Origin of the sequence: Nocardia sp. NPDC057272 (assembly GCF_042668615.1) — a bacterium.
GTDB lineage: Bacteria > Actinomycetota > Actinomycetes > Mycobacteriales > Mycobacteriaceae > Nocardia.
Genome location: NZ_JBHUYK010000029.1, coordinates 1 through 82,603, shown reverse-complemented (window position 1 = coordinate 82,603; position 82,603 = coordinate 1). Strand labels below are relative to the sequence as shown.

Annotated in this window: 90 protein-coding genes and 1 pseudogene; 47 read left to right on the top strand and 44 right to left on the bottom strand. The window is 66.7% G+C overall.

The window, feature by feature from the left end; all coding sequences use genetic code 11:
- Positions 1 to 47: 47 nt before the first annotated feature.
- From ACFULV_RS29230 to ACFULV_RS29200, 7 genes are all read right to left on the bottom strand, one after another.
- Entirely contained in the window at positions 48 to 440 is a 393-nt protein-coding gene (locus ACFULV_RS29230; protein ID WP_378631050.1) for a hypothetical protein, read from the bottom strand.
- Positions 441 to 569: 129 nt separating this feature from the next.
- Positions 570 to 1,406: a carbohydrate-binding protein gene (locus ACFULV_RS29225; RefSeq protein ID WP_378662238.1), complete on the bottom strand. Its 837-nt coding sequence runs from the start codon at positions 1,404 to 1,406 to the stop codon at positions 570 to 572.
- Between the two features lie 420 nt (positions 1,407 to 1,826).
- The gene (locus tag ACFULV_RS29220) at positions 1,827 to 2,624 is read right to left on the bottom strand and encodes an N-acetylmuramoyl-L-alanine amidase (RefSeq protein ID WP_378662235.1); all 798 of its coding nucleotides are present in this window, start codon (positions 2,622 to 2,624) and stop codon (positions 1,827 to 1,829) included.
- A 126-nt stretch (positions 2,625 to 2,750) separates the two neighbouring features.
- Complete coding sequence (locus ACFULV_RS29215) at positions 2,751 to 3,128, bottom strand: DUF5313 family protein (protein ID WP_378631042.1); 378 nt, start codon at positions 3,126 to 3,128, stop codon at positions 2,751 to 2,753.
- Complete coding sequence (locus tag ACFULV_RS29210) at positions 3,128 to 3,586, bottom strand: MarR family winged helix-turn-helix transcriptional regulator (RefSeq protein ID WP_378631040.1); 459 nt, start codon at positions 3,584 to 3,586, stop codon at positions 3,128 to 3,130. Before ACFULV_RS29210 ends, ACFULV_RS29215 begins: the two co-directional genes overlap by 1 nt.
- A gap of 97 nt (positions 3,587 to 3,683) precedes the next feature.
- Entirely contained in the window at positions 3,684 to 4,562 is an 879-nt protein-coding gene (locus ACFULV_RS29205) for a siderophore-interacting protein (protein WP_378662233.1), read from the bottom strand.
- Between the two features lie 30 nt (positions 4,563 to 4,592).
- Positions 4,593 to 5,204 (bottom strand): TetR/AcrR family transcriptional regulator, encoded by a 612-nt coding sequence (locus tag ACFULV_RS29200; RefSeq protein WP_378662230.1) that lies wholly within the window; start codon positions 5,202 to 5,204, stop codon positions 4,593 to 4,595.
- A gap of 127 nt (positions 5,205 to 5,331) precedes the next feature.
- On the opposite strand from ACFULV_RS29200, the gene ACFULV_RS29195 reads away from it, so the two are divergent.
- Positions 5,332 to 5,727 (top strand): nuclear transport factor 2 family protein, encoded by a 396-nt coding sequence (locus ACFULV_RS29195; protein WP_378662246.1) that lies wholly within the window; start codon positions 5,332 to 5,334, stop codon positions 5,725 to 5,727.
- A gap of 45 nt (positions 5,728 to 5,772) precedes the next feature.
- Here the strand turns inward: ACFULV_RS29195 and ACFULV_RS29190 are convergent, their stop codons facing one another.
- The 5 genes from ACFULV_RS29190 to ACFULV_RS29170 are packed head-to-tail and all read right to left on the bottom strand — an operon-like array spanning position 5,773 to position 9,669.
- Positions 5,773 to 6,978 (bottom strand): cytochrome P450, encoded by a 1,206-nt coding sequence (locus tag ACFULV_RS29190; RefSeq protein WP_378662227.1) that lies wholly within the window; start codon positions 6,976 to 6,978, stop codon positions 5,773 to 5,775.
- On the bottom strand, positions 6,975 to 7,577 hold the full coding sequence (locus ACFULV_RS29185) for an ATP/GTP-binding protein (protein WP_378631032.1): 603 nt from the start codon (positions 7,575 to 7,577) through the stop codon (positions 6,975 to 6,977). The genes ACFULV_RS29190 and ACFULV_RS29185 overlap by 4 nt, the downstream gene beginning before the upstream one ends.
- Entirely contained in the window at positions 7,552 to 7,902 is a 351-nt protein-coding gene (locus ACFULV_RS29180; protein ID WP_056817094.1) for a DUF742 domain-containing protein, read from the bottom strand. Before ACFULV_RS29180 ends, ACFULV_RS29185 begins: the two co-directional genes overlap by 26 nt.
- The gene (locus tag ACFULV_RS29175; protein WP_378631030.1) at positions 7,899 to 8,312 is read right to left on the bottom strand and encodes a roadblock/LC7 domain-containing protein; all 414 of its coding nucleotides are present in this window, start codon (positions 8,310 to 8,312) and stop codon (positions 7,899 to 7,901) included. Before ACFULV_RS29175 ends, ACFULV_RS29180 begins: the two co-directional genes overlap by 4 nt.
- On the bottom strand, positions 8,290 to 9,669 hold the full coding sequence (locus ACFULV_RS29170; RefSeq protein ID WP_378662224.1) for a sensor histidine kinase: 1,380 nt from the start codon (positions 9,667 to 9,669) through the stop codon (positions 8,290 to 8,292). Before ACFULV_RS29170 ends, ACFULV_RS29175 begins: the two co-directional genes overlap by 23 nt.
- 295 nt (positions 9,670 to 9,964) lie before the next feature.
- Between ACFULV_RS29170 and ACFULV_RS29165 the strand changes: the two genes are divergently transcribed.
- The gene (locus ACFULV_RS29165) at positions 9,965 to 10,396 is read left to right on the top strand and encodes an SRPBCC family protein (protein WP_378662221.1); all 432 of its coding nucleotides are present in this window, start codon (positions 9,965 to 9,967) and stop codon (positions 10,394 to 10,396) included.
- A gap of 61 nt (positions 10,397 to 10,457) precedes the next feature.
- Here the strand turns inward: ACFULV_RS29165 and ACFULV_RS29160 are convergent, their stop codons facing one another.
- Together ACFULV_RS29160 and dapA are read right to left on the bottom strand one after the other, a co-directional pair.
- Entirely contained in the window at positions 10,458 to 11,990 is a 1,533-nt protein-coding gene (locus tag ACFULV_RS29160) for a DHA2 family efflux MFS transporter permease subunit (RefSeq protein ID WP_378662218.1), read from the bottom strand.
- A 66-nt stretch (positions 11,991 to 12,056) separates the two neighbouring features.
- A complete protein-coding gene (dapA, locus tag ACFULV_RS29155; RefSeq protein ID WP_378662216.1) occupies positions 12,057 to 12,947 on the bottom strand; it encodes a 4-hydroxy-tetrahydrodipicolinate synthase in 891 nt (296 codons plus the stop codon).
- A 71-nt stretch (positions 12,948 to 13,018) separates the two neighbouring features.
- On the opposite strand from dapA, the gene ACFULV_RS29150 reads away from it, so the two are divergent.
- Together ACFULV_RS29150 and ACFULV_RS29145 are read left to right on the top strand one after the other, a co-directional pair.
- The gene (locus tag ACFULV_RS29150; RefSeq protein ID WP_378662213.1) at positions 13,019 to 13,891 is read left to right on the top strand and encodes a LysR family transcriptional regulator; all 873 of its coding nucleotides are present in this window, start codon (positions 13,019 to 13,021) and stop codon (positions 13,889 to 13,891) included.
- 88 nt (positions 13,892 to 13,979) lie between these two features.
- Entirely contained in the window at positions 13,980 to 15,125 is a 1,146-nt protein-coding gene (locus tag ACFULV_RS29145; RefSeq protein ID WP_378662210.1) for an LLM class flavin-dependent oxidoreductase, read from the top strand.
- A gap of 30 nt (positions 15,126 to 15,155) precedes the next feature.
- Here the strand turns inward: ACFULV_RS29145 and ACFULV_RS29140 are convergent, their stop codons facing one another.
- The gene (locus ACFULV_RS29140; RefSeq protein ID WP_378662207.1) at positions 15,156 to 16,400 is read right to left on the bottom strand and encodes an MFS transporter; all 1,245 of its coding nucleotides are present in this window, start codon (positions 16,398 to 16,400) and stop codon (positions 15,156 to 15,158) included.
- 74 nt (positions 16,401 to 16,474) lie between these two features.
- Between ACFULV_RS29140 and ACFULV_RS29135 the strand changes: the two genes are divergently transcribed.
- The gene (locus tag ACFULV_RS29135) at positions 16,475 to 17,305 is read left to right on the top strand and encodes a TetR/AcrR family transcriptional regulator (RefSeq protein WP_378662204.1); all 831 of its coding nucleotides are present in this window, start codon (positions 16,475 to 16,477) and stop codon (positions 17,303 to 17,305) included.
- A 17-nt stretch (positions 17,306 to 17,322) separates the two neighbouring features.
- Here the strand turns inward: ACFULV_RS29135 and ACFULV_RS29130 are convergent, their stop codons facing one another.
- A complete protein-coding gene (locus tag ACFULV_RS29130) occupies positions 17,323 to 18,096 on the bottom strand; it encodes a GntR family transcriptional regulator (RefSeq protein WP_378662202.1) in 774 nt (257 codons plus the stop codon).
- A gap of 107 nt (positions 18,097 to 18,203) precedes the next feature.
- Between ACFULV_RS29130 and ACFULV_RS29125 the strand changes: the two genes are divergently transcribed.
- The 6 genes from ACFULV_RS29125 (at position 18,204) to ACFULV_RS29100 (ending at position 24,441) form a co-directional block, all read left to right on the top strand.
- Positions 18,204 to 19,187: a BMP family protein gene (locus ACFULV_RS29125; RefSeq protein ID WP_378662200.1), complete on the top strand. Its 984-nt coding sequence runs from the start codon at positions 18,204 to 18,206 to the stop codon at positions 19,185 to 19,187.
- A gap of 6 nt (positions 19,188 to 19,193) precedes the next feature.
- Positions 19,194 to 20,819, top strand: coding sequence for an ABC transporter ATP-binding protein (locus ACFULV_RS29120; protein ID WP_378662197.1), 1,626 nt, complete (start codon positions 19,194 to 19,196; stop codon positions 20,817 to 20,819).
- Positions 20,820 to 20,974: 155 nt separating this feature from the next.
- Entirely contained in the window at positions 20,975 to 22,036 is a 1,062-nt protein-coding gene (locus ACFULV_RS29115; RefSeq protein ID WP_378662244.1) for an ABC transporter permease, read from the top strand.
- A complete protein-coding gene (locus ACFULV_RS29110) occupies positions 22,033 to 22,959 on the top strand; it encodes an ABC transporter permease (RefSeq protein WP_378662194.1) in 927 nt (308 codons plus the stop codon). Before ACFULV_RS29115 ends, ACFULV_RS29110 begins: the two co-directional genes overlap by 4 nt.
- 28 nt (positions 22,960 to 22,987) lie before the next feature.
- A complete protein-coding gene (locus ACFULV_RS29105) occupies positions 22,988 to 23,968 on the top strand; it encodes an ornithine cyclodeaminase family protein (protein ID WP_378662191.1) in 981 nt (326 codons plus the stop codon).
- Positions 23,965 to 24,441 (top strand): nucleoside deaminase, encoded by a 477-nt coding sequence (locus tag ACFULV_RS29100; protein ID WP_378631012.1) that lies wholly within the window; start codon positions 23,965 to 23,967, stop codon positions 24,439 to 24,441. The genes ACFULV_RS29105 and ACFULV_RS29100 overlap by 4 nt, the downstream gene beginning before the upstream one ends.
- Positions 24,442 to 24,496: 55 nt before the next feature.
- On the opposite strand, the gene ACFULV_RS29095 is transcribed toward ACFULV_RS29100, so the two are convergent.
- Entirely contained in the window at positions 24,497 to 25,855 is a 1,359-nt protein-coding gene (locus tag ACFULV_RS29095) for an MFS transporter (protein WP_378631010.1), read from the bottom strand.
- Between the two features lie 104 nt (positions 25,856 to 25,959).
- Here ACFULV_RS29095 and ACFULV_RS29090 point away from each other — a divergent pair, with 104 nt between their 5' ends.
- On the top strand, positions 25,960 to 26,757 hold the full coding sequence (locus ACFULV_RS29090) for an LLM class flavin-dependent oxidoreductase (RefSeq protein ID WP_378662189.1): 798 nt from the start codon (positions 25,960 to 25,962) through the stop codon (positions 26,755 to 26,757).
- Positions 26,758 to 26,840: 83 nt separating this feature from the next.
- Here ACFULV_RS29090 and ACFULV_RS29085 read toward each other — a convergent pair whose 3' ends face one another.
- Positions 26,841 to 28,118: an RNA polymerase sigma factor gene (locus ACFULV_RS29085; protein ID WP_378662186.1), complete on the bottom strand. Its 1,278-nt coding sequence runs from the start codon at positions 28,116 to 28,118 to the stop codon at positions 26,841 to 26,843.
- 6 nt (positions 28,119 to 28,124) lie between these two features.
- Positions 28,125 to 28,544: a YciI family protein gene (locus tag ACFULV_RS29080; protein ID WP_358059691.1), complete on the bottom strand. Its 420-nt coding sequence runs from the start codon at positions 28,542 to 28,544 to the stop codon at positions 28,125 to 28,127.
- A gap of 253 nt (positions 28,545 to 28,797) precedes the next feature.
- Between ACFULV_RS29080 and ACFULV_RS29075 the strand changes: the two genes are divergently transcribed.
- The 5 genes from ACFULV_RS29075 (at position 28,798) to ACFULV_RS29055 (ending at position 32,710) form a co-directional block, all read left to right on the top strand.
- Positions 28,798 to 29,577, top strand: a complete 780-nt coding sequence (locus tag ACFULV_RS29075; protein WP_378662183.1) for a crotonase/enoyl-CoA hydratase family protein — start codon at positions 28,798 to 28,800, stop codon at positions 29,575 to 29,577.
- Between the two features lie 4 nt (positions 29,578 to 29,581).
- The gene (locus ACFULV_RS29070; RefSeq protein WP_378662181.1) at positions 29,582 to 30,388 is read left to right on the top strand and encodes an SDR family oxidoreductase; all 807 of its coding nucleotides are present in this window, start codon (positions 29,582 to 29,584) and stop codon (positions 30,386 to 30,388) included.
- A 52-nt stretch (positions 30,389 to 30,440) separates the two neighbouring features.
- Positions 30,441 to 31,010 (top strand): TetR/AcrR family transcriptional regulator, encoded by a 570-nt coding sequence (locus ACFULV_RS29065; RefSeq protein WP_378631002.1) that lies wholly within the window; start codon positions 30,441 to 30,443, stop codon positions 31,008 to 31,010.
- A gap of 85 nt (positions 31,011 to 31,095) precedes the next feature.
- A complete protein-coding gene (locus ACFULV_RS29060; protein ID WP_378662178.1) occupies positions 31,096 to 32,115 on the top strand; it encodes a medium chain dehydrogenase/reductase family protein in 1,020 nt (339 codons plus the stop codon).
- A gap of 25 nt (positions 32,116 to 32,140) precedes the next feature.
- Positions 32,141 to 32,710 carry an ABC transporter permease gene (locus ACFULV_RS29055; protein ID WP_378662175.1) on the top strand — a complete coding sequence of 190 codons (570 nt, stop codon included), beginning with the start codon at positions 32,141 to 32,143 and terminating at the stop codon, positions 32,708 to 32,710.
- Positions 32,711 to 32,758: 48 nt separating this feature from the next.
- On the opposite strand, the gene ACFULV_RS29050 is transcribed toward ACFULV_RS29055, so the two are convergent.
- Positions 32,759 to 33,367, bottom strand: coding sequence for a TetR/AcrR family transcriptional regulator (locus tag ACFULV_RS29050; RefSeq protein ID WP_378662172.1), 609 nt, complete (start codon positions 33,365 to 33,367; stop codon positions 32,759 to 32,761).
- A 118-nt stretch (positions 33,368 to 33,485) separates the two neighbouring features.
- On the opposite strand from ACFULV_RS29050, the gene ACFULV_RS29045 reads away from it, so the two are divergent.
- Positions 33,486 to 34,412, top strand: coding sequence for a metal-dependent hydrolase (locus ACFULV_RS29045; protein WP_378630996.1), 927 nt, complete (start codon positions 33,486 to 33,488; stop codon positions 34,410 to 34,412).
- A gap of 11 nt (positions 34,413 to 34,423) precedes the next feature.
- Positions 34,424 to 35,575, top strand: a complete 1,152-nt coding sequence (locus tag ACFULV_RS29040) for a hypothetical protein (RefSeq protein WP_378662169.1) — start codon at positions 34,424 to 34,426, stop codon at positions 35,573 to 35,575.
- 65 nt (positions 35,576 to 35,640) lie between these two features.
- On the opposite strand, the gene ACFULV_RS29035 is transcribed toward ACFULV_RS29040, so the two are convergent.
- From ACFULV_RS29035 to ACFULV_RS29020, 4 genes are all read right to left on the bottom strand, one after another.
- Entirely contained in the window at positions 35,641 to 36,366 is a 726-nt protein-coding gene (locus tag ACFULV_RS29035; RefSeq protein ID WP_378662167.1) for an MBL fold metallo-hydrolase, read from the bottom strand.
- A 23-nt stretch (positions 36,367 to 36,389) separates the two neighbouring features.
- Positions 36,390 to 37,157 (bottom strand): maleylpyruvate isomerase family mycothiol-dependent enzyme, encoded by a 768-nt coding sequence (locus tag ACFULV_RS29030; protein WP_378662165.1) that lies wholly within the window; start codon positions 37,155 to 37,157, stop codon positions 36,390 to 36,392.
- The gene (locus ACFULV_RS29025) at positions 37,154 to 37,759 is read right to left on the bottom strand and encodes a TetR/AcrR family transcriptional regulator (RefSeq protein ID WP_378662162.1); all 606 of its coding nucleotides are present in this window, start codon (positions 37,757 to 37,759) and stop codon (positions 37,154 to 37,156) included. Before ACFULV_RS29025 ends, ACFULV_RS29030 begins: the two co-directional genes overlap by 4 nt.
- 194 nt (positions 37,760 to 37,953) lie before the next feature.
- A complete protein-coding gene (locus ACFULV_RS29020) occupies positions 37,954 to 38,340 on the bottom strand; it encodes a VOC family protein (RefSeq protein ID WP_378662159.1) in 387 nt (128 codons plus the stop codon).
- Positions 38,341 to 38,443: 103 nt separating this feature from the next.
- Here ACFULV_RS29020 and ACFULV_RS29015 point away from each other — a divergent pair, with 103 nt between their 5' ends.
- Positions 38,444 to 39,442: a helix-turn-helix transcriptional regulator gene (locus ACFULV_RS29015; protein ID WP_378662157.1), complete on the top strand. Its 999-nt coding sequence runs from the start codon at positions 38,444 to 38,446 to the stop codon at positions 39,440 to 39,442.
- Between the two features lie 81 nt (positions 39,443 to 39,523).
- On the opposite strand, the gene ACFULV_RS29010 is transcribed toward ACFULV_RS29015, so the two are convergent.
- Positions 39,524 to 40,141: an alpha/beta hydrolase gene (locus ACFULV_RS29010; protein ID WP_378662154.1), complete on the bottom strand. Its 618-nt coding sequence runs from the start codon at positions 40,139 to 40,141 to the stop codon at positions 39,524 to 39,526.
- Between the two features lie 336 nt (positions 40,142 to 40,477).
- Here ACFULV_RS29010 and ACFULV_RS29005 point away from each other — a divergent pair, with 336 nt between their 5' ends.
- The 3 genes from ACFULV_RS29005 to ACFULV_RS28995 all read left to right on the top strand — a co-directional run bounded on the left by ACFULV_RS29005 (position 40,478) and on the right by ACFULV_RS28995 (position 42,460).
- On the top strand, positions 40,478 to 40,735 hold the full coding sequence (locus ACFULV_RS29005) for a hypothetical protein (RefSeq protein WP_378662152.1): 258 nt from the start codon (positions 40,478 to 40,480) through the stop codon (positions 40,733 to 40,735).
- Positions 40,736 to 41,341: 606 nt separating this feature from the next.
- A complete protein-coding gene (locus ACFULV_RS29000; protein WP_378662149.1) occupies positions 41,342 to 41,908 on the top strand; it encodes a nicotinamidase in 567 nt (188 codons plus the stop codon).
- A gap of 138 nt (positions 41,909 to 42,046) precedes the next feature.
- Entirely contained in the window at positions 42,047 to 42,460 is a 414-nt protein-coding gene (locus tag ACFULV_RS28995) for an actin-binding ADF family protein (protein ID WP_378662147.1), read from the top strand.
- 973 nt (positions 42,461 to 43,433) lie between these two features.
- Here the strand turns inward: ACFULV_RS28995 and ACFULV_RS28990 are convergent.
- Positions 43,434 to 43,838 carry a hypothetical protein gene (locus tag ACFULV_RS28990; protein ID WP_378662144.1) on the bottom strand — a complete coding sequence of 135 codons (405 nt, stop codon included), beginning with the start codon at positions 43,836 to 43,838 and terminating at the stop codon, positions 43,434 to 43,436.
- Between the two features lie 364 nt (positions 43,839 to 44,202).
- Between ACFULV_RS28990 and ACFULV_RS28985 the strand changes: the two are divergent.
- Positions 44,203 to 44,940: pseudogene (locus ACFULV_RS28985) on the top strand (ATP-grasp domain-containing protein).
- Positions 44,941 to 45,953: 1,013 nt separating this feature from the next.
- A complete protein-coding gene (locus ACFULV_RS28980) occupies positions 45,954 to 46,235 on the top strand; it encodes a hypothetical protein (protein WP_378662141.1) in 282 nt (93 codons plus the stop codon).
- Between the two features lie 241 nt (positions 46,236 to 46,476).
- Here ACFULV_RS28980 and ACFULV_RS28975 read toward each other — a convergent pair whose 3' ends face one another.
- Together ACFULV_RS28975 and ACFULV_RS28970 are read right to left on the bottom strand one after the other, a co-directional pair.
- Positions 46,477 to 46,938, bottom strand: coding sequence for a hypothetical protein (locus ACFULV_RS28975; RefSeq protein ID WP_378662138.1), 462 nt, complete (start codon positions 46,936 to 46,938; stop codon positions 46,477 to 46,479).
- Between the two features lie 171 nt (positions 46,939 to 47,109).
- The gene (locus ACFULV_RS28970) at positions 47,110 to 47,478 is read right to left on the bottom strand and encodes a hypothetical protein (RefSeq protein ID WP_378662135.1); all 369 of its coding nucleotides are present in this window, start codon (positions 47,476 to 47,478) and stop codon (positions 47,110 to 47,112) included.
- Positions 47,479 to 47,702: 224 nt separating this feature from the next.
- On the opposite strand from ACFULV_RS28970, the gene ACFULV_RS28965 reads away from it, so the two are divergent.
- Positions 47,703 to 48,164: a contact-dependent growth inhibition system immunity protein gene (locus tag ACFULV_RS28965; RefSeq protein WP_378662132.1), complete on the top strand. Its 462-nt coding sequence runs from the start codon at positions 47,703 to 47,705 to the stop codon at positions 48,162 to 48,164.
- Positions 48,165 to 48,557: 393 nt separating this feature from the next.
- The gene (locus tag ACFULV_RS28960; protein WP_378662129.1) at positions 48,558 to 49,604 is read left to right on the top strand and encodes a hypothetical protein; all 1,047 of its coding nucleotides are present in this window, start codon (positions 48,558 to 48,560) and stop codon (positions 49,602 to 49,604) included.
- On the opposite strand, the gene ACFULV_RS28955 is transcribed toward ACFULV_RS28960, so the two are convergent.
- The 3 genes from ACFULV_RS28955 to ACFULV_RS28945 all read right to left on the bottom strand — a co-directional run bounded on the left by ACFULV_RS28955 (position 49,578) and on the right by ACFULV_RS28945 (position 52,496).
- Positions 49,578 to 50,693 carry a protein kinase family protein gene (locus tag ACFULV_RS28955; RefSeq protein WP_378662127.1) on the bottom strand — a complete coding sequence of 372 codons (1,116 nt, stop codon included), beginning with the start codon at positions 50,691 to 50,693 and terminating at the stop codon, positions 49,578 to 49,580. The genes ACFULV_RS28960 and ACFULV_RS28955 overlap by 27 nt on opposite strands.
- 376 nt (positions 50,694 to 51,069) lie before the next feature.
- Complete coding sequence (locus tag ACFULV_RS28950; RefSeq protein ID WP_378662125.1) at positions 51,070 to 51,993, bottom strand: zinc-binding alcohol dehydrogenase family protein; 924 nt, start codon at positions 51,991 to 51,993, stop codon at positions 51,070 to 51,072.
- Between the two features lie 107 nt (positions 51,994 to 52,100).
- Positions 52,101 to 52,496: a MerR family transcriptional regulator gene (locus tag ACFULV_RS28945; protein WP_378662122.1), complete on the bottom strand. Its 396-nt coding sequence runs from the start codon at positions 52,494 to 52,496 to the stop codon at positions 52,101 to 52,103.
- 304 nt (positions 52,497 to 52,800) lie between these two features.
- On the opposite strand from ACFULV_RS28945, the gene ACFULV_RS28940 reads away from it, so the two are divergent.
- Positions 52,801 to 53,430, top strand: coding sequence for a maleylpyruvate isomerase family mycothiol-dependent enzyme (locus ACFULV_RS28940; RefSeq protein ID WP_378662241.1), 630 nt, complete (start codon positions 52,801 to 52,803; stop codon positions 53,428 to 53,430).
- 30 nt (positions 53,431 to 53,460) lie between these two features.
- On the opposite strand, the gene ACFULV_RS28935 is transcribed toward ACFULV_RS28940, so the two are convergent.
- Complete coding sequence (locus ACFULV_RS28935; RefSeq protein WP_378662119.1) at positions 53,461 to 54,186, bottom strand: SDR family NAD(P)-dependent oxidoreductase; 726 nt, start codon at positions 54,184 to 54,186, stop codon at positions 53,461 to 53,463.
- 105 nt (positions 54,187 to 54,291) lie between these two features.
- On the opposite strand from ACFULV_RS28935, the gene ACFULV_RS28930 reads away from it, so the two are divergent.
- A complete protein-coding gene (locus ACFULV_RS28930) occupies positions 54,292 to 55,131 on the top strand; it encodes a LysR family transcriptional regulator (RefSeq protein ID WP_378662117.1) in 840 nt (279 codons plus the stop codon).
- A 31-nt stretch (positions 55,132 to 55,162) separates the two neighbouring features.
- A complete protein-coding gene (locus ACFULV_RS28925) occupies positions 55,163 to 55,528 on the top strand; it encodes a hypothetical protein (RefSeq protein WP_378662114.1) in 366 nt (121 codons plus the stop codon).
- Between the two features lie 18 nt (positions 55,529 to 55,546).
- On the opposite strand, the gene ACFULV_RS28920 is transcribed toward ACFULV_RS28925, so the two are convergent.
- Positions 55,547 to 56,152, bottom strand: coding sequence for an HAD family hydrolase (locus tag ACFULV_RS28920; protein ID WP_378662111.1), 606 nt, complete (start codon positions 56,150 to 56,152; stop codon positions 55,547 to 55,549).
- Between the two features lie 92 nt (positions 56,153 to 56,244).
- Positions 56,245 to 56,673 carry an alternative ribosome rescue aminoacyl-tRNA hydrolase ArfB gene (arfB, locus tag ACFULV_RS28915; RefSeq protein WP_378662109.1) on the bottom strand — a complete coding sequence of 143 codons (429 nt, stop codon included), beginning with the start codon at positions 56,671 to 56,673 and terminating at the stop codon, positions 56,245 to 56,247.
- Positions 56,674 to 56,931: 258 nt separating this feature from the next.
- On the opposite strand from arfB, the gene ACFULV_RS28910 reads away from it, so the two are divergent.
- The gene (locus ACFULV_RS28910; RefSeq protein ID WP_378662107.1) at positions 56,932 to 57,984 is read left to right on the top strand and encodes a hypothetical protein; all 1,053 of its coding nucleotides are present in this window, start codon (positions 56,932 to 56,934) and stop codon (positions 57,982 to 57,984) included.
- Positions 57,985 to 58,114: 130 nt separating this feature from the next.
- Here ACFULV_RS28910 and ACFULV_RS28905 read toward each other — a convergent pair whose 3' ends face one another.
- Complete coding sequence (locus tag ACFULV_RS28905) at positions 58,115 to 58,768, bottom strand: TetR/AcrR family transcriptional regulator (protein WP_378662104.1); 654 nt, start codon at positions 58,766 to 58,768, stop codon at positions 58,115 to 58,117.
- Positions 58,769 to 58,851: 83 nt separating this feature from the next.
- On the opposite strand from ACFULV_RS28905, the gene ACFULV_RS28900 reads away from it, so the two are divergent.
- Positions 58,852 to 59,832, top strand: coding sequence for a zinc-binding dehydrogenase (locus ACFULV_RS28900; protein ID WP_378662101.1), 981 nt, complete (start codon positions 58,852 to 58,854; stop codon positions 59,830 to 59,832).
- 49 nt (positions 59,833 to 59,881) lie between these two features.
- On the opposite strand, the gene ACFULV_RS28895 is transcribed toward ACFULV_RS28900, so the two are convergent.
- The 3 genes from ACFULV_RS28895 to ACFULV_RS28885 form a co-directional block, all read right to left on the bottom strand.
- Positions 59,882 to 60,232 (bottom strand): HNH endonuclease, encoded by a 351-nt coding sequence (locus tag ACFULV_RS28895; protein ID WP_378662098.1) that lies wholly within the window; start codon positions 60,230 to 60,232, stop codon positions 59,882 to 59,884.
- Positions 60,233 to 60,325: 93 nt separating this feature from the next.
- Positions 60,326 to 61,552: a lipase family protein gene (locus ACFULV_RS28890; RefSeq protein WP_378662095.1), complete on the bottom strand. Its 1,227-nt coding sequence runs from the start codon at positions 61,550 to 61,552 to the stop codon at positions 60,326 to 60,328.
- A gap of 178 nt (positions 61,553 to 61,730) precedes the next feature.
- Positions 61,731 to 62,603 carry an alpha/beta fold hydrolase gene (locus tag ACFULV_RS28885; protein ID WP_378662092.1) on the bottom strand — a complete coding sequence of 291 codons (873 nt, stop codon included), beginning with the start codon at positions 62,601 to 62,603 and terminating at the stop codon, positions 61,731 to 61,733.
- A gap of 97 nt (positions 62,604 to 62,700) precedes the next feature.
- Between ACFULV_RS28885 and ACFULV_RS28880 the strand changes: the two genes are divergently transcribed.
- On the top strand, positions 62,701 to 63,102 hold the full coding sequence (locus ACFULV_RS28880) for a winged helix-turn-helix transcriptional regulator (protein ID WP_378662089.1): 402 nt from the start codon (positions 62,701 to 62,703) through the stop codon (positions 63,100 to 63,102).
- 206 nt (positions 63,103 to 63,308) lie between these two features.
- Positions 63,309 to 64,748, top strand: a complete 1,440-nt coding sequence (gene rox, locus ACFULV_RS28875) for a rifampin monooxygenase (RefSeq protein ID WP_378662087.1) — start codon at positions 63,309 to 63,311, stop codon at positions 64,746 to 64,748.
- A 30-nt stretch (positions 64,749 to 64,778) separates the two neighbouring features.
- On the opposite strand, the gene ACFULV_RS28870 is transcribed toward rox, so the two are convergent.
- The 4 genes from ACFULV_RS28870 to ACFULV_RS28855 form a co-directional block, all read right to left on the bottom strand.
- Positions 64,779 to 65,267, bottom strand: a complete 489-nt coding sequence (locus tag ACFULV_RS28870; RefSeq protein WP_378662084.1) for a hypothetical protein — start codon at positions 65,265 to 65,267, stop codon at positions 64,779 to 64,781.
- A 55-nt stretch (positions 65,268 to 65,322) separates the two neighbouring features.
- Positions 65,323 to 65,829 carry a hypothetical protein gene (locus tag ACFULV_RS28865; RefSeq protein ID WP_378662082.1) on the bottom strand — a complete coding sequence of 169 codons (507 nt, stop codon included), beginning with the start codon at positions 65,827 to 65,829 and terminating at the stop codon, positions 65,323 to 65,325.
- Between the two features lie 233 nt (positions 65,830 to 66,062).
- On the bottom strand, positions 66,063 to 66,329 hold the full coding sequence (locus ACFULV_RS28860) for a hypothetical protein (protein ID WP_378630934.1): 267 nt from the start codon (positions 66,327 to 66,329) through the stop codon (positions 66,063 to 66,065).
- 128 nt (positions 66,330 to 66,457) lie between these two features.
- Positions 66,458 to 66,820, bottom strand: a complete 363-nt coding sequence (locus ACFULV_RS28855) for a winged helix-turn-helix transcriptional regulator (RefSeq protein WP_378662079.1) — start codon at positions 66,818 to 66,820, stop codon at positions 66,458 to 66,460.
- A gap of 112 nt (positions 66,821 to 66,932) precedes the next feature.
- Between ACFULV_RS28855 and ACFULV_RS28850 the strand changes: the two genes are divergently transcribed.
- Positions 66,933 to 68,216 carry an MFS transporter gene (locus ACFULV_RS28850; RefSeq protein WP_378662076.1) on the top strand — a complete coding sequence of 428 codons (1,284 nt, stop codon included), beginning with the start codon at positions 66,933 to 66,935 and terminating at the stop codon, positions 68,214 to 68,216.
- Here ACFULV_RS28850 and ACFULV_RS28845 read toward each other — a convergent pair.
- A complete protein-coding gene (locus ACFULV_RS28845) occupies positions 68,209 to 69,207 on the bottom strand; it encodes an oxygenase MpaB family protein (protein WP_378662074.1) in 999 nt (332 codons plus the stop codon). The two genes, ACFULV_RS28850 and ACFULV_RS28845, sit on opposite strands and share 8 nt — an antisense overlap.
- Positions 69,208 to 69,723: 516 nt before the next feature.
- Entirely contained in the window at positions 69,724 to 70,890 is a 1,167-nt protein-coding gene (locus tag ACFULV_RS28840; protein ID WP_378630928.1) for a thiolase family protein, read from the bottom strand.
- 580 nt (positions 70,891 to 71,470) lie between these two features.
- Between ACFULV_RS28840 and ACFULV_RS28835 the strand changes: the two genes are divergently transcribed.
- The 12 genes from ACFULV_RS28835 to ACFULV_RS28780 are packed head-to-tail and all read left to right on the top strand — an operon-like array spanning position 71,471 to position 82,462.
- Positions 71,471 to 71,695: a hypothetical protein gene (locus tag ACFULV_RS28835; protein WP_378630926.1), complete on the top strand. Its 225-nt coding sequence runs from the start codon at positions 71,471 to 71,473 to the stop codon at positions 71,693 to 71,695.
- Positions 71,695 to 71,880 carry a hypothetical protein gene (locus ACFULV_RS28830; protein ID WP_378630924.1) on the top strand — a complete coding sequence of 62 codons (186 nt, stop codon included), beginning with the start codon at positions 71,695 to 71,697 and terminating at the stop codon, positions 71,878 to 71,880. The genes ACFULV_RS28835 and ACFULV_RS28830 overlap by 1 nt, the downstream gene beginning before the upstream one ends.
- A gap of 46 nt (positions 71,881 to 71,926) precedes the next feature.
- Complete coding sequence (locus ACFULV_RS28825; RefSeq protein WP_378630922.1) at positions 71,927 to 72,778, top strand: MlaE family ABC transporter permease; 852 nt, start codon at positions 71,927 to 71,929, stop codon at positions 72,776 to 72,778.
- 1 nt (position 72,779) lies between these two features.
- Positions 72,780 to 73,643 carry an ABC transporter permease gene (locus ACFULV_RS28820; RefSeq protein ID WP_378630920.1) on the top strand — a complete coding sequence of 288 codons (864 nt, stop codon included), beginning with the start codon at positions 72,780 to 72,782 and terminating at the stop codon, positions 73,641 to 73,643.
- A 9-nt stretch (positions 73,644 to 73,652) separates the two neighbouring features.
- On the top strand, positions 73,653 to 75,095 hold the full coding sequence (locus tag ACFULV_RS28815; protein WP_378662071.1) for an MCE family protein: 1,443 nt from the start codon (positions 73,653 to 73,655) through the stop codon (positions 75,093 to 75,095).
- A complete protein-coding gene (locus ACFULV_RS28810; protein WP_378630916.1) occupies positions 75,092 to 76,114 on the top strand; it encodes an MCE family protein in 1,023 nt (340 codons plus the stop codon). Before ACFULV_RS28815 ends, ACFULV_RS28810 begins: the two co-directional genes overlap by 4 nt.
- Positions 76,111 to 77,124 (top strand): MlaD family protein, encoded by a 1,014-nt coding sequence (locus ACFULV_RS28805; RefSeq protein WP_378630914.1) that lies wholly within the window; start codon positions 76,111 to 76,113, stop codon positions 77,122 to 77,124. The genes ACFULV_RS28810 and ACFULV_RS28805 overlap by 4 nt, the downstream gene beginning before the upstream one ends.
- Positions 77,124 to 78,224 carry an MCE family protein gene (locus ACFULV_RS28800; RefSeq protein WP_378662069.1) on the top strand — a complete coding sequence of 367 codons (1,101 nt, stop codon included), beginning with the start codon at positions 77,124 to 77,126 and terminating at the stop codon, positions 78,222 to 78,224. The genes ACFULV_RS28805 and ACFULV_RS28800 overlap by 1 nt, the downstream gene beginning before the upstream one ends.
- Positions 78,221 to 79,333 (top strand): MCE family protein, encoded by a 1,113-nt coding sequence (locus tag ACFULV_RS28795; protein WP_378662066.1) that lies wholly within the window; start codon positions 78,221 to 78,223, stop codon positions 79,331 to 79,333. Before ACFULV_RS28800 ends, ACFULV_RS28795 begins: the two co-directional genes overlap by 4 nt.
- Positions 79,330 to 80,514, top strand: coding sequence for an MCE family protein (locus tag ACFULV_RS28790; RefSeq protein WP_378662063.1), 1,185 nt, complete (start codon positions 79,330 to 79,332; stop codon positions 80,512 to 80,514). The genes ACFULV_RS28795 and ACFULV_RS28790 overlap by 4 nt, the downstream gene beginning before the upstream one ends.
- A gap of 15 nt (positions 80,515 to 80,529) precedes the next feature.
- Entirely contained in the window at positions 80,530 to 81,132 is a 603-nt protein-coding gene (locus ACFULV_RS28785) for a hypothetical protein (RefSeq protein WP_378662060.1), read from the top strand.
- 40 nt (positions 81,133 to 81,172) lie between these two features.
- Complete coding sequence (locus tag ACFULV_RS28780) at positions 81,173 to 82,462, top strand: TetR/AcrR family transcriptional regulator (RefSeq protein ID WP_378662058.1); 1,290 nt, start codon at positions 81,173 to 81,175, stop codon at positions 82,460 to 82,462.
- Positions 82,463 to 82,603 lie beyond the last annotated feature (141 nt).

Here is an 82,603-nt window from a genome sequence, read left to right as displayed (position 1 = left end):
GACTGTGGCCCGGTTCGTACGAACCGGGCCACAGTGTTGTCGTGGGGTCAGCCGCCGGTGACCACGCAGGATTCCCCGAAGCGGAAGCCCCGGCCGACCGTCACATTCGCGCTGCTGGCGATGCCGTCCTGGACGGCGGTCATCGTGTGGGCGCCGGTGTAGGACGGCACCCAGTTGAACATGGCGACGCCGTCGGTCGGAGCGACCACGGCCAGCAGCGCGCCGTTGTCGTAGAAGGCGACAGGAATGATGCCGACACTGAGCCTGGCCAGCAATTGATGGGTGCATCCGGTGCCATAGTCGGTTGCCGAGCCGACGCTGAGGTTGGGTTTCACCGTCAATTGCGAAACTCCGGCCGAGGCGGTGGGTGCGCCGAGGGTCGCGGCCAGCATCGCCGTCCCGAGGGCAGCAACGGTGATGGCGAATTTCCTGTCACTCATATTTCTCACGTCCTTGTGCTGCGGGGCCGACCGAACGCGAGGCCGGCGAGTCGGTCCCCATCCTCACCCCATCGCGGGACCGATGGTGGGAGAACACACGAACCGTTTCGCCGACCTCGTCGCGCCCGACTACAACCGCGACCAGAGCGCGGGAGTGTTCGGTGGCGTCCAATTCGGGTCGTGCACGGTGTGCGCCTGCCTGCAGCTATAGGTAGTGCCCTGATAGGTGACCTTGTCGCCGATGGCGTAGGTGGCGCCCTGACGCCAGGACGATCCGCCTGGGGCGGCCGTGGTTGTGGGGTGCTCGTGCCCGGGGGTGGTCGTCACCGGCGGTTTCGTGGTCGTGGCCGGGGGTTTCGTGGTCGTCGCGGGCGGTGTGGTCGTCGGGGCCGGGGTGCTGGTGGCCGGCTGGGAAGTGGTGGGTTTCGGGGTGGTCGTAGTCGGCGGTGTGCCGCCCCCGCCGCTCACCTCGAGATCGACGCAACTGTAGAAGGCCGCTGCGGTATCACCGATATTCCAGACCGCGCGCAATTTCTGACGGCCGGAATAATTCGACACATCGACGGTATGGGTCACCTCCATGGCCGGCTGTTCGTTCCGACCGTCGAACACAGCAATTCTGGTGTCGCCGATGAAGTATTCCCAATTCAGCGTGCGGTGATTCGCGGTATTCTTCCATGTGAACCTCGCACTGCCGGAGACTTTCTGCGGTACCCAGCCGAGGCTGTCGTCATCGAGCTCAGGATATTTGTTCGCACTACAGGTGGTGAGCCCCTTCGGTCCTTCCACACTCTGCGGTTCGTATTTCACCGCGCCGCAGGGCACGAGGCCACGGGCGCATTGCTCCTGTCTGCTCGCGGGTCCGGTGATCCAACCGTGCGCGGTGGCACTCCCGGCGGGCACCAACGCGGTGACGATGGGCGCCAATGCCATTGCTCCGGCGAAGAACACGATTCGACTTCTCACTATCAATACTCCTTGGAAACGCACGCGGAGGACGGCAGGGGCCGGCTTGCCGTCCGGGAAACATTTCGAGCGATGACACTGAACACTTCGATATCGAACTGTGATTCCGAAGATTAGGGTGACGAAGATCATCCGTCAACCGTCCCGGTAGCGAAAAATACTGCTACCGACCGGTATTCGCCGATCATTTCCCAGCTGTGCGAATACAGCGAACATCCACGTTTGGAACCAACCGGTATCCACCCGAAGCAAACGGATGGTTAATCTCGCAGCTGTGCGGGGTGTACAGATTTGCCATCGGTTGTAGATAGGTAGCCATGTCGGCAACAAGCCGTCTTACTGTTCGAGGGCGGGCACCCACAGCAGGGAGCCTGGCGAACTTTGCGCGACTCCTCCGAAATAGGCGGGCGGGCGCTCGAATCAGCCGAGGAACGCGAGGATTCCGGCGGTGACGAGTTCGGCGTAGCGGGCCCGGCCCTCCGGGGTCTCGATGAGCGCGGCGTCGGTCGCCGAGCGCATGTTCCCGCATTCGACCAGCGCGCTCGGTCGCTCGGCCAGGTTGAGCCCGGCCAGATCCGCCCGTGGATCCAGTCCCGCCGACCCCACATAGGTCGAGGGCACCGCGCCACCGGCGATCATCGCATCACGCAGCGCCCTCGCCAGTCGCGTCCCCGCCTCGGCCTGCACCGGATTCAGCGCGGGTTCGGCGTAGGCGATGTGAAATCCGTGCGCGTCCGCGCCGGTGTTGCCGTCGGCATGGATCGAGACCACCGCGTCGGCGCCCGACTCGTTCGCGATCGAGGCGCGCTCGTCGACACACGGTCCGACGCCGGTGTCGTCGGCGCGCGTGAGGATCACCCGAACCCCGTGGGCGGCGAGCAGGTCGCGCACTCGCAGGGTGACGTCCCAGGTGAACTCGTGCTCGGTATACCCACTGGCGGCCGAGGTCCCGGTGGTGTTGCAGGCCTTCGTTCCACCGCGCCCATCGGGCACCGGCGCGTTGATCTGCGCGAGATGGGTGGCATTGCCACCGTTGTGACCGGGGTCGAGGACGACCGTGTGATTCACGGCGGGTGAAGTCGGCGGCACGGCACTCTCCGAGGAAACGGCCGTCGCGGTCGGCGTCGCCGGGTGCGCATCCGTGGTGGTGGACGCGCAGCCGGCGAACAGCGCTGTCGCCGCGAGCAGGCAGACGGGCGGGAACAGACGGGAACGCACCCCGACACCGTGCCACACCGTGCCGAGGACCCGGCCTCGCCCGCGCCGAACGCCGCATTGGCACGTCCACGCCGCCGGTCCCGATCGACGACATCCGAATCCGGGTAGACGGCGGTGCGGCGCAGCTCAGCCGCGGTGGTGGCGACTCTCGTAGGCAACGCGCTCGGCTTCGGTCCGGCGGCGTTCGGCCTCGTTCGCCAACTCGGGATCGAAGCCATGGCTGACCAGGCGGTGCCGTCGGTACACGTAGACCAACGCCACGGTGAAGTAGACCAGCGGCAGGTACAGCAGCGCCATCATCGACAGCCCTATCCACAGCGGGCCCGGCACCAGCAAGAACAGGCACAGCACCGGCAGCACCGGCAGCAGGAAGCGCATCAAGTATCGGCGGGTCGCGCCGGGGCCGGTGAGGTCGGCGAGCACCCAGTCCGACATCGAGGGCGGCAGGGTGCCGCCGGTGATGTAGCGAACGCGCTGCCAGAGATTCGGGGTCGAGTTGCTCATTACTGCTCCCTCACATCGGATGCGCGTCGCGCGGCCGCGTTCACCCGGCCGAGGACGTCGCGCAGTTCTTCCAGGTCCGCCAGGCTCACGCCGAGGCGTGCCACGACGGCGGGCGGGATCTGCTCGGCCTGTTCACGCAGGTCACGGCCCGCCTCGGTGAGGTCGATGTGCAGCGTGCGCTCGTCGTGCGGATCGCGGCGGCGGGTGATGAGACCGGCGGATTCGAGCCGCTTGAGCAGCGGTGACAATGTCGCGGAGTCGAGCTGGATCGCCTCGGCCACGGCCTTCACCGACATCGGCGCCTCACCCCAGAGGGCCAGCATCACCAGATACTGCGGATGTGTCAGGCCGAGCGGTTCGAGCAGCGGCCGGTAGACCGCCAGCACCGATCGATTGGCCACCGCCAGGGCGAAGCACACCTGCCGGTCGAGCCGCAACGGGTCGTCGAGCTCCTGCATCGTCCACCACCTTTCTTAGCCCACACACTATTACGCCACTAATAGTTAGTGCAATAACTATTAGTGGCGTCACAGATGGGCGGTGGGACGACGTATGTCAGTCCTCGTCGACGACCAGCGGCTCACCGGCGGCGGCGCGGCGCACCTTCTCGCGGCCGTTGTCCTCCTCGGTACGGCCCTGACGCCAGTAGCCGGTGAAGGTGATCGCGCGCCTGTCGACACCACGGTCACGGACCAGATTGCGCCGGGTGAGTCTCACCAACTCGGCCTCACCGGAGATCCACGCGTAGGGCACGCCCGTGGGGAGCTCGGCGGCGCGGACCGCGTCGACCACCGCGTTCCCGTGCGGGCGATCGCCGCGATGCACCCACTCGATCCGCACATCGCCGCGGCTCTCGAAGCCCTGTTCGTCGGCCGGGCCGTCGACCTCGATGAACGCCCGCACCGGCGCACCCACGTCGAGGCGTTCGATGATCGCGCCGATCGCCGGAACCGCGGTCTCGTCACCGACGAGCAGCTGCCACTCGGGGTCGGCGGGCGGGGTGTAGAGCGCGTGCGGCGGACAGAGCAGGCCGATCTCGTCGCCCGGCGCCGCGATCGAGGCCCAGTCCGAGGCGGGACCCGCGTGCTCGGCGTGCAGGGCGAAGTCGATGTCGAGCTCGCCGAGTTCGGGCCGCTGCGCGCGGACCGTGTAGGTCCGCATCGGCGGGCGGATCTCGTCGGGCATCGCGAGATAGCGCTGGTACCAGCTCATCACGCTGCCCGAGTCGTCCAGTGGCGGTGGCACGACGGGACGCGGCCTGCCCGGGAGCGGGAAGAAGAGTTTCGTGTACTGGTCGGGCCCGGCGTCGAGGAGGGCGGCCGGGTCCTGGCAGCCGAGGGTGACCCGCACCATCCGCGGCGTCAGCCGTACCGCGCGCCGAACCGTCAGCGGCGCGTAGACCATGGCCGGTCGATTCACAGTCCCAGTCGTCATTAGGCAAGCCTAACCTACTGTGTCTGCGAACTACCTGCCCTGGTCGACGGCGAGGCCGGCAATGAGCTGCTCGATCACCGCGCGGACAGCGACGATATCCCCCGCGTCCGCCGAATGCGCCAGGTACTGCGCCGCCTCGTCCAGCGCACCGACCACCACCAGCGCCAGCGGCCGCACCGGCTGCTTCCTGATCCGGCCGGCGGCCATGGCACCGGCCATCGCGTTCTCCACCAGACCGATGGTGTGGCGCAGCTCGATCTCGCGCCACCGGGCCCACCCGAGCACCGCGGGCGCGTCGAGCAGCGCGATCCGGCGCACCTCGGTCGCGGTCGAGGCCTGCAACCACGCCAGGCAGCCCACGATCAGGCTCGCGATCGGATCCTCGGCGCGTGCCTCGGCCACGGCGGTGGCGATCACCTCGACCAGGCTGCGCTCGAGATCCTCGAACACCGCCTCGAACAGATCCCGCTTCTCACCGAACTGGTGATAGAGCGCGCCGCGACTGACCCCAGCCGCCTCGGCCACCGCGATCGTGCTCACCGCGCCATACCCGAACTGCCCGAACAGCTCTCGTCCGGCACGGATCACCGCGGCACGTGTCGAGGCCGAGCGTTCGGCTTGGGTCCGGCGATCAGGATTCATGGCGACGTCGAAGTCTAGGGCAGGACGGCGGTCGCGGCAGATCCGAGGCCCTTTGCCTCTTGACCGGCCACACCAGGTTCGGGAACATACAGTCATACTGTTTGTATATTGGAAGGGCTTGGGGACCATGTCCGATGCCACCAAGGATCTGTTCGAGCGCTATCACGCCTGCTGGGCCGAGCGCGACCCCGATCGGATCGCCGCGCTCCACACACCCGATTCGGTCTTCCACCTCCACTCCGGGGGCGCACCCGCGCACGGGCGGGCCGAGATCCGCACCGCCGCGGCGGAAACCTTCGCCCTCGTCCCCGATCTGACCTTCACCCAGGTCGACCTGCGCGTCGGCGACGACTTCTGGGTGGTGCGATGGAAGCTGTCCGGCACCTCGGTCACCGGTAGCGCCGTCGATGTGGACATCGCGGACATGGTGACCGTCGAGGACGGCGCGGTCAAGGCGAAGCACACCTACGTCGACGGCGTGGCCATGCAGGCCGCACTGACCGCGCCCGCCGAGATCGCCTGAATCTCGCGGAGCGGTGTGGCGGCCGGCGCTGCGTGCGGTCCGATCTCAGGGCATCGGCAGCGGCGGTGTCTTCGGGAAACTCACGGGCAACGCCGCGAGCGACCGATGGAACGGGCCGGGCCGCCACACCAGGTCCTCGACAGGCACCGCCAAGGTCAATTCCGGGAGCGCGTCGAGCAATTGGTCGATCGCGTCCTGCACGATCAGGTACGCCACCGGCTTGGCCGGACACCCGTGCGGCCCCGCGCTCCAGGCCAGGTGCGCCCGGTTGTCGACGACATCGCGCCCGGCGATGGCCGGATCGTTGTTGCAGGCCGACATGCTGATGACGACCGGTTCGTGTGCGGGCAGCCAGGTGTCGTCGACCAGGATCGGCTGACGCGGGTAGGTCATGCAGAAGTTGGCCAGCGGCGGGTCGGTGAACAGCACTTCGTCGAGCGCGTCGCGCGTGGACAGGCTGCCGCCGAGCACATTTCCGGCGAACCGGTCGTCGGTGAGCATCAGCCGCAAGGTGTTGACCACCAGGTTCAGCATCGGCTCGATGCCCGCGCCGTAGAGCACCAGCAGCTGGTGCACCATTTCCTCGTCGGTCAGCGCCGCCGGGTGCTGGAGCAGGCGGGTGGCGACGTCGTCACCGGGTTCGCGCTGGCGCAACCCCACCAGATCGGCCAGTGCGGAGGCGAGCAGGTTGTTGCCCGCCTCGGCGTCGTCGCCTTCGAAGATCTGCGCCATCCCGGTGGCGACCTGCTGCCCGATCTCGGGCGTGCACCCGAGCATCGAGTTCAGTGCCTGGAACACCAGCGGAAACGCGTACTGGCTCAACAAGTCCGCGGTCCCGGTCGCGCAGAAGCTGTTGATCAGCGGGATGGCGAACTGTTCGACGGTGCTGTGCATCGCGTACAGATCCACCCCGGCGATCCCGGCGACATTGGCCTGCCGGTATCGGGTGTGCTCGGCGCCGGTGGTGCGCAGCGCGGCCGGGCGGAACTGCAGCATCGGCAGCACCGGGCAGTCCAGCGGGATGTCGCGCTGCCACATCCGGGGGTCGGCCGGGAAGTGCTCCGGATCGTTGAGGATGCGCACGGCGGTGTGATAGCCGATCACCAGCGTGGCCCGGATGCCCGGCGACAACTCCACCGGCACCACCGAGCCGAACCGGCGCCGCATCCGCTGGTAGGCCGCCTGTGGGTCGGCGGCGAATTCGGGTGCCCACATCGCCACCCGTTCGTCGGCGGCGATATCGACCGTCATGACGTTGTTGATTCCTGTCTGCGAAAGAGGTATTCCGCCAACGTGATCAGTGCGCGCAGGCCCTGATCACGGCGACGTGCGTCGAGCGCGATCACCGGGGTCCCGGGCGCGAGGTCGAGCGCCTCGCGCACCTCCTCGAGCGGGTAGCGCCGGAATCCTTCGAACTCGTTCACCGCCACCGCGTACGGCACGCCGCGCTGTTCCAGCGCCGAGAGCACGTCGTCGGCCTTCTCGATACGGCGGGTGTCGACGAGAACCAGCGCGCCGAGAGCGCCCCGAGCCAGTTCCTCCCACAGCGGGGCGAACCGTTCCTGGCCCGGCGTACCGAACAGGTACAGCGCCAGTTGGGGATTCAGGGTGATGCGGCCGAAATCCAGTGCGACCGTGGTCGACACCTTGCTGCCCAGGCCCGCCATGTCGTCGACACCGATACTGGCCTCGGTGATCGTCTCTTCCGTGCGCAGTGGCCTGATCTCGGACACCCCGCACACGAAGGTGGTCTTGCCGACACCGAAATTGCCTGCGACCAGGATCTTCACCGACCGTGTCACGGTTTCCGCGACGTAGTCGACCTCATCCCGCGATGGCGCGGAGGCCATGCAGCACCTCCTTGATCAGTGCGAGTTCCGGCTTCACCTGTGCCGGGGTGGGGCAGTGCAGATGACCACTGTCGAGCAGATCGGAGACGATGATCTTCACGACGGAGGCGGGCAGGTCGAGATAGGCCGACAGCTCGGCGATCGACAACGCGCCGCGGCGGCTGGTGAGAGCCAGCAGGCGACGTTCGTCGGGGCGGTGATCGGGCCGCGCGTCCTCGACGGCACGGACCAGGGTCACCAGGTCCAGATCATGAGCGGCACGCACCCGCCCGCCGGTGCGCACATAGGACCGCACCAGGTCGGGATCGCGCCTGCCGCGGCTCAATTCCTCCCGCCTAGGCGGGGCGCGCTGCCGATCTCGTGACCCACGCGCGAGGCCAGTTCGTTCATCCGATGCGCCACCAGCGCGACATCGACATCGGCGGTGGTGGCGACGCCGAGCAGCGCGCCCGCACCGGCGGCGGTGATCATGATCATGCCCTCGTCGTACTCGGTCATGTTCTGGCGCACCGCGTTCGACGGGCCGCCGCAGAACTCACCGAGCGCCTTGCCGAGCGAGCGCAGGCCGGAGGCCGCCGCGGCGAACCGCTCGGCGTCGTCTTTGCTCACGCCACGGGAGTGGGCGATGCGCAGCCCGTCCTCGGACAGCAGGACCGCGAAGCGGACGCCGGGGATCTCGAGATCCTCGAGCAGCCACGCCAATCGGTTGGTGCTATCGGCTACCGGTGTGCTCATCGGCTGTTCCTTCCGTGGTTCGCTCGGCCGCAGCGGCACGACCGCTGCGGGATCCGCTGCGCCAGGCAGCGGCGAGGTCGGGGCGCGCGTGCCCCGACTCGGTCGTTACCCCCGCCGAATCCGGGGCAACCGGTCTGCGGCGGCGCTTGGGCAGCCCGCCGCTGGTGATCTCGTGAACGTCGGCGCCGGGCGATTCGATCTCGGCGACCGGCACGGGAATGTGTGCGGGCGCGGCGAGTTCGGGCTCGGGCAGTCGAGGGGCGTCGCCGCTCACCAGCAGCGCCGACGGTACATACACCATGGCCCGCATGCCACCGAAGATGTTGGGCCCGTCGACGTGCACGGAGAATCCGTAGCGCCGGGCCAGTGCCGCGATGCCGGGGAAGCCGACCTTCGGCGCGGGACCGAGATCGTGGATGTCGACCGCGCGTTCGCCGCTGAGCACCAGTCGCGCGTCCTCGAGCTGCTCGGGGCTCATCCGCATGCCCGCGTCGTCGATGATCACGGTGACGCCGTGATGGCCCTCCTGGAAACCGATCTCGACGAACGACGACGGCGGTGAGTAACGCAGCGCGTTGTCGAGCAGGGTCGCCATGGTGTGTACGAGCGGTTCGACCGCGCGACTGATCACGATCCGGTCCGATTGCGCCGCCCGTACCCGCAGGTATTCCCTGACCCGCCCGGTGGCCCCGCCCGCCACATCGGTGAGCGACTGCTGTGGCCACCGGCGACCGGGCAGGCCGCCGGAGACGATCACGTAGGACTGCGCCTGCCGGATCATCTGCTGCACGGTGTGGTCGATCCGGGTGAGCGTTTCGTAGATGGCGTCGTCGCGATGTTCACGCAGTGCGGCACTGACGACTTGGCCGAGGTCGGTGCCCAGGCTCACCACCGAGGTGCCGAAGGAGCGCACCGCTGCGCTGGTGGCCGCCCGCGAGGATGCCGAGAGCTCACCGCGGGTCTGTTCCTGCGCGGCCTGGATCTCACCGAGGCGACGTTGCTCGCCGTAGCGCTCGACCATCACCCTGGTTTCCTCGGCGACCACGCGCAGGTCTTCGGCATGACCCGTGGCGATCCACTGCAGCGCCTGGCCGAACTGCGAATCACCCAGTTCCACCGGCAGTTCCACCGCGACCGAAGGGATCTCGTGGCGGCGCACCGCGGCGGTGATCGCGGGCAGGGTGCCCTGCGCCAGCTGCATCAAGGCGTTCTCGCAGGCGAGGCGTTCCCGGATGGCGGCGTCGGCGCGCTGCCGCTGTCGGCGCTCGTTCCGCATGGCCATGACACTGACCGCGACCGCGAGCAGTAACAGCGGCGCACCGATGACGAGCAACAGCACCGCAATTCCTGAGTTCATCAGATCTTTCGTCGTCCTCGACCACACGGCGCTGTCGCCGGTGGCCCTCGCCGGCCGGCCCGCCGAGGCATTCGCTGTCCACCGCGGGGTGATTTCGGATACCCGATTCACACGCCCCGATTCCAGCGACCCGCACACATTAGCAGCACACGTAACAATCGCGACACGGATCTTGCTGTCCGACATCATGTTTCCCGCTCGAAACACGACACGCTACTGGACAGTTGATCTATTCTGGTTCGCTATGCCTCGAGCCGATGCTCGCGGAACCCCGGGTACCGGATATTATCCCGGCGTGGCGAAACTGAAGCTTTCCGTCGATGTCCCCGTCCCGCCGGACCAGGCCTGGGCGCACGCGTCCGACCTTCCGCACCTCGGCGATTGGCTGACCATTCACGAGGCATGGCGCGGAACACTGCCCGAGGAGCTGACGCCGGGCACTGTTCTCGTCGGCATCGCCCGGGTGAAGGGCTTCCGCAACAAGGTCACCTGGACCGTGCGCACCGCCGAACCGCCGCGCAAGCTCGCCCTCACCGGCACGGGTATCGGTGGCACCAAGTTCGGCCTCGGCATGCTCGTCGAGCCGAGCGGCAGCGGGTCGAAGGTGAGCGTCGACATCGATCTGGGCGGTGCGCCGCTGTTCGGGCCGATCGGGTCCGCCGTCGCGAAAGCCCTGCGCGGCGATATCGAGCGCTCCCTGGAGATGTTCGTCAAGCTCTACGGCTGAACCCCGACGCGAAAGCCCGGACGGAACAGGGTGTTCCGTCCGGGCTTTCTGCGTATGACGATCAGGCCAGCGCCACAACTTCGGCGTCGATCGGCGCCTTCGGCTTGGTTCGCGGCAGGAAGAACGCCGGGATCAGGGTCAGCAGCGCGAGTACCACGGTGACCCAGTACGTGTTGCTGAACGCTGTCGCCGCCAGGTCGAGGCCCTGCTCGATGACCGACGGGGGAACCTGCGCGGCGAGATCGGGCCGGGCGTTGGCGCCGATCGCGACCTTCGCCTCCGGGTGATCGTTGAGCTGGGCGGCCAGCACTACCGACATCGTCGCGGTGCCGATCGACGCCGCGGTCTGGTTGATGATGTTCATCAATGTCGAACCGCGCGCGACCTGTGCGTGCGAGAGCGTCTGGATCGCGGCGGTCATCACCGGCATCATGGTGCAGCCCATGCCGAGACCCATCACGAACAGCGCGCCACCGATCAGCAGGTAGGAGGTGTCGGCGCCCAGCTGGGTGAACCCGGCCAGGCCCAGGGTGATGAAAGTGATGCCGAACATGACGATCTTGCCGGGGCCGATCTTGTCGACCAGGAATCCCGCGATCGGCATCGTCAGCATGGCGCCGATACCCTGTGGGGCCATGAGCAGACCGGAGTCGAACGCCGTCTCCCCGCGCACCTGCTGCAGGTAGTTCGGCAGCAGGAAGCCTGCGCCGAAGAACGCCGTCGCGAACAGCGACATGGTGAGCACGGAGTAGCGCAGCGACGGGTTGGAGAACAGCCGCAGGTCGATCAGCGGATGCTCGGTGCGCAGCGCGTGGAACACGAACGCCACCAGCAGCGCCGCGCCGATGATCGCCGGAATCAGCACACGCGCGGCCATCACGGTGCCCTTCTCCGGAATGGAGGAGACACCGAAGAGGAACAGCGCAAGACCCGGCGAGGCCAGCAGCATGCCGAGGAAGTCGAACGATTCCGAGGGCTTGGGCTTGTCGGGAGCGAACACGATCCAGGCCAGGATCAGCGCGACGATGCCCAGCGGCAGGTTGATCAGGAAGATCCAGTGCCAGCTGAAGGAGTCGATGAGCCAGCCACCGAGGATGGGGCCACAGATCGGGCCGAGCAGCATGGGCACGCCGAGTACCGCCATCACGCGCCCGATCCGCTGCGGGCCCGCGGCGTGGGTCATGATCGTCATACCCAGCGGCATGAGCATGCCGCCGCCGATGCCCTGGACGACGCGGAAGGCCACCAGCGACTCGATACTCCACGCCATCGAACACAGCACCGACCCGATGATGAAGAAGGTCAGCGCCGCCATATAGAGGCGTTTGGTGCCGAAGCGATCGGCGGCCCAGCCGGTCATCGGGATGACCGAGGCCAGCGCCAGGGTGTAACCGGTCATGGTCCAGGCGACGACCTCGACGGAGGCGTTGAAGTCCTGCATGAACGTCGGGATCGCCACGGTGACCACGGTGATGTCGAGAATCGACATCACCGCGCCGAGGACGACGACGCCCGCCACCTTCAAGACGGCGGCATCCAGCTTGTCAGGAGTGCGATCGGGCGCGGCCGCGCCGATATCCGGAGGTTTCGTCACCGGTTAACCCAAGCACCTTTCGCTGCCGATGACCAGTGAAATTTTCTGTTCGTGATCTGGTCGATGTCACACCCGCGTGATCGTCGCCGCCTCGCTCGCCACGAGCGCCGCCCTCGTCGCCACGCTCGATGCGGGCAGCATCGGCAGTCGAACGGCCGCGCTGGAGATCTGGCCACGCTCGGCGAGCACCGCCTTGATGACCGTCGGGTTGGGCTCGGCGAACAGGGCCGCACCGAGCGCGTCGAGACGGTCGCCGATGGCGCGGGCCCTGATGATGTCGCCGGCGTGCCATGCCTCGATGAGATCGGCGTATTCGCGGGGCGCGATATTGGCCGCGGCCAGGATCGCACCGTGCGCTCCGAGGGCCAGCAGCGCGGAGGCAAACCGGTCGTCGCCGCTGAGCACTGTCGCCGGGGTGTGCGCGGCCATCAATTCGACACTGGCCGCGTCGATTCCGCCCACGGCGTGCTTGAAGCCGGCGATGTTCGGCGTGTTCGCGAGACGAATCAGCGTGCTGCCACTCAATGGGCGGCCCGTGCGGTGCGGCACGTCATAGACGAGCAGCGGAGCCGGACTGATGGCCGCCAACTGCGTGAAGTGCGCGATCACCCCTTCTTCGCTCGGTCGCACGTAGTACGGCACCACCGCCAGCACGGCCGCGACCGGTCGCGCGAGTTCGGCGATCGCGCGCACCGATTCCGCGGTGGCGTTGCCTCCCGCGCAGGCGATCAGCGGTGCGCCGCGGTCGCCGCAGACGCCCGCGCAGATATCCAGGACTCGCGCGCGCTCGGCGGCGGTGAGCGCGGACGGCTCGGCCGTGGTGCCGAGCGCGACGAGTCCGGTCGCACCCGCGTCGAGGACAGCGTGCGCGTGTCGTTCCAGTGCCGCGGGCTCGACGGCCCCGTCGGCGGTGAACGGTGTGATCAGAGGGACGAAGAGGCCGTGTAGCGATGTCATGACTCTATCGTCGAGCCAGGTCCACCATCAGGTCCAGTTCACATTCATGATGACGACCGTAAGCTGAACTGATGCTCGATGTCCGCAAACTTCGCCTGCTCCGCGAACTCGCCCATCGCGGCACCATCGCCGCGGTCGCCGAGGCGCTCAGCTATACGCCCTCGGCGGTCTCCCAACAGCTCACCGCCCTCGAGCGCGAAGCGGGCGTCGCGCTGCTCGAACGCTCGGGCCGCCGCGTCGCCCTCACCCCCGCCGCCCAGCTCCTCGTCGGTCACACCGAGACGATCCTGGCCGCCCTCGAGCACGCCGAGTCCGAATTGTCCTCTACCAGGGACGAACTGGCAGGAATCCTCCGCATCGGTACCTTCCCGACCGCGGCGCGCACCCTGCTGTCCCCCGCCCTCGTCACCCTGAGCACCGATCACCCTCGCCTGGAACTCACCGTCACCGAAATCGACCCCGCCGACATCCCGAACGCCCTGCGGGCGGGCACCTTGGATATCGCGCTCACCCACGACTACGACCTGGTCCCCGCCGACGCGGACCCCTCTTTGCACAGCGAACCCCTCCACACCGAAACCGTCTACCTGGCCACGCGGGCCCCCGTACCCACCGAGGACTCGCTGGCAGCTCACCGTCGATCCCCCTGGATCGCGGGTACCCCCGGCACCCTGTGCCATACCCTGACGATCCGAGCTTGCCAGGCAACAGGATTCACTCCCCATATCCGTCACCACGCCGACGACTTCGACACTGTCCTGACCCTCGTCGCCGCAGGCGCGGGCACCGCCATCGTCCCTGCCCTCGCCCTCTACGCACCTCCGGAACAAATCACCCTCACTCCCCTGCCGATCCGCCGCCACACCCAGCTCGTATACCGCAACGGCACCGGCCTGCACCCGGCGATCCGCGCCGCCCGGCTCGCCCTGCACGCCGCGGGCTAGGAACATCCGGCTTACCGCTGATCGGTGGGATAATCGAGCCGGTCGACATGGAGACCGCAGTAATGACATCGAGTAGTGGGAGCAGCCCATGGCACGAGTCAGGACCGGAATAGTCGATCCGGGTCTTCATTCCCGCTATGCGCCGGATTTCACCCACCGCGTGGCGAAGTTCGTCGCCGCGACGACCGGTGCCGACTCCCTGTGGGTCGTCGACCATCTGATCGGATTGTTTCCCTCGTCGGTGTGGAAGCCGAGCCATGCGGGCGGCGCGCGGGTCGTGCCCGCCGCGGACGCGTACTACGAACCGTGGACCCTGCTCGGGCGCGCGGCGGCGCGGAATCGGTGGAGTCGGCTTCGGCTCGGGGTGGGAGTCACCGACGCCGGTCGCAGGCATCCGGCGGTGACCGCACAGGCCGCCGCGACCTTGCATCTGCTCAGCGGCGGGCGAGCGATTCTCGGGATCGGTCCGGGAGAACGCGAGAACAACGAGCCCTACGGTGTCGATTGGCAGCGCCCGGTGGCGCGCTTCGAGGAGGCTGTCGCGACGATTCGGGCACTGTGGGAGTCCCACGGTGAGCCGATCTCCCGGGATTCCGAATTCTTCCCTTTGCGCGACGCGGTCTTCGCGCTGCCGCCGCACCGCGGTACCCGACCGGAGCTCTGGATGGGAGCGCACGGACCGCGCATGCTCAGGGTGGCCGGTCGATTCGCCGACGCGTGGCTGCCCGCCTTTCCGAGTAGCCCGGCCGAATACCGCGACAAGCTCGACACGATCAGGACCGCGGCCTCGAATGCCGGGCGCGACCCGTCTGCGGTCCAAGCCGCCGGATGGCAGTGGATCATCACCGCGAAGTCGCAGACGATTGTCGACGAGATCCTCGACTCGGCGGTGATCCGCGCCTACATGCTCGCCGCGTCCGCGCAGGCCTGGGCGCGCCATGGTGTCGAGCATCCGTTGGGTCCCACGTTCTCCGGCGCCCAGGACATCCTCCCACAGACCATCGACGAGGCCACCGCGCTGGAATACGGTCGACGCGCACCGCTGTCGTTGATCAGAGAGGTCTTCCAGGTCGGCACACCGGCGCAGGTGCTCGACCAGATCGCCGAACGGCGCGACCACGGGTTGACCTACGCCGTGATGGTCGACCTCGGCGCGTGTCATCCGAAACTGCGGACAGGACTCCGGACCGGGTCATCGTTTGCCGAGGTCGCACGCGGAATCCGCCGGTTGTGACACCGCGGCGTTCCCTGAGCCAGGCGACGTTCATTCGGTAGCGGCCGCCAGACGCGCCGAGCGCTGCAGGCGAGCGCCGAGCAGAGTCAGGCAGAGGGCAAGGACCAGGAGCAGCGCCAGGGTCCACGCCAGGGTCGAAAAGCCGTGTGGCGCAGTCGCTGCCGCGACGATCGGTCCCAGGGTCGCGCCGACGTAGAAGCTGAACATGGCGACCGAAGAGGCTGCCGCGCGGGCAGCGCCGCCGAGTTCGCCCGCGCTCTGCAAGACCGCGGGGGCGATGACGCCGAGGCCACCGACCAGGACCGCCAGCAGCACAGTGAGGACCGCCAGGTGCGAGCCTTCGAAGGTCGCGGCGACCATCGCGGTGGCCGCGATCAGCACGCCGAGCACCATCTGGGTGGGCTTCGACAGGCGCGCCAGCGGAATGGCGAGCAGTGGCAGCGCCATCATCACCGGCAGGGCGCCCGCCCGCAGGGTCAGCAGTTCGCCGGAACCGGTGACCAGGCCGGTGAGCTCGATCCCGGTGTAGATGCCGACCATGACGGCCATGCTCAGGGCGCCCGCCACGAGCATCGGGAGCAGCGGCTTGATGCGCAGCACCGCGGGAATGGCGGCGTAGCTGTGGCGCAGCGGGAGGTCACGGCCGGTGGGGGCGTCATCGAGCATGACTGCCCGCAGCGCGAAGGCCAAGGCCGCGAAAACGACTGCGGATCCGAGGAATACGGTGCGCCACGGGAACGATGCGACCACGGCCTGCGAGACGATCTGGGCGATGACGGTGGCGGCCAGGAAGGAGGTGGCCACCGACATGGTGACCACGGCCCGGTGCCCCGGCGCGATGCGTGTGCCGACGTAGGCCATGATCGCGGGCGGAATGGAGCCGACGACGAGGCCCTGCACGATCCGGAGCGCGACGGCCACGGGCGCGCTGAACGCCAGACCGGTCAACAGAGTGACCACCGCGGCTACGAGCATGCCGGTGACCAGGACCCGGCGATGGCCGTATCGATCCGACAGCGGGCCGAACAGCACGAAGCCGCCCGCGTAGCCGAAGGCGAAGGCGCTGATGACCCACGTCATCGCCCCCGAACCCACACTCCACTCTGCTTTCATCGCTTCGAACAGGGGAATTGGTGTGTACATCTGGCCGGTGGCCAGCAGGGCCGACAGCACGAAAACGGGGAGGGTGCGCCCGGTGTGCGTACGGGGCGACGTGTCGCGAACGCGGGCAGGGGCCGGACTTCCGACCGGACGCTGGACTGTCGGTGATGCCATGTCGACGACAGTAGGCTCGCGCAGAGGCGGAGTCAACCAAATAGTTGGTTTAAAGCCCTGGTAAAGTCGGCCCCATGACGGCGAGCACCATCAAACGCAGCGACGCGACCAGACAGGCCCTCTTGCGTGCGGCGCGAGCCGAATTCGCGCAGTACGGTTTGGCCGGAGCCCGCGTCGATCGCATCGCCGAGACCGCCGGTGTCAACAAGGAACGCATCTACGGCCTGTTCGGCAGCAAGGACAGGCTGTTCGACGTCATCATCGTCGACACCATGCGCGAATTCATGGAGGTCGTCCAGCCACTCGCCGAGACCGAGCCCGGCGACTACGTCGGCAAGCTCTTCGACTACCACCGCGACCATCCGCAGCTGCTGCGCCTGCTGCTCTGGGAGGGTTTGCACCGCGGCGCCGACGCGCACGATGTCGACGGTTGGCGCGCTGACCACTACGGGCAGAAATTCGACCGTGCCCAAGAACAATTCGGCGTCGACGAGAAGCAGGCGGGCCGCCTCCTGCTGGCCCTGTGCGGTCTCGCCAACTGGACCCACGCCGTCCCCCAGACCACCCGCCTGTTACTCGGCGACGCCGCCTCCGACACCGACGCCACCCGCGAGTTCGTGAAGGAATTCGCCCGGTCCGCACTGCGCAACCTCGCGGCCACGCCAGAACCCGTCGCGCCACAGCCGGACGCCACCCTCCCCGGACCGGTCAATGCATTGACCACCCCGGTGGACGACGCCGCCCGCCGCCTTCGCGAAGCCCAGGCCGCCGCCGATGTCGCCCGCGCGGAACTCGCAACCGCCCTGCGCACCGCCCACGCCGCCGGGGCCGGGGCGAATCAGCTCGCCCGCCGAGTCGCCGGAACCATGTCCCGCCCACTCGTCCTGAAGCTACTGACCGACTAGACCCGAAACGCCGCGATCTACGCGGTCTTCTCGCGGTGGGAGCCGCGCTGGCGGGTGCGGGTGGCCGAGACGGGGTCGATGTCGGGCATGGACCATTGGGCAGACAGGGCCAGGCTGGGCTCACGGCCGGAAGCGACGTGGCGGTAGGCGATTTCGGCGGCCGCGTCGCAGTCGTGCGCGGCGATGGCGGCGTAGAGGGCTTCGTGTTCGTCGCATTGGGTGCCGGGGTCGCGTTCCTTGGTCAGGTGGAACAACCAGCGGACTCGGGATTCCAAGGGGCGCAACAACGACTGCAACAGCGGGTTGCCGGACACTTCGACGATCACGGCGTGAAAGCCCGCGTTCGCGGCGGCGATCGCGGCTTGGTCGCCACGGGCGGTGGCCTGGCGGGCCGCGGTGAGCTGCGCGCGCAGGGCGGTGAGGTCGGCCGGCTCGGCGCGTTCGGCGGCCAAGCGCGCCGCGAGGACTTCGAGGCTTTCGCGAACGTCGAAGAGGTCACGCACGTCGGTCACCGTGAACGGGGCGACGATCGCGCCCTGTCGCGGCACGATGACGACCAGACCTTCTCGTTCGAGCATCTGCAGCGCCTCGCGCAGCGGGATCCGCGAGATGGCCAACTCGGTGGCGAGGTCGCGTTCCACGAGCCGCTGACCAGGGCTCAAGCGCAGATCGATGATCCGGTCACGTAACTCCTCGTAGGCCTGATCCCGCAGCGACTTCTTCGCCGGTTCGTCTGCCACCGCACCATCCTTCTGCTCCTGCACGCCACCACGGTAGTCCGCTCGCGGCATGCGACCGTTTCTTACTTTTCGGTAATCCGCCCGTCATCTCCGGGCCCCAGGCTGACACTTAACGGTATACCGCTAAGTGAGCGGTTCGTTCGATCAAGGAGTACCCCGTGCACAAGTCCACTCGGCGCGCGATCGCCTTCGGCTCGGCCGCTCTCGCCGCCGCTGCCCTCCTGTCGGCCTGCGGTTCCGCCGACACCACCGCGTCGGGCGGCAAGCTGAAGGTCGGCGTGTTCTTCCCCGGCTCGCTGTCGGACACCGGCTTCATGCAGTCGGGCTATCTCGGCTACCAGCGCATCGCCGACGCACTGGGTGACAAGGTGGAACTCAGCAAGGTCGAACAGGTCGCCGCCAGCGACTACCAGCAGGCCCTGGTCCGCTTCGCCTCGACCAACGACCTGGTGATCTCCCTCGGCGGCCAGACCGACGCCGACGTGCGCAAGGTGGCGCCGCAGTTCCCGAACGTGAAGTTCGTCGAGATCGGCGGACCGGCCGACGCCAAGCCACTCGCCAACTACGACCCGCAGCAGGCCGAGGCCGAATTCCTCAGCGGCGCGGTATCGGCGGCGGGGTCGAAGTCGGGCACGGTGGCCTTCGTCGGCGGCGTCGAACTGCCCGCGATCGTCAACGCCGCCAACGCCTTCGGCAACGGCGCCCGGTTCGCCAAGCCGGACGCGAAGGTGCTCACCCCGCAGTACGTCGGCGACTTCAACGATCCCGCCAAGGCCAAGCAGGCCGCACTGGCCGACTACGGCGCCGGCGCCGGCACGCTCGGCCAGATCGTGAACCTGGGCAAGGCGGGCATGGAGCAGGCCGCCACCCAGTCCAACGCCACGATGGTCGGCGGCCCGATCCCCGGCGACTGCACCAACCCGGCGTATCTGGGCTACGTACACACCGATATCGGCGCCGAGGTCGAGTTCGCGGTGAAGGCCGTTCTGGACAACTCGTGGAAGGCCGAGAACGTGCGCTTCGGGCTGACCTCGCCCAACGACGGCACAGATTTCGTGTTGTGCAGCAAGGACTCCGGGGTCGCCGACGCACTCGCGAAGGCGAAAACGGCCCTGTCCACCGGCGCGGTCAAGCCGTACTGATCCACGATGAACACTCCCGCATTGACCCTGCACGGGGTCGGCAAGCGCTTCGGCGACGTGCAGGCGCTGCACGATGTGGACGTCACCGTCGAATCCGGCACTGTCCATTGCATTCTCGGCGAGAACGGCGCGGGCAAGTCCACGCTGTGCAATGTCGTCTTCGGCGGCTACCACCCGGACACCGGACGTATGCAGCTGGGCGGCAAGGACTTCCGGCCCGACTCCCCCGCCGCCGCGATGGCTTCCGGTGTCGCCATGGTGCACCAGCACTTCAGTCTGGTCACCACCATGACCGTCGCGGAGAACCTGCTGCTCACCCAGCACGGACTCCGGTCGCGCCGCAAGGAACTGACCGACCGGCTCGACGAGATCGCGCAGCGTTACCGCCTGCGCGTCGACCTCAGCCAGCAGGTCGCGACCATGCCGGTCGGCGCCAGGCAGAAAGTCGAGATCGTCAAGGCGTTGCTGCGTGATCCGGCGCTGATCCTGCTCGACGAACCGACGGGAGTGCTCGATCCGGCCGAGATCGACGCGTTGATCGACACCTGTCGCGCCATCGCCGCCGACGGCAAAGCGGTGGTCCTGGTGACGCACAAACTCGGTGAGGTGGCCAGGGTCGCCGATGCCGCGACCGTGCTGCGCCGCGGCACGGTCGCCGGTGGCGGGCGGATGTCGAACACCACCATCGCCCAGCTGCTCACCGCGATGGTGGGCCGCACCGCTGCCGACCTCGACCCGACCGTCGCCGCTACCATCGGCCTGGATCCCGCCGATTCGGCGAAGACAGCAGATTCACCCGCAACGGCTCTCCCGGTCGGCCCTGCCACCGAATCGACCCCGTCCAGCGCCGGTCTCGTGTCGTCTGCCGAATCCGATTCCCCCGCACCGGTTCTCACCATCGATCGAGTGACCGTGCATCGCGCCGACGGCAGCGCGGCGCTCGACGAGGCGTGTCTGGTCGTGCGGCCCGGCGAGATCGTCGGGATCGCGGGCGTCGAGGGCAATGGGCAGAGCGAGCTCGTCGCGGTCCTCGCCGGGGCTACCCCGGTGAGCGCCGGCACGGTCACGCTCGCCGAGGCCGATATCACTACCGCCACCCCCGCCACCCGGACCGGGCTCGGACTCGGCGTCGTGCCCGAGGACCGCCACCGCGACGCGATGGTCGCCGAGATGACCCTGGCGGAGAACCTCTTCCTCGGCCGACTCGGCCGCTTCCGGCGCTTCGGACTGCTCGACAAGCAGGCCATGGGCCGCGCCGCCCAGGCAGAACTCGACCGCTTCGACGTGCGCGCTGCCGGGCCGTGGGTGCCGATGGGCTCGCTCTCGGGTGGCAATCAGCAGAAGGTGGTGCTGGCCCGCGAGCTGTCCGCCGCGAACCTGCGCTGTCTGGTCGCCGCCCAGCCGACGCGCGGATTGGACATCGGCGCAGTCGATTTCGTGCTGACCCAGCTGCGCCATGCGGCCGCCGACGGCTGTGGGGTGCTGGTGGTGTCGAGCGAGGTACCCGAGTTGCTCGCGCTGTGCGACCGAGTGTTCGTCGCGTATCGCGGCACACTCGCCGGACCGATCGAGACCTCCGATCCCGCAGCGGCACAACAGATCAGCGAATTGATGATGGGAGTCGCGGCATGAGCGCACCGAGTCGGACCACGACCGCGGCCACCGCGCCCTCACCTCGGCGAACGTCGCTGGGCGTGCTGCGCGGGCTCGGCAAGCCTTCCTCGAAGCAGCACCCGGCAGGCTTGCACCAGTGGGCACACCACCCGATCGTTGTCGCCGTCGCGGCGATGCTCGCGGCGGGGGTGATCGGGCTGATCCTGGCCGCGGTCGCCGGCGCCGCACCCGGCGCCACGATGACAGCACTGTGGGAGGGCATGTTCGGCAGCGACTACGCGATCGGCGCCTCGCTCAATGTCGCGGCCACACTGATGCTGGTGGCTGTCGGATTCACCATCGCCCACCGCGCCGGGCTGATCAATGTCGGTGGCGAGGGCCAGATCTGCGCCGGTGGCATCGCCGCCACCGCGATCGGCACCACGCTCACCGGTGCGCCCGCCGCGATCACCCTGCCCGCGGTGCTGATCGGGGCGGCAGCCGCGGGCTGGTCGTGGGCCGCCATCGCGGCGTACCTGCGGGTCGCGCGCGGCACCAGCGAGATCATCACCACGCTGCTGCTCAACTTCGTCGGCTTGGCGCTGGTGCTGCTCGTCGTGCACGAGCCCGCGCTGCTGCGCCAGCCGGTGACGTCCTCGGAGACGCTGCCGCAGTCCGAACAGCTCACCGCGGCCGCGCATCTGCCGCTGCTGGGCATCGAACGCTCCCCCGCGACCATTGCCCTGTGGATCGCCGTGGTGGCCGCGTTCGGCACCGCGATCCTGGTGCGCCGCACCGCACTCGGTACCCGATTGCGGGCGGTCGGGCTCAATCCCGACGCGGCGGCGCGGCTCGGGCTGCCGGTGCGGCGGCTGCGTTTCCTGAGCCTCTCGGCGGCGGGCGCGTTCTCCGGCGTCGCGGGCGGGCTGCTGGTGGCGACGGCGCCGTTCGTCCTCGCCGAAGGGTTCTCCTCCGGATACGGATTCTCCGGTCTGGTCGTCGGCCTGCTGGCACGTGGCTCACTGGCCGCGGTGGTCGCGGTGTCGCTGCTGCTCGGGTTCCTCGTCTCCGGCGGGATCAACCTGCAGCTGGCCGCGAATGTGCCCGCGTCGACCATCTCGGTCGTGGAGTCGCTGATGATCGTGTTCATCGCCGGCGCCGCCATCTGGACCTATCGCAGACGCAAGTCCGAACCCGCCGCACCACAACCGGTTCCCTCGGTGGGCATCGCCGATCTGGCAGGAGCGCCGCGATGAGCCTCGACACCGTCACCGATATCGCCACCAGCGGAATCGGTTTCACCCTGCCCATCCTCGTCGCCGCGAGCGGTGAGCTGGTCAGCGAGCGCGCGGGTGTGCTCAATCTGAGCCTCGAGGCGATGATGCTGACCGGCGCGTTCGCCGGTGTGCTCGGCGCCGTCACCACCGGTTCGCCGGTACTCGGCGCGGCCACCGCGGTGCTCGCTGCCCTGCTCTTCGGTGTGTTGCAGGCGATCTGGAGTATCGGCTTGCGCGCCGACCAGATCGTCGTCGGCATCGCGAGCAACGCCCTGGCGCTCGGTGCCACCACCTACGGTGCGCGTCTGCTGCTCGACGACGGCAAGGGCCACAGCGTTCCCGGCTTCGACGCGCTACCAGTACCTGTGCTGCACCATATCCCGGTGCTGGGTCCCGCTCTGTTCGGGCAGACCGCCCTCGGCTATCTGTGCATCGCGATCGTCGCCGTCCTGGCGTTGGTGTTCTCCCGCCGCACCAAGCTGGGTCTGGTGATCGACGCGATCGGCGAGGACGCCGTCGCGGCCGACCGCACCGGTCTGCCCGTGAAGGCCGTCCGCTACGGCTGTGTGCTGCTCGCCGCGTTCGCCGCCGGCCTCGGCGGCGCGCAACTGGCGCTGTCGGAGGTGCATTCGTTCAGCGACAACATGACCGGCGGCATCGGCTATCTCGCCGTGGTCGCGGTGATCGCAGGCCGCTGGCGTGCGCTCGGGGTGATCTGGGCATCGGTGTTCTTCGGCCTCGCCCAGGCCCTGCAGTTCGCACTGCCCGCCCTCGGTGTCGATGTGCCGTTCGCGCTGCTGGTGATGCTGCCCTATCTGATCGCGATCGTCGCCGTCAGCGGCTTGGTCGGCAACAGCCGCTCGCCGCGCGACCTCACCGTCGCCTTCGCCCGAACTTCCTGACCCGCCACCACTTTCGTAGGAGCCACCGTTGACTCTGATCCTGTCGCACTCCGATGTGACCGCCGTCCTCGATCGCGGCGAGGTGCTCGCCGCCGTCGAGCGCGCGCACGCCGATCTGGCACTGGGCACCGCGTTCGCCCCCGCCCCACCGGCGATGGCACTGGGCGGCGCCGCCTTCGTGCCCATGGTCGCCGCCGCCGAATCCGCCGGTGCCGCCGCCGTCAAGCTGCTCGCCGACCTGCCCGCCAATCGCGCGCGCGGTCTGCCGGTGCAGCGGTCGGTGATCGTGGTGACCTCGGCGGCCGACGGTTCGTGCGAGGCCCTGATCGACGGACGCCTCGTCACCGCCGTCCGCACCGCCGCCGCCAGCGCGGTGGCGACGAAATACCTGTCCCGACAATCGAGTTCGGCACTCGGCGTGATCGGCGCGGGCAATCTGGCCGTCGAGCACACCCGCGCGATAGCGACCGTGCGCGAGCTCGAGACCGTGCTGGTCTGGTCGCGCACCGCCGCCACCGTCGACCGATTCCGCAGTGCGGTAGCCGATCTCGGCCTCGAGGTACGTGTCCTCGACAGCCCGGAGGCGGTCACCCGTGCCGCCGACGTGCTGTGCACCCTCACGCCCTCACGCGAGCCGATCGTCCACGGCGCCTGGTTCGGCGAGGGCCTGCACGTCAACGCTGTGGGCGCACCGCCGAGGGCGGATCACCGGGAGGTGGACGGCGAGGCCATGCGCCGGTCCAGGGTCGTCGTAGACTCGATCGGCACCACGCTCACCAAGTCCGGCGACACGCTGATGGCCATCGCCGAAGGCGCGATCACCCAGGACGCGGTGGGCACCGAGCTCGGCGAGGTGATCGCGGGCCGGGCAGCCGGCCGTCGCGGCGACCGCGACATCACCCTGTTCAATTCGGTGGGCATCGGCCTGCAGGATCTGGCCGCGGCCCGCCTGCTCATCGACAAGGCCCGCGCCAACGGCATCGGAACGGAAGTGGATCTCACCTCATGAGCGAGCTGACCGATATCGACATCACCCATCTGCGCCGCGCCATCGACCTCGCCGGGCACGCCGCTGCGCTCGGCGACCGCCCCTTCGGCGCTGTCGCCCTCGGCCACGACGGCGCGGTTCTGGCCGAGGGCGTGAACGCGGTGAACACCACCGGCGATGTCACCACCCACGCCGAACTGGTCGCGATCACCCTCGCGACCGCCGCGGGCCACGCGGCGAAACTGCGTGGCGCCACCGTCTACGCCAGCGGCGAACCGTGCCCGATGTGCGCTGCCGCGATGGTGTGGGCCGGGGTCGGTCGCATCGTCTTCGCCGCGGCCGCAGCCGAATTCGGGCCGATCATGCCCCCGAGCACCAGTTTCGGACTCACCTGCGCCGAGGTCGTCGCGAGCTCGAACGTGTCGATCGAGGTCAGCGGACCGCACCTGGGCGAGGAAGCTCTCGCCGTGTTCCGCGCGGCCGCGAAGAACTAGCCCGAACACACCGAGGGCGCGGCGCCGCATCGACGCCGCACCCTCGGTGCACGAACTATTTCACCGCGACGACCTCGGCGGGCTCGCCCAGTTCACGCTGTTCCTCGATCGCCTCGGGCGTGCCCGGCACCTGGGTGCCGCGCAGCGAGACACCCTTGGTCTCGATGAGGAAGAAGGACGCGATGAGGCCGACCGCGCACGCACCGAACATGTAATACGCCGGCACCATGTTGTTGCCGGTCGCGCTGATGATCGCCTCGTTGACCACCGGAGCGGTGCCACCGAACATCGAGGTGGCGACGTTGTAGCCGATCGCCACACCGGCGAAACGCACGATGGTGGGGAACATCGCGGGGAACGTGGCCGAGATCGTCGCCAGCTGGGGAGCGTAGAGCAGGCCCAGGATCGCGAAGCCGGCGATCGCGCCGGTGAGCGAGGAACCGATCAGGTGGTACACCGGGATCACCGCGATCATCATCGCCGCGCACGAGAACATCCACATCGGTTTACGCCCGATCCGGTCTGAGAGAGCACCGAGGAACGGCAAGGTGCACAGCATCGCGACCTGGCCGATCAGCGGCACGAGCAAGGCATCGGATTCCTCCATGCCGATCGTGGAGCCGAGGTAGGTCGGGGTGTAGCTGAGCAGCGAGTAGTTGACGACGTTCAGCGCGATCACCAGGCCGAACAGAGTCAGCACCGGGCGCAGGTACTTCGTCACCAGATCGCGATAGACGCCGGAGACTTCCTCGGTCTCGTCCTTGCTGTCGACCTCGCGGAACACCGGGGTGTCCTCCACCCGGCTGCGCAGGTACATGCCGATCAGGCCGAGCGGACCGGCGATCATGAACGGGATGCGCCAGCCCCACGAATTCATCGACGCGTCGTCGAGGACATTCACCAGCAGCAGGGCGACCAGATTGCCGAGCGTGAAGCCGGCGAGCGTGCCGACCTCGAGGAAACTGCCATAGAATCCACGCTTGCGATCGGGTGCGTATTCGGCCATGAATGTCGCGGCGCCACCGTATTCACCACCGGCGGAAAGTCCCTGGATCATGCGCAGCGCGTACAGCAGAATCGGGGCGCCGATGCCGATCATGTCGAAGCTCGGGATAAGGCCGACGGCGAGAGTGGATCCGGCCATCAGAATAATCGTGGTGGCGAGCACGCGCTTGCGCCCGATACGGTCGCCGAGCGGACCCCAGATCATGCCGCCGACCGGCCGGATCAGGAACGATACGGCGAAGCCGAGCAGTGTGTAGACCATCCCGGACTCGCCGTCACCGGGGAACAACGATCTCGCGATATACGTCGCCAGATAGGCGTAGACACCATAGTCGAACCATTCGACCGCATTACCGATCGCCGACGCACCGATTGCCCGGTGCAGCACCGTTTTCGATTCCCTTGACATCCACAACACCCTCTCGTCGTCGCCTTTCACGAATACCCGACCTCTTTGCGAGCAAACGTTACGAGCGCGCGAAGACCGGCATTTATGGCCTCTATACTGCGAATATGGTCCTGCGACACGGGGTATATCTGCCGCCGTTCGGCGAACTGGCCGACCCGCGAGTGCTGGCCGAGATCGCGGTCGAAGCCGAGACCGCGGGCTTCGACGGCGTCTTCGTCTGGGACCACGTGGCCCGTCCCCATGACGAGGGTCTCGCTGTCGGCGACGCCTGGATCGGACTGGCCGCGATCGCCGCCGCGACGAGCCGGGTGGTGTTCGGTCCACGTGTGACCCCCTTGTCACGCAGGCGCCCCCAGGACGTGGCCCGCGAAACCGTGGCTCTCGATCTGCTCAGCAACGGCAGGCTCGCCCTCGGCGTCGGCCTCGGGTCCGAGGCGACCGGCGAGTTCTCCCGGCTCGGCGAGGTGAGCGCCCCACGGGACCGCGCGCAGCGACTCGACGAGGCGCTGACGGTGATCACCGAATTGTGGTCGGGCGAGGTCGTCCACCACGACGGTCCCGCCTATCGGGTGGACGGGCTGCAATTCCTGCCACGCCCCCTCCAGCGGCCGCGCATCCCGATCTGGGTCGCCGCCCAATCCGTCCACCGGGCCCCGCTGCGGCGGGCGGCACGCTACGACGGGCTCTGCCCCGAGGCGAGTCCGGATGAACTCGTCGACATGCTGGCGATCATCGCCGAACACCGCGGCGATCTGAACGATTTCGCGGTCGCGGTGGCCGCCTCCACCGACCGCGACCGTGCGGCCTACGAAAAGGCAGGCGCGACTTGGTGGTTGGCCGAACTGCCGATGCTGTGCACGAAGGCGGCGGCGATCACCCGCGTTCGCCGAGGCCCCGACTGAGCTGGATCGAGCACCGAGCGAACAAGGCAGCTCGGCCATGGCCGAGCGGTTCACCACACCGCGCGGATCGCGGTGCTCGACGATCAGGCGAGTCCGGCGAGTTTGTTTGCGAGGACGGTCTTCTCACGTTCGTTGCCGCACCGGCGGAGGGCTTCGGCGAGCTCCGCACGAGCTTCGGTGGTGCGGCCGAGCCGGGTGAGTAGTTCACCGCGCACGCTGGGCAGCAGGTGCGAGGTGGACAGGGCGCCGGATGCGGTGATCTCGTCGACGATCGGCAGGGCCGCGGCGGGCCCGTCGGCCATCGACACCGCGACCGCCCGGTTGAGATCCACCACCGGCGACGGTGCGAGCCTGCCCAGTGCCTCGTACAGCACCACCACCCGCTCCCAGTCGGTCCGCTCGACCGACGGTGCGACGGCGTGACATTCGGCGATCGCGGCCTGCAGCCCGTAGGCGCCCAGCCCACGCCCGACCGCACCGGCTTTCACCAGCGCCGCACGACCGCGCCGGATCGCCGAGCGGTCCCAGCGGCGGCGGTCCTGCTGTTCGAGCAGGATCGGCTCACCGTCGGGACCGGTGCGGGCGGGGAATCGCGCCGCGGTCAGTTCGAGCAGCGCCAGCAGTCCGTAGACCTCGGGTTCGTCGGGCATCAGCCGCGACAGCACGCGGGCCAGCCGCTGCGCTTCCCCCGCGAGATCGAAGCGGATGAGGTCGTCGCCGGTGCTGGCCGACGACCCCTCGGTGAAGATCAGATAGATGACCCCGAGCACCGAACCCAGCCGGGCTCGGCGCTCGGCGACGGGCGGCACCTCGAACGGGACTTCGGCGGCGCCGAGGGTCTTCTTCGCCCTGGTGATCCTTGCCTGCACCGTCGCGGTCGGGACCAGGCACGCCTTGGCGATCTCGTCGCTGGTCAGACCGCCGACGACGCGCAGCGTCAAGGCCAGCCGCGCCTCCCGCGAGAGCACCGGGTGACACGAGATGAACATCAGCGCGAGCACATCGTCGTCGATCTGATCGGGATCCCACAGCACGTCGTGCCCAGCACGCACAGGGTCCCCGCCGGTGAGCGCGTCGCCTTCGCCGAGGTCGGCGGCGAGGGCGGTGTAGCGGTCGTCGAGGGCGGCCCGGCGACGGAACGCGTCGATGGCCCGGCGTCTGCCGACGGTGAGCAACCACCCGGCCGGCTGACGTGGCACGCCTTCGCGCGGCCAGGTCACCAGTGCTTCCGCGAACGCCTCCTGGGCGAGATCCTCGGCCATCGCGAAGTCGCGGGTGTAGCGCGCGAGGGCGCCGACGATCCGGGCCGATTCGATCCGCCAGACGGCGGCGACGGCCTCGCGGCCGGTGTGGTCGCTCATCGTGTCTCAGAGCTGGCCGGTGGCCTCACGCCACGCGCGCTCCCTCGCGACCCAGACATTGTCCTGCGGGAATTCATCGATACTCGGCACCCGTCGGATCTCGGTCTTGGTGCCCGGCACGACGACCGGCATGCGCTTGGCCCACTCGATCGCCTCCTCTTTGGAGGCCACGTTGAGAATGTAGAACCCGCCGAACAGTTCCTTCGTCTCCCCGTAGGGCCCGTCGGTGACCACCGGGGTCTCCGACGAGTAGTCGACGACCACGCCCTGCGCCGCGTCGTCGAGCCCCTCGGCGGCGACCAGCACCCCGGCGCTGATCAACTCGTCGTTGAACTTGCCCATCGTCTCGAGCATCTCGTTGAAGTCGATGTCGGCCGCCGCGGCCCAGGCTTCGTCGGTGGCGCGCATGATCAGCATGAACTTCATGATTTCGTCTCCTCGGATCGGTGTGGACCCGCTTGCCGGGCCCTGTGTTCATCCCTAGGTCGAACGGGCACCGCTGCGGATCGACACCCGGCCGAAAATTCTTTTTCGCGAGTGTTCGGCAGCCTACGACGAGTGCCGGGTGCGCGCGACGACGACGGACACGAATCCCCGATTCGGGTATTCAAGATCGTCCGGCGTGATACAGATCGAAGAGGTTTGTCATGCTGGCAGCCACCTAGCGAAGGAGTCACTCGTGAGCGCAGTTCTCGTCGAGCAACGCGAGCATGTGCTCGTCATCGTGCTGAATCGGCCCGAGGCCATGAACTCGGTCAACGCCGAAGTGAGCACGGGGGTCGGCGAGGCGCTCGAGCGAGCCGAGGCCGACCCGCAGATCCGCGCGGTGGTCCTCACCGGCGCGGGCGAGCGGGCGTTCTGTGCGGGCGCGGACCTCAAGGCGCTGAGCCGCGGTGAGTCGATTCTCGCCCCGGGACATGAGGATTGGAACCTGGCCGGGTACGTCCGGCATCCGATCAGCAAGCCGACCATCGCCGCGGTGAACGGTTTCGCCCTCGGCGGCGGCACCGAACTCGTCCTGGCCAGCGATCTCGCGGTCGCCGCCGAGACCGCCACCTTCGGCCTGCCCGAGGTCGCCCGCGGCCTGTTCGCCGCGGCAGGCGGCGCGTTCCGCCTGCCCGAGCAGCTCCCCCGCAAGGTCGCGATGGAGATGATCCTCACCGGTGAGCCGATCACCGCGGCCCGCGCGCTGGAGCTGGGCCTGATCAACCGTGTCGTGCCCGCCGGTGAGGTCCTCGATGCCGCGCTGGCCCTGGCCGGTCGGATCGCCGAGAACGCGCCACTGGCGGTGCAGGCGAGCAAGCGGGTCGCACTGGGCATGATCGACGGAAAGCTCGCCGACGACGCCGCCTGGGACCAGACCAACCGCGAGATCGTGGGGGTCGCCCAGACCGAGGACATGCGCGAGGGCGCCATGGCTTTCGCGCAGAAGCGCAAGCCGAACTGGCAGGCGCGCTGACACGGTGCGGATCCTGATCCTCGGCGCCTCCGGTTTCGTCGGCAGCGCGCTGCACGCGCAGTTCGCCGCGAACCATGAGGTCGTCGGGACCAGCCGGGGCGGGCACGGGCTCGCCCCGGTGGATCTCGCCGACACCGGCGCGGTGCGCGCACTCGTCGCACGAGGTTTCGATGTCGTTGTCCACACCGCCGGTGTCGTGGATCTCGGTGCCGCGCAGCGTGATCCCGCCGCGGCCCATGCCGCGAACGTGGCGCCGATGGTCCCGCTGCTCGACGCCATCGGCGACACGGGCGCGAAGCTCGTCTACCTGTCGACCGACAATGTCTTCGACGGCACCGCCGAGCACTACGACGAAAGCGCAACGCGCACACCGATCAACGTCTACGGCGAGACCAAGGTGGCCGCCGAGGATTTGGTCCTCGAACGCGACCGGCACTTGGTCGTGCGCCTGCCCCTCGTCTACGGGCGCAGTCCACTGTCGAGCAAGTTCCTGGCCCGCTTCGCCGCACCCGAGATCCACGCGCGCACCGATATCGTCTGCAATCCGCTGTACTTACCCAGCCTGGCGCCCGCGCTCGGGCAGCTCGTCGACGAGGCGGGCGTCGTGCACCTCGCGGGCGCGGAAACTCTCAGCCGCTACGACCTCATGACCCGGGTCCGCGACCATCTCGGCGCACCGGCGCGCGTCGCGGCAACTGATCGCCACTCCGCTGTCCAGGACTGCCCACGGCCATTGCGCCTGGTCATGCGCAGTAATCGGCACAGCCTGACCGGCCCGGACGTGGACACCGCCCTCGCCGATCTGCACTGAATCTCCGGTCACCCGTTGACGCCCTCCAGAGAGTGAGTGTACAGTCACTCACATGACCAAGCGCGGTGCCACCCTCTCCACCTCGGACGTCCGGCGTGACGCGGTCGTCGACGCGGCGATCATCGAGTTCGCCAAGACCGGCTACCACGGCACCCCGATCAACACCGTCGCCGCGCGCGCCGACATCTCCCCCGCCTACGTCTTCAAACTCTTCCCCGGCAAGGTCGCCCTGTTCGTCGCCGCGCTCGATCACTGCTTCGAGCTCGTCGAACGCGCGATGTCCACGGGCGCGGCCAATTCCACCGCGACCGACCCGGCCGCCATCCTGCACGACATGGGCGGCGCCTACGCCGAACTCATCGCCGACAAGAGCCTGCTCATGTTGCAGGTGCACGCCCAGTCCGCCACCGACATCCCCGAAATCGCCGACGCGTTGCGCCGCGGCCTGGCCAAGGTGACCACGTTCGTGCAGCGCCGCTCCGGCGGCACTCCCGAGCAGATCCAGTACTTCATCGCCTACGGCCAGCTCTGCCACCTCGTCACCACCCTCGGACTCGACGGCAACGACAGCGCGTGGGCCACCGCTCTCACCACCGGAATGCGCCACCCGAAAGCCCACTGACCCTTCGCTCCAGCCTTTTCAGGGTGGAGCTTTCTTTTGCAGCAAGAGTGATTGACCAGTCACACACCACGGAAGGTAGCCCCTGATGAACACCACCACCGCCACCGAAATCGTCCTGCCCGGTCGCGTCGACCCCAGCGGCCTGCTCGTCACCCGACGCGAACTCCCCGCACCCGCACCGGGTCGCGCACTGGTTCGAGTCGATGCCTCCGGGGTGTCCTTCGCCGAGCAGCAGATGCGCCGCGGCAAGTACTACGACCAGCCGCCGTTCCCCTTCGTGCCCGGCTACGACCTGGTCGGCACGGTGGTCGAGGCCCACGACGCGACGCTGGTGGGCAAGCGGGTAGCCGCGTTGACCAAGACCGGCGGCTGGAGCAGCCACGTCGACCTCGACGCCGCCGATCTGATCCCCGTGCCGGACACCCTGGACGCCGCCGATGCGGAAACCTTTGTCGTGAACGGCATCACCGCCTGGCAGATGCTGCACCGCGTCGCCGCTGTTCAGCCGGGCGCGACGATCCTCGTCCACGGCGCCAACGGCGGCGTCGGCTCGACCCTGGTCCAATTGGCCCGTGCCGCGGGCATTCACGTGATCGGCACCGCGTCCGCTCGCCATGCCGACGCGGTCACCGCGCTCGGTGCCACCTGGATCGACTACCGCGCCGATGTGCCACACCAGGTTCGGGCCATCGCACCGCACGGTGTCGACGCGGTGTTCGATCACATCGGCGGGCCCGGCATCAGCGATTCGTTCGGCCTGCTCGCCGACGGCGGCACCCTCGTTTCCTACGGAACGGCAGCTACCAAGAACGACGAGGGCGACTCCCGGTTGCCCGTGCTGAAACTGTTCGCCCGCCTGCTGTGGTGGAACATGCTGCCCAACAAGCGAAACGCGCACTTCTACAACCTGTGGGCCGGCAAGCGCAACATCACCCGCTTCCGTGCTCGGATCGCCGAAGATCTGTCGCAGGTCTTCGCACTCGCCGCCGCCGGCACCGTCACCGCCCAGGTCGCGGCCCGCATCACTCTCACCGATGCCGCCCGAGCTCTGGAGCTCGCCGAATCCGGCACCGTCACCGGCAAAGTCGTCCTCGTCAGCGCCTGACCCGCTCACACCCTGGAGATCAGTCATGTACGTTTCCCAGCCCGTCCGCACCGTCCTCGACAATCGCCCCATCTACCTGAGCTTCGGCCTCGCCTGGCTGGTCGGCCACGGCACCTTCGCCCTCAGCCATGGCCCGAACCCCCTGCTCGACCTCCCCGGATTCGTACCGACCGCGCTGCTGGGTGTCGGCCTGCTGGCGGCCATGATCGTGACCACCGCCGTCTCCCTCCGAGCCCAACGCGGCGCGACCGGACAGGAAGCGGTCGTGGGCAACCTGCTCGGCGTATCGTGGCTGATCGGTTTCGCCGCGCTGTTCTTCCTGATCACCGCGCTCGGTTCGACGCTGAGCCCCGACACCGCCGCGACTCTCTGGCCGACCGGGTCCGGGCTGATCGTCGGACTGCTCTACCTCGCCGGCGGTGTCGCGTACCGCGACGTCCTGCAGTACACGCTCGGCGCCTGGCTGGCCGTGAGCTCTACGGCCGCACTGTTTCTCGACGGCGCGTACCTGTACTGGGCACTGGCACTGGCCGGCGGCGGCAGCTATCTGCTCGCCGCCGCGCTCGAGCCACGCAGGATCGCCGCCGCGCGCTGAGCATCGGTCACGTGCCCGCCCGGAATTCCGGGCGGGCGCGTTCGCCGTTCAGCCCCTCTGTTGCGCGCCGATCGCCGATCCCATCCATCGCCGCAGGTATCGGCGCAGTTCGTCGTCGGAGCGTGCCGGGTTGCCCGGCGACAAGAAGAACGACTGCATGGTGCGCAGCACGTATTCGACGAGTTCGCGCAGCGCGGGCTCGTCGTAGCCGTGGGCGGCCCAGTCGACATCGAAGCGGCGGATCATGGTCATACCGAAGGCTTGGGCCTCGTCGGAGGTCATGCCTTCCGGGTGGGCGTTGGAATACGAGCTCGACAGCAGAATCCCCAGGTGGGGGGTCCGGCGAACATCGGTGAGGGTGAAGACGACGGCCTCTGTCATCGCTTCGACCGGGTCGCCCAGGCCGCTGACCTGACGGGTGAGTCGATCGAGGAAATCGTCGACCGAGGCGATGGCCGAGGCGGTCATGAGCGCGTCGGCACTGGGGAAATACCGGTACACCGTCTGCCGGATGACACCGAGGGACTCCGCCACGTCGGCGATGCTGATCTCCGCACCGGTCCGGCCGATGAGTTCGACCGCGGCAGCGATGATCCGGCGCGTCGCCTCCGCATCGTCACCCGGCGGACTGCCGCCCCACCCACGTCTACGCGCCACCACGTGGACGCTAGCACAACCCCAGGTCAGGGCGAATTCCGTGAAAGTGATCATACACTTGAAGGCTCATTCGTATGATTGCTTTATCAACCGTGGCCGACCAACGAGGTAACTCACCGTGACCGACCTTCACGTCCGCAAAATGGATTTCGCGTTCTCCGACTACGACGTGCCGTTTCTGTGGAATCCACAGAACCCGGCGTTCTCGTCGATGGCCAATGCCGTTTCGTTCCTGGCTATCGGCTTCGAGAAGATGATCGTGCAGCTGATCACGCAGGCGAAACCGCAGATCACCGACCCCGAGGTGGCGTCGGAGGCCGACGCCTTCATGCGCCAGGAAGGGCAGCATTCGACGGCGCATCGCCAGCATGTCAAGGCGCTGATCCGCCGCTATCCCGGCTTGCAGCAGACCCTCGACGCGGTGATCGGCGAGTTCGACAAGCTCACCGCCGAGACCTCGGTGAAGTACCGCCTCGCCTACACCGCCGACCTCGAGGCGACGTTCACGCCGGTGTTCAAGCTGATGCTCGACAACGACAAGAATCTGTTCGCCCCCGGCGACGACCGCGTCGCCTCACTGTTCATCTGGCATTTCGTCGAGGAAGTCGAGCACCGCAGTTCGGCGCTGATCATCTTCAATTCGGTGGTCGACAGCGAGCTGTACCGGATGCGGGTGGCGGCCTCGATCTTCCGGCACGTGTTGCAGGTGATCCGGGTGGCGTGCGAGGGCTTCAACGAGCATGTGCCGCTGGAAGATCGGCAGGTCGACGCGCTGTCGATGTTCGCCAACTACCGCCGCGGTCAGACCCTGCGCCGGTGGCTGCCGTTCCTCCAGCCGGCCGACAACGGCACGATGCCGCGCGCGTTCGACGATCTCGGTCTGCGCGAACAGCTCGTCGCGCTGGGCGGCATCATCCGCAGTCAGACGCCCGGGCACAATCCGGCGCACGAGAAGCTGCCCGCACTCGCCGACGAGTGGTTTCGCCGCTATGACGAAGGTTACGACGTAACCCGTTGGTACACAGCCGATTCCGTCAGCTCGTAGAAGGTAGCCCGATGGCCGAACACTGCTCCCCCACCTTCGCCGAACTCGCTCACGAACTCGGCTTCTCCTGCGAGGAGGCGGGCGGACTCGTCGAGTTCCGCAACCCGTTCGCCCTCGAGAACTGGACCCTGCCGGTCCTCGAGCTCACCATCGTCGTCGGCGCGGTTCTCGCGCTCTGGTACGCGATCGCGCGCCTGCGCCGCCACGGCGACCCGACCAATCTCGTGTTGTGGTTCGGCGCCACCGCCTACCTGTTCGTCATCGAACCGCCGCTGTACTTCCCGGCGGCGTTCGGCATCGAAGAACACGTCGACACGATGTTCGCGCACAACGTCTTCACCGTGGACTTCCTCTGGGGCCGACTACCCATCTACATCATCGCGATCTACCCGCTGATGGCGACGATGGCGTTCGGCATCGTCCGGATGCTCGGCATCTTCCGCCGCTTCGGCACCCTGATCGGCGCCACTTGCGTCGGCTTCGTCCACCACGCCTTCTACGAGATCTTCGACCACCTAGGTCCCCAATTGCGCTGGTGGGAATGGTCGATCGACAACCCGATCAACCAGCCGATGTTCGATTCGGTCCCGATGGGCAGCGTCGTCGTGTTCGCGGCCCTGTGGCCGATGTCGCTGGCCTTCTGCGTGCAGTATTTCGTCGGCCGTCACGTCGACGACGGCCGACACTTCTCCGGGGTCGAATTGACCTGGCGCACTATCGTCATCGGCCTGCTGGCCTCGGTCGGCACCTTCCTGCTCCCCCTGCCCGCCACTGTCATCGGCATGAGCGGCACCACCGTGCGCGGCATCGTCTACGCACTGGAACTCGCCGTCCTCGCGGTGGTCGCCGGGATCGTCATGGTCCGCCAATGGACCGAACTACGCCGGGGAACCGCCACACCCCCGCAGTACGAAGACCCCTTCGTCCAACGATTCGCCACTCTCTACCTGGTCGTCTTCGCCGCTCTCTGGATAGCGTCGCTCCCCGATTTCTTCGCCGCCGTCAACGGCGAAACAACCAACGGCGACCCCATCGGAAACCTCTGGTACACAGCAGCCTGCTTCGCCGTCGCGATCGCTTCGGTCCTGGCGACCTTCACCGTGCCGCGCGCACGGCCCACCCCGGACGCACCCGTGGCGGCAGCACCACAAGCCCCGGGCTGATCCGCGCTCGAAGCGGTCAGCAGAACATCCCCTTCCGCTCGGCATCTATCGCCTGCGGCAAGCCATCACGCCGTGGCGTCGCCGATGCGGTGGCGGTAGCTGTCGGCCAACGCGCGCAGCGCGGCGCCGCCGTCGCCGGTGAACGACGAACCGTGCATCAGCGCCAGCGTTTTCGGTGCGAGCTCGGCGAGTCCGTCGACGATCATCGGGGTCGCCGGTGCGAGCGACGAATAGGCGAACAGGTCCTCGGTGTGAACGGCGGGGGCGACGATGTCGTCTGTGGTGAGGGCCGCACCCGCACCGAGGTGGGTGAACAGATCCCCGCACAGCAGAGTCTGCGTGGTTTCCTCGAACAACACCCGCGCTTCCCAGCCGTGCGGGGTGTGTGGGGTGTCGATGTGGCGCACTCGCATCCGGCCGAGTTCGATGGTTTCGCCATCGGCAAGCGGTCTCGGTGGCCGGTCGGCCATGTGGTCCAGCGACACCATGCAGCCGACGGCACCGTGGGCGACCTGCGATTCGGGGGCGGCGGCGAGGAACTGGTTCATCGACCCGCATTCGTCGGATTCGACGTGCCCGAAGGTGATCCACCGCAGCCGGTTCACCGGTGTGATCCGTGCTATCGCCGCCGCGACGTCGGCGAACATCGCGCGATGCCCGGTGTGGAACAGCAGCGGCTGATCATCGGCGAGCAGGAACTGGTTGAACGTCAGCCCCTGTTCGCCGATGTCGGGCACGAACGTCGAGATGCGGTAGATGTCGGGGGCGATCTCATCGATGGTGGTGGTCATGGTCGGCTCGATTCGGTGCAGTGTCAGAACGGCACTTGGATGGTCAGTAGTCCGGCGCCTTCGGCGCGGCCGGCGAGGATGCGACAGAATTCGATCGCGTCGAGGTCTAGGCGTTCATCCGTTGTGCCGCAATGCCATCGGCCTCCGGCCGCGCCTGTCAGGCGCAGGTTGTAGGGCATGCCGTGACGGGCGGCCCATTCCTGGACCACATCTGCCACGATCGCCCCGTCGTGCTCCTCGGTCAGCACGAGAGCGTGCCCGGTGGCCCGGGCCAGGTCGATCCGATGCATCCACGGGTCACGGGTGAGGATCGTGTCGATGGCGTACCCGATGGTCCACCGTTCGGCGGCGCCGTTGACCAGTTGCTGCTCGGGGATTGTTCGATTGCGCAGCAACCTCGGGGTACGTCCGCGCGCTGCCGCGGCCTTGGGTGCGATGGCCGCCATCGACCGGACCAGCTGATCCGTCGTCTGCTGTCCGAATCGTTCGACCTGATACGCGGTCACGGCGTCGACGAGCTGCCGGCCGGGCCGCAACCGCTTGCGGGCAGCCCGGGTCTGGCGGACATTCTCCAATGGGGAGGATGCCATCGTGGACATACCGACCACGTGGGCGACGAGGTCGTGCACGGTCCACCCGACACACTCGGTCGGTGTGGTCCAGTCGTCACCGTCGAGCGAGGCGACCGCGTCGGCGAAGCGCAAGTACTCGTCGCGGGCGAGCCGCATCGCGTCGGCATGGGTGAGCGCCGCGCGCCGCGCAGTCACCGCCGTCTGCTCGACAGCCGTCATTTCTGCGGCTCCTTCGTCGGCGGAAGGCCGACACTGTCGGCCCACATGTCCACGGCGCGGTCCAGCAGCTTGCGCCGACTGTGCCCGCCCGGATCGTTGGCGAGCTGCTGATCGACCAGGCCGGACAGGACCGCGATCCAGATCTCCACGTCGTCGCGGTCGGTCACGCCGATCGTGGCGAACACCGCGATGACCTCGTCGAGCGCGCGGACCGCCGACGCGTACGCATCGGGCGAGGGTTCGAATCCCGGGATCGTGCGCTGGTTCATCAGCTGATAGCGGGCGAGATCGGCAACCGCGAAATCGAAGTACGCCAGTGCCACGACGCGCACGAGGCCGCGAGGGTCCGCGGGTGCCGAGCGTAGCGCGTCGAGCGAGACGCGCTCGCACTCACTCCAAGCCTGCTCGAACATCGCATCGTAGATCGCGTTCTTCGATCCGTAGTGCGAGTACAGCGACGGCGCCCGCATTCCGATCCGCTCGCCGACTTCGCGCAGTGTCAGCTGCGCCAGTCCCCGCTCACGTGCGATCTCCCACGCGGCCTCGACAATTTCCTGCCGCGTCGCCTCACGCCGTTCCGCTTTCCGATCACGCCTCGGCATAGCGTCCATAGTTAGTTATTATGAACGTCGTTAGGCACACGGTCAACGATGGAGCGCATCAGCCTGGGGGATCCGCGCCGCTATCTGATCCAAGAAGGGCGCGCAGGCAGAATTGCGCCGATCGGCATCGCATTCATGCGATCAGACATGTTCTCCGACAGCATGTTTCGCTCCGATCCTGGATTTCTGTGGGCCTACCCGACAGCCTGCGCGGTGACCGGTGTGAACAGGTTGATCAGGTTGCCGTCGGGGTCTCGGAGCAGGAGCGACCGGTTGCCCCACGGCATCGTCGTCGGCTCGTTGACGAAGTCCTCGACGGAGTCGCGCAACCTGCGGTAGTCGGCGTCGACGTCGCCGACTATGAACTCGATGATCGCGGTGTGATTGTTGGCGGGGCGCGCGCTGCCGGCCCCGAACAATGCCACCGTACGCACGCTTCCGATCGCGAGTGTGCCGGCCGGCGTGACGATCTCGGCGAAATCCGGTGTAGCCCACCGGGCTTCGACACCGGTCACTCGCTGATAGAAGCCAACCAGCCGTTCGATGTCGTCGGTGATCAGGCGGATCGAGACGAGGTTCATTGCGTACTCCTGCTGTCGGGAAGGGCGGAAGTTCCACCGCCGAATCCCACGGTAGAGGCGATACCGGACAGTTTCCGCCCGGTATCGATGGGAGAATTGCCGGATGACGCGCCCCACTGCCCGAGTACTGGCCCTGCTCGAGATGTTGCAGGCGGGCGGTACCCATACCGTCGGCGACCTCGCTGGGCGGCTGGGCGTGGACGAACGCACCGTCAGGCGATACGTCACCCATCTCACCGATCTGGATATCCCGGTCCGCTCGGTCCGCGGCCGCTACGGCGGGTACCGACTCGCTCCCGGCTACCGGATGCCTCCGCTGATGCTGACCGATGACGAGGCGGTAGCCGTGCTGCTCGGACTCCTCACCAGCCATCCGACGACATCAGCCCACGCCGCCGACAGCGCGACCGCCAAACTCCGCCGCGTCCTGCCCGCACGCCTGGGTGCTCGTCTCGACGCACTGATGAACACCGCCGAATTCACCGTCGGCGCCCGCCCCGAAGTCCCGGTCGAAACCGCCGTCCTCCTCGACATCGCCGCGGCCACCCGCGAACACCGACCGATCGCCATCGTTTACACCGACCGCAACGGACAACACTCGCAGCGAACCGTGCACCCCTACGGCCTCGTCGCCCACTCCGGCCGCTGGTACCTGACGGCGATGGACAACAACAGCGACGACCTACGCCAGTTCCGACTGGACCGCATCACCGAGACAACCACCCTCCCCGAAACCTTCACTCCACCCAACGAATTCGACCCGACCACCCACCTCGTGTCCGCACTCGCCACTGCCCCCTACCGACACGAGGTATCGATCCGCGTCCAAGGCACACCCACCCAAATCCGCCCACTACTCCCCGCGACCATCGCAACGCTGCACGAAATAGACTCCCCACCCACCGATCCCACCCCCTGGGTCCGAGTCCTCATCCGCGCCGAACACCTCGACTGGATTCCCCCCGTCCTCGCCGCCCTGAACCGCCCTTTCGTCATCGAGCACCCCGACGCCCTCAACGACGCCGTGCGCGCCCTGGGCCAGCGCCTCACCGCCGCCACGACATCCGACCAGAACCCACCGTCCGGTAACGCCGATGACTGAGCATCGCCGAGATCAGCTGGGCCAGCTGGCAATCGCACCGCCAGGCTGAACCTGAACTTGGAGCAGGAGCCGCCCTTGAACCTAGCGCCTCTGCGCCAGAAGCCATTCGCGCGCAACGATTTTGTCCTCGGCGGTGATCGCATGGCCGACCGATAGCACCTGATGGGTTACCCGGGCTCCCGCACGACGCAGCTGTTCAGCCAGCTGAAGACCGTCCGCGGGTGACCGGCGGTTGTCGTGAGCACCGTCGACTATCAGAACTGGAGTGTTGTCGACGCGGTCGGCTAGATCAGGGGTGAACGGCGCCAGGGGACGGTAGAGGATCGCTCCGGCCAGCAGTTCCGGATAGGTCATGAGCAGAGCTGCACCCATGATGGCGCCGTTGGAGAAACCGATTGCGACGGGGCATGTGGTGAGGTTGTAGTCAGCGCAGGCGGTTGCGATGAAACCTGCCAGCATCGGCATCCTGGCGATGATGTCGTCCGGGTCGACGCGACGGTCCGGCAAGCGATGGAAGAAGGCATACCCCTCATCCATGCTGACTGTGCCGCGGATACTCAGTTTTGGTGCTTCTGGGGCAATTTCGTCGGCTACAGGTATGAGGTCGGATTCGCTGCCGTGCGAGCCGTGGAGCAGGACGAGCGGTGATCTGCCGTCAGTGCCAGCGTGGAAGCAGTGAGCGTGTGTCGATGCCGTCATCGAAACAGACACTACGGGTTTCAAGCCGCCGGCGAACGCGCGCTCACACCCTCGGGTGCCGGCATTTGACCATGCTCTGGGTTGGGAGTGCAGGTATTGGGGCTAGCTCACTGCCTGCTCGATACAGCCTGCCGTTCACGCGCATATGCTCACAGGTCAAGGCTGCTCGCACCCAGCGGAGCCGACGCCACCGGCGCCCTCGAGGTGTGAGGGGCGCGGGACCACAATGCAGGCGAACCCAAATCAGGGCCCCGCGACCAGGGGTCGCGATAGCACTGACCTCGGTTTCACCCGTTCATGCGATCGAGACGTCAGAGAGTACGGCGGGGTGTCCCTGTGGTTCTCGTCAACCTGAGCGGGGACCTGATTGTTCGTGTCGAGGTCTTTGGTGAGAATGGTCCGATGCGGACCGACCTCGATATTTGGTGTCGCCGACTCCCCGGCTTCGGTTGGGTGGTGTGCAACGCAGCCGATGAGGTATCGAGTCGCCCGTTCAACGAACCTGGACAAGGCGAGATTCCTCCGGAGGGCGTGTGGGTGAGCCGCAAGGGTGAACGGTCCTACGTCTACGACCTTGTGCGCACCGATCCGTGAGACTCGACGGGTGGTGACCTGCTGATGTCCGTACTCCTCCGCGACGTGGCGAAGTGTTTCTGTGACGGACCTGCTGCGTCCGGGCCGTTTGGGTGAGATGTGGCAATACCGTGACAAATTCAGGAGTCGGTTCCAGGTGAGCTGCCCACGGTCGAACGTCCGCTCATGCCGATTTCAGGATGTTCCGGGGATCGAGGGCGGGTGCTCTGTAGATCTGCTCGGGAAGTGCCGATGCGTCGGTGAGCATGTGTGACCAGCGACTGATCTCAGCGGCCGGGACGGTTCGGCTGTCCGGGTTCGTGTCCTGCCTGGAATATCGGTGTCGCCCCGGGCCGGGTAGGCAGGCGGGTCGTGTCGCGGATGATCATCGGAGTCGTCGGCACGACCGTGCTCTGTCTGTCATCGGTCGAGGCTGGTCCTGCTGCTGCCGCGGACGAACCTGGTTCGCTGCAACCGAGGGGCAACTACACCGGTTCCGCGGCGGATCCAAGAGATGAGTCCGAATCCCGTTGGTCCTATGGCGCAATCGGCGACGCGCACTGGTGATAGCCACCTAGAATAAATGTTGGCCGAAAATCGTTGCGGGACCGATCTCGTGGAGGCGTCATGAGCACAGCTCTGATCATCGTCGACGTACAGAACGACTTCTGCGAGGGCGGTGCGGTGCCCGTCACGGGCGGAGCCGCGCTGGCCGAACGGATCAGCCACTATCTACACGCCAGCGACTATGCCGCGATCACCGCCACCCGCGACTACCACATCGACCCCGGTGCACACTTCTCCGACAACCCCGACTTCGTCGACTCGTGGCCGCCGCACTGCCGAATCGACACCCCTGGCGCCGAGTTCCATCCGAACCTGGACACCGCGCCGATCGACGAGGTCTTCTTCAAAGGCGCCTACGCCGCCGCCTACTCCGGATTCCAGGGCACGACCAAGGACGGTACGGCCCTCGCGGACTGGTTGCGCGCCAAGGGCATCGACACCGTCGACGTCTGCGGCATCGCCACCGACCACTGCGTTCGCGCCACCGCTCTCGATGCCCGCACCGCCGGGTTCGACACCCGAGTACTCGTGAACCTGTCCGCAGGCGTTTCCCCCGCCAGCATCGAACGGGCACTGGACGAGCTCCAAGCCGAGGGCGTGGAAATCGTCGCAAACATCGACAGTTGACCGACCACTCATCGGGCCGATCGAGTTCGGCGGCCAGCTCCCGTCTGGAGCCGATAGCATGCACTTGCGGCGCATCGCAGGCTGGATGCCCAATATCTGTTGCGCGACAACCGAGAGACTCATCGAGCGGAGGCTGTCATGACCACACCAGGGGTAGGCGTCGATCAGCAGTGCAAGGCTGATTTCCAGGAACTCAAGCTCAAGGGCAAATACCGCTACATCACCTTCATCCTCAACAACGACAACACCGCGGTCGTGGTCAAGAAGACGTCCTCGTCGACTTCGTATGACGAATTCGTGGCCGATCTGCCGGATACCGAATGCCGCTTCGCCGTTTACGACTTCAAGTACGACGTGGAGGGAGGGACACGGAAGAAGATCGTCTTCGTCGACTGGACGCCAGACACCGCCCGAATCAAGGAGAAGATGCAGTATATATCGGCCAAGGACGCGTTCAGGAAGTCGCTCGACGGAATCCAGATCGACATTCGGGGCACCGCCTACGACGAGGTCTCCTACGAATCGGTCCTTGACAGGGCACGCCGCCAATGACCGCCGATACCTAGCGGGATCTCGATGGAGGTCGCGGGCGGAGACAGCTTCCCCGAGGGCGCGCGCCCGCGCTCACCCGGGCATCACCGGTGCAGCGGTCTGGATCGTGGTGGTCCAACATCCGGTATCGCCGCGCGGCGCGCTGTTCGAACCGGCCACGCGGCACGCCCGAAGATCAACGGGCCGAGATCATCTGGTAGCTATGCGCCCAGCCGAACTCCGAAACTTTCGGTGTGCGGGTTACTCGGCGCACCGTTGTGTGCCATCTGATTGAAGACGTTGGTATCGGCGGACTTTGGCAATCGAACTGTGCTCGGTTATAGAGAAGGCGGTGAACGAGGGCCGTCATATCGGCATACGCAGAGGGATGGCGTTGGCGATCAGCGTTTCAATCGGCTCGGACGCTCGATTCTGACCGCCGATAGGGCTCCCTTACCGACAGTCGAACCAATTCCATCGACCCTCATGAGCTCAGAATGGGCAGCAGTCCGAACGTCCGCACATGCCGCTTGGCGCGCGGTCACGAACGTCCGTATCTGCCGAGTATCGGCCACTTCATCGGCCGCATCACCGCTACGATCCGATCATGGAATTCGAAACCTGGTTCCATGGGAATATGCGGGCATTCGCCGATGACCCCGCACAACCCATGAAGGCCGGGGACTACACGAACATCAAGATCGTCAGCGACGGACCACCTATCGCTCATGCGGTGGCCGCAGGAAGTAGTCAACCCGACTGTGGCACAGACGTGCGGGTACTACCCCACGGATTCCCGTGGCCACATCCCATTCCCGATTGGTGGGAACGCTGCCCGGAGTGTGTTGCCCGCCGCCCGCTGTGAGCTCCATGGTCGTCTCCCGCTACTGCTGATCATCCGCTCATGCCGCGATCCGCGCGACCCCGGACGGCCACGACCCGCGCCGACGAACGCACTCAACTACCGATTCCCGTGCGATCGGTGGTGTGAGTTTCAGCTCGTACGCGAAGGCACATCTTCCTCGCGATCCTCTCGAAAACGACCTCTCGACTGCATCAGTTCGAGTGCCGCAGCCGCGAGCGGCTTGATACGCCTAGGCCACCCCGAAGCGACGAACTCCTCATCGGACGAAATCCGAGGCGTCGCAGCGCAGGCATCAAGGAGTGCTCGCTGCACCCTGTCGAGCGCGGTCACCTCTGCCGGTGTGAACGTCGACCATTCGCGCCATAGCCACGCGCTTTCGTCGTCGATCGTGTCGAAGAACTCGTTGATGTAGTCCCCGTACCCCCATGTACGAACACCCTCGTCCCCCTCGACGAGTGTCTCCAGTGCCTCTATCGCGCGGTTTCGCAGTCGCTGCTCGACAATCCGCTCGCTCGGCCGGTCCTGGTCGCCCACGCCCGTGATGCTAGCGGCCCGACGCACTCTCATGCCGCTTATCGCGCGTAGTCGGTGATCACCACTGGTCCTGTTCTGGGTTGGGTTGTGCCCACCGGTGCGGGCTCACCGCCTGCCCGATACGGCCTGCCGTTCACGCGCAGAGGTTCACAGGTCAAGGGTTGCTCAGCAATCAGCGAAGCTGACGCCATCGGCGCCCATGGCCGAATCTTCTGCTCCCGTACCGACTCGACCTGAATGCTGCTGGCAGCCAACACCTTAGCGCTCGCCGTCTATTCGATCGCTGAACGCTACCGTTTGTCCTACTGTGCTGACGGTGCCGACTTTGATCCTGTCCCCTCGATTCACCGACGACTCGGTCCTCATGCGGGGGGCCGCCGTACGTGCCGGTTGGCAGGTGCTGCGTTTGTCCGGATGGCGTATACCACCGGACATGGTGGCCGGACCGGCGGTGATCTACGGCGAAATGCTGTTCGCCGAAGCCGTGGCCGGACAACTCGGCCTCGCACTTCTCGACGTCGCAGAGGACTGGCTGCCCGGACTGGCCCCACGGTTCCTGCGTCGTGGACTGCGCGTGTCGACTCTGGCTGCGGCGCGGGCTCATCCGGGCCCCGTCTTTGTCAAACCTGCCGACGGACGGAAAGGTTTCGCCGGACAGCTGTACCGGGCAGGTGCGGGGCTCCCGCCTGATGACGCGTGCCCGGATGACACGCCGGTGTAGATGGCTGAGCCGGTGACCTGGCAGGTCGAGGTCCGCTGCTTCGTTCTGGATGGTCGCGTGCTGACATGCTCGCCCTATCTTCGTGAGGGGAGCTACACGAACGGCGATTGGTCGCTGACCGTCGAGGAGCGATCCGCCGCCGAGACATGCGTCGAGCAATTGCTTGCCGTGGCACCCACCCCGCCGGCCGTGGTTATCGATGTCGGCCTCATCGAAGGACGTGGTTGGGCGGTCGTCGAAGCCAATAGCGCATTCGGAGCGGGCGTGTACGGATGCGACCCGCAGCGCGTTCTCGAGGTGCTCGCCCGCGCCTGCGTGCCCCGCCACGAACTCGGCGAGTCCGAAGCTACCTGGGCGTTGCCGCCGGTCCGGCTCAAATGATCCACGACCGCAGGAGAGGGGATCCGACACGGCTGTGCGAACCATTGGTCACCATGTTGATGATGAACACTGTTCCTGGCGTTTGCCCTGGTGGGCAGGGTATGGCTACGCGTGTCTGACCTGGGGATTTTGGGTCGCAACGTTGGCCTGAAGCGGGCACCGCTGGGATGCGCTGCGTACTCACTGCGTACCGGAGCTGTCGGGCTCCCCGACCATCGTCTCCCTGCTCACCGACTACTGGCAGCGGCTGCCGCTACCGCGAGTGCCGCTGTTGCCGTTGCTGCCAGCGCGCAGATTGTCATGGGGATGTATAGCCAAACGAAGCCCTCGAGCAAGTATCGGGCCTCTACCCAGGCAGCGAGCGACGAGGATGATTCACCAAGAGCGATGCCCGCCGCAGCGACGGTTACTCCTCGTAGCGCCGGTACGCGAGCTGTAACTCCGATCAGGGCCAGGACCGCAGCGACTCCCGAGACGGCGATGATGAGGCCAGCTGAGACCTCATAGAGTGTGAACGCGCCCGACGTGTAGTCGGTTTCAACGAGGACGGCCCAGGCCCGGACTGCCAGGAGTAGCAGGGCGGCGACTAGTAAGAACACCCCCGCAATGCAGTCCAACGTTCTGCCCTGGTGCTGGTCCACTGGCGGCGGTCCATACGGCTCATACGTATGAAATCCCTCGGGATAGCCGGGCTCTCGCTGCGGGCCACTGTGTGGAAACGGTTGCGAAGACTCAGGATCTGGCTGCTGACTAGGACTTGCCACGAACGTTAGCCCTTTCCCGGACGGCCGAGCGGCTGCCCCAACTGCACCATATGGTTTTCAAACCCTAAGCGAATCCATCCCGGCCTCAGTTGAGCGGGTCGCTCGCCGGCGATCGGCATTGGCCCTGGGTCCGGGTTGGCCTGCACATGAAGGGGCCGGCTACCCGCACTGACCGAACCGGCCAGTGCCGCGTGTGGTCGAGGTCCGTCAGACCGGCCTTCTCACAGGCAAATCGCATAGTCTGCCGCAGTGCCCAAGCTGATGCTGTCGAACCCTTTCGCAGAGAAAATACTCACGGTCTGGCTCGAACCGTGGGGCCGGGATTACTGGATGCGACCGGGAGATGCCTTCGTCATCGAATCCGACGACCGCGCCTCCTTCGAGCAGGTGAATGTTGATCCGCCATTCGAGGTGTCGTGGCTCGAGGACGGCATCATGGTCGGTGTGATGGTGGACAGCACCGTGCGGGATCGGGATGGGATTGAGCTCGAGTGCGGCCATCAACGGCCTGTTGACCTCGACGGGCGGTAACCCCGTAGTTCGGACTAGATCCGGTGCGTCGATACTGCCTCTAGGCATCCTCTTCTGCCGCAACCCGCGCGATCCCGAGGCCCGCGGCACCAGCCGCCAAACGCACTCTTCTGCCGATGTCAGTGCCTTGACAGCACAGCGCAACCTTCAAGACACAGAGGAGTCTTCGTGCGCATGTGCAAAGGTGAACGGCGACCTCGAAGCGGGCATGTCAGCGCAGCGCCGGACTATGGGCAACCGCTCAGATCGATGTCGAGTCGCGCAGATCTTCGACCCGGACAGGTTCTTGGTTCACGAAAATCACTGCCACGCCGTAGGGTTCGCAGATCGGCAATCCGCCCTCGGCGAAGCGCAGGAGCCATTCGGTGCCGTCGTAGAAGTTGAGCTGGGGTCGGTCGACCGGGAAGGTCGTGGGATCGAACCGCTCGAGTAGGTGCATGTCCGCGGGTGTCGAACCGAAGGACGCGGGGTCGGCGATCAGCCCGGTGTGAAGGAATCGCAGGCCGAGTAGCAGGTAGTGGTCCAGGTCGCCCAGCACCGTCGCGATGAGCGCCGAATCGGCGGACCGTCCCTCTGGGAGAACTACGTTCACCTCGACCGGATCGTCGAACAGACTGCTGCTGATCGCGGCCTGTGGAGACCAGGTGCTCTCGTCTTCGGGTCCTGGTTGTGCTGTGAACGGTCCGATGCCTGCGATGAACACGACGCCATCATAGGGACCGCGCGAGGTGGACTGGCCTACTGCACAGAATGTCCCCTCCTGCCGCATACCGTGCTGACCGACCCAGCCAGCGCAGAGAGCCCCGAAAGGGCAAGCGGCCGGGCCGACGACCGGCCAACGCCTGCAACAGCCGAATGGCATGAGCCTGGGCGGTCAGAATTCCAACTGGGCGTCGAGTCGAGCGATGATCGCGCGAAGCTCGCGTGCGCTGCGGGGTGACATCGCTGAGGTCACGATGTCGAGCAGGTCGCGGGCCTGCACCGGACTGCCACAACAGAAGTCGTGCACATCCCCGAACTCGTAGTAATGCCGCAGATCGTGGGTCGGACGGCGAACGTGGTTCTTCCACAGACGAACTGCATTGCCGACATCCCCTGTCCGCAGGTAGTTCCGGGTGCGCTCGAGGCGAGCGATCTCAGAACTCGCTGACGACGACAGTCCGTCGATAGCGGAGGCGGCGCCATGGGGTCGGGGCCTGAACGCAGTGGCGGCCCGGACCTCGGATGGGCGGTTACGCGGCATGGGCCTTTCGGCTGGAGATCATGTCGAACATGATGCCACGATGCGAACCTGGCGAACATACTCAATTGCCGCTGTGCGCGCTACCACGAACGTCCGCATCTGGCGATGTGCGTGTCAACGACGGCGTCGGTCCAGACCGGTGGCCACTACTGTGGGGCAGGTCCTGACAGCGCCGAGGCTTCACGTGAACGAGCAGTGCCATTGAGATGAGAGCGGTGAAAGGCATGGCCGACAGCGAAGAGTTCTCACAATCCGTGCAGGACATCGAGGGTGACGCTTGGCTGGCAGCCGTCCCGGAGGACACCTATCTGGTTCGGACAGTCCTCCGGATGCGGCGGGTTCCGATCGGAGAACTGGATATCGAGGGGCTGCGAATCATGTTGTCGCAGAATGTTGGAACGACGGCAATACTGCCTCGAGCGCTTGATCAGCTGGAGGCGAATCCGCTTGCCGCCGGTCACCTTTATCCGGGTGCCCTGTTGGCGGCGGTGCTCCGACTTCCTGAGGAGCGATGGTCGGACTCGGCCGAGGTCTTGGCTGAAGTGCGAGGCATTGCCCAGCGAGCGGAGGTGATGATCGCCGAGATGGACGGCGCGCAAGTTTCAGAGCTGCGCGGCTTGGTCTTGAAATTCCTGTCGGACCGGTCCGAGGTCGATCCAGGTCGAACGCAGCCGACCAGGGCCTGATGTCGAGGTTCGAAGTCCTGTCCGGCGAGCGGCGCCGGCCTGTTCGTGGCCAGACCCGGACTGATCTCGACGCCATCTTGTGGACTCGGCGTGGGTATCTCAGAAACGACCGATCATGATGCCCAGGATTCCTGCCGTGGCAGCCAATATCGCTGGAATCATAGAACTTTCACCCTCCCCTGTAGTCTCCCGTGCCGGATGAGCCTGTCTCGCGGCGAGTGATCCGAGTGCTGGGGCCGCAAATCCTCGCGACCATCAGACGGTGAACCCGGAGGGTGTGATGGTCGGACGGCTGTTCGGGTTTGCCAGGCAGGTGCTCATCCAGCTTGCCTGGCGGTCCCACCACCTCCGCGCCGCCGAGCCCTATCAGGGTCGATGTAGAGCCGAACACCCTTGTACACCACCGTGTTCGGCGAATCATCGTCGTTGTCCGGGTCGCCGGAGTCCGCGGGATCAGGGCAGTTCCGCGATCTCCTCGATGACGATCTGTGCTCGCGCCGCACCGGGATCGAACATCTCCTGAAATGGCCCGACGAAGGACCCTCCCAGGCCGCGGTGCTTCGCCCGAACAGCCGCCCATCCCAACAGTGCCAACGGACCGATGGTGGCGATCAGCAGTACCAAATCCCCACCCATGCCCACGAGCGTACCGATGAGGTCATTAAACTCCGCCCGGGACGTAATTCGGTGCCAGCGGTTGCCCTGCCCGCCCGTGGTGGTGAAACCTCTCGGGCGCCGGCCGCCCAGACGGAAGCCTCCGACATCGATGGGTCGGCCGAATCATTCGCGATGCTGTCGCGGTTCCTCACCGACCACAATCTGACAGCGCACCTCGCCGCCGCGGAGGCTGATTTCCAGGGCGCTGGATCCACAACGAGTCATGAGGTGACCACCAGATACGGATTCAGCGACGACCTTCTCGATGCCGCGCTGGCTGTACGCGCACACGTCGGACGCCTCAACGACGTCATTCACGCGACCGTCATCGCGCGCGTGCTACCCGCCCTCTTGGAAGACGGAGAGGTAGTCGTCCAGCGGCCCTCTCTGGGAGCCGGAAATGACCCGTCGCGACCATTCGATCTGGAGACAGACCATCGAATAGCCGAGTTCAAGGTCGCACAGTGGAAAGGTGCCGACACCATGCGCAAGCGAGGTGTCGTCGCCGACCTGGTTCACTTGGCGCTCGATGAAAGCGGCAGGCGTGCTCAGCTTTTCGTTGTCGGTGCGCTGCCCATCAGGTTCCTGACAACATCCAAGTCAACGATCGCGTGGGCACTCGCTCGATCGTCTCCCCACACCAGAGCCCGGTTCGAGCAACGCTTCGGACCCGCAACCGATTTCACCATCGCGGATTTCACTCGCGTGCACGGCCGACACATCGAGTTGGTCGACCTCGCCACACTCGTCCCGTCGTTAGCACTTCCGCCCGAGCTGATCTGACGACGGGAGCGGCTGAACGAACACAGAAGTCCGGTCGTCCAGCAGTCGGCGGATCTCATCGTCCGGGTACAGGGTGCTCCGGCTCGTCTGCTGGAACGCAAGCATGAACGCGGACATCGTCGCAGCGACCGGCGCCTGCCGGGTGAGAACCGCGGCGGCTCCCTCGGGGATGCCCTCCGGCGGCGCACCCGCCGCGATGGCGCGCACCATCTCGGCGCGTTCAGCCCGGTCGTCCCGCCGGAACCCGTACAGAGCCGTGAGCAGCCAGTTCACCAAATAGGTGGCGGTGAAGCCGCAGTCATAGCTCTGGTTCCGGTCGAAGAACGCGGCTTCCTGCGGCGAGAGGTCGAACCCCGAGTAGAGCGCGAGGCCGTAGTCTGCGAAGTAGAGGCGTCGACCGTCGGTCAGGATGTTCTGGAAGTGCGCGTCGAGGTGCAGGAGCCCACGACTGTTCATGAATGCGGTGGCGGCGGCCAACTCCCGTTCCACCATCGCGCAGGCCCGGTCGGTGGCCTCATCGCCCGCCTCGATCTGGGCATTCAGCCACTCGTGCAGGGTCTGCGGAATGTACTCGAGGAACAGCGCGATGGTCGCCGAAGAGTCCCGGATGGCCTCGATCCGGTGACGTATCTGGGGTCGGCCATCCCAGTAGGCGACGGCGCGATCGATGTCGGCGAGCTCGGCCGGCAGCGGCGTCGTGTCCGGCAGCACCCGCCAGTGGTACATCAGCGGGAACGCCTCGCGTCCGGCAGCGAGCACCCAGTTCGTCGTCATGGTGTGCACGGCGAGCTCACGCCAAGCCCCGAAGCCCGTCCCACCGATGAGGCCGACGCCGTAGTGGTGGAACATCGGCACATCGAACAGATTCGCGGTGGACCGGACGTGCTCCGGCTGCCGTTCCAGATCGGTGAGTGGCACTCGCTTCACGAAAACCGGAGTTCCGGCGATCTCCAGCAGCGCTGACTTCCCGCCGATACCGGAACCGATCGGCACGGCCGCATCCACGAGCTCGCCCAACGCATGATCGCTGTGCAGTGCCAAGGCAGTAGAGACGGCGCCGTGGACGCGCAGGCGCTCCGTGCGCGACATGTCAAGGGGCGTCGTAGCATCGCGGGACTCTCGGCCACGTATCACCACGTTCGCGCCTCCCCCAGCCGCACTCGCAATCAACAGTCAGCCTATCGCGATCTCAACCTGTCGAAACTCTGAGCAGAACGTTCACTCAGCTGTCCCGGTACTCCTCGAGTCCGGGCATTCATCACGAATGCAGTGCGTCGAAATGAATAGTTCGCCCCGGCGCGTGAGCTGCTCGGACGAATCGACGACGGGCCGCAGATCCCCGCGGCCGACAGTACGCCGACTCGACAATTCACATGAGCACGCGCTCACGCCGGCGGGCGTGGCTGTTTCCCGATCCGCGGCCCTGGGTTCGGCCCGCTCTCGGCGTCGGTCGGCCGGGCACTTCTCATGTCACCTTGATGACGACCTTGCCCGAGGTGTGACCGTTCTCGACGGTGGCGAGGGCTGCCGGGGCGTCGGAGAGCGGATGGACCGCGGTGATCACGGGTGCGAGAACTCCGTCGAGGGCCAGCCGGGCGGAGCGCTCCAGGTTCTCGCGGTCAAGGCGACGCTCGATGAAACGCCCCCCGAGATCGGGCACAGACATATCACCCACCGCGATGATGTTGCGGGGATCGCGGGCCAGTGGCGCGACCGTCCGGAGTGAGGTGCCTCCGACCAGATCGACGATCCCGTCGAAGCCGTCCGGAACCAGCTCGCGCGCCGCGGCGACGACGTTCTCGGCGGCGTAGTCGATGAACCGCACCCCGATGGCTTCAGCGTGCTCGCGCTTGGCAGTGCTGCCGGTGCCGATCACACGCAGCTCGCGCCCGATGGCCAGCCGGGCGACGGCGAGGCCGACTCCACCTCCGACCCCGTTGACCAGGACCGTGGTACCGGCCGGGAGGTCGAGCTGGTCGAGCGCATCCACCGCGGTCGTCCCGGCCACCGGCAGCGTTGCCGCCACGGTCGCGGACAGGCCCGCCGGGATGCGCGCGGTGTTCGGCGCGGACAGCACCGTCGTCTCGGCGTAGGTGCCGCCACCGGTGAGCGCGAAGCCGAAGACCGCATCACCCACCTCGAGCCCTTCGACGTCCTCGCCCCGGGCGAGAACGATTCCGGCAGCCTCCATGCCCAGCACGCGGGGAAACGGACGCCCGCCGTCGAGCCCGGGGACCAGACCCGAGCGCACAAGGTGGTCAAGGGGATTCACGCCGGCGACGTCGACCCGGATCAGCACCTCGCCGCGACCGGGAACGGGATCGAGACGATCGAAGAACTCCTGCACCTCGGGTCCGCCATGCCTGCCGAAACCCCACGCCTGCCCCATTGTCTGCCGCCTCTCGACATACCGGCCCAGGTGATTCCGGGCTCTGTAGCCATCCTCAACCCTCACACCGATGTAAGAGGCAACCGATTGAGGTGCAGGTCACAGCGTCAGGCCGACCGCGCCACCGGTTCGGCGGCCGTGGACAGCTCCGCCCGGTGCCGGCTGTTGGCCCTGATCAGCGCGTCGAGCGCATCTCGGGTCTCGGTCAGGTGCGCGATATCGGCGTCGATCCGGTCGCGCTCGCGCGTCATCGTCGCGAACGTCTCCTCGGCGATACCCAGGTCACCGGGGACGTCCACACACGGCAGCACGGTCGCGATCACCCGGCTGGACATACCCGCGTCGAACAGTTGCCGGATGAGCGACACACGCTGGACCTCGGCATCGGAATAGTGACGCTGCCCGGTGTCGGAGCGTGAGCTGGTCAGCAGGCCCTGCGCTTCGTAGTACCGCAATGAGCGCGGACTCACGCCCGTGCGCTTGGACAGCTCGCCGATCCGCATCCTGAGAGGCTACGCCGGTGCGTTCTGGGCCGGAGGGCTCCGATGTCCTGCCAGGTCTGCTTCATTCATCACAGAACCCGGCGTGACCAACCAGCTCGAAAACCTCGGCATGGCCACATGACATTCACAACGCATGCACCGATGAGTCTGCGCAGGTGCCGGCGTCTGCACTACAGAAGACGAAGCGGCTCAGCGCGGCCGTTTCGCCGCACACTGTGAGGTGCGCAGTGCATCGCACCCGTAGGCGACTGAGTGTTGGAGGTACCTCGTGACGGATGCCCTAGGCCGTGACGCCCTCTGGGCGATGGCCCACGCCGAACGCGCCGCCCTGGCCGACGATCTCGCCGGCTTGGACGACCAGCAGTGGGGACGGCCATCGCTGTGTGGGGACTGGGTGGTCGAGGAGGTCGTCGCGCACCTCACCGCAGCAGCGAGCACCGGACGGCTGCGCTGGCTGTCCAGCGTCCTGGGCGCCCGCTTCGACTTCGACAAGCACAACAACCGGCGTCTCGCCGAGCACCGTGGGCGTACTCCCGCCGAAACCCTCGAACGGTTCCGGGCAGTCGTCACCAGCACCACCGCGGCTCCCGGACCCACGGCAGCCTGGCTCGGTGAAGTCGTCGTCCACGCACAAGACATCCGGCGTCCCCTCGGACTGCCGCGCACACCGTCGACGGAAGCCGCTACCGAAGTCGCGCGTTTCTACGCCGGACGTGACTTCACGGTTGCCGGCCGCAGCAATGCCGAGGGCCTGCGATTGGAGGCGACCGACGGATCATTTGCTGCCGGGGCCGGCCCTGTGGTCAGCGGGACCACGATCGCGCTGACTATGGCGATGGCCGGCAGAGCTGCGTACTGCGATGACCTTGCCGGACCCGGCGTGCCGCTGCTGCGCGACCGCGTGACCGCTCGATCCGGCACCCGCAGCGGATGATCCCGTCCCCCTCCTCCGAGGCCGCGCCTGTCACCAAGGCACTGTTCCGGCATCGTCGAAGAATCCGCCGGCCGGTCCGTCGTCGGGCAGAGTCGCGAGGTGAATCGCGATCGCCGCGCCCTGTGCTGGTGTGCGGACGCCTCGCAAACCGTTGAGATCGGTGGCGGTGAAACCTGGGCAGCCGGAGTTGATCAGGATGTTGGTGTCGCTCAGTTCCTTGACGTATTGGATGGTGACGGCGTTGAGGAAGGTCTTCGACGCCGAGTAGGCAGTGGGAATCGGACCCATGTCGATGCCGGGGGTGGTCTGCAGGGCGAGCGAGCCCACGCTGCTGGACATGTTGACGATTCGCGGTGCTGCCGAGCGGCGCAGCATGGGCAGCATCGCGTTGGTGACCCGGATGACGCCGATCACGTTGGTTTCCACGACAGCTCGCACAGTCGCGGGATCGACCGTGGTGGGTGTCTGTGGCACGCTGCCGGTGATCGCGGCATTGTTGACCAGGACGTCGAGCCCTCCGGCATGGTCGGCGATCAGCTCGGCCGCGGCGGCGACACTCGCGTCGTCGTCCACGTCGAGCGGGACTCCGAACGCATCGATGCCGGCCGCGCGCAGCTTCTCCACCGCGGTGTCGCGGCGGTCTCGATCTCTCGCGCCCACACCGATTCGCCAGTCGAGGGCGCCCAGGCCCGCCGCGATCTCGAATCCGATTCCTTTGTTCGCGCCGGTCACCAGCGCGATTGTCCGTTCACTCATGCCGTCGACAATGCTGCGGATGCAGGTGGGGCGTCCAAGACCGATCGGGTGCGCGTCAATACCGCGCGGGTATTGGTCGTGGTCAGCGCCGGATACGATGACCCGGTGGAGACGCGGGAGTTGCGATACTTCGTCGCCGTCGCCGAGGAGTTGCACTTCGGGCGGGCGGCACAACGGCTCGCGATGGCGCAACCACCGCTGTCGAGGGCGATCCAGCAACTGGAACGGCGGCTCGGAGTCGTTCTGCTGCACCGCACTACCCGCGCGATCACGTTGACCCCGGCCGGAGCGGTGCTGCTGAGGGAGGCCCGGCTCGCGATCGAAGCGGTCGACGCCGCCGAGCGCCGCACCCGTCGCGCCGCTGCCGATCGGCCCGGTGTGGTGCTGGCGACCAAGGCAGGAGCGTCCAGCGAACTGTTGTCGAAGCTGCTGAACGCCTACGCCGCCGACCCCTGCTCCGTCGAGGTCGAGGTGGTGCTGTGCGGGCCCGGCGAACCGGAAAGCCTGCTACGCAACGGGAGTGCCGACGTCGCTCTGCTCCACCGGCCATACGACACGACAGCCGGATTCGATACCGAGGACCTGCACACCGAACAGCAGATCGTGGTCCTGCCCGCGGGGCACCCCCTCGCCGACCGAAATCACCTGTCGATGGCCGAGGTCAACGCCCTGACGGACCTGCCCCTGCCGCGATGGCCTCGACCCGATGGAAGCTATCCGGACGGCCCCGGCCCACAAGTTCGCGACCATACCCAGTTGACCCAGCTGATCACACTCGGTCGGGCCTGCGCGGTCATGCCCGAATCGCTCCGAGCCCAGCTACGCCACGAGCACGCCATCGTGGCGGTACCGGACGCACCGGCCGTCACAACCGTCATCGCCTGGCCACCCCACAGCAGATCAAAAGCCGTCGCCGACCTCGTCCGCACAGCGACAAGCCTCTAGCAGTCCAGCTGCGGACCGATACGCTGTTGCAGTGAAGGAGATGCTGGGAAACGGTGATGGCTGTGAACTGCCTGCCATCGCTGTCTATTGGCTCAGCGACAACCCGCAACCGGGCATCGTGCTGGTCGAGTTGGTCGATGTACACGACCGACCTCACCAATTGGTCGCTAAGACCGCCTACTTCGGCGGGGAACTCCTTCCCACATCGGCCTATCCATGCCCCACCACTATCCAGTGCACGATCGAGGACATCGACGACGACATAGCAACCGTCAGCACATGGTGGTTATCCGGCGGCCCCGACGATGTGCCGTTCGTCTTCGACGTACGACTGGACACCCTCGCCCCAACCGACCGCCTACCGCCGCCCACGCGTCCGGTCGTGCATCAGCAGTAGGAGCAAACCTGATTCGGATCAGCGGGTGATCGTGCTGGCCGATTCGGTGAGGATGCTGCTCAGCCACCGCTGGGCGTGGTCGTGGTCAGGTGCCGGCGCCCAGCTCGGAATCGTCAGCACCCGCATCCCTGCCGCATGCGCTGACCAAATACCCGCTACCGAATCCCCTACTGCCACACACGTATTCGGGTCGACTGCCAGCAGGGCGGCCGCATGCAACCAGGGCTGTGGGTGGGGCTTGGTTTGCGCCTGGTCCTCACGAGCGACCACGACCTGCAGGGATCGGCGCAGCCCGAGATGATCGAGGGTGGCTGCGACGAACCGGCACGGAGAAGCCGACACCACACCGGTCGCCGCCCGGTTCGTGACCGCCGCCAACAGCGCGTCCACCCCCGGCAGCAACTCGATGTGACCGGCTTCGACCTGGTCGATCATCGCCTCCACAGACTCGGCGATGACCTGATCGACGGCATCGATACCGCACACCCGGGCCAGGTGCCGAGCCCAGCCACCGTGCCCGTGGGTACTGTGCCGGTCGGCATCGGTCCAGAGATGGCCGTGACCGGCGGCGTATTGCGCCCAGCGGCGGTCCCAGGGCTCCTGTTTGCTCGCTGAAACGGTCATCATTGGCCTTCCTGTCCAGGTCATGGGAGTGAAATCACGCACTCAACACAGCAGTCGTGCCGCCGATACCCCGACCTACGGATTGCCGTCGGCTAGTCGTCGGGGGACGCGCGGCGGTTGCGTTTGGTGACACCGCGCCGCTTCTTCGCGGAGATTCGTCGTTCCTTCGCTCCGCGCGAGGGCTTGGTGGCGCGGCGAACGGGCGGCGGGGCGGCAGCGGCGTCGCGCAGGAGCGAGGCCAGGCGTTCGCGAGCGGCCGCGCGGTTCTGCAGTTGTGCACGCTGCTCCGATGCGGCGATCGTGAGCACACCGTTGACCAGGCGGGTGGCCAGGCGGTCGAGCATCCGGGTGCGCAGCCACTCCGGCACCGAGGGTGAGTTGGCGAGGTCGAACGACAGCTCTACCCGGCTGTCGGTGGTGTTGACGTGTTGTCCTCCCGGGCCGGACGACCGTGAGAACCGCTCGCGCAACTCGGACGCGGGTATCACCAGCCCCCGAGTCACGGTCAGGTCCTCTGCCATGATCCGACGCCACTCTCTCCGATCGAACAGTCGCCTCGGCCGGGTCGGCCTGGGTACGACTGGACGGTGACCTTGTCTTCACGATAGCGATGACCTTGGCGAACGTGGGCCGCGAGTGCGGCAATTGCCGGCATCGATCCATTCGTGCGTCCTTCGGCACCGCGTTCAGCCACACGGAGTGGCGGCGTGCGATCGGGATGACCGCAGGGCAGACTTGGCCGGTCCAGAAGCTTCATCGCCCCCGACACCGAGGCAACGATGACACCGATTCCGGCTGGAATCTCGCTCGACACACTCTCCGAACTTCCCCGATATCCGGCAGGAACATCGTTCGGCCACGATATCGACGCCGCCAACGAGATTCTGCTGTCCGCTGCCGATGAGCAGACCAAACGCGCGGCGTTTCTGGACTGGGCGGCCCGGCACCAGCCGTGTGTTTTCGGACGGATGGCCACCAAGTCCGGCACACCGGCGCGGGGATTGGCGATGGATCTGTGCTGGGTCGACGAACAGACGATCGCGGCCGGGCCGCACGCGATCTCAACCCGCGTCGCCGCAGACCGCCGCACCTGGAAGGAGCGGGCCGCGCGCGGAATGAGCAGCGCCTTTCTCGTGATCTTCAACAGCCGGTGTCTGGCTCACGCCCGCCCAGGTCCCGAATTCGCCCGTCTGTGCACAGAACTGGCGTCGCTGTACCTCACCGAACTGGCCCCCGTCCGGCCCGACGTGATCTATACCGAGGCCATCCCGCTCCGCGGTCGCGACGGGGTGCTGCGCCTGTTCAAAGGCAGTGTGCAGCTGTTCCATACCGGCGCTCATCTGCGGCGCCATCACGACCGCCGAATCCCCGGTGGGGTGATGATCTCGGTGAACGGACCGGGCCACTACGCCAATTCCCTTGTCACTCGAGGTATATGCGCGGATCTGGCCGAATCTGCGCCCATGGTGCGACGTTTGGCCGCACGCTCGATAGGCGCGGGCGGTCTCGGTGACGAGCGCGCGCTGAGCACCACCTGGCACCGCGACCCGGATCCTTCCGCACGCGACACCGCACGCTGGTTCTCCGCCGCCTACCACCTCGACGTTCTGGTCCAATCCGACGTCGTCAGCGATCCCGGCGCGCGAACCGGCCCCTGCCCGGCTCACGAACAATGGTCCTGGTTGCATCTGGATTACATCGACTCCGACGAAACCTCTCCGGCCGACCCCACCCACGGTTGGTTCCACGGCGTCCCCGTCCCCGAGCGCGACTTGCACCACAACCCGTGGCTCCCAGTCGTTCCCATCGACGCACCCGACTTCAACTACTGACCACCACCACCGCCGCACCCTCACCCGAGCCCGAGCGGGCGCGGTTCGTGGAACCACGGTCGCTCACCGCGCAAAGCGGTTCGGCCGCCCGCCACCGGGTTCGCGTTGGTCGGCTCGGCCTTGCCGCCGGTCATCCCGTGGTCGCGCTGCGCGACTTGCGTCGGGGCATCGCGGGCATCAATCGTGGCACCGGCGGTAGCGGTACAGATTCCGGTGAGACCCGGAACGCCTGGATCATGAGGGCGGCGAATCGGCGGGAGGCCGCGATTCGTGCTGCCGATGTGACGGCATGGATGCCGTTGTTGGCCATGATCATGAGAATGAGGTCGTCCGCCACGATGTCGGTGCGCAGGTGGCCGGTGTTCTTGGCGCGGCGGATCAGTTCGGCGGCACCGGTGAGTGAGGAGTTGCGGATCGCGGCGAAGTCCAGCGCGTGCGGGTAGGCGGACATGAAGGCTGCGGCGAATCCATGGTCGCGGGCTTGCAGCTCGCAGAGCTTCTCGACGGTGCGACAGAAGCCGTGCCAGGGATCAGGGTCGGCGAGTCCTTCGTCCACGAGGGTCCGGCAGGCGAGCATCTGATCGGTGAAGGCCTCGGCGACCAGCATCTCCTTGGTCGGGAAATGGCGATAGAGGGTGGCGGGGCCGACGTCGGCGCGCCGGGCGACCTCCCGCATCGGCACATCCAAGCCGTCGACAACGAACACCGCGCGGGCCGCATCGAGAATGCGTTCGCGGTTGTCCCTGGCATCCGAACGCAGGGTGTGAGGCAAACGAGTGGTCACCGCTCTCACTTTAACTAAACGGACGGGGGTGTCCGTTACGGTCCCACTGGTCAGTTTCCCCAGAACAGAGCATGGAGACGCCGATGAAGGCAGTAGTGGTGCAGGTATTCGGAGGTCCAGAGGTCCTCGCGGTGGTCGAACTACCCCACCCGAATCCGGCCGCCGGCCAGGTGTTGATCGCTACCGAGGCGATCGGCGTCGGCGGTGTCGACGCCCTTGTCCGAAGTGGCGCGCTGGCCGCCTTCGGGATCACGCCGGGTCACATTCTGGGCCAAGAGGTCGTGGGCACTGTGACCGAGGTCGGCGAGGGCGTCGACACAGGGTGGATCGGTCAGCGGGTGTGGGCGTTCACCGGTGAGGGCGGCGGCTATGCCGAGCGCGCGATCGCCTCCGCCGAGACGCTCGTTCCCGTCCCGGCGGCCCTGTCGTCTGTCGACGCGGTGACACTCGGCAGCTCGGCCGTGGTGGCCCACTTCGCTTTGCGCCATGCGCATTTCACGCGCGCAGAGTCAGTGCTGGTGCGTGGCGCGGCGGGCGGAATCGGCGTGGTGGCAGTCCAGCTCGCGGCTCGTGGCGGTGCGGGTGCTGTCGCGGTCACGACTTCCTCGCGTGCGCGCGGCGATCGCCTGCGCGATCTCGGCGCGACACATGTGCTGGACCGCACCGGCCGGGGTGCGGAGAACGCTCCAGCGGGCTACGACGTCATCATCGACATCGCCGCAGGTGCGGATCTACCGTCGTTCCTCACCAAGCTCGAGCCCAACGGCCGGATGGTGGTCGTCGGTGTGATGGCAGGCATGCCGCCTGCGGACTTCGGCGTGGAGATGATCATGGCGTTCCGGAGATCGACGTCGTTCGCGACCTTCAGTGCCGACACCGTGCCTCTATCCGACCGGCGAGCAGCAACCGCCGATCTATTCGCGGCCGCGGTCCACGGCGAGCTGAAAGCAGTTGTGCACGAGATACTTTCCCTGGAACACGCTGTGCTGGCGCACCGGAGAATGGACGCTGGCGAGGTGTTCGGCAGAATCGTGCTCGTTCCATCGGTCACCGAACGTCGGTGAGATCGCTTGCTGCTCTGGACATCCTGCGATGACCAGTGATGTGGGTGGGCTAGGCGAACCTCGTCGTGAGCTCGGTCGCGATCTGATAGTGGCGCACGAGGAACGAGCGTTCGTCGAGCTTCTTGCGGCGCAGCCAGCCGGTCACCTCGGCGTTGCACTTGCTGGCGTTGCAGGACCCACACGCGGGCACGACGTTGCCGAGCGTGTAGCGGCCACCGCGCGAGAGGGCCTGCACGCAGTCCTTCTGCAGCGAGGTGGCAGGAGATTTGCAGTAGGCGCACCCACCCCAGGACGTTTTGAGCGCGTCCCACTGCGCGTCCGTGAGGTCGTGGGCGACGGCCGCCATCCGCTTCTTGCGCTTACGTGCGGCGCGGACCTGTTTGCTACCCCCAGTCGGCACGACGGTCAGGATACGCGTTGCGATGATCAATTGGCCGGAGGCCGGGCCTGGGCCTGTTCGCCCATCCCCTGGGCCGTCGAGGGCTGATGCCGCTCAGCAGGTGCTTGCCGCCGGCTTCGCGGCGAATCGGTCGGCCAGATAGTTCAGGGCCGCCGGCATTCCCAGCATGGCTTCGGTACCGTGCTCGCCGACGGAATTCTCCACCAGCTGCACCGGAATCCCCGCGGCGCAGTATTTTCCGGCCAGCGCCCGGGCGGCACCGATAGGCGCGAACTCGTCAGCGACAGCGTGATGGAGCAGTACCGGCACGGCAGGTGCGCCCGGGCGGAACAAGGGGCTGGCTTTGCGCACCACCGTGCTCAGTTCGGCGTTGTTCGTGATCGACCCGGGCCAAGCTTCCAGCGCCGCCGCATCGAGAAACGGATACGCCAGAGCGGCGTCGGGCACGCAATCGGCCCGGCTTGCGGCCAGCATCCCGCGGCCGGATTCGTTGAGGTACTGAGCCACATCAGCTTCGGGATACGACCGGTCCAAGCCCGCCAGGCCGACCACAACCGCCCCACCGGCGATTCCACCGCTGAAGCCGGACATGGTGGCTTCCAGATCCGCGACGATCCCACCCAGCACCACACCGGACAAACGCAGTTCCGGGGCGTAGGTGGCGTGCGCTTGCGCGGCAATAGCGGTGGCCTGGGCACCGCCGGAGTATCCCCACATGCCGATCGGCGCCGCGGGGTCGACAGCCGCGGGTGCGAACGCTCTGGCCGCGCGGATACCGTCCAGCACGCCGTGGACATACCCGTCGGCACCGAACAAATCGGAGCCAGGCCCCTGATAGTCCGGTACGACCAGGGCCCAACCTTGTTGCAGTGCAAACCGAATCATGCCGGTCTCGGCGTATGCGCCGCTGGGGACGCCGTCGATCCCACCACGCAGCGCGTACGACGGTGCGCATCTCGCGCCGACGCCGTCTTCGGCGACCTGATACGACAGCAGCGGACGCGGGCCGTCACCGGCCCATTCCCGATGCGGTACAAGCACTGTCGCGACATAGGCACGCGGCGCCCCGTGATTGTCGATCGTCTTGTACTGCACCTGCCACGCATCCGCCGGCAGCGGCTGCCCGAACGACTCCGTCTCGATCACCCGCGACGAGAGCACTGTCCCGTCGGCCAGGTCGGCGAGCCCCTCGGGCTGGGCGTAGAACGAATCCTGTTCCGGCAGCGGCACTGCCGTAGCCCCACCCGCGCACGCCGCTACCAGTGCGAACACCACACCGCTCACCGTCGCCCGCAATGCCGCGATCCGCGCTACCCGCATCGAACACCCCACCCCCGAGAACCTGTTCTAGTTTTGCGTCTCCGCGAGCGTAATGTATTCGAGAGGACCCGACACCCGAACCGGTGATCCGGTGGCCGGGAAGTCGACGGGGGTGTCGCACGACAAATATCCGACCATCCACCTACCTGAACAGCGGCACGACATCTGGCGTTGGCCTTCAGGCGGGTTGCTCGGCGGCGAGGAAGGGCATCATGAGGCTGAGCAGTTCCTGCGGCCGGTCCAACGGGATGATGTGACCGCAATCCGGAATGACGTGTCCGGTGAGGTCGGCGGCGATGGGGCGCAGCTGGCGCTCCAGCGCGTCGCCGACCGGGTGGGCACCGATCGCCAGGGTGGGGGTGGTGAGCCGGTCGGTCGCCACGGCGTGATCGATCTGGTGGGCGCTGGTCGGCAGTGCGCGGTAATAGGAGAAGGCGCAGCGTAGGGCGTCATCTCCGGTGTAGGCATCGACGAACGCGTCGTGGATATCTTTCCGCACGCCCCGGCCTCTGGTGCCGGCGGTGAGGAACCACTCGATGTACCGCGCCTCGTGGCCGAGCAGGACCGTTTCGGCGAGACCGGGGACGGCATGGAATCCGAACCACCACGGCGGACCCGCGACGAGGAAGTCCTCGGCGCCGGGGAGCCTGCCCAGCAGTGCTTCCATGACCACCAGCCGCCGCACCCGGTCGGGGTGGCGCAGGGCGAGCAGGACCGCGACCGGGGTGCCGGCATCGATCGCGACCACGGCCGCGGTGGGTTCGCCGAGGGCATCGAGGATCCCGGTGACATCGGCGGCCAGTGTGCCTGCGTCGTAGCCGTCCGGCGCACGGCTGGAGGCGCCGAACCCGCGTAGGTCCGGGGCTACCACCCGGTACCGCGCGGACAACGGACCGATGATCTCGCTCCACAATCGCCAGGTGTGCGGAAAGCCGTGCAGCAGAACGACTGCGGGGCCGGAGCCTGCGATGGCGACATTGGCACGGATGCCGTTGGTCTCGATCTGGCGCAGCTCGATAGGCGCGGCATGGAGCGGCGGCGTGCGGGACATGGGACCTCCCATTAGTAACTATTGGTTACTAGGGAACGCTAGGTAACCTAAGGTAGGCTGCCAAGACGGCACGTTGACTACAGGTGGTGAGGTCCAGGTGACTACTCGATCAGCGCAGGCGAAGACACCGGATCGCGGCGACCTGTTCGATGCGCAATGTCCGACACGTCAGTTGCTCGACCGCATCGGCACGAAATGGACGTCGATGGCGGTCAAGGTCCTCGCACAGGCCGCCCCGGGTGAGGTGCGGTTCGCCGAGCTGCGTCGGCGAATGCCCGGTGTATCCCAGAAGATGCTGTCGGTGACCCTGCACAACCTGGCCCGGGACGGTCTCGTCACCCGCCGGGTGGAGCCGACGGTGCCACCACGCGTGCACTATCGGCTCACCGAACTGGGCTTGTCCCTGGAGGTCCCCTTGGCGGCGCTGCGCACCTGGGCCGAGGATCATATGGCCGAGATCGACCGAGCCGGCGCCGTCTATGACGCACACGCCGAGTAGCTTCCCAGCGGGCACCTTCGAAAGATCGGTCGGGCAAGACACCCTCGCGCTCTGGCATATATCGCTTGCGGCAAGCGCTGGGGGTACCGCACAATTGTCGGCCGAGGCCTGGACCTGCGGAAATCCGGAATCAGCGCGACGCATGCGTGCGCGGTGCCGGGGATGCGGCGACGGGGTAGGCGAGAATTCGGGCGAATGGGTGGTTCATGTTCGATGTGATCATTGCGGGCTGTGGGCCGACCGGTGCGATGCTGGCCGCTGAACTGCGGTTGCACGATGTGCGGGTTCTCGTGCTGGAGAAGGAACCCGAGTCCGTGTCGTCGTTCGTCCGGGTGGTCAGTCTGCATGTGCGCAGTCTCGAGCTGATGGCGATGCGCGGGCTGCTGGATCGCCTTCTCGAACGCGGACGGCAGCGTCCGGTCGGCGGGGTATTCGCCGCCATCGCCACACCTACGCCCGCAGGGCTGGATTCCGCGTACGCCTATCAGCTGGGCATCCCGCAGCCGATCATCGATCATGTACTCGAAGAACATGCGATCGAGCTGGGTGCGCAGGTCCGCAGTGGTTGCGCGGTGGTCGGTTTCGAGCAGGACGACGAGGGCGTGACCGTCGAGCTGGCCGACGGTGAGCGGGTGCGGTCGCGGTATCTCGTGGGCTGTGACGGTGCGCGCAGTACGGTGCGCAAACTGCTCGGTGTCGGCTTCCCCGGTGAGCCCGCCCGGACCGAGACGTTGATGGGCGAGATGGGAGTGGGTGCCTCGCAGGAAGAGATCGTCGCCAAGGTGACCGAAATCCGCGCGACCCATGCGGTATTCAGTCTCAGGCCCTTCGGGGAGGGCGTCTACAGCGTCGTTGTTCCCGCCGCGGGGGTGCGTGAGGATCGCACGGAACCGCCTACGCTCGAGGACTTCCAACAGCAGTTGCGCGCGATCGCCGGAACCGATTTCGGCGTGCACTCCCCTCGTTGGCTGTCTCGTTTCGGCGATGCCACCCGGTTGGTCGAGCGCTATCGGGTCGGTCGGGTGCTGCTGGCAGGCGATGCGGCGCACATCCACCCACCCGCCGGTGGTCAGGGGCTGAATCTGGGCGTTCAGGACGCCGTCAACCTCGGCTGGAAATTGGCCGGGCAGATCCACGGCTGGGCGCCCGAAACACTGCTGGACACCTACCAGGCCGAACGTCATCCGGTCGCCGCCGACGTGCTGGACAACACTCGCGCCCAGGTCGAACTGGCATCCACCGAGCCGGGCCCACAGGCCGTCCGCAGGCTGCTCACCGAACTGATGGGCTTCGACGAGGTGAACCGCTACCTGATCGAGAAGATCACCGCGACCGCCATCCGCTACGACTTCGGCCCAGGCCCCGATCTACTCGGCCGCCGCCTGCCCGACCTCGACCTGAAGCAGGGCCACCTCTACGACCGACTTCGTCAGGGCCGCGGTCTGGTCGTGGACCGCACCGAACGCCTGAGCGTCGACGGCTGGTCCGACCGGGTCGACATCATCGCGGATCCCACTGCGGCACTGGATGTTCCAGCACTGCTGCTACGCCCCGACGGGCACGTCGCCTGGATCGGAGAGCACCAGCAGGACCTGAACACCCAGCTCTCCCACTGGTTCGGCACGCCCACAGACGCGCCTCGATGACGTCCGCGCCATCCACGACAGTGGAACCATCTACTGCTGCGGACCGGGCTGATCCCGTACAGCACCGTTCGGCCACACCACATCGACAGGAATGCCCCGCGCACGCGCCAGTGCGACCACGGTCCCGGTACCGGCACGCTCGCCGACCTTCCCGTCCCATACCGCGATCATCCGGTCGGCCTCACTGACCAGGACCTCGTTGGCGGCTTCATACGCGTCGCGGCCCGCACGGTCGAAGTCCATGACCCGAACCGTCGTGGCCCGCTCGATGAGCCCGTCGAACTGCACCAGGTGGTCCGGCTTCACTTTCGACTCCCGGTAGTCGCGCGACGGCACCACCGCCTCGAGCTGCCCGCCCGCGTCGAGAACCACTTCCGCGAATACGCTGTCCGCGCCGCGGGCAAGGCACGAAATACCGACCAGACCCGGTGTGTCGGCGATCAGGTCGGCGATGGCCGCACGAACGAGCGGGACCGTTTCGGCCGAGATGTTCGTGTGCCCGGTGACGCTGATTCTCATCACACCATGATGCCGGGGCGCGATGAACGAATGAAGCAGGTCGCGCCTGAACGACTCAGCGGCCAGGTTCGTCCGGGCGCGACGAACCGGCGTCACCGCCATCGCTCCGGGGAGGGCCGACCCTGCGCGGCCTCACCATCCGCCGACCGCCGCCGGGACGGTTTTCCCCGCCGACACGTTTACGGCGCGACGCGTCGAAATCGATGAGATTAGCATCGCGCTCGGCGTTCCCGCCCGACGCGGCGCCGGCCTGCGTCACATCGTCGACCGGCAACGATCCCGACTCGCGCTCCAACTCCGCTCGGGTCACCGGGCGGGTGGCCGCCGGATCGTAGGCGCCATCGGGAACCGGAGACCAGCGCGGAGCTGCACCGATATCCTCTTGACGTCGCCGCGGCGGCTTCGGCAGGCGCACGACGTTCGACGGCGAGTCTTCACCCTGGCGCGGACCCGTCTCGGCAGCCCTCGTCTCTGCCAACTTCTGACGCAGCCGCTCCACCGCATCGAATCGACTGTTGCCGGGTCCGCGCGCGACCCCTGGCCCTGTGTCCTGATCCGACATCGAACTAACCGCAGACAGGCGCCGCGACACCCGCCCCGAACTTCGTCCCACTGATAACGCTCACGTCCACATTCTGCCTCACGACCCGCTATCAGTCAGCAGCCCGCTGCGCCCACCACCTGTGGCGACCAGCCCGTGTGCCGGCCGCCGCACGCAAGATCTACGTACTCGGACACGCGCAGACGACGCCGCGACCGCCGAAAATCTGCATGACCTCACCTGTACTGAGGTCGCTACTCGTGAGGCTGCGCATCCGCGAGGACCGCATCGATGGCGGATCGCAGGTCGAACACCACCTTGTATCGGCGAACCGACTCCGCTCCGGTCAGCTCGATGTCCCGGCCGGTCGCGCGCCACACGTCACGGATGGAGCCATCATCGCGCACCTCGTAGCCTTCGGATTCCGCCCAGCGATCGACGTCCTGCGCACGACTGGCGAGCGCGTTCGCGACTTCACCTCGACCACGGAACGCCTGGACGTCCTTCCAGGAAACGCTCATCCGTCCTCCTTCCGGTTCAGCTCTGACAACGCGGTCGCGGACCAGTTGTGAAGCGTTGCTGAGGATCTCAGAAACAGAGACCTCCCACTACTGCTGTTGTCTGCAACCTAGCGCCATCCTGTCAGTGCTCACCGGCCGGGACGGGCAATACTCTCGACGTATTCCGCGCCCCATCGGTTCAGCTCGGACACGAAACCGCGCAGTGCCTGCCCGGTCGGGGTGAGCGAATACTCCACGCGTGGTGGGACTTCGGCGAAGGAGTGTCTGTTGACGATGCCGTCTTGTTCCAGTTCGCGGAGTTGACGGGTGAGGACGCGGGGGGTTACCTCGCCGACCTTGCGGCGTAGTTCGCCGTAGCGCAGGGGCTCGTCGAGGAGGTATTTGACGATGGTCATCTTCCAGGCGCCGCCGAGGACGGCGATGCTCACCTCGACGGGGCAGCTCCGCATCGCTCGTACGATCGGCGCCCGGACTTCATCCGTGGTTGCCATACGCTCGATAGTATCCATTCCGTCCATATGGACAAGATTGTGCATACTGTCGATCCTGATCGTTGATTGCTAGAAACGAGGGTAAGGACGTCGAGCAACGCGAAGGATTCCGGTGGGCATTTCCGCAGTCGATATCGAGCAGCGCGCGATCGGGCGGGCGCCCCGTTTTCATCCCGCGTGGACAATCGTGGCCGTGGCGGCCCTCGCGCTCGTCGCGGCGGGGAGTTTCGCCACCATCGCGGGGCTGATCACCGAACCGCTGGTCGAGACGAAGGGGTGGAGCCGCACCGGCATCGGCGCCGCGGTGGCGGTGAACATGGTGCTCTACGGGGTGGTCGGGCCGTTCGCCGCGGCCATGATGGACCGCTACGGCATCCGCCGGGTGACGTCGTACGCACTGCTCGCGCTGATCGCGAGTTCGGTCCTCACCGCGATCTGGACTCCGTCGGTCTTCTGGTTCGTGCTGTGGTTCGGCTTCGCCATCGGGGTCGGGACCGGGTCGATCACGACGGTGTTCGCCGCGACGGTGGCGAACCGCTGGTTCTACCGCAAGATCGGTCTTGCTACTGGATTACTGACCGCGGCAAGCGTTTTCGGTCAGTTCGCGATGCTGCCATTGCTATCCGTGTTGCTCGAGCGAGCCGACTGGCGCGCGCCTGTTCTCGCCTGCGGAGCTCTCGCGACGGCGGCCTTGCTCGGCGTACTGCTCTTCCTGCGCGAGAGCCCCGCCGCAATCGGTGCGGTCCGCTACGGCGCGAATCCCGACACCGAACCCGTCGGGACCGATCGCCGAGTCAACCCCTTCTCCCGCACGATCACCGCCCTGCTCCGCGCCCTGCGCGACCGCCGGTTCTGGGTGCTGGCCTCGATGTTCGCACTGTGCGGGGCGACCACGAACGGCCTGATGTGGAGTCACTTCACCCCCGCCGCGCACGATCACGGCATGGCCGCCACCGCCGCGTCGGGCCTGCTGGCGATCATCGGCGTCGCCAACATCCTCGGCACCGTGTCCGCGGGCTGGCTCACCGACCGGATCGAACCGCGACTGCTCCTCGCCGTGTTCTTCCTCGGCCGCGGTGTGTCCCTCGCCCTCCTCCCGATCCTGTTCACCAGCGGGTGGTCCCCCGACCTCGTCGTCTTCGCCGTGGTGTTCGGCATCCTCGACGTCGCGACGGTGCCACCGACACTGACCCTGTGCCGGCATTATTTCGGCGCCGACAGCGCCCTGACGTTCGGCTGGATCAGCGTCTTCCACCAACTCGGCGCGGGCGCGATGGCCCTCACGGGTGGCCTGATCCGCGACCTGAACGGCTCCTACACTCCCCTCTGGATCACCGCCGCCCTCGCCTGCCTCACCGCCGCCGCCCTGGGCACCACCGGCTCCCGAATCAGATGAGCGACTTCTGCCGTGCGATGCGGCCGCGCACATCGCGCATCATCGCGTTGGTACCGGCGAACCTGATGAACTTCGGGATGAATCGGTTGACGAAGCCGACGAACTGGAATAGGTGCTCGAATCGGCGTTGATCCGCGGTGCTCCATTCAATCGCCATCTGCTCGCGGAAATGCGGGGGCAGAAAGCCGGCGGTCAGGAACCGCAGGAGGCTGCCGAACATCACCCGGATGGACCAGTGGATCATCCGCAGGTGCAGCAGATCGTCGATGTAGGAGCGGAATTCGTCGTCGCACACCACCTGCTTGCAGGCCTCGAGCCAGTAGTCGTCGAACTCGGCGCGCGTCTTGGGCCACATGTCGGGGTGTACCTGGAGCGTGGTGCCGAAGGTGTCGGAGCCCTGGTAGAACGCCTCGAGTTCGTCGTCGGACATCTTGCCGCACAGCAGTTGGTGCGTGTCCTCGAAACCGATGTAGATCGCCGCGGCCACATACATCTGCAGGTTCCGGTCGAAGGCGTTGTATTTCACCTTCGAATCCGGCCGCGATCTGACCTGGCGGTGCGCGACATTGACGGCCGCCCGCATGGCCGACTTGTCCTCGTCGGTCCCGAGAACGGCCACCGCGAGGTAGGCAGAAGTGGTCCGCAGCCGCTTCCACGGATGCACCATGAGCGCACCGGATTCGACCGGACTCTCCATCACACCCGCCGCGACCCCCTGGTGCGCGAACTGCATCGCCACGTTCGCGGCCGCGCCCGCGAACATCCAGAAGTCCAAGGCATCGGCCAGCTGGGTGGGCCGTTTGCGTGGTGACCGGTGCGTGTCGGGAATATGGAGGCGAACCCGATCGAGAGTCAGCACACGCTCCGTCGCGGCGGGTTCCACCGCTGGGGTGGCCGACCGGCGCCACGCGGGTCCGGCACCTTCGTCGACGTAGGAATCACTATGTGGGTCGACGTAATTGGGTTCGCCAGGTCTGATTGCCGTGCTCATCGTCATCCTTTTCCAGAGATGTACCGCGCGACCGAGCAGTCGAGGCGATGCACAGCAGCCCGACGCACCTCGCGAACGCGGTTCGGCGCCAAGGGTACCCCGGCACACTCATTATGTTACCGACAATTCCACGCACCGAGGAGGGGAAGTTCGGATTCGACTCAGCGCTTACAACCGATTGACATCGCCCTTCTCGATCACTAAGTTGATGTCCATTCACCAATAGCTTCGGAGCGGGCATGCACTGCGGCGCCAGGTGGACACGACTGCCGCCGATAGGTGGCATTCCGGGAGTTCACTCCCGGAGCGCAAGGCTCGCGGCGTGGGACGTCCAGGCCCTTTGCCCCCACTGCCGCGAGTCTTGCGCCCCCACCCTTCACGCGACCTCGGCGACCGGCTGCTCGCCCGGCATCGAGTCGCGACACCTCGCGAACTCAGCCTGGCCACCGCGGCGATGCAGTTCGACACCCCCGCCGACCGCACATCGCGTCCGGCGGGGGCGTCCATCAGCTCGTCTCAGAGGCGTTCGATGATCGTGGCGTTGGCCAAACCACCTGCCTCGCACATGGTTTGGAGACCGAAGCGACCGCCGGTCTGTTCGAGATGGTTGACCATCGTCGCGAGCAACCGGGTTCCGGAACCTCCGAGCGGGTGCCCGAGCGCGATAGCGCCGCCACGCGGATTGACCCTGGCCGGGTCGGCGCCGAGCTCGTGCTGCCACACGAGCGGGACCGGCGCGAACGCCTCGTTCACCTCGAAGGTATCGATGTCGTCCACGGTGAGCGAGACCCGCTCGAGCGCCTTGCGCGTCGCGGGCACCACGGCAGTGAGCATGAGCGTCGGATCGTCGCCGACCACAGCGAAGGAGTGGAAGCGGGCGCGGGGGGTCAACCCCAGCTTCGCCGCCATCGCCTCGCTCATGATGAGTGCGGCCGACGCACCGTCGGTGAGCGGCGAGGAGTTGCCCGCGGTCACCGACCAGTTGATCTCCGGAAACCGGTCGAGGAGAGCGGGATCGGTGAAGGCGGGGCGCAGGCCGGCCAAACCTTCGACAGTGGTTGCGGTGCGTATCGTCTCGTCGGCGACGAGTTCTCCCGCGGCAACGAGCTCGGCATCGAACCCGCCGGATGCCGCGGTGGCGGCAGCCAGTCGATGTGAGCGGGCCGCGAACTCGTCGAGGACCGCACGATCCAGTTTCCAACGGGCCGCGATGATCTCGGCCGCGATCCCCTGCCCGATCAGGCCGGCCGGATAGCGAGCGGCGAGCGGGCCACGCAGCGAGTCCTTGCCCTGAGTGTTGGAGAACATCGGCGCGCGGCTCATCGACTCGACGCCACAGGCGATCGCCACGTCATACGCGCCGGCGAGCACACCCTGGGCGGCGAAATGCACGGCTTGCTGACTCGAACCGCACTGTCGATCAACCGTGGTGGCAGGCACCGACTCCGGGAAGCCCGCCGCCAGCACCGCCGTCCTGGTGATGTTGTTGGCCTGTTCACCGCTCTGGGTGACACAGCCGCCGATCACGTCGTCGACGAGGGCCGGATCGATCCCGGTGCGCGCGACCAGCTCTGCGAGCACACCGGCCAGCAGGGTGGCCGGATGCACCGACGACAGTCCGCCGCCGGACTTGCCTCGACCCGACGGCGTACGAACCACATCGACGATGACAGCTGACATCATGAACCTCCTGCACGGTCGCCGACCACACGGCGACATCCATCGAGTAAGTTAACTAGCATTCTTATCACTCGCCGCCAGATGCTAGCCGATCCGCCTGTTATCCAGCCCTCAAAATTCCAATTTATGTTACTGTTCATTCCGCAGCATCACGCGTTGGGGGCATGATGCGCGGGCCGCATCGGCACCGGCACGCACCCCTCAGCGGCGTCCGGTGCCGATGCGATGACCCGCACTCGCACCGGTTCACGCCGACCCACCGACCGACGGCCGGACGAGAAGGGTGCACGGGCGCAAACTGCGACGGCACTCGATCCGGGGCCCTATAGGCAATCCCGAATCTATGAGATATGTTACCGGTAATTCTCATCACAACGACGAGAATGCGTAGTAACTTGCTCTTCGAGGTCGACCCTCCCGAGCTGGAGAAGTCTCAGTGCTTCTCGCATGACTCAGGGGAAATGGCGATCACTCTTCGGGTCCGCCCCTAGAAGAACGCTCGACAACAACATCGCACCGCCAACGACGGCGGTCGGCAGGCCCGACGTCGTCCAAGGTCCCGAGGAAGGACACCGGTACCACCATGTTGCGACGGCTGGACAGGTTTCTCAGCTATGAGATGAAGGTGTCCGAATTTCTCGGCACGCTCATCATCATCGGCATCCCGTACGGACTGGTCGGGGTCATCTGGACACTCACCCACACCAGCCATCTGCGTGACCTCCACGGGGCCGACCTGATCATCTCGTTCCTCGGATCGATCGTGTGCTGGCCCGTGCTCGTCTTCGCGAATGTGACGATGACCTGATGATGGCGCTGGTCTGGGTCATCGACATCATCGTGATCATCGTCAAGATCCTCGGCGGGCGGACACAGGTCAATCCTGTTCTCCGAGTGGGTATGTGGATCGCGCTGCTCTGCGTCATCGCCTTGTGCCTGGCGGCCGTCGGCGCGCTCGTCGTCCTCCTCGAACACTGGCTGAGCTCGCTCTGAGCAGCCGGGAACACATTCCCCCGCAGCAAGAAAGGATCGGTGCAGCGTGACGCCGCAACCGGCCACCGAACCGTCCGAGATCGGACGGCTCGTCGACAGTGCCACCGGGCTCTGGCGACGGCATCCCCAGCAGTCGCTCGAGACCCTCGGCAGGCAGGTCCTCCTCGGTCGGGCAACGATCGCGCAATTGTTCCTATCTCTTGTGCAACGGCGCTTTCCGTTCCAGGAGTTCATCAAACAGTGCGCCTTCATGGCCAACGTCTCGGCCTTGCCGACCGTGTTCGTCGCGATTCCGGTCGCGGTGGTTGTCTCGATCCAGGTCGGCGCGCTGGTCAACCAAGTCGGCGCCACCACCTTCATCGGCGCGGTCGCCGGGCTCGGCATCATCCGCCAGGGCGCACCACTGGTCACCTCCCTGATGATCGCGGGCGCGGTCGGCTCGGCCATCTGCGCCGATCTGGGCTCCCGCACGATCAGGGAGGAGATCGACGCGATGAAGGTGATGGGCGTCGACCCGGTGCGCCGGCTGGTCGCCCCGCGACTGGCTGCCGCGGTACTGGTGAGCATGCTGCTGTGCGGGTTCATCGTGTTCGTCGGCTTCGCCACCGCCTACCTGTTCAACGTCTACGCCCAGCAGGGCACGCCGGGATCGTTCATCAGCTCGTTCGCCTCGTTCGCGGTCGCGAACGACCTGATGGTCGCGCTGTTCAAAGCGGCGATCTTCGGTGCGCTCACCGCGATCATCGCCTGCGACATCGGACTACACACCAAGGGCGGTCCCGGCGGTGTCGCGAATTCGGTGAACTCGGCGGTGGTCACCTCCGCCCTGATGCTGTTCGCCACCAACATCATCGTCACCCAGCTGTACAACAGCTTCTTCCCCGCGAAGGTGGTGTGAGATGGCCGCCGAGTACGTCCCGCCCGCACTGCGGCCGGTCCGCGCGATCAGCGCGACAGCCAAGATCCCTGTCGAAGCCAATCAGCGCCTCGGCCACCAGGCCATCGTGTTCTTCCAGGCCCTGATCGCCATCCCGTTCACGCTGCGTCACTACCGCAAGGAAGTCGCCCGCCTGGTCGCCGATGTCGGCTGGGGCAACGGCTCGCTCATCGTCGGCGGTGGCACAGTGGGCGTGGTCATCGTGCTGTGCGCGTTCGGCGGTATCACCGTCGGAGTCGAGTCCTACACCGCGTTGAACCTGCTCACCATGGGACCGCTGACCGGGGCCATCTCCGGCTTCGCCACCACCCGTGAGATCGCGCCGATCCTGGGCACGCTGGCCTTCGCTATCCAGTCCGGCTGCCGATTCACCGCGCAGCTCGGCTCGATGCGGATCTCCGAAGAGATCGACGCCCTGGAATCCATCGCGATCCGGCCACTGCCCTATCTGGTGACCACCCGGATGATCGCGGCGACGATCACCATCATTCCCCTCTACACCCTCGGCCTCGCGGTCGCCTACATAGCGACCAAGCTGTCGGTGCTGTTCCTCGGCGGTACGACCGCGGGCACCTATGACCACTACTTCTTCCAGTTCCTGCTGGGCGGGGACGTGTTCTATTCGATTTTCAAAGTAGTGGTGTTCGTCCTCATCGCGGCGTTCATCCAGTGCTACTACGGCTTCGTAGCCTCCGGGGGGCCCGAAGGTGTCGGGGTCGCGGCGGGCCGGGCCATCAAGATGGTCATCGTCGTCATGGTCTTCACCAATCTGTTTCTCACCCTTGCGATCTGGGGCATCGACCCCGGATTCCGGATCTCGGGATAGGTCGATCGAATGATTCTCGATCTCAGCGGCCGCGGCCCCAAACCCCTGCAGCTCACGCTCGCGGGACTGGCGGTGATCACCGCGTTCACGGTCGCTCTGTATCTGCTCGCACTGCGCTACAACGGCGAGTTCGAGGACACGGTGGTGGTCGGTGCCGACCTCACCAGCACCGGCGACGGGCTACCCCAGCGTGCCGACGTGAAGTACCGCGGCATGTTGGTCGGCTCGGTCGGCTCGGTGGAGATGGTCGCCAAGGGCGAACGCCAGCACGCCACACTGGAGCTGAAACCAGGCCTCGCGCAGACGATTCCGAACACGGTCACCGTGCGCGTCGTACCCGACAACATCTTCGGCGTCTCCTCGCTCCAGCTCGTGGACAACGGGGGGACCGCCGAGGGGCTGCGCGAGGGCGCGACCATCCGCGAGGACACCAGCGCCGCCACGATTCAGCTGCAGTCCACCCTCAACACCCTGCGCGATGTGCTCACCACCATCCAGCCCGAGAAGCTCGGCCGGGTGCTGGCCACCCTGTCCGCCGCGCTCGACCCGAGCAGCCGGGTGCCGGGTTCCACGGTGGAGCGCCTGGATACCTGGCTCACCACGGTCCACCAGATCCCCGAAATCGGCCACCTGCTCGGCAATTTCGGTCAAGCGGCAACGGCACTGAGCCAGTCGGCACCGGAGCTGGTCGGGGTGCTGGCCGATTCGGTGACCTCTGCGCGCACGCTCAACGAGCACCGCACCCAATTGGTGGAGCTGCTCACCCAGGGCAATTCCACCATCGAATCGGTCAACGCCCTGTTCGCCGCGAATCCCGACTCGGGCAAGGAATTGGTCTCGGGCCTGGACCAGGTGCTCGGTGGCATCGCCAAAGATCCCGGCGCGCTGCAGTCGACGGCGGCCAACCTCAACACGTCGTTCCGCAGGTTGCAGCAGGTGTTCAACTTCGGCCCACGCAAACAGATGACCTGGCGCATGGACGTGACGTTCACACCGTTCCAGCAGTACACCGCCAAGGACTGCCCGCACTACGGCGAGATGGCCGGGCCCCGATGCGGCGGACCGTCCGTGCCCGAAGTCGCACCGCCACAGGAGTATCCGGCGCAGATGCTGCCCAAGCGGCTCGAATCCGCCGGACCGGCACCGGTACTGCCGATTCCCGGTCTGCCGGCGCTGCCGAGCATCACCGTGCCGACGGTTCCCGGCCTGCCGACGATCCCGGGTCTACCCGCTATCCCGGGACTGCCCGCCATCCCGGGGATCACCGCACCCGCCGCATCCCACGATCCCGCGCCCGCCGCCACCCCGGCGGCGCAGCCCCGGCTGAGCGGCATCGCCGCGGTGTCGGCACTGGTCGGCGGTAAACCGACGTTCAGCCAGCTGCTGCTGCTCGGGTCGATCCTGGGCAACATTCCCATCGTCCCCGACACCGAAGGTGGTGTCCAACAGTGAAATCCACCAAAGCACTCCTCGGGTTCAGCTTCTTCGCCGTCCTGGCGACGTTGCTCACCTACACGATCTGGTCGACCCTGCAACGCAGTGTCCCCGGCAATACGACGAGCTACTCGGCGGTCTTCACCGATGTTCTGGGATTGCGCATCGGCGACGACGTCCGGATGGCGGGTGTACGGGTCGGCCGGATCGACAAGATCGACTTCACCGACAACTACATCGCCAAGGTCGACTTCCGGATCGAGTCGCGCCAGCACCTGACCGACACCACCAAAGCCCTGGTGCGATACCAGAATCTGATCGGTCAGCGCTACCTGGCGTTGGCGCCGGGCACCGGCGAGGGCACCGTTGTCCCCGCCGGCTCGCAGATCCCGCTCGAGCGGACCGAGCCTTCGTTCGATGTCTCGGCGCTGCTGTCCGGATTCGAGCCGCTGTTCAGCGTGCTGCAACCCGACCAGATCAATTCGCTGTCGGAGACCCTCATCCAGGCACTGCAAGGCAACGAGGTGTCGTTGGCTGCGCTGATCACTCAGGCCGCCCAGCTGGCCAGCACCTTCGGTGAACGCGATCAGATCATCGGCGATGTCCTGAGCAATCTCAGCTCGGTGATGGCCGGGCTGGCCAACCGCAGCGACGAGCTGGAGACCCTGATCACGCAGACTCGCAGTTTGATGGAAGGGCTCTACACCGAGGGCGAAGCGTTGAAGAGTTCGGTCGAACGGGTGGCGGGGGCGACGAACGGGCTGGTCTCGCTCATCGAGCAGGTCAAGCCCGGTATGGCCGACGCGCAACGCAACGCGACGACAGGCGTGATGATGCTGCTCTACAACGGCGCCGCACTCGATCGCGCTGCGGTCGAATTCCCGGACTTCCTCAACGGCGTCGCCCGGTTCACCCAATACGGCACCTACGGCAATGCCTACATCTGCCGCCTCGACGTCTCGCTGTGGGGCGTTCTCCTGCCCGAGGGCTTGTTCTCGCAGGTCGGCGGCACCTCACAATCGGAAGTGTGCCGATGATCAAGCCACGCGTTCCAGCATTTCTGCGACACAACCGGCACCTGCGGCTCGGCCTGATCGCTGCCCTCGCGGTGCTGGTGTTGCTCGGCGGTTCGAATCTGCTCACCCAGGTTCGGCTCGGCGACAAGACCGTTCACGCCGAGTTCGCCCAGGCCGCGGGCCTTCGGCCCGGTGCGACGGTCGATGTCTCCGGCATCGAGGTCGGTGAGGTCCAGGCAGTGAAACTGGTCAACGATCGGGTGGAGGTGGCACTGCGGATCCGCAAGGACATCCGCCTCGGCGCCAACGCCCACGCCGCGATCAAGATGTCGACCATCCTCGGCAGGCTGCACATCGTGCTGCGGCCCGGCGACGGAAAAGAGCTCCCCGACAACCGGATCCGGCTCGACAACACCGAGGTGCCGTACAACCTGAGCAAGGTCATCCAGGACCCGAAGTACACCTCCTCGTTCGAGCGGATCGAACGGATCGACCCGAACAAGCTGCGCACCGCACTCGATGTGTTCAGCGCCCAGCTGGGCGATTCACCCGCCATGGCGGTGCAGGCCCTCGACAGTATCGGCTCGCTCGCCCAGGTGATCAACAGCAGGCGCGACGAGGTCGACACCCTGCTCAAGAGTATGGATCAGGTCTCCCAACTGGTCTCGGACAACCGCAACAGTGTGTTGGTGTTGCTCACCAGGGGCGAAGCGATCGGGGCCGCGGTGCAGAAGCGCCAGACCCTGCTCACCCAGCTGCTCGACAACGTCGCCGACATGTCGAGGCTGCTGCAGGACATGGGCATCGAGAACAACGGTGAACTCGGACCGCTGATCGCGAATCTCAACACGATGGCCGACGGCCTGACCAAGAACAAGGAGAACCTGGACCGGATCTACGAGTATGCCCCGGTCACGTTGCGCCAGTTCAACAATCTGCTCGGCAACGGTCCCTACGGCGAGATCTGGGCACCGTGGATCCTTCCGGACAACTGGCTTTGCTTCGCACAGGCCGTACAGGGGTGCAACTGATGAGGACCGAACGCAGGAGCAAGCTGGCGGCGCTCTGCTTGGCCGCGACACTCGCCTCGGGCTGCGCCCTGCTGCCCGACAGCCTGAGCGGACTGGGTAACCAGGTGCTCGGCGAGCAGAAGCGCATCAGCGCCGACTTCGAGAACGTCGCCGGACTGTATGCGGGCAACGAGGTCTCGGTACTCGGGGTGCCGGTCGGTGTCGTCGATTCGGTGACGCCGCGCGGCCGCTACGTCGAGGTGGTGATGTCGGTCGACCGCGACGTGCGCATTCCCGCCGAAGCGATGGCGGCGCTGGTGTCGCCGCAGCTGATCACCAACCGCCATGTCGAGCTCGCCCCGGCCTACACCGGCTCAGGGCCCGAACTGGCCGACGGCGCGCATCTTCCGCTGGAGCGCACCAGGACACCGGTCGAGCTGGACCGGATCCTGGCCAACTTCGATCAGCTGGGCGAGGCGCTCAAGGGCGACAGCCAGAGCGGGCCCATGGCAAGCCGAGTGCTCTTCCCACTGCTCGACGGCAACGGCGACCGGTTGCGCGAAACGCTCGACGAACTGTCGGCGGCCTTCGAGCTGACTTTCGCCAACAAGGATCAGATCGCCAACACCATCATCGAGCTCGGCGAGATCACCCAGATCGTCGCCGACAACGATCAGACCGTCCGCGATTTCAGCGGTCGCATCACCGAATTGGTCGCGTTGTTCGGGCAGCAGTCCCCCGGTCTGCAGGCGGTGCTGACCCAGCTCGACGACTTCATCACCAATACCTCCTCGGTGGTCGGCCAGAACCAGGATCAGCTCGCGGGCGCGCTCACCAAGTTCGTCGCGATCGCCGCCCAGATGCGGGCCAATGCCCGCAATCTGACCGAGATCATCGACGTCGGTCCGCTGATGTTCCAGAACTTCGACAATGCGATCAGCCGAGAACACCAGGCGCTGCGCCTGCACGGTCTGCTCGACAAGATCGTGCTCGACAGCGAGGTGGTCTCGCTGTTCTGCGAGCGCGTGCAGATGCGCCTGGACGGCTGCCGCACCGGCAAGATCTCCGATATGGGCCCGGACTTCGGGCTGACCGCCGCGCTGTTGGGACTGACGAAATGACTCTGCGCACCACCTTGGCCGCGGCCTTCTGCGCCGCCGCCGTGGCCGCATCGAGCAGCGGCTGTTCGATGACCGTGGCCGAGCTGCCGATGCCCGAACCGGGCATCGGCGGGCCCGGCTATACCTTGCACGCCACATTCCGCGACGCGCTCAATCTGCCCGATCGCGCGCACGTGAAGATCGGCGGCACCGATATCGGTGTCGTCACCGGAATTTCGACGACCGCGTTCCTCGCCGATGTCGAGATGCTGATCCGCACCGACATCCAGCTGCCGCAGGGCACCACCGTGGAGCTGCGCCAGGCGACCCCGCTCGGTGACATCTTCGTCGCCATGACCCTGCCCAGCGCCGAGGCCGCCGGACCACCGCTGCGCGAGGGCGCGACCATCGGCGCCGAGCACACCGCGTCGGCCGCCTCGGTCGAGCAGTTGATGATGTCGGTGTCGATGCTGATCAACGGCGGCGGACTCAATCAGGCAGCCGAAGTCACCTCCGAGCTCAATTCCATCTTCGCGGGCAAGGCGCCCCAACTGCAGCACCTGATCGGGGAGATGACCTCGGTCATCACCGCGCTCAACGCACGGACCGGCGACCTCGACGCGACACTCACCGGGTTGTCGGTACTGACCGGCGAATTGGCTCGGCGCAAAACCGAACTCGGCGCCGCAGCCGACAGCTTCCCGCAATTGATCGGGCTGTTCGCCGAGAACAACCAGGCCATCGTCGACCTGATCAACAAGGTGGCGGTGACCATGGACGCCCTCGGCGACTTCAGCACCACGAACGGGCCGCAGTTCGTCAGCCTGTTCCAGAGCATCCAGAATCTGATGTCCGGATTCGCACAGATGGGCGATGACCTCACCGGCACGCTCGAGGGCTTCCATCAGGTCTATCCCTCGGTCATGGACAGTATGCAGGGACCGACCCTGGCCGTCGGAGCGATCCTGTCCTACCTCGACATCGGTGCGATCACCGATCCGGCAGGCAGCCGCTGGCCCGACAGCACCGATGTGCCGGCGTTCATCGGCAGCATCACCGACGTGATCGCCAAGGTGACCGGCCGCCTCAACAGCACACCGCAGCAGCCGACCCACGAGGGGCCCCGATGAATTCACCGTTGTGGCAGTGGCTGGTTCGCCGTCGCGTCGCGGTCGCCAATGCCGGTCTGGTCGTCGTCCTGGTGCTGGGCAGCCTGTACCTGGGCGGTGCGGTCCTGCGGATCGACCCGACGAGTACGCGCTATGTCGTCACCGTCGAACTGGCCATCTCGGGTGGACTCACCGCGGGCAGCGACGTGACATTCCGTGGTGTTCGGGTCGGCCGGGTCGACGACGTGCGGGTCGCAGGCGACGGGGTCGCGGCGGTAGCCGAGATCGAGGAGGGCACCCGGATTCCGGTCGGCGGCACAGTCGCCGTCGCCCGATTGTCGGCCGCGGGTGAGCAGTACCTGGATTTCCGCCCCGACACCGACACCGGACCGTATCTGCGCGACGGCTCCGTCATCGCCCGGGCGGACACCGCCGTGCCGGTGCAGGTGCAGTCGGTGCTGGCGAACATGACGGGCCTGGTCGGCGGATTGAACCCCGACCGCCTCAATGTCATCGTCAACGAACTCGACAAAGCGCTCGCGGGCGGACCGGATGGCTTGCGCAACATGATCTCCGGGATCAGTCGTGCGATGGCGGGGCTCACCGATCTGCTTCCGCAGACCGAGCATCTGCTGCGCAATCTCGAGGTCATCGCCTCGACGACCGCGCACGCGCAACCCGACCTCGGCACCCTCACCCACGCGGGTAGCGCCCTGTTCCAGCAGTTCTCCGCCGCCGACGCCGAATTACGGCATCTGCTCCAAGAGGGGCCGGGCCAGCTGGCGACCCTCGGGGGCTTCATCTCCCGCACCCACGACCCGATCACGGACCTGGTGACGAACTTCGTCGCGATCACCCGGGCGGCCAAATTGCGTCAACCCGCGATCGAGCTGCTGTTTCCCACGTTGAGCCGCTTCTCCGAGGCGGTCGGGGTCCCCGCCCACGACAACGCCTTCTTCACACTCGTCGATCCGTGGCCGCGACCGACCTGCGACTACGACACTGTTCCGATCCTGCCCACCAAGGCCACCGCCGATACCAGGGTGCGGCTCTACAACTACTGCGTCACCGACAATCCCGCCCTGCAGGTCCGTGGGTCGGCGAACGCACCACGTCCCGCCGGACCCGACAACGGTGCGGGACCGCCGCCCGGTGTGAGCGGTGACGAACTGTCCCAGCCCTCGGTGCCCGCACCACGATAAGGAGCACGAAAAGCGATGACCAACGACGAAACATCCCCCAGCACAGCACCATCGGCAGGGCTCGCGGACACGGTCGATGCGAAGACGGCCACCAAGGCCAAGTGGTGGGCGATGGACCGCAAAACTCTCGGCCTGCGCAGTGCCACCGCGATCGTCCTCGGCGCTTCGGTGGCGACCTCGGTGTTGCTGTTCGTGGAGAACAAGAACAGCACCGATCTGCTCGAGGCCCAGCAGCATGCCCGCGAGGCCGCGTGCCACTACGCGCCCGCCCTGGCCGAATACGACAGCAAGAGCCTCGACACCTACTTCAAGGCTGTCCTCGCGGGCGCGACGGGTGACTGGAAGAAGCAGTTCGAATCCACCAGCACCGAGCTGCGCGACGCACTCACCCAGGGTGAGGTCATCTCGAAGGTGACCGATACCCAGTGCGCGCTGCGCTCCGGCGACGAGAACTCCGCCGAGGCGATCGTGGTGATCGGAACGACCATCTCGAGCCTGGGTACCGAGCACAAACCCAAGCCGAGTCAGCTGTCGATGGTGTTCAACCTGAACAATGACGACGGCCGCTGGCTCGTCGAGAAGGTGAACTCCCCGTTGACCTCGCCTCCCGCCCAATGACGCGGTCCGGCGGATCGACCTCGCGCCACCAGGCGATAGCATGACAGGCAAGATCATCGGGAACTCACTGTCCCCGCGCGGAACAAAGGGTAAGACGACGAGCAGCCAGGCAGACGAATCCCCCGCGGATGCGCCGACTCGCCAAGTCCGGCGCAGGCCGAAGAATCGTCGTGCCCAGATCGCGGCAGAATCGGCCGCTGCCTTCGGCGCGCACGGATACCACGGTGTCAGCATGGACGACATCGCGCGGCGCCTCGATATCAGTTCCACCGCGCTGTATCGGCACTTTCCGAGCAAGTACGCACTGTTCCGGGAGGAACTTCTGCGATTGTCCGGAATAGCTGTCGGCGCGGTCGAGCTGCCCGCCGAGGCCGCCGACTGGGAGCCACGCCGGCGCGTCGACCATGTGCTCGACGCCATCATCGGCTTGACCATCGCCAATCGGCCGACCGTGGCGCTGGCTCGCTGGGAGCGCCGTTATCTCGAGCCGGCCGATCTTCAGGAGTTCACCGATCAATTCGCCGCGGCTATCGCGACGCTGCGCAAACTGATCGGCGAGGTACGACCCGAGTTGGACGGTCGAGACCGGGCGGTTCGCGCGGTCTCGATCTTTGCCGTGGTGAGCAGCATCGGCGACCACCACGCCACCGTTCCGGTCAAGGCCCTCGCCCGGCTGCTCCATGCGACCAGCTGGACGTTGATCGACGCTGACCTCAGCGGACTCGACAGCACGAAGACCGCCGGTTCGAGGGGCGAGCAACCGCAGCCGTTCAAGCACGATCTGCTGCTGGGCAAGGCCGTCGAGCTGTTCCACGAGCGCGGCTATCCGAATGTCAGCATGGAAGATATCGCCGCCGCCGCGGATCTGTCGGCCGCCTCGGCGGTGTACCGCTACTACCGCAGCAAGAGCGACCTGTTGGTCGCCGCATTCCGGCGCGCCGCCGACCGGGTATCGGGAGCGATCGCGCCCGCGACAGCCGCCGCGGACACTCCCGCCGAAGCACTCGGCACCCTGATCGAACTCTATGTCTCCGGTTCGTTCGCCGAGCGCGCGCTGACCTTCGTCTACTACGCCGAGTTCAGCCATGTAGACCAACCCGATCAGGTGACCCTGCGCCATCTACAGCAGCTGATCATCACCGAATGGGCGAAGTTGGTGGTGGAAGCGAGGCCGGACCTGTCCATCGGCGAAGCCCGGATCCTCGTGCACGCGGCCTTCAGCCTCGTGGTCGACCTCGGACGCACCTTCGGCGACCATGGAATCAGTCCGCAGGAGAAGGTGATCCGTTTACTGGAGACCATTCTGCTCGGTCAGCCCCTGCCGCGGTAGGCAGCGAGCGACTCGACAGGGGGCGGGGGCCCCGGGACCCGCGGGCGCCCCCCGCCCCCCCCCGGGCGAGGCACACCCAATAAACCAAGTGTTGGGGCGGGGGCTGACGCGGCCCGCCCCAAAAAGGTGGGGCCACCGCGC

Excerpts from the sequence above, each read along its gene's own strand:
- ACFULV_RS29195 (WP_378662246.1), top strand. The coding sequence starts at position 5,332 with ATGTCCGATGCCACCAAGGATCTGTTCGAGCGCTATCACGCCTGCTGG.
- ACFULV_RS29115 (WP_378662244.1), top strand. The coding sequence starts at position 20,975 with ATGCTCGCGGCGGGGGTGATCGGGCTGATCCTGGCCGCGGTCGCCGGC.
- ACFULV_RS29060 (WP_378662178.1), top strand. The coding sequence starts at position 31,096 with ATGAACACCACCACCGCCACCGAAATCGTCCTGCCCGGTCGCGTCGAC.
- ACFULV_RS29100 (WP_378631012.1), top strand. The coding sequence starts at position 23,965 with ATGAGCGAGCTGACCGATATCGACATCACCCATCTGCGCCGCGCCATC.
- ACFULV_RS29170 (WP_378662224.1), bottom strand. The coding sequence starts at position 9,669 with ATGAACTCAGGAATTGCGGTGCTGTTGCTCGTCATCGGTGCGCCGCTG.
- ACFULV_RS29085 (WP_378662186.1), bottom strand. The coding sequence starts at position 28,118 with ATGAGCGACCACACCGGCCGCGAGGCCGTCGCCGCCGTCTGGCGGATC.
- ACFULV_RS29015 (WP_378662157.1), top strand. The coding sequence starts at position 38,444 with ATGACGCGCCCCACTGCCCGAGTACTGGCCCTGCTCGAGATGTTGCAG.
- ACFULV_RS29055 (WP_378662175.1), top strand. The coding sequence starts at position 32,141 with ATGTACGTTTCCCAGCCCGTCCGCACCGTCCTCGACAATCGCCCCATC.
- ACFULV_RS29185 (WP_378631032.1), bottom strand. The coding sequence starts at position 7,577 with ATGGCCTCCGCGCCATCGCGGGATGAGGTCGACTACGTCGCGGAAACC.
- ACFULV_RS29150 (WP_378662213.1), top strand. The coding sequence starts at position 13,019 with ATGCTCGATGTCCGCAAACTTCGCCTGCTCCGCGAACTCGCCCATCGC.
- ACFULV_RS29140 (WP_378662207.1), bottom strand. The coding sequence starts at position 16,400 with ATGGCATCACCGACAGTCCAGCGTCCGGTCGGAAGTCCGGCCCCTGCC.
- ACFULV_RS28935 (WP_378662119.1), bottom strand. The coding sequence starts at position 54,186 with ATGAGTGAACGGACAATCGCGCTGGTGACCGGCGCGAACAAAGGAATC.
- ACFULV_RS28830 (WP_378630924.1), top strand. The coding sequence starts at position 71,695 with ATGATGGCGCTGGTCTGGGTCATCGACATCATCGTGATCATCGTCAAG.
- ACFULV_RS28790 (WP_378662063.1), top strand. The coding sequence starts at position 79,330 with ATGAATTCACCGTTGTGGCAGTGGCTGGTTCGCCGTCGCGTCGCGGTC.
- ACFULV_RS28970 (WP_378662135.1), bottom strand. The coding sequence starts at position 47,478 with ATGCCGCGTAACCGCCCATCCGAGGTCCGGGCCGCCACTGCGTTCAGG.
- ACFULV_RS29145 (WP_378662210.1), top strand. The coding sequence starts at position 13,980 with ATGGCACGAGTCAGGACCGGAATAGTCGATCCGGGTCTTCATTCCCGC.
- arfB (WP_378662109.1), bottom strand. The coding sequence starts at position 56,673 with ATGGCAGAGGACCTGACCGTGACTCGGGGGCTGGTGATACCCGCGTCC.
- ACFULV_RS29110 (WP_378662194.1), top strand. The coding sequence starts at position 22,033 with ATGAGCCTCGACACCGTCACCGATATCGCCACCAGCGGAATCGGTTTC.
- ACFULV_RS28965 (WP_378662132.1), top strand. The coding sequence starts at position 47,703 with ATGGCCGACAGCGAAGAGTTCTCACAATCCGTGCAGGACATCGAGGGT.
- ACFULV_RS28870 (WP_378662084.1), bottom strand. The coding sequence starts at position 65,267 with ATGAGAATCAGCGTCACCGGGCACACGAACATCTCGGCCGAAACGGTC.
- ACFULV_RS28890 (WP_378662095.1), bottom strand. The coding sequence starts at position 61,552 with ATGCGGGTAGCGCGGATCGCGGCATTGCGGGCGACGGTGAGCGGTGTG.
- ACFULV_RS29080 (WP_358059691.1), bottom strand. The coding sequence starts at position 28,544 with ATGAAGTTCATGCTGATCATGCGCGCCACCGACGAAGCCTGGGCCGCG.
- ACFULV_RS29090 (WP_378662189.1), top strand. The coding sequence starts at position 25,960 with ATGGTCCTGCGACACGGGGTATATCTGCCGCCGTTCGGCGAACTGGCC.
- dapA (WP_378662216.1), bottom strand. The coding sequence starts at position 12,947 with ATGACATCGCTACACGGCCTCTTCGTCCCTCTGATCACACCGTTCACC.
- ACFULV_RS28865 (WP_378662082.1), bottom strand. The coding sequence starts at position 65,829 with ATGTCGGATCAGGACACAGGGCCAGGGGTCGCGCGCGGACCCGGCAAC.
- ACFULV_RS28940 (WP_378662241.1), top strand. The coding sequence starts at position 52,801 with ATGGCCCACGCCGAACGCGCCGCCCTGGCCGACGATCTCGCCGGCTTG.
- ACFULV_RS28995 (WP_378662147.1), top strand. The coding sequence starts at position 42,047 with ATGACCACACCAGGGGTAGGCGTCGATCAGCAGTGCAAGGCTGATTTC.
- ACFULV_RS29020 (WP_378662159.1), bottom strand. The coding sequence starts at position 38,340 with ATGAACCTCGTCTCGATCCGCCTGATCACCGACGACATCGAACGGCTG.
- ACFULV_RS28910 (WP_378662107.1), top strand. The coding sequence starts at position 56,932 with ATGACACCGATTCCGGCTGGAATCTCGCTCGACACACTCTCCGAACTT.
- ACFULV_RS29040 (WP_378662169.1), top strand. The coding sequence starts at position 34,424 with ATGGCCGAACACTGCTCCCCCACCTTCGCCGAACTCGCTCACGAACTC.
- ACFULV_RS28860 (WP_378630934.1), bottom strand. The coding sequence starts at position 66,329 with ATGAGCGTTTCCTGGAAGGACGTCCAGGCGTTCCGTGGTCGAGGTGAA.
- ACFULV_RS28805 (WP_378630914.1), top strand. The coding sequence starts at position 76,111 with ATGATCAAGCCACGCGTTCCAGCATTTCTGCGACACAACCGGCACCTG.
- ACFULV_RS28955 (WP_378662127.1), bottom strand. The coding sequence starts at position 50,693 with ATGTCGCGCACGGAGCGCCTGCGCGTCCACGGCGCCGTCTCTACTGCC.
- ACFULV_RS29095 (WP_378631010.1), bottom strand. The coding sequence starts at position 25,855 with ATGTCAAGGGAATCGAAAACGGTGCTGCACCGGGCAATCGGTGCGTCG.
- ACFULV_RS28855 (WP_378662079.1), bottom strand. The coding sequence starts at position 66,820 with ATGGCAACCACGGATGAAGTCCGGGCGCCGATCGTACGAGCGATGCGG.
- ACFULV_RS28785 (WP_378662060.1), top strand. The coding sequence starts at position 80,530 with ATGACCAACGACGAAACATCCCCCAGCACAGCACCATCGGCAGGGCTC.
- ACFULV_RS29030 (WP_378662165.1), bottom strand. The coding sequence starts at position 37,157 with ATGACGGCTGTCGAGCAGACGGCGGTGACTGCGCGGCGCGCGGCGCTC.
- ACFULV_RS29130 (WP_378662202.1), bottom strand. The coding sequence starts at position 18,096 with ATGCCGCGAGCGGACTACCGTGGTGGCGTGCAGGAGCAGAAGGATGGT.
- ACFULV_RS28820 (WP_378630920.1), top strand. The coding sequence starts at position 72,780 with ATGGCCGCCGAGTACGTCCCGCCCGCACTGCGGCCGGTCCGCGCGATC.
- ACFULV_RS28840 (WP_378630928.1), bottom strand. The coding sequence starts at position 70,890 with ATGATGTCAGCTGTCATCGTCGATGTGGTTCGTACGCCGTCGGGTCGA.
- ACFULV_RS29065 (WP_378631002.1), top strand. The coding sequence starts at position 30,441 with ATGACCAAGCGCGGTGCCACCCTCTCCACCTCGGACGTCCGGCGTGAC.
- ACFULV_RS29200 (WP_378662230.1), bottom strand. The coding sequence starts at position 5,204 with ATGAATCCTGATCGCCGGACCCAAGCCGAACGCTCGGCCTCGACACGT.
- ACFULV_RS28800 (WP_378662069.1), top strand. The coding sequence starts at position 77,124 with ATGAGGACCGAACGCAGGAGCAAGCTGGCGGCGCTCTGCTTGGCCGCG.
- ACFULV_RS29120 (WP_378662197.1), top strand. The coding sequence starts at position 19,194 with ATGAACACTCCCGCATTGACCCTGCACGGGGTCGGCAAGCGCTTCGGC.
- ACFULV_RS29035 (WP_378662167.1), bottom strand. The coding sequence starts at position 36,366 with ATGACCACCACCATCGATGAGATCGCCCCCGACATCTACCGCATCTCG.
- ACFULV_RS28835 (WP_378630926.1), top strand. The coding sequence starts at position 71,471 with ATGTTGCGACGGCTGGACAGGTTTCTCAGCTATGAGATGAAGGTGTCC.
- ACFULV_RS28900 (WP_378662101.1), top strand. The coding sequence starts at position 58,852 with ATGAAGGCAGTAGTGGTGCAGGTATTCGGAGGTCCAGAGGTCCTCGCG.
- ACFULV_RS29025 (WP_378662162.1), bottom strand. The coding sequence starts at position 37,759 with ATGCCGAGGCGTGATCGGAAAGCGGAACGGCGTGAGGCGACGCGGCAG.
- ACFULV_RS28815 (WP_378662071.1), top strand. The coding sequence starts at position 73,653 with ATGATTCTCGATCTCAGCGGCCGCGGCCCCAAACCCCTGCAGCTCACG.
- ACFULV_RS28885 (WP_378662092.1), bottom strand. The coding sequence starts at position 62,603 with ATGTCCCGCACGCCGCCGCTCCATGCCGCGCCTATCGAGCTGCGCCAG.
- ACFULV_RS28780 (WP_378662058.1), top strand. The coding sequence starts at position 81,173 with ATGACAGGCAAGATCATCGGGAACTCACTGTCCCCGCGCGGAACAAAG.
- ACFULV_RS28950 (WP_378662125.1), bottom strand. The coding sequence starts at position 51,993 with ATGGGGCAGGCGTGGGGTTTCGGCAGGCATGGCGGACCCGAGGTGCAG.
- ACFULV_RS29000 (WP_378662149.1), top strand. The coding sequence starts at position 41,342 with ATGAGCACAGCTCTGATCATCGTCGACGTACAGAACGACTTCTGCGAG.
- ACFULV_RS28945 (WP_378662122.1), bottom strand. The coding sequence starts at position 52,496 with ATGCGGATCGGCGAGCTGTCCAAGCGCACGGGCGTGAGTCCGCGCTCA.
- ACFULV_RS29205 (WP_378662233.1), bottom strand. The coding sequence starts at position 4,562 with ATGACGACTGGGACTGTGAATCGACCGGCCATGGTCTACGCGCCGCTG.
- ACFULV_RS28795 (WP_378662066.1), top strand. The coding sequence starts at position 78,221 with ATGACTCTGCGCACCACCTTGGCCGCGGCCTTCTGCGCCGCCGCCGTG.
- ACFULV_RS29010 (WP_378662154.1), bottom strand. The coding sequence starts at position 40,141 with ATGACGGCATCGACACACGCTCACTGCTTCCACGCTGGCACTGACGGC.
- ACFULV_RS28845 (WP_378662074.1), bottom strand. The coding sequence starts at position 69,207 with ATGAGCACGGCAATCAGACCTGGCGAACCCAATTACGTCGACCCACAT.
- ACFULV_RS29135 (WP_378662204.1), top strand. The coding sequence starts at position 16,475 with ATGACGGCGAGCACCATCAAACGCAGCGACGCGACCAGACAGGCCCTC.
- ACFULV_RS29190 (WP_378662227.1), bottom strand. The coding sequence starts at position 6,978 with ATGACGGTCGATATCGCCGCCGACGAACGGGTGGCGATGTGGGCACCC.
- rox (WP_378662087.1), top strand. The coding sequence starts at position 63,309 with ATGTTCGATGTGATCATTGCGGGCTGTGGGCCGACCGGTGCGATGCTG.
- ACFULV_RS28920 (WP_378662111.1), bottom strand. The coding sequence starts at position 56,152 with ATGACCGTTTCAGCGAGCAAACAGGAGCCCTGGGACCGCCGCTGGGCG.
- ACFULV_RS29230 (WP_378631050.1), bottom strand. The coding sequence starts at position 440 with ATGAGTGACAGGAAATTCGCCATCACCGTTGCTGCCCTCGGGACGGCG.
- ACFULV_RS29175 (WP_378631030.1), bottom strand. The coding sequence starts at position 8,312 with ATGAGCACACCGGTAGCCGATAGCACCAACCGATTGGCGTGGCTGCTC.
- ACFULV_RS29210 (WP_378631040.1), bottom strand. The coding sequence starts at position 3,586 with ATGCAGGAGCTCGACGACCCGTTGCGGCTCGACCGGCAGGTGTGCTTC.
- ACFULV_RS29215 (WP_378631042.1), bottom strand. The coding sequence starts at position 3,128 with ATGAGCAACTCGACCCCGAATCTCTGGCAGCGCGTTCGCTACATCACC.